This is a genomic window from Pseudochrobactrum sp. sp1633, from assembly GCF_030376605.1.
Taxonomy (GTDB): domain Bacteria; phylum Pseudomonadota; class Alphaproteobacteria; order Rhizobiales; family Rhizobiaceae; genus Pseudochrobactrum.
Window position 1 is genome coordinate 1 of sequence record NZ_JARRAE010000008.1, and the last position, 115343, is coordinate 115343.

The window sequence follows — 115343 nt, forward strand, 5'->3', positions numbered from 1 at the left end:
CGATCAAATCATAATGATCGTCCAGTAGGCTGCGCATCAATCTGGCGCCGCCCAGCGGATCCTGCTCGTGATTATCAACCATCAATGCACCGGCAATGGCAGTCTTGAGGGGCTTTCCCTCATGAATATAGTTATAATAATTGACGCCGATGAAACCTGTGACGTCCCCGTTGTCATTAATCAGCACTTTTGATGCCGGTTCGGGCTCATTTGCAAAGCCGATATAAAGCCGCTGCAAATAGGCTGAAAGTGCATCAGAGGGTTGCTGAGCGCTGTTGCGGAAAATTTTCTGGAAAAGTCTTGTGACCTCCGGCATATCTGCCTGTTTTAAAAATCTGATTTCACTCATGGCAAATATTGTCCCCGTTGTTAATTGAGGCCGGATTCTTCTTTTCACTCCTGACAGCTGTAGCTTTCTTCTCTGTTTATGACCAGAGCAGGCGTGAAAAACCCTTTACGTCTTTTTATCTTTGTTCCTGACGAAAAAGAAATTGGGGTTAAGTTAAACTTGACTCTTTTTATCAAGTTTAATATTGCCCATTAGGAAGAGCGAATTTCGCTCTTTAAAATCCTGTCTCTTCAAAACTTGTCATGAATGTCATGGCAGGCCGGTTTATGTCCGCCTGCCAAAGGGGGTACTATGTCTGTTGTCAGGCACTATCTGCATGCATCACTTGCCGGTACAATCTTGAGTGTTTCCGGTTTGGGTTTCGCTGGTCTCGGGTTTTCTGCCGGTATAGCGGTGGCGCAGGAGCGAGAGACGCTCATACAGGATAGAGCACCGGATAAAGCGGCTGATAGTGCGACACAACTGAAAACCATTACGGTCAGCGGCGGCCAGAACGGACCATTTGTGCAAGGGGACGGGGTATACCGCACACCGGCGCCGGTCAGCTCAGTAAGCGGCGCAGCATTGCAGGAGCGTTTTGGCGGCAACCCGCAGACCGCTCTGCGCTCAACACCGGGTGTCTTTACCCGCCAGCAATCAAACCAGCCCGGCATTGAGGTGAATATTCGCGGCATGAGCGGCTTTGGTCGTGTCAATGCGATGATCGATGGTGTGCCGCAGACATTCCGCAATGTGGCCGGTCATGCTTCATCGGGCGGTTCAATGCTTTATGTGCAGCCGGAATTGCTGGGCGGTATTGATGTGAGCAAAGGCGCTGTCAGCGGTGCGGCCGGAATGGGCACATTGAGCGGCGCTGCCAATTTCCGCACGCTTGATTTCGACGATATTGTTTTGCCGGGTCGTGATGTCGGCGTGCTGACACGCTGGAAAGCCGGAACCAACGGTTTTCGAGGATCAGGCATGCTGGCGGGTGCTGCACGCGCTAATCTGAATGATGATAAATCCAGCAATGTCAGTATTCTCGGTGCTTTCGCACGCACATCCTTCGGAACCTTTAAAAATGGTGACGGCGTTTATGTTGATAAGGGGCGTGATGCGACCAACCGACCGGGTGGCGGGCTGCTCAAATTTGAAATCGCTCCATCTTCAGAGCACAATCTTAAACTCGGGGCGCGCTGGTATGAGAACCGGTTTACCTATGCCAATTATGAGCAGGGTCTGAAGAATGCGTCCTACACGGCCAATTATGCCTATACGCCGGATGATAATGACTGGGTCGATTTGAAGGTGAATGCCTATTACAACCGCACCAATATGGATTATGCCGCAACGGGAGGCAGCTATCGCGGCCGCAAAACAGATAATCGCGGTTATGGATTTGATGTTTCTAACACCAGCAGAACAATGCTGAGTGATGATGTGCAGCTCAAACTGTTTTACGGCGGTTCTTTTGGCAATGATGAATATCAGATCAACGCCTATCGCGGCGGTAATCCTCCCGGCACATTGCAAAAATCCAGCGGTTTCACCGATGCGACCCTGTCATGGAATATGTTTACGCTGACCGGCGGGTTGCGTTATGACCACTGGAATGTTGAAGGCTATCAGCCGCCTTATGCTGCCGGTACAGGTGATTGTCCGGCAGGCGGGGCGGCCTGCGGTAACAAAGACATTGAGCGCAACAGCGGCAAGTGGCTGCCGAAAGTTTCTCTGACCGCGCAACCTTATGACGGGCTGGAGCTTTATGCGACCTATTCGCATACTTTCCGCCCGCCAACGGTGCAGGAAATGTTTTTCTCAGGGGTTCCATTCGGAACGGGACTTGGCAGCGGTGTAGCCAATAATCTCAATCTCGAACCGGAATACAGCAAAGGCTGGGATATCGGTGTGAATTTCACAGAAAATGGCTTGCTGCGAAGTGATGATAAATTCCGCCTCAAAACCGGCTTCTTCCACAATTCCATTGAGAATTTCGTCGTCAATGATTTTGTGAATGTACCTAATCGCGGGCCTACAGCCATGTGGATCAATCGTCCGGGCATTACCAAAATGTATGGCTGGGAAGTTGAGGGCAGTTATGATCTGGGCTTCTTCTATACCAATGTTTCTTACACCAATGCCAAGACCGATCAGCCGATTGGCGAAGGCATGGGAGATGCCTTTATGCTGCCGGATCAGTATGGCACGCTTGATGCCGGTATCCGTCTGTTTGATGAGAAACTGACGCTGGGCGCGCAGGCACGCTATTTCGGAAAAAGCAGCTATGCCGGTACGGGTATAGACTACGGCCAGAGACTCGCACTGCCGAGCTATATGCTCTACGATCTCTACGGTTCTTATAAACTCAAAGAAAATGCAGAACTGTTTTTCTCGGTTGAGAATGTGGCGAATAAAAATTACCGCGTGGCTGTGTCAGGGCCACTGGGTGAAGATGAGTATTCAGGCAAGGGCCGCAGCTTTATTTTCGGCGCAAGCGCTAAATTCTGAAGTCCTGCTTTTTTAGTGTTGCCTGCTCAAACCTGCCGGACATATCCGGCAGGTTTTTTATTATGCCAGAGGAGAAATTTTACAGTTGCGTCAAAATACCCAGTACGTCTTTTTTCAATGTTGCCTATGTTAGGGCATCAAGGTTTGTTTGTAGCTTGCACATTGATTTTACTGGCTGTTTGATTTTTTCAGTGTGATTATTATGCCGAACCATGCATGATGGAGCATCTGCTTCGGATAGGAAATTCTGCGGTGTCGCAAAGTGTCTCCCCTTTAGCCCCGTTTAAACATAAAGCATTTCGCTCTTTATGGACTGCAACGCTTGCGTCCAACCTCGGGGGGCTGATCCAGACCGTTGGTGCAGGCTGGATGATGACCACCATCGCGCAATCCTCCAATATGGTGGCGCTGGTACAGGCCTCCACCACTTTGCCGGTGATGTTTTTCTCGCTGTTTGCCGGTGCTCTGGCCGATAATTTTGACCGCCGCCGTATCATGCTGATTGCCCAATTCATGATGCTGCTGGTGTCGCTGATGCTGGCAATCTTCGGCTATATGGGCTGGCTGACACCGTGGCTTTTGCTGAGCTTCACCTTTCTGATTGGTTGTGGCGGTGCTTTGCACAACCCGTCATGGCAAGCGTCGATGGGCGATATCGTGCCTCGCTCGGATTTGCCGGGCGCTGTTGCACTCAACAGCATGAGCTTTAATGCCATGCGCAGTATCGGCCCTGCTATTGGTGGTTTTATCGTTGCTGTTGCCGGTGCTGCTTTTGCCTTTATCATCAATGCTTTCAGCTATATTCCGCTGATTATTGCGCTCTTGCGCTGGAAGCCGCAGGTCACACAATCTGCGCTGCCGCGTGAGACATTCGGCCGTGCCGTTTCTGCCGGTCTGCGCTATGTGTCCATGTCGCCTAATCTTATCAAGGTGATGTTTCGGGGCTTCCTGTTCGGTCTGTCTGCGATTGTTGTACTGGCGCTGCTGCCGCTGGTCGCCCGTGATCTGGTGCAGGGTACGGCGCTGACTTACGGTATTATGCTCGGCGCATTCGGCCTTGGTGCGATTGCCGGTGCATTTACATCCGGTGAATTGCGTGAGAAATTCGCCAATGAAACCATTGTGCGCGGTGCATTCATTGCCTTTGGTATCAGCGTCTATCTGCTATCCTACAGTCATTCAGTTATTTTGAGCTGCCTGTTATTGCTGCCTGCCGGTGCATCATGGGTGCTGGCTTTGTCGCTGTTCAATGTGACCGTGCAATTGTCCACACCGCGCTGGGTGGTGGGGCGTGCATTGGCGCTTTATCAGACTGCCACATTTGGCGGCATGGCAGCGGGCAGCTGGCTCTGGGGCTCGGTGGCCGATGGCTATGGCCCTGAAACCGCGCTGAGCGTTGCAGCCCTCACACTGGTCGGCGGTGCGCTGGTCGGGCTGGTGTTTAAACTCCCTGAATTCGACAAGCTCAATCTTGATCCGCTCAATTCGTTCTCCGAGCCGCAATTGCGTCTGGATATCCGCTCCCGCAGCGGCCCGATTATGGTGATGGTGGATTATCATATTGAGCATCATAATGTTCATGCGTTTCTGGAGGCGATGGCTGCACGCCGCCGCATCCGTATCCGTGATGGTGCAAAGCAATGGGCGCTGCTGCGCGATCTGGAAAATCCGGATATCTGGACAGAAACCTATCATGTACCAACATGGGTGGAATATGTGCGTCATAATCAGCGCCGCACTTATGCGGATGCGGAAGTTTCAGAGAGATTGCTGTCGCTGCATAAAGGGCCTGAGAAACCGCGGGTGCATCGTATGATTGAGCGTCAGACTGTGCCTTTGCATGACGATATGCCTTTGAAACCGCACATTGAAATCACCTGATTGGTGCTTCTGTCGGAAATTTAAAACGCCGGTCTGATTGTCAGACCGGCGTTTTTTATTGGCAACCATATTCTGGCCGGAATGAAATATTTTATGGCACCATGACAGAATGACGCCAGCATGATAAAACTATACTAATTATCTCATATTTTAACGTCGATAACAGGCGTATAGTTTATGAGGCTGATATGCAGATTGATATTCAGGATTTTCCGCTGGTGCGGATGGATTATTCCGGTGCGGGCAATCAGACGATTGAGGAGACCTTGCAGGTTCTTGAGCAATGTTTGCAACGCAAACAGGCATTCGTGTTTTTGGGTGGCGGCGCGGATTTTGACAAGGATCCGAACGAGAATGTTGCTGACCGTCGCGCTGTTGCAGTGTGGATGAAACAGCACAAAGCCGAGTTACGCGATTATGCAAAGGCGATGTATTATGTCGAAGCGAGTACGGTAAAACGTTTGGCGGCGAAAGCTTTTTCGGTCATTTACGGTAAGTTCTGGGGGCATCCGATGATTGTCACTGCAAGTCTTGATGAGGCTGTGCAGGAGGCGCGTCAATTGCTGGAAATGTCGTCAGAGTAACGGTGGTTTTATGTTTTTCACGACGGATTTTCCAGACTATAGCCTGCCGGATCAGATCGACCGTCCGGTGGTTGTCATGGGATTATCGATGGTTGTTGATGGTTGGGAGTTTCCGCGCCATTCCCATCGCAAAGCGCAGCTCTTATTCAGTGCCAGCGGTGTGGTGACGGTTGAGACCGATCATGGTGTGTGGGTGGTGCCGCCGCAATGCGCAGTGTGGATACCGGGCGGGTTGCCGCACAAGGCCAGAAGCTCCGGTGAGGCGCGTGGTTTCGGCCTGTTTGTCGAGCCGGATGTGGTTGCTGGTCTGCCGGAGAATTGTTGCAGCGTTTCCGTGTCGCCTTTGCTGCAGAGCCTGCTGGAAAAAGCTGCAGGCTTTGAGCCTGATTATGACGAAGAGGGCGCAGAGGGCAGGCTCATCGGTGTGCTGCTGGATGAGCTGGTCGCCGCGCCATTGGAGCAACTGCATCTGCCGATACCGGCGGATATGCGCCTGCGAAAACTGACCGATATTTTGCTGGATGATCCGGCAAGCCATGCGACACTGGAAGAATGGGCACATCGTATTGGCATGAGCGAGCGCAGCCTGAGCCGGTTGTTCAGCCATGAAACAGGCATGAGCGTCGGGCGCTGGCGACGGCAATTGCATGTGATAACCGGCGTGCAATTGCTGACACAGGGGCGGTCAATCCAGTCGGTGGCTTTTGATTTGGGCTATGAGAGTGCCGGTGCTTTTGTCACCATGTTTCGCAAAGCGGTCGGCACACCACCGGGGCGTTTTTTGGCCGAGCGACGCTCGTCATGGAACCTGTTTCGCGGCGCTGCTATACATTAATTACGTCCAGAAATAGCGGATCAGGTGGAAGAACACAGGAGCTGCAAAAACCAGACTGTCGGCACGATCCATCATGCCGCCATGACCTTCAATCATATGTCCCCAGTCTTTAACACCGCGGTCGCGTTTGATCGCTGAAGCGACAAGGCCGCCGAAGAAACCCATAATACAGGCAATGGCTGCAAGGCCGCCTGCCTGTAGCGGGGAAAAGGGGGCGAGCCATGAGAGTGCAGCGCCGAGCAGAGACGCGCTGGCCACGCCGCCGATCAGCCCTTCCCATGTTTTGGACGGGGAGACTTTCGGCGAGATGCGGTGTTTGCCGAATAATTTGCCGAAGATATATTGCAGCACATCGCAGCCTTGAACCACAGCAATCAGAAAGGCGATCAGCAGCATTTGCCGGCCTTCGAAACCCTCAATATGCAATGTGGCGAGAGCAGGCACATGGCTGATGCAATAGACCGAGAGCATAATGCCCCATTGCTGCTCGGAAATACGTTCCAGAAACCGGCTGGTATTACCCCAAAGCGCTGTGAGCACTGACATAGCCAGAAACACATAGACCGGAATGAAGATGGAATAGAGCCCGTACCATTCCACCCAGACCAGATAATACTGCACCGGAATGACAATGAGGAAGGCACCGAGCAGCAGCCAGTGGTCACTGCGATGGGTATGGGTCAGAGTCACATATTCCCGAAGCGCTGCGAAAGAGACCAGCCCGAACAGAATAACCACGCCGGTCTTGCCAAACAGAAAAGCGATGCTGATCGCGGCAATCATGATCCACCACGCACGAATGCGTGCATTGATGTTGCTGAGTGTGGAGGGCAGTGGTTTGGCACTGCGCCAGCTGATCAATGCGGCAGCAAGGCTTGCCACAGATAACAACACGATCAACCCGCTCAGCAGAAGATTGGTTTCTTCAGTCACGATGATCTCCGTCAGAATGGGGATTGAGTGTCAGCAAGGCTGATTGCGCACGGTGCAGGAAGGTTTTGCGCTCTTCATCCGGTTGCACTTGCAGTGGTGCACCGAAAATCACACGGCATAACAGCGGCACCGGCAGAAACGTGCCTTTTGGTAAAACACGGGACATATTTTCAATCCAGCAGGGCACCAGTTCCACATCGGGACGGGCTTTGGCGAGATGATAGAGACCGGCGCGAAAACGCAACAGCGGATCGTCTGTCATATTGCGGGTGCCTTCAGGGAAAAAGATCAGCGATTGGCCGCTGTCAATCGCACGTAGCATCACCAGCAACGGGTCTTCATTGCGCTCAATCCAGTTGCGTTCCACCAGCACTGTGCCGAGCAGCCGCGTGGCAATGAAACGGCGCAGGCGGTTGCTGTTCCAGTAATCTGCTCCGGCAACAGCACGAGTTCTTGCCCGCTCACCCATTGGCAGTGAGGAGGATAACAGGATGAAGTCGCCATGGCTGGTGTGGTTGGCGAAGTAAATGCGTTGTTTGCGGGACGGGACTGTGCCGCTCCAGATCGGACGCACGCCGGTAATGGCGCGGGAGAAAAAGGCCAGAACCATGCCGGAGAAAATCTGTAATACTGAATGCGAGTCCGGATCGGCCATGAAGAACAGTCGTTTTTATTTTGCTTCACATTAAATTCAGCAAGTAACAGAATAAAAGCACTTTCCGCAATCATTTCTTATTTGCGTGAATTACGCTGTTTTATTGATGATCCGGATAAAGACGCACCGGTCTGCCGGTTTTGCGGATCAGCTCCTCAGCCTGCTGACTGTCCGCCACATGGCCGCTTTCGACCAGCCAGCGGGCAATGAGATTGGCACTGCGCTGATAGCCCAAGGCACAACAGATCAGTGTCGGACGCGGCGCATTATGCATTGCCATGACTGCGGCCTGCATGGTTGCAGGCTCCGGCTTTGCAAGATCCATCAGCGGAAAAGCCTGCCAGCGGGGTGTGATATGGCGTGGTGCGATACACTCCGCAGTCATATCAATGATGCAGGAATAATTTTGTGTTTCTGAGCGTTTCGGAAAACGTCCGAGATAGAGTTCCTCAGTAATTTTAACCGCTGACGGTTCGCGCCATGTCCATGCGATACGGTTAAGCCTGAAAAAAATGCGCAGCGGTAAAAAGAGCCAAAAGGAAGCGAGGCTGACAGAGCCGTCAGGGCGCTTTTGAAAGATTTTTGCACCGCCGCCGCTATAGCCAAAACTCAGCATCAGCAAGGCCAGTGCAGGCCAGAGCAGGAGCAGAATTGCCGGATGCTCGCCCGTGAATGTGAGTGCAAGTAGCGTAAGACCGGCAGCACCGTAGATACGCATGAACTTGCGGGACTTGGGATCACGGGTGAAGCGGTAATTCTGCCAGGGTGAAACACCTTCACGTGGAAACAGCCACAGAGCAAACAGGCCGAGAAAAGCACCGGCCGGAACATCAATGAAATGATGCTGCCAAGTGGTCAGAACAGACAGGCCGATCAGCAGGCACCAGCCATGCCAGATCATGCGCCAAGGTGCGGGTAGTCTGTCACGTAGATGATCCCAGATGATGATTGCCAGTGCAATATGCAGCGAAGGTGCCTGATTATACGGCTGGTCGAAATTTCCGAGCATGGTGAACAGCCAGCCGGAAAGACCTGCTGTTACAGGTTTTCCCCATGTGATGGTCAGCGGAAAAGCGATGAAACAGACAAAGGCAATGCATTGCGCCGTGAGGTAACGGCCGATCAGCCGGTTTTGCTCTTGTTTGCTGGTGCTGACCAAAACCGCGACAACGTAAAACAGATTGAGCGACCAATAGGGGATGATCGTCCAGCCCCAGAACGGGATTTGCTTTTCCCAGTCAAAGACAATCTCCGGCACTGCAACACGCTGCGATGCCAGCCAATTCGCCAAACCGTAAGTTGCATAAAATAGCGGGGCAAGCAGGAGCAAACACAGCACGCCCCGCTTTAACAATGCCGGATCTGTTTTCTCGGTTTGGCGCTGCATTATTGCTCGATACGCTGCGCCAGCGATACGGTGAAAATGCCCCATTGGTCGATACGTTGTTCAATCTTGCGGAAGCCTGCGGCCTCCACTAACTGATCCATTTCATTCTGCGTGCGGCGGCGCATCACCCATGCCTGTCCGCCACGATGCGAAGTGAGGGCGCGGGCGATCATCTCCAGCTGCGGATGCCAAGGCTGGTTTGTATAGATCAGATAGCCACCGCTCTTCACTGCCTGTGCCAGCCCTTCAAGCGATTGCGCGATCTGGTCATTGTCGGCAAACAACTCATAAAGGCCGGAAACAATAGTGAGATTGGGTGCTGTATCTGCGTCTGTGCCAAGAGCAGCGAGAGCTTTGGTGTCAAATGCATCGCCTTCATGGAACTCGGCTTTGCCTGAGAGATTGCGTTCCGCGATCAACTGGCGACCGGCCAGCACATTGATCGGTGAGTAATCCTGCAAGCGTACCGAGGCAATTTCATCATCCTTGGTGGTGAGTGCATCCAGTACATAGCGTCCATGACCGGCGGCAATATCGAGAATGCGTGCCGGTTTACCGTCGTCCTGCAAACGGGTTACAGCCTGCCGGATCAGTTCTTCCAGATGAGCTTTACGCTGGCGGATGCCGCGCCAACCAATAGCATTGAGGAAGGTTTTATCGGTGTAGCGGCCACCCCAGCCTAAGCCCTTCACCTCGTTGCGATAGACATAATCGAGCGTGGAACCGGAATCGAAACCGGTGCGGATGCCGGTTTTCAACCCTTCCGAAAACAGCCCGCCGATACGGATAGAAGCACGGGTCATACCCCAATAAGCCCCGCGCGGGCTGGTGATTGACAAAGGTGTGGCCAGACGGTCTGCCTCATCGCGGGTAAAACCCTGAATATGCGCATCGAGCAGTGAGCTTTGTGGCGGAGCCTTGGCAAATTGCTGCTCAATGAAAGGCCGGATTTTGGCAAAAGCCAGTGCACGATCACGCTCGCCCAATGTGTCGTGATAGAAACCTTTGAGCACATGACGTTCTTTAACGAGACCCGCGAGATTTTCGTAGAAACGATGTTGCGGCGTATCACGCACTACCCAGTCACGACCGGAAATCAGTACCTGTGTCGGCGTGGTGATGGCGCGGGCATCACGCACAATACGGTCAGCATTCTCATAGAGTTCCAGCAGCACATTGGATGCAATCGGGCGGGTAATCAGCGGATCGTTTTCAAAAGATGCAATGCGCTCTTTGTCATGGGTGAGAAAACGGGCTTTGACATAGGAATTGACGAAGAATGTGCCTTTGAGCTTTTGCCAGAGCCAGATGCCTTCTTTGGCCAGCGGCACATAGAGCTTAACATCAAAAGCCGGTGCTGCCAGTACCATCGCACGGATCGGCGGCGCATAATCATGCACCCATGTGGCACCAATAACTGCGCCGACACTTTGCGCAATCAGTGCCATATCCTGTAAAGCGAAACCGTCTGTCGCGGTGATATGACGGGCAAAGCAATCGAGGTCGCGCACCGTGGTTGCAAAAGACGGCGAATAGCCGCGTTGCCCTTGGGTTAGGCCGTGACCGCGGGCATCCCACGCGTAGAAGCTGTAATTATCCAGCCCGAGTTCTTCGACAATATGGGCAACACGGCCGCTATGTTCATGCCCGCGATGCAACAGAATGATGGCGCCTTCCGGCTTTTCACTCAAAGCTGGCCAGTAGCGGAAAAAGATTTCCTGCCGGTCATGGCTGATAAAATGCCGCTCAGTGCAATCGCGTTTTACCGAAGTCATAGGCCTGTCTTTCATATGGCGATACAAGAATATAGAGCATTTCCAGCAAAAGTGCGTAGCGGTTTTGCGTAGGATAATGCGACAACACAAAGATTTAGAGTGGTTCCAATGATTCCGTTTAAGCCGGAACCACTCTAGATGTTGTTATGCTGTTTATTGTAAGTCTTTTAGACTAAACGATGTTTAAGAAAAATGATTTTGCAAAGAGTTATACCGTGTCTGTTTATCAGCTTAAGAGCCGTTTTCAGGATTTATTGCGCCCGATGGTCAGCCGATTGGCACAATGGGGTGTGACCGCCAATCAGGTGACTATTGCGGCGATGCTGATCTCTGTCGTCGTCGGTTCATGGCTGGTAATTGCTGAAAATAAAGTATGGTTTTGGCTCATCCCCGTATGGCTGTTCATTCGCATGGCGATGAATGCGATAGACGGGATGCTGGCGCGCGAATTTAACCAGCAAAGCGCTTTGGGAGCTTATCTCAACGAGCTTGGCGATCTGGTTTCGGATATTGCACTGTTCATGCCGTTTCTGTGGGTTGCGCCATTTCAGCCGCATTGGATAGGGCTGATTATTGTGCTGGCATTACTCACCGAATTTGCCGGATTGCTGGGTCTGAGTGTCGGGGCATCGCGGCGCTATGACGGGCCGATGGGCAAGAGTGATCGTGCTTTATTGTTCGGTATTCTCGGCGGCTGGCTGGCCGTTGACGGCTTTTTGCCAGAGTGGATGGTCTGGTTGCAGCCAGTGTTGATCGCCCTGTTATTGTGGACGATTTTCAATCGTATTCGCAGAGGTTTAGCAGAGGCTGCAAAGGGCTGAGATTGGTCAGCCCTGTTTCTCACGCCAGTCACGCAGTCGGCTAATGGCAGTCTCCAGCGTGTCGAGTTTTTTGGCAAAGCAAAAACGCACATGGCTGGTGATATTGCGCTCTGAATAGAAGGACGATACTGGCACCGGTGTGACACCGGCCTCGCGGGTGAGGCGCTGGCTGAAGGCCAGATCATCGCCATCTTTGTCGAGAGCACTGATATCAGCAACTGCGAAATAAGTGGCAGGTGCAGTGGCGATGTTAAAACCGGCTTCACGCAAACCGGCATCGAGATAATCACGACGTCTGGCCAGTTCTTCCCGCAAGCCCGTGAAATAACTGTCCGGCAGATTGAGGCCGACCGCTACAGCTGCTTGCAGAGCAGGTGGCGTGGTGAAGGTCATATATTGATGGACGCGGGAGATCACTTTCAGCAATTGCGCATCAGCAGTGATATAGCCAACCTTCCAGCCGGTGAGCGAAAAGCTTTTACCCGCCGAGCCGATCCGCACCACGCGGTCGCGGATTTCCGGCAGTGAAAACAGCGAAATATGTTTGTTGTCATCAAAGGTCAGATGTTCATAAACTTCATCGGCAATGATGAAGAGGTTATGTTTCACAGCCAGTTCCGCGATGAAATTCAGTTCTTCGCGGGTAAAAACTTTGCCGATCGGGTTCATCGGATTATTCACAACGATCATACGCGTGCGCGGGGTAATCGCATCGCTTAGCGCTTGTAACGGCAGTTCCCAATGGGGCGGTGCAAGCCGCACCGGCACAACCACGCCACCGGCACGGCGGATCACCGGACTGTAGGAATCATAGGCCGGTTCCAGCACAATCACTTCATCGCCGGAATTAATCAGCGCAAAGAAACTGTCAGCCAGTGCTTCTGTGGCACCGGAAGTGACGAGAATTTCGGTTTCCCAATCTGCATCAATATTGAAGAACCGGCGGGCATTGTCGGCCACAGCTTTACGTAAAGCTAGCAGGCCAAGCATTGGCGGATATTGATGGGAACCGTTTTGCAGTGCATCCGTTGCAGCGGCAATCAGTTCCTGCGGCTCCAGCCCTTCCGGAAAACCCTGCCCGAGATTAATGGCACCGGTTTCTGCGGCCAGTCTCGACATGATTTCAAAAACAGATATGCCGGATGCTGCGAAAACCGGATTGACCATGATATCCCCCCTGCAAGTAAACTTGCTGTACTATAGAGTTGTGTTTTTAAAGAGAAAAGCAGACTGATACAGGAAAACCCACGCTGATGGGTATGTGTTTGCCGTGCTTGCATATCTTTGAAAATATTATTCTCTGATGGTGATATCTCAGGCGCACAGATTACGCTGTCTCAGTGCCTCAACACGCTCGTCAACCGCACTGACAATGGATTGTACAAATTCTGCACCAAGTGCCCCGCGACGGATATCTTCCGGCTGCCAGACATTCACATAATAAGGGATGGAATGGCGGATCGGGCGGATCAGCAGATTTTGCCCCTCAAACGCCAATGCGCTGAGCGGGTTGATAACCGATATACCGATACCAGCCGCAACAAGCGAGCCGATGGAGGATGCGGTGGTGGCTTCAATCATGAGCTTGCGATTGATACCCGCATTGCTGAACCATTGATCGACCTGGCGGCGATAATAATCCTCATCTGAATAATAAATGAAGTTGTGGCCGGAGAATTGCTCAATATCGAGACTGTCATAATCCGCAAGCGGATGACCGGCAGGCATGATGCACAGGAGATCACCGGTATAGAGCTCACGCGTTGCCGAGGCGCTGAGCGTAATATTGCCTTCCACCATGCCGACATCAAAGAATTTACTGAGCAGATCACGGGTGAGGGCGCTTTCTTCCAGTGAGTGAATTTTGACAGAAGCTTGCGGATGCTCATTGAGGAACAGTTTGGTAGCCTGCGGAATAAGCGCATGGGCATAGGCAGGCAGACAGGCGACAGCAACGCGCTGAAGATTGTCTCCACGGATAGCACGGGCAGTACGGGCAATTTCTTCAATGCTCACAAACGAGCGCTGCACAATCACATTGAGCGCTGCAGCCTGCTGGGTGGGTTTCAGACGACGGTTATCACGGTGAAACAGTGCGAAGCCGAGTGTCGCTTCCAGATCTTTCAGCTCGCGGCTGATGGTTGGCTGCGAGGAGCCGAGATGGTCTGCCGTTTCAGTTACATTGTGGGTGTGCATCAGCGATTGAAAAATTTCCAGCTGGCGGTGTGTCAGACGCATAAAATCTCCCCTTTGGCAGCAAGACCGTTCCAGTATTAAGCATATCGAAAATGAATAATAAAGAGATTATTATGAATTTGACCGCGGATGGATGTCTGATAGCTTGATGTAAGTAATGATGAAGCGGTGTGTCTTGTGTGATCCTCCGCCTCGAGTGTTTGAGGGTAGAATGGCCACTGAGTTCTCACGTCCGCATGTTGCGCATTTCGATTATAAAAACGGGGCTTTAAGCGTTGAAAATGTTGCTGTTTCTGCAATTGCAGAAAAATACGGCACGCCGTTTTATGTCTATTCGGCTGCTGCTGTGCGTGAACGTGTTGCTAAATTGCGCGCTGCGCTGAGCGGACTCAATGTGCAGATCTGCTATGCGGTGAAAGCCAATAATAACCTGTCGCTGTTGTCTTTGCTGGTCGGTGAAGGCTGCGGCATGGATATTGTTTCCGGCGGTGAGATGCATCGCGCATTGGCGGCCGGTTCCCCTGCGGATAAAATCGTCTTCTCCGGCGTTGGTAAAACCGATGAGGAAATCGCTGCAGCACTCAATGCCGGTGTGCATCAGCTGAATATTGAATCCATCGAAGAACTGGATGCGATTTCCCGCGTTGCCCGCCAGCTTGGCAAAGTGGCAACCGTGGTGCTGCGTATCAACCCTGATGTGGATGCGCTGACCCATCCGAAAATTACCACCGGCACCAGCAAGAATAAATTCGGCATTGCCTATGCCGATGCGGTGAATACCTATGCGGCCGCCTCTGCTCGCGAAGAAATCAATGTGGTTGGTATTGCTGTTCATATCGGTTCGCAGATTACCGATGTGACGCCATATCGCCAGACTTTTGAACGTCTGGCACAGCTGACAGCCGCAATCCGTGCCAAAGGCCTGAGCATTTCCCGCCTTGATCTCGGCGGTGGCCTCGGTGTGTCCTATGACGGTTCGGCCGGTATTGACGTCGATGCCTATGCGCAGACAATCCGCGATACACTCGGTGACATTGATTGCGAACTGACCATGGAGCCGGGTCGCTTCATTATTGCCGAAGCCGGTGCGCTGGTGACCAAAGTTCTCTATGGCAAAAATCAGGGCAATTCCAAATTCTCCATTGTTGATGCAGCGATGAATGATCTGATGCGTCCGGCACTTTATGATGCCGTGCATCCGGTCTGGCCGGTGCGTGAACCGGCAGCAGATGCGGAAACCCTGCCGGTTAATCTGGTTGGCCCTGTTTGCGAAAGCTCGGATACATTCGGCGAATTCGACCGTTTGCCTGCGCTGGAGCGCGGCGACCTGGTGATGCTCGGCGTTGCCGGTGCCTATGGTGCAACAATGTCTTCGACCTATAATGCGCGTCCGCTTATTCAGGAAGTGCTGGTTGAGGGCGATACATTCAGACTGGTTCGCCGTCAGTGGACGGTAGAAGATGCACTTTTGCTGGAACGAGATCTTTAAGATCCGGCTAGCATAAAGGGAACGGTTGGGAGGCCGTTTCCTGAGGCTGCTGCTAAAGTAGCCCGAAGAGGAGGGGAAATATGCGGCCATATTCCGAAGCGGCGCAAACAGGCGCAGCAGGAATTTTCTTCGTCAAAACCCACGGATTGGGGAATGACTTTGTGCTGGTTGACGGTCGGGAAAAGTCTTTCCGGCCGCAGGCGGCAATGATTACGCAGATTTGTGATCGCCATCGCGGTGTGGGTGGTGATCAGTTGCTGGTTCTGGAAATGCCGCAAAATACCCGCGCTGATGTGCGGATGCGCATCTATAATGTGGATGGTGTGGAGGCTCCGGCCTGTTTTAATGCCAGCCGTTGTGCTGCTTTTCTCTGGATGCAGGAAGCAGGCAAAAATTCCGTAATTTTAGAAACACTCGGTGGGCTGATTGAAGCTCGTATGGCGGCAGCTGAAAATGGCAGGCCGCGTATCAGCCTGTATCTGGCGCCTGCTGTCACAGACTGGCAGGCTATTCCGCTGGCGGGACCACTTGCGAGCCATGAGGGGCGCTTGAACCACGGCCCGTTGTCTGAGCCTTTTGCTGTCAGTATGGGCAATCCGCATCTGGTTTATTTTGTGCCGGATTTTGATGCCGTCGATGTGCCGGTTGAGGCCGCTGTGGTGCAAAATAGCACTTATCTGCCGGAGCAGGCCAATATTGGTGTGGCTGAATTGCTACCGTCTGAAGGTGACGAGGCGCGGCTGAAACTGGTGGTTTATGAGCGTCCGGGTATTCTCACGGAGGCCTGTGGCAGCGGCGCCTGCGCAGCGGCGGTTGCGGCGGTACGCAGCGGACGCACAAATCAGAAAAAATTCCGTGTTTTAATGCCGGGCGGGGCTTTACAGGTCGAGTTATGTGCTGATGATACAATTATCCTGACAGGGGATGTTGCTGTCGCATTTTACGGATTTCTGCCTGACGAAGCATAAACAGAATTCAATAAGGATAACGCAAAACTGTCCGTAAGAGACAGCGTTATAGAGGGGAAGTAATGACTTTTATATCAGTTGAGCATGTCAGTAAGACCTATCCTGCGACCAGCAACGGCAAGGCTCACCGTGCATTAGGCGATGTTTCTTTCTCCGTAGAGAAGGGGGAGGTTCTGGTGATTATCGGCCCTTCCGGCTCCGGTAAAAGCACTTTGCTGCGCACGCTCAATGCACTGGAAGCCATTGATAGCGGTGCGATCACCGTCAATAATCTGGCGATTTCCGATCCCAAAACCAATCTTAATCATGCGCGGTCTGAAATCGGCATGGTGTTCCAGCATTTCAATTTGTTTCAGCATAAAACAGCGCTGGAAAATGTGGTTCTGCCGCAGACTGTGGTGCTGAAACGCTCCAAGGTGGAAGCGCTGAAAATTGCGCAGGATATGCTGGCGCGTGTGGGCATTGCGGAACGTGCAGGCCATTATCCGAGCCAGCTTTCCGGCGGTCAGCAGCAGCGTGTGGCCATTGCCCGTGCATTAGCGATGAACCCGAAAGTGATGTTGTTTGATGAGGCAACCTCGGCGCTCGATCCTGAAATGGTTGGCGGCATTCTCGATCTGATGAAAGAACTGGCAAAATCCGGCATGACGATGGTGGTTGTAACCCACGAAATGGGCTTTGCCCGTGAGGTGGCTGACCGTGTGATCTTCATGGATGAAGGGCAGATTGTCGAAACCGGAACGCCGGATGTGCTGTTTTCCAAGCCGGCTCATAAGCGTACACAGCATTTTCTCGAACAGGTGCTTTAGAGCATTTCCAGCAAAAGTGTGAAGCGCCTTCGCGAGGAAATCAATTCGCTGGACTGATTTCTTTACCCGCTTCGATGCGTTGGATAATGCGTAAAAACAAAGAGATAGAGTGGTTCCAACAATTCAGTCTTAACTGGAACCACTCTTAAGGGGAGTGTGCAGGCGTGGGAGACGCCTGTTGAACTACAACGGAAATGAATGCCCGTAAACAAGGGTAAATCCATATAATAACGAGGAGAACATTATGAAACTTCTGAAAAAGATCGCTCTTTCCATCGGTATGCTGGCAGGCGTTGCTGCGCTTTCAGCGGGGACTGTAAATACCGCCAAGGCGGATATTATGGAAGAAATTCTGAAGCGCGGTGAACTGCGCGTTGCCGTGCAGACGCAGGGTGCGCCGGTTAGCTTCATCAATAAAGACGGCAAGCAAACCGGTCTGGCCGTAGAACTTGCCCGCATGATGGGTGAAGATCTCGGCGTTAAAGTCGTGTTTCAGGATTATGACTGGAAGGGTCTTATTCCGGCATTGCTGGCAGGCAAAGTGGACATGATTGCCGCTGACATGACGCCAACCCCGCAGCGTGCGGCGCAGCTGCTGTTCTCCCGCCCGATGTTCTACGAAGAAACCGTTGCGGTGGTGAAGAATGATTCACCTCTGGCCAAATGGGAAGACCTTAATCAGGAAGGTCTGAATATCGGCTCCACACAGGCCAGTTCCTACAGTGAAGCCATCAAGAAGTTCATGCCGAAAGCAACGCTGAAAGAGTTCACCGGCGGTACTGCTGCCGTGGCACAGGCATTGTCTGCCGGTCGTATTGATGCGACGGTTTCCGATCTCGGTAACGTCACCAATTTCGTTAATGAGTTCGGTAACCTGAAAATTCTTGATGGCATTATTGTCAAAAACCCGCTGGCCTTTGCCGTGCGCCCTGATGAAGCGCATCTGAAGTTCTGGCTCGACAATTATGTTGAACTGATCACCTCTGACAAGCGTCTCGATCAGATGGTCAACTACTGGTGGAATACCACCGAGTGGGAAAAAGACCACAAGTAACAGAAGCCATCTCCTGCCTGCCATTCGGGCGGGCAGGAGCCTTACTGTTTAAGTATTTTACGCTGAGGCAGAATATACGCCCGCGTGAAATATTCGGGACCAGATAATGTCATCATTCATTCTCGACTATTTTAATTACCGCATTGTTGCGCAATATCTTGACCGGTTCGCTGAGGGCTTGGGCAATACGCTGATTGCAACAGGTGTGAGCTTTGTGCTGTCTTTTGTGCTTGGCACGATCATGGCCATTATCATGTTCACGCAATGGAAGGTGCTGCGCCATTTCATTCAGGCCTATGTGACCTTCATCCGCTCAACGCCGTTGCTGGTGCAGATTTATCTGGTCTATTTCGGTCTGCCGGTTCTGCTGCCGTTCACTGCCAAATGGCCGGAAATGTGGCTGGGTATTGCGGCGCTGGTAATTAATTGTACACCCTATATGTCCGAGATTATCCGTACCGGTATCGGCTCTGTACCGCGCGGACAGGTTGAGGCTGCCAAGGCTGTGGGCATGAGTTACGGGCAGCGGCTGATCCATATTGTGCTGCCGCAGGCTTTTGCCAATGTGATCCCGCCGGTGCTCGGCCAGACTGCCGTGCTGATTAAAGATACATCGCTGCTGTCGCTGATCACTGTATTTGAATTTACCAGTGCGGGGTTGTTGCTCAACAGCGAGCGCGTGCGTCCGAATGAGAGCTTCCTGACGATCGCTGCCGGATATCTCGCTATTTATTGTGTGATGCTGTTCCTTTCGCATCAGGTGAAGAAGAAGCTGGCAGGTCCTGCCTGGGCTGCGAAAGGCTGATATGATGTTTGAATATTATTGGAAGCTTACAGTCTCGGTGATGCCGTTTCTCTGGCAGGGGTTCAAAGAGACCTTTACGGTTTCGCTGGTGGCTATTCTGGCGGGATCGATCATCGGCACGGTGATCGGGATTATCCGCAGTTATCGCATCCCAGTTTTGACACAGCTCTTCGGCGGCTATGTGCATATTTTGCGCGGCACACCCTTTCTGGTGCAGCTCTATGTTTTCTATTTCGTGCTGCCGAATACAGGGATTGAATGGTTGAGCTGGGATTCCAGCACAGCAGCTTTTGTGGCGCTGTCGCTCTATACATCCTGCTATGTGGCTGAAATTGTGTGCAGTGCGATTGATGCCGTGCCGCGCGGTCAGTGGGAAGCTGCAACTGCAGTGGGCATGAGCCAACTGCAAAAATTGTGGCATGTGATTTTGCCTCAGGCGTTAAAATTGACCATTGCGCCGATGAGCTCTGTCTATGTGATTATCATCAAGAGCACGGCTATTCTCTCGGTGATCGGGATTGCCGAACTGACCCGTCAGGGTGAAGTGTCGATGCTGCGTTTCCCGCGCGATGTGTTGTTTATCTACGGGCTGATTGCGCTGGTTTATTTCGTCTATTGTTATCCAATCCTTAAATTTTCCAAATGGGCGGAAAACAAGATCAGCGGTTCACAGCGCTTGTCACTGGATTGATAAACTTGGATTAAAAATAAAAGAAGCGCAGCATCCACGATGCTGCGCTTCTTTGTTTATGCATTGCGGGCGATTTGCAGGCTCTGAATACCTTGTTTGGAAATGCGGTAAGCACTGCCGTTAAACGAGGCGATCAGCCGTTTGGCGCGCAGTTTCTTGAAGGTTTGTAAATCGGTGCCATCAAGAAACCAACCCTCGCGGGAGATGAAATCGACATCTATGATTTTGCCGCTGCCATCTTTTTCCGGTTCGATACGGCCGCCTTTGGCGAGCATGTCGAGAATACGGCGTTCAAAACGAGAGATATTCATGGCTGTCTCCGTCGTTTTAAACGGAAGAACAGCGCGCAGAAACCGCCAATGCGTGGCAGCAGAATCCGGGTAGTCATGGGAATTGTCCTGATAAGGAGAAAGATTTGGCGCAAGCCGTTGCAAGCCTGTTTCAGTCACAGGCGGTTCTGCTTAAGCAGAGGGTCAACGATGGGTTAGCTGCGCATAAATCTCCTTTGAACAACAGGAGGAGATATACTGCCGAAATGTGCGGAAAACAAGATTGCGAACAGCCTGTTCCGGCAAAAACATGCTTATCGCTAAAATGCATGAAGCCAGATGATAATAGCGCTTGTGTTCGCTTGGCAGGACGTATTCATTCGTGTGCAGGCACTCCAGAAATCATGGCAGAAGTACAGTACTATGACACAGAAAAATATATTCCGTCCGGTCATCGGGGTCACACTCGACAGCGAAGAGGGCGGCGGATTTTCGGACTCTCCCTGGTATGCCATCCGGCAGAATTATATGTCCTGTCTTGAAGAAGTGGGTGCTGCGCCGGTCGCTCTGCCGCATCTGGCAGAGCTGGCAGAAACCTATCTGGATATGATTGACGGGCTGGTTGTGACCGGCGGTGCTTTTGATGTGCCGCCAGCGATGTTTGGCGAAGAAGCCCGCACAGATACAATCCGGTTGAAGCCCGCGCGTACGACATTTGAAGCAGCCGTTTTGCGCGGAGCGCTGGAGCGCGATATGCCGGTGTTGGGTATTTGCGGTGGTCATCAGCTGCTGGCCGTTCTGGCTGGCGGCACATTAGTACAGCATATTCCTGACGAAGTGCAGGATGCATTGGAGCACTCAGTTTCTAAAAATACTGAGAATGCAGGTGGCCGGTCATGGGCCACGCATCCCGTAGCGATTGAGCCAGACAGCAGACTGGCTGGCGTGGTGGGAACCACAAGCCAGCATGTGAACAGCTCTCATCATCAGTCGGTGCGCACGGTTAAAGCGCCGATGCGTGTAACTGCATTGGCTGAAGATGGAATTATCGAGGCGATTGAACACACACAAAAGAGCTTTGCCATTGGTGTGCAATGGCATCCGGAATATAAGCAGACTGAAGGGGATATTCATTTGCTTTCAGCATTTTGCGCGGCGGCTGAAGCCTATCACAACCGTTCATAATTACCGGACGTTGTAATGAGCCTGCCCGTGTTTTGCGGCACGGGCAGTTTTAAATGTTGAATTTACCGGCCATTCATGCCGAGATCACGCGCGGCAAGATCCAGCATTTTATGTGAGCTTTTACGGGCGCGTTCCTTATCGCGCAGGCGTATGGCTTCGATGAGTTCCTGATGCTCGTTGATTGCTTCTTCGCGGCTAGCGACAGCATCATTGGAGGTGTAGAGCGTATAGCGCAGTGCCGCTTCTATAATACCGCAAAGCTGACGGAAAACCTGATTATGGCTTGCCCGCAGTAAGGCAATGTGAAAATCGACATCGCCTTGCGTAAAGGCTTCAATATCGCCACCTGCCTCATTCATCCGGTTCCACGCGAGTTCCAGAGCTGCAATATCCATAGCGGATGCGCGCTGGGTTGCCAGTTCTGCGGCTACCGGCTCAATCGCACGACGGGCTTCCAGAACGCAGAGCAGTAAATCCAGATCGACGATACGCGGCCCCAGCCAATCCAGCACCTGCTGGTCGAGCAGGTTCCAGTCGTCTTGTTCGCACACAACTGTGCCGATACGAGGCTTGCCGCGCACCAGCCCTTTGGACTCCAGCGTTTTGATCGTTTCGCGGATGACCGTGCGGCTGACACCATATTCTTCACACAAATCATTTTCGCGGGGCAGCATTGAGCCCGGCTTGAAGCGGCCGTTGAGAATGTCAGCGGCGAGCGTCGCAGTGATGCTTTTTTGTACCCTTGGCCGCGTTGGGCGGGAAGGGGCATGCAGGCTCTGCTCAGACATTTCGGTCACGGCTCTTCTTTCGTTCCTGATCGGTTAGACGATCTGCTAGGGTACAGGATTTTAAACAAACCTTATTCCGTCAATAGTCATAGGGTTTGCAGGGTATTTGCTGCAAGGCTCGGTGTTATTATTTTTGTATAATGAACAATTTTAAATCATCATACAAGATGGATTGACTGGTATGATGATTTGTTTTAGCCTCGCAATGATTGAGGAGATCGCATTATTCTGTGGGAGGAAAGATATGCGTATTTTGAAGGCGGCCGCTTTGGCCGGAATCATGACAGGAGCAGCTATTGCGGCTGTTGCAGGATCATCTGCGGCCTATGCGGCGGATGTGAAAATCGGCTTTGTTGTAAAGCAGCCGGAAGAACCATGGTTTCAGGATGAGTGGAAATTTGCCGATGTAGCGGCAAAGGAAAAAGGTTTCACTCTGGTCAAAATCGGTGCGGAAGACGGCGAGAAGGTGCAATCCGCGCTGGATAATCTCGCAGCGCAGGGCGCTACCGGTGTGATTATCTGTACGCCGGACGTAAAGCTCGGACCTGGAATTATTGCCAAGGCCGAGGCCAATGGTCTGAAACTGATGACTGTTGATGACCGTCTTGTCGGCGCTGATGGCAAGCCGCTGGAAGATGTTGTGCATATGGGCATCTCTGCCACCAAGATTGGTGAAGAAGTTGGCCGTGCGATCAGCGAAGAAGTCAAAAAACGTGGCTGGGACTGGAAAAACGTCGGTGCAATCCGTGTTTCCTATGACCAGTTGCCGACTGCCGTTGACCGTGTTGAAGGCGCGCTTTCGGTCCTGAAAGAAAACGGATTGCCGGAAGCCAATATTTTTGCGGCACCGCAGGCAAAAACCGATACTGAAGCCGCGCTGAATGCATCTACTGTTGTTCTCAACAAGAATGCGGATATCAAATATTGGGTTGCCGTTGGCCTCAATGATGAGTCCGTGCTCGGTGCAGTACGTGCAACGGAAAGTGTTGGTATTCCGTCTGAGAATGTTGTGGCGGTTGGTATTGGTGGTGCGGAATCCGCCATCAATGAGTTTAAAAAACCAAGCCCGACCGGCTTCTACGGCACAGTCATCATTTCTCCGAAGCGTCACGGTTATGAAACAGCGATGAATATGTATTCATGGCTGGCTGATGGCAAAGAACCGGAAAAGCTAACCCTGACATCAGGCCAGCTTGCCTTGCGTGATACTTACGCAGAGGTTCGTAAAGAACTCGGCATCGAATAATCAGATTGTTCTAAGCAATTCAGGCCGGAATCTTTCATAAATTCCGGCCTTTTTTCAAAGCGCCGCTGCAATACATGCGGCTGCTCAGAAAACGGATGCGGCATGACAGATTATCTGACGTTTAAAAATATTTCAAAGTTCTATCCCGGTGTTAAGGCGCTGACTGATGTTTCATTCGGCGTTGCCAAGGGCGCTGTTCATGGGGTGATGGGAGAAAACGGTGCGGGTAAATCCACGCTTATCCGTGTTCTTTCCGGCGATCAGCAGGCGAATAGCGGCGAGATTATCATTGATGGTGTGGTGCAGAAATATGCATCCGTGCGCGATGCTTTTCATGCCGGTGTGATCGTTATCCATCAGGAACTGCAACTGGTACCGGAACTGAGTGTTGCGGAAAATCTGTGGCTCGGGCGCTTTCCTGCCAAAGCGGGTATTATCAGTTTTAAAGCGCTGGTAAGTGCTGTCGGCGAAAAATTGCAGATGATCGGCATTGATATCGACCCTGCCACCAAGGTTGCACAGCTTTCAATCGGTGAGCGGCAGATGGTGGAAATCGCCAAAGCCGTGATGCTGGATGCACGTATCATCGCGCTCGACGAGCCGACGTCTTCTTTGTCATCGCGCGAAAGTGAAATCCTGTTCCGCCTGATCGGCCGTTTGAAGGCTGAGGGCAAAATCATTCTTTATATCTCGCATCGTCTGGATGAGATTTTTCAGCTGTGTGACAGTCTGACTGTGCTGCGTGACGGTAAACTGGCTGCCCATCATCCCAGTCTGGAGAAGGTCACCCGCGACCAGATTATCTCTGAAATGGTGGGACGGGAGATCAATAATATCTGGGGCTGGCGCGGGCGCGACATCAGTAAAAACACATTGCTGAAGGTCGAAAATCTCAGCGGCAGCAAATTGCCGGTGCCTGTGAATTTTGAGGTGCGTGCCGGTGAAATTCTGGGCTTTTTTGGCCTGATCGGCGCCGGACGTTCGGAGATGAGCCGCCTGATTTACGGAGCTGATCAACGACGCACTGGTACGGTGTATGTTGATGGTAAGGTTGTGAAGGCTGATGATCCGCGCAGTTCTATCCGTGCGGGTATCGTCCTTTGTCCTGAAGACCGTAAATTTGACGGTATTGTTCAGGGGCGTTCGATTGAAGAAAATATCGCTATTTCTGCCCGCAGACATTTTTCCCCGTTTGGCTTGATCCGCCCGAAAAAAGAGGCGGAACTGGCTGAAACCTATATCGGAAAATTGCGGGTGCGTACGCCGTCGCGCAAACAGAATATCGTCAATCTCTCCGGCGGCAACCAGCAGAAGGTTATTCTCGGCCGCTGGCTTGCCGAGCAAAATATCAAGGTGCTGATTATTGACGAGCCGACGCGCGGTATTGATGTGGGTGCCAAGGCAGAGATTTATGAAATTCTTTATCAGCTTGCTGAAAACGGCATGGCGATTGTGGTGATCTCCAGCGAACTGCCCGAAGTCATGGGAATTTCAGACCGGATTATGGTGATGTGCGAAGGGCGGATTGCCGCCGGATTTGATCGTGCTGATTTTAATGACCGCGCCATTCTCACGGCGGCACTACCGGATAAGACCGTCGCTGAAGCGGCAGCCGGATCATTACAAAAGGTATCCTGAACGATGGTTTCAATTAAAAAAATCCTGCTTGGCGAGCAAGGGCTTGTGGTGATCTTCCTGCTGGCTTTTGCAGTGGTGGCGCTGACAGTCCCGAATTTTCTGACTGAACGGAACATGCTGGGGCTTCTGCAATCGGTGGTAACCATCGGCATTGTTGCCTGCACGATGATGTTTTGTCTTGCATCGCGCGATTTCGATCTTTCCGTAGGCTCTACGGTCGCCTTTACCGGCATGATTGCGGTGATGGCGTCCAATGCCACCGGCTCCATTTTTCTCGGATTGCTGGCCGCTTTAGCAGGCGGTTTTATCGTTGGGCTGTTCAATGGCGTTGTGATTGCGAAATTTCGTATCAATGCGCTGATTACCACGCTGGCAACAATGCAAATTGTGCGTGGGCTGGCGCTGATTTCCAGTGATGGTCGCGCGGTTGGTATTAATGATCCGTCTTTCTATCAACTGGCACTGTCAAAATTTTTAGGTATTCCGACACCAATCTGGGTGATGGGACTGCTGTTTGTCATTTTCGGATTTGTGCTCAACCGCACAGTCTTTGGTAAGAACACGCTGGCAATCGGCGGTAATCCTGAAGCATCGCGTCTTGCCGGTGTGAATGTGGATTCTATGCGGATCTGGATTTTTGCTTTGCAGGGGCTGGTCTGCGGCATTGCCGGTATTTTGCTGGCATCGCGCATTACGTCCGGTCAGCCGAATGCGGCAACAGGGCTCGAATTATCTGTCATCTCGGCTTGTGTTCTTGGTGGTGTTTCTCTGGCTGGCGGTCGTGCTGCAATGCTGGGCGTGATTGTTGGCGTGCTGATTATGGGCATTGCCGAGAATGTCATGAACCTGCTGAATATTCAGGCCTTTTACCAATATGTTGTGCGCGGCTGCATTCTTCTCATTGCTGTACTGCTGGATAATCTGCGTTCAAACATGATCGGGTTCAGAGGATAAACACTGATGAATGACGCTGATTACGCATTGGTCGATTGGGGAACGAGCAGTTTCCGCCTGTGGCTAACGGATGCACAGGGTCATGTGCTGGGCGAAAGTCGCAGTGATGAAGGTATGATGCATTGTGCTTCGGCGGGTTTTGCACCGGTGCTGGAAAAGCATTTACACAAGCTGGAAGCAGGATCGGATCTGCCGGTTATGATCTGTGGTATGGCCGGTGCACGGCAAGGCTGGGCAGAGGCACCCTATATCAGCCTGCCTGCTGCGCTTGATGGTTTGGCAGATTATGCGCTTAAATTAGAAAATCAGACACGCGATATCCGTATTCTGTCCGGGCTTGCGCAGCGTGATGCATCCGCAGCCAATGTGATGCGTGGCGAGGAAACCCAGCTTGCGGGTATTGCCACGTCGATGCCTGATGGTCTGCTCTGTATGCCCGGCACACACAGTAAATGGACGAGGCTGGAAAACGGTACTGTCACGCAGTTCGCGACCTTCATGACCGGTGAGCTCTTTGCGGTACTGTCTCAACATTCCATTCTCAGACATGAGGTGGATACGGGTGTGGCTTTTGATGAAAATACACCTGCTTTTCTCCGTGCTGTTGAAAAGACATGCGCGGAACCGGCACGGATTGCCGAGGATGTTTTTGGTATCCGCGCTGCACAATTGCTTGGTTTTGAAGAACAGTCTGAGGGTGCCGCTCATCTTTCCGGTCTGCTGATTGGTGCAGAGGCGGGCAGAGCAAAACAGCTTTATGGCGCGGGTACAATCGGGCTGGTGGCTTCGGGAAAACTCGGCCGGTTGTATCAGGCCGCGCTGGAAAGAGCCGGTTTCAGCATCACTCTGCTGGATGGCGAGGTTGCAGTCCGGCAGGGATTATTTTCGGCGGCGGCCAGAGTGTGGCCGGCAACACATAATGCGCGGTAAAGAGGAGAGCACAATGTCATCTGTCATCTGGCCGAATTTGAAGCGCTCACTGGTGGCGATCATTCGCGGTATCCGCAATGATGAGGTTGAGCCGGTGCTTGAAGCTCTTATTACAGAAGGGTTCGAGATTATTGAGATTCCGCTGAACTCACCGGAGCCGTGGGTTTCGATTGAGCGCGCGGTGAAACTATTCGGTGACAAAGTGCTGATCGGTGCCGGAACCGTGCTGACAACAGAAGATGCGCAGCGGCTGGCAGATATTGGCGGGCGGATTATGGTGAGCCCGAATACGGATGCCGATGTTATCCGCCATGCAACTTCCTGTGGGCTGATTACCATGCCTGGTTGTTATACGGCGAGTGAGGCTCTGCTGGCGATCCGCAGTGGCGCTTCCGCATTGAAATTCTTTCCTGCCGGTTCCCTTGGCCCTTCAGGTGTCGCGGCGATTAAAACCATTCTGCCGAAGGATGCTGTTGTCGGGGCTGTAGGTGGTGTTTCCGATCAGAATTTCGGGGATTATGCCCGCGTGGGTGTACGCACATTCGGCATAGGTTCCAGCCTTTATAGATCAGGGGACAGTGCGGAAACTGTGCAGGCAAAAGCCCGTCTGACAATCACGGCCTATGACAAGGTTTTTGGTGGTGAGCATGGCTGAGATATTTGTGCCCGCTGCGTTGAATGCACCTTTGTGTAAGCTGGGTGAGGGGCCGGTCTATGACCCTCATACAGATACAGTATGGTGGTTTGATATTCTGCAATCCAAACTCTGCGAATATCAGTTTCAAAGCGGTGTGAGCAGGCAACATGATTTGCCTTTTCCCGCCAGTGCCCTTGCACGAGTGGATGCCCATCGCCAGCTCCTTTTCACAGAGCGCGGCCTGTATCTGCGCGATGTGGCAACAGGTGATCTGTCTCTGCATTGTGAAATCGAAGCGGATAACAACCTGACCCGTTCCAATGATGCGCGGGTGCATCCATCAGGGGCATTCTGGCTTGGCACAATGGGCTGGCAGGCTGAGCAGGGTGCAGGTGCAATCTATTGGTATTTCAAAGGTGAGTTGCGCAAGCTTTACGACAATATCACGATCAGTAATGCGATTTGTTTTTCACCGGATGGCACGGTCGGATATTTTGCCGATACAGCTTTGCGCCAAGTGATGCGTGTGTTGCTTGACCCTGCGAATGGTGTGCCGGTCGGGGAGCCGGAGTTGTTTCTCAATGATTTTCCCGCAGGCAATCCCGATGGTGCGGTTGTTGATGCGGACGGTAATTTCTGGGTTGCCCTCTGGGGTGGTTCGCAGATTGCCGGATATGCACCGGATGGACGTTTTTTGCGCTCAATTTCATTGCCGGTTTCTCAGCCGAGTTGTCCTGCTTTTATCTGCAAAACTGCCAACCAGATGCTGGTGACATCCGCATGGGTCGGGCTGGATGACGTGGCGCGGCAACAAGAGCGGGCGGGAGCGACATTCATCATGGATCTGCCGTTTCAGGGCAGGTTTGAACCCGATGTCAAAATCATCTGACCGGAGGCTGCCATGAGCATCATCACGTTGAAAAATCAACAATTTGAAGCGCATATTGCCACCCAAGGCGGCACAGTGCACGGCCTGTGGTGGCACAATCAGGGGCAGATTATTCCTCTGCTGCGTGAAGCAAAACATGCCGATGCAATACCGGTGGAAACAGGTGGTTTTCCGCTCATCCCGTTCGGCAACCGTATTCCGCAAAATCACTTCAGTTTTGAGGGGCGGGACTATCATTTTCAGGCCAATACAGATGATGACCCGCTCTATATTCATGGTGAAAGCTGGCACGGTCTCTGGCAGATTGCAGAGCAGTCAGAGAGCCGGCTTGTATTGTGCTTTACCCATGACAAAGCCGATGCTGCTTTTATCTACGAAGCGGAACAGAGTTTTACGCTGGATGAAACCGGTTTCAGCCTCTCCATGCGTGTGACGAATAAAGGGGATAAAGCCATGCCGTTCGGCCTTGGCTGGCATCCTTATTTTCATCTGACTGAGCAAACGCAGCTACAGCTCAATGCGCAGAAAATGTGGACGCAAGGTGCGGGTTATTTACCGGAAAACCGCGTCAATATTCCCGATGATCTGAATTTCAGCAGCACAAGAAAACTTCCCGATCATTGGGTGAATAACGGGTTTGAGGGCTGGGACGGCACTGCGCGACTTGTCTGGCCGGAACAGAATACCGCGCTAACCATGAGTGCCGACCCGTTGTTTAACCGGTTCTTTCTCTATGCGCCGCATGGTGTGCCGGAGCCGCAATCCCGCTCAGATTATTTTTGTCTGGAGCCGATGTCTCATATGGCGGGCGATCATTGCCACGACGGTTACGGTGGTCTGAAAATATTGCAACCGTCTGAAAGCCTGTCAGGAACCATTTGCTTGCAGCCTGAGCAAACTAAAACATCAGGTCGATAAAAGGGTAACAAAATGAAAATCACCAAGCTCACGACCTATATTGTGCCGCCACGCTGGCTGTTTGTGAAAGTGGAAACCGATGAAGGTATTTCCGGCTGGGGAGAGCCGATTGTTGAAGGTCGTGCGCTGACAGTTGAAGCGGCTGTACATGAGCTGTCTGATTATCTGATCGGTAAAGACCCGTTTTTGATCGAAGACCATTGGAATGTCATGTATCGCGGCGGGTTCTATCGCGGCGGCGCTGTGCATATGAGTGCCATTGCCGGTATTGATCAGGCACTGTGGGATATTAAAGGCAAGGCGCTGAATGTGCCGGTGCATCAGCTGCTGGGCGGACAATGTCGCGACCGTATCAAAGTCTATTCATGGATCGGCGGTGACCGTCCGTCTGACGTGGCACGCAATGCGAAAGAAATGGTGGATCGCGGTTTTACAGCATTGAAGCTCAATGGAGCGGAAGAGCTGCAGATCGTTGATAGCTATGCCAAGATCGACGCGATTGTTGAAACCATTGGCACCGTGCGTGATGCGGTTGGCCCGCATGTCGGGATTGGGGCGGATTTTCATGGCCGCGTGCATCGCCCGATGGCGAAAGTGCTGGCCAAGGCACTCGATCCGTTCCGGCTGATGTTTATTGAAGAGCCGGTTTTATCCGAAAATTATGAAGCGCTGAAAGAAATCGCCAATCATACGTCCACGCCGATTGCTCTGGGGGAGCGTCTTTATTCCCGCTGGGATTTCAAGAATATTCTCTCCGGCGGTTATGTGGATATTATTCAGCCTGATCTTTCCCATGCGGGTGGGATTACCGAATGCCGCAAGATTGCTTCGATGGCTGAAGCTTATGACATTGCACTGGCGCCGCATTGCCCGCTGGGGCCGATTGCTCTGGCTGCTTGCCTCCAAATTGACGCGGTGAGTTATAATGCCTTCATTCAGGAGCAGAGCCTGAATATCCATTATAATCAGGATAATGATATTCTGGATTATATCACCAATCGTGAGGTCTTCGATTACAAGGACGGTTTTGTGGCTATTCCGCAAGGGCCGGGGCTGGGTGTCGAAGTGGATGAAGCCTATGTGATTGAGCGGGCGAAAACCGGCCATCGCTGGCGCAATCCGGTGTGGCGTCACGAAGATGGCAGTTTCGCTGAATGGTAATGCGGACGTTCAAAAAGGATAAATATCATGGCTGATCGTCTGATCGGAAAACGCATTGTTATCACCGGCGCAGCACAGGGTATCGGCCTTGCTATTGCGCAATGTTTTGGCCGCGAGGGCGCAGCGCTGTTCCTGATTGATACGGATGGGGTATTGCTGGAAAAAGAGGTGCTGGCTTTGCGGGAAAGCGGCGTTACGGTCGGTTTTGCTCGGGCGGATATCTCGGATGCCAAAGCGATCGAAAATGCTTTCATTCAGGCGGATGCGGAAATCGGGCAGATTAATGCACTGGTCAATAATGCGGGGATCAATGTCTTCAGCAAACCGCTGGAGATGAATGATGAAGCATGGAACCGTTGCTTCGATGTTAATCTGAAAGGCGCATGGAATTGTTGCAAGGCTGTGCTGCCACGTCTGATTGAGCAGGGCGGTGGTGTTATTCTCAATATTGCTTCCACCCATTCTTTCACGATTATCCCGCACACCTTTCCTTATCCGTTGGCGAAGCATGCCTTGCTCGGCATGACCAAATCGCTGGGGCTGGAATATGCGCCGCAGCAGATACGTGTGAATGCTATTGCACCGGGCTATGTGCTGACGCAGAAGAATGTGGATTATTGGAACAGTTTTCCTGACCCAGAGGCAGCAAAAGCAGAGACCATGCGATTGCATCCGGGCGGACGCATTGCCAGCACGCAGGAAATCGCGATGGCTGCCGTGTTTATGATTTCAGATGAGTGCCCGTTTATGACCGCAGCCTGCCTGACAATCGACGGCGGTTTAAGTGTTTTGCAACACGCTGTCTAAATAGTGCGCAAGAGTAAGAGATCAGTCCGCCGGACTGATCTCCTGATTTTGTAAGAAGGCTGTACCGCCTGCGGCTTGCACAGCCAGACTGCCGGACTGAATACCGGCATTGAGTGCCGTTTGTGCATCTGCGCCGGAAAGCCATGCATTGATGAAACCGGCATTGAAGGCATCGCCTGCACCGGTGGTATCAATCACCGGTACGTTCTCGGCCTTTGCATGAAGATTATGCTCGTTGGAGCGCAGCCATGCACCTTCCGCACCGCCTTTTAGCACCACAACGGGAAATGTTCCCGCGAGTTTATCGAGAGCATCTTGCGGGTCTTCAAAACCGGTAATGGCCAGTGCCTCTTCTTTGTTCGGCAGAAAAATATCAATGCCTTCGCAAGCTTTGAGAAGCGCCGGATCATAGATCAGGGTCTCGTCCCAGCTTGGATCAAGCGATACGGTCAGACCGTGCGCCTTGGCGCGTTGCACGAGATCAGGGATCTCATGCAGCGTTGCATATTCCGCGATGTGCAGATGACCAGCCTGTGACCAGTTGAGCGCGGCATTCAATGTTGCAGGCAGTGCTGTGCCTGCACGGCGTGACAGGAAAGCGCGGTCATTGCCGATGACGCTGGCAACAGTCACCTGAGGGCCAGCATCAACGGAACGCTCCAGAAATTGCAGATCAATGCCTGCTGCTTCCAGCTCCGGTGCCAGACCCGTCGACAGTGCATCCAGACCGAGCCGTGCCACAAGTGCACTGACGCGGCCGGTATGCGCCAGATGCGCGGCGGTGATATAGGCACCGCCACCGGCAGCCATTTTCAGATTATCGGCAAAGACTTCACGTCCCGGTTCCGGCAAAGCTGCCAGACCGGTAAAAATCAGATCACAGTAAATCCGCCCGATGCTGAGAACGGCCGGATGCTGATTGTCTTTCAAACTCATAAACGACCCAGACTTTTCTCTGTCTTCTTATCAAACAGATAGAGACTGCCACTGGCTGCGCGTGCCGTCAGCGTGCTACCGGTGGCCGGAATGAACTTGCCTGATGCAGTGGCAATAATCGCCGTACCCTGCACATCAATATGCACGAGTGTTTCAGGCCCCAGCGGTTCAGCAGCAGTGACAGTGCCGGTCAGTTCAATGTCTGCCGGTGCGGAGGCATCATCGCCGGTGACAACCATCAGATCATGCGGGCGGATACCGATCAGAATGTCGCCGTCCGGAGCAAATTCCACGCTGTTGCCGTTTTTGCGGCCGGCTACTAAATTCATGGACGGGCTGCCGATAAAGCGGGCAGTGAACACATCCACCGGACTTTCATAAAGCTCAGTCGGTGTGCCGGTCTGCAGAATATGACCATCACGCATCACCACAATACGGTCAGCCATAGTCATGGCCTCCACCTGATCGTGGGTCACATAGACGGTTGTGGTCTTGAGGCGCTGGTGCAGACGCTTGATTTCAATACGCATCTGGGCCCGCAATTGTGCATCAAGATTGGACAGAGGCTCATCAAACAGGAAGGCAGACGGATTGCGCACCATCGCGCGCCCAATGGCAACACGCTGACGCTGGCCGCCGGAGAGCGCAGCAGGGCGGCGATCCAGATAAGGCTCAAGTCCGAGAATTTTTGCGGTTTCTTCAATACGGGCATTCTTATCCGCATTGGAGATTTTGGAGGTATAAAGGCCAAAACCGATATTCTGACGCACCGTCATATGCGGATAGATTGCATAATTCTGGAACACCATTGCAATATTGCGCTGTTTCGGGTCACGCTCATTGACGACTTCATCGCCGATTTTCAGCGCGCCGCCGGAAATGTCTTCCAGACCGGCAATCATGCGTAGCGTCGTGGATTTGCCGCAGCCGGAAGGGCCGACAAAGACTACAAATTCGCCGTCTGCAATTTGCAGGTCAATGCCGCGCACAGCCTCAACCTTGCCATAGCGTTTAACCAGCTTGTTCAGTTCGATCGTGGCCATCAGCGTTTCTCCACCAAGGCTTGAAATTTATCATTGAGCTCGCGCGCGGCTTTGGCCTCGTCTGCGGCTTGTGTGTCTGCAAGGCTTGCAAAAGCTTTGGCCTGATCGCGATAGGCTGTCAGTGCCTCAGCCATTGGCTCAGGGGCGGGGCCACCGAAACGGTCACGCACAGCGATAAAATGTTCCGGCGATACCAGCTCTTCAAACTTTGTGCGGTCGAAAGACGGGTCTCTGCCCGCCGCATGTTTGAAGGCTTCCAAAAACGGCTCATAGCCGTCCTGTGCCAGACCGCCACCTTTGGCGACGACGGCTTTGGCCACGGTTGCTGCAATTTCATGCGCCTGACGGAAGGACAGACCTTCAATACGCACCAGTGAATCCGCCAGTTCGGTAATGGTGATGCAGGAGCGGCGGATATTGTCGGCAACGCGTGCCGGATCAATGCGGATTGCCTGCACAAAAGCGGCCAGCAGATCGAGTACGCGACCGGCAGAAGCAAATGCCTCATAGCCCATCTGTTGCGTTTCACCTTCACTGTCATTCATATCGGTGAAAGGCGTATTATGAATTACATCCATTACCGTGCGGGCACGACCCATCGTCTGGCTGGCCAGATGACGCATATGCTCGATTGGCACCGGATTGCGCTTCTGCGGCATGATCGAGGAGATCTGCACAAAGGCATTCGGCACATAGATCTGGCCAACCTCGAAGCTCGTCCAGAACTGGAAATCCTGCACCAGACGGCCGAGATGGATAAACATCAACTCAATCGCGGAATAGGTTGAGGTGATGTAATCCGATGCCGCAATACAGCTGTAAGAATTGCATAAAGGCGCGGCAAAGCCCAACAGGTCGGCCACGCGTGCGCGGTCGATGGGAAAACCTGAGGTGGTGATGGCTGCCGCGCCCATAGGTGACAGGTTGACGATTTCACGAGCGGCCGCAAAACGCTGCATATCGCGGATCAGCACTTCAATCGCTGCGGACAGATAATGACCGAAGGTTGAAGGCTGCGCAGGCTGACCATGCGTATAGGCAACGATCAGTGTTGCCTGCTCGCGGGTTGCCGTTTCGATCATCGCATTGAGCAGATGACGCGATTTGGCCAGCAGCACGTCAATGTGCTCTTTCAGGCCGAGTTTGAACAGCGTGTGGTCGATATCATTGCGTGAACGTGCGGTGTGCAGGCGACCGGCAATATCCGCACCGAGGCGGGATTTCAGTTCCTTCTCAATCAGGAAAAAGAAGTCCTCAACTTCACCCGTATAGGTGAGGGATGCCGGATCAACATCACGGTCGATCTGTTCCAGCGCACCGGCAATTGCCGATGCCTGTTTCTCGTCGAGAATACCGGTTTCCGTCAGCATGACCAGATGGGCACGGTCAATACGGCGGAAGCTTTCAACATGATGGGTTTTAGCGCCGTCAAAAAGCGGTTTCAGCACGGTCTCCTTGTAGACCGGATCAGGGAAAACGCTTTTATCGACAAGGCGCGGATCGTTTACAGACATTATAGTATCCTTATCCCTTGAGGTTTACCCTTTAAGTCCGGCCAGCATGACGCCGCGCACGATATAGCGCTGCAACACGAGGAACACGAGCAGGGTTGGCAAGGTGGCGATAGCAGCACCGGTCATAATCATTTCCCACTGGATTGACTGTTCAACCGCGAAACTCGAAAGCCCGACAGGCAATGTGTAGAGTTCCTTGCTGGTGGTGACGATCAGCGGCCAGAAGAAGGCAGTCCAGTTGCCGAGGAAGGTGAAGATTGCCAGAGCCGACAATGCCGGTGTGACCAGAGGCATTGCCACTTTCCACCAAATCTGGAATTCGTTCAGGCCATCCACACGGGCAGCTTCGAGGAAGTCATTCGGCACACCTTCAAAGAACTGTTTCATCAGGAAGGTACCGAAAGCCGTCATCATGCCCGGGAACATGATGCCCCAATAGCTGTCGAGCCAGCCGAGTTTGCTCGACATCAGATACCAAGGGATCACCAGCATTTCGGTCGGGATCATCAGTGTCGAGAGAATGGCGAGGAAGATGAAGTGGCGGCCACGGAACTGGAATTTTGCCAAGGTGTAACCGACAAGACTGTCGAAGAACACATTGGAGAGCGTAACGATCACAGCCACCAGCATTGAGTTGAAGAACCAGCGCAGGAACCGGCCGTCTGCCAGAATGGTCACATAGTTCTGTACCGTCGGGTCAGCCGGTATCAGCCGCAAGTCATAAACCTGACTGGCGGTTTTGAACGAGGTCGAAAACATATAGGCCAGCGGCGTGACCATGATGAGGCCGCCGATGAACAGCAATGTCCATGTGAGAACGCGGCCGGGTCTGATATTGGCAAACGGAAGTGCCGGTGTTTTGGTTTCAGCGGTCATTTCTTTTCCCTCAAGACCCACAGCTGCAACAGTGAGACAACCAGCAGAATGGAGAACAGCACGACTGTCTGTGCGGCGGCATAGCCCATGGCATAAGACGAGAAGGCGGTTTGATAGATCATCATCACCAATGGCTTGGTGGAGCCAAGCGGACCGCCCGGATCATAGGTGGTCATGTTATAGACCTGATCGAAAATGCGCAGGAAGCCGATAGATGAGAAGACGACCAGAAACACGGTTGTCGGCTTCAGCAGCGGAATGGTGATTTTGCGCAGGATTGCCCAGTCACCCAAGCCGTCAATGCGTGCGGCCTCGTAATAGGTGTTCGGAATAGCGCGCAAACCGGCCATGAAAATGATGATCTGGAAGCCGAGTCCCGCCCAGATGGATGTCGCCATAATAGAATAGAGCGCCTGATCCACAGACCGCAGGAATGTCTGTTGCGGCAGTCCGACGGCGTTGAGCATATTATTGATCACACCGATTGGTGCAGGCTGATAGAACCAGCGCCAGACCCAGCCCATTGCCGCGGCAGTGGTGAGAAACGGCAGGAAATACAGACCACGGATCAGTCCGTGCATGAAGCGCACACGATCCAGATAATAGGCGATCACAAAAGCCAGAAACAGGCTGACCGGTGTGCCTATAATCAGATAGGTAAACGTGTTTTGGAACACTTTCCAGAATTGCGGATCAGCAAAGAGTTTCTGGTAATTGGCAAGGCCGATAAATTTCGGTGGCTTCATCAGATCCCAGTTGGTCAGCGACAGCCAGAAGGCTTCAACCGTGGGATAAAAACGGATGACCGTATAAAACAGAATAGGCAGGGCGAGAAAGCTCCACACCCAGATGAGCCGCCTTGTGCGCATGGGCAGGCGGTTCCAGAAAGGTTCACCGGAGCGGGCAGCCGTCACAGTCATGGTTCAAAATACCTTATGGTATGGGAGCATATCCGGCAAAAATGCGGTGCGGTTCTGCGGGATCATGCGAAAAACAAATTTTGAGACCGCTGCCGGTGTTACGGTTTAAACCGGTGGTCATCTTCAGTTTCATGCGGCACAGCGATGAAACATTGCTCCGGAGTGCCGCTGATATTGGTCAGCGGCACTCCGGATTGTTTTGTTTTATTTGGCGTCGTCGATGATGGTCTGTTCTGCTTTCGCAGCTTCAGCAAGCGACTCTTTCACAGGCTGTTTTTCCAGAACCACGCGGTTCACCATATCCATTGCAGTCTGGCGCTGGGCTGCTTCATCCACAAACATAGTGGTGTGAGCATAGTCCAGACCTTTGAGGAACGGGCCATAGATCGGGTCTGCCAGATTGGTTTCTGTCTGGGCAACCGCACGACGTGCAGGCAGCTCGCCAACTTCCTTGAGCCAGATTTCCATCGCTTCCGGCGAGGAAATATAGTTCAGGAATTTCTTGGCAGCTTCAAGTTTTTCACCTTTTGCATTGGCACCGATGCCGTTTGCAAAATAGCTGGCATAGTTGGAACGCATGCCTTCAGCATTGGCTGGCAGCTCGGTTACGCCCCATTCAAAATCTTTGATGGTGCGGAATGCGCCGAGACGGAAAGTACCGTCAACAGTCATGGCAGCCATGCCTGCGCGGAATGCAGCCTGACCTTCATCCATGAATTTCAGCTCGCCGACTTTCTTTTCGGTCTGCAGGTCGGTGTAGAATTTCAGAGCCTTTTCACCGGCTTCGGAATCATAAGCGACTTTGCGATCATTGTCGGTATAAGGTGTGCCGCCGAACTGGCGAACCAGCACTTCACGCCACCAATGATGATCCTGACCGGCCATATCCAGTGTGATACCGGCAGTGGTCAGATTGCCGTTTGCATCGCGCTTTGCTGTCTTTTCAGCAGCGGCAACCAGCTCATCCAATGTTTTTGGCGGGTTCTTTGGATCAAGACCGGCTTCTTCAAACAGCTTCTTGTTGTAGAACAGTGCCAGTGAACGCACAGCGGTTGGCAGGCCGTAATAATCTTCGCCACGCTTCATGGAGCTTACGATCGGGAAGAACTCGCTCTCAATCTTGTCATGCGGGAAAGTGTCTGTCGGCAATGGCTGCAAAATGCCGCCTGCTGCAAATTTGTCGAGCCAGCCATAGAAAAGCTGCATCACATCAGGGCTGTTACCGGCCATTTTGGCAGCGATAACGCGGGTCTGATAATCATCGTAAGGGAAGGTGGTGTGCTTGACCTTGATATCCGGATTGGCTTTTTCGAAATTCGCGATCAGCTTGTCCATCGCTTTAACGCGCGACTCGAAAACATATTGCCAATACTCAATTTCAACAGCCTGCGCCGCGTTGAGCGCCATTGTGCTGAAACCTGCGATCAGTCCCGCAAATAGTAGTTTACGCATGTGAACCTCCCCTTATGCGCCTCCGGCTTGAGCCGGTGTCAGGCAAAAACAGTTTTAACTCATGCCTCTCACATTCGTTTTTGGAGACATGCTTTAGCAATCAGTGTTCGGAAATTGCAGCTTGGCCAAAGGCTTGCTTGCAGCTTTAGCTTTACAGGCGCGTTTTCCTCCGCAGCGCTATTCTCTACGGTCACTATTTTACGGGCTTTTGTCAATAAGATAATTTACTTGAGTTAATCTATTGCGGTTATGAAGGCTCTCGCTTATCATTTTTTGAGACGGGCAGGACGGGACAGCATGGGCGCACAGCCAATGAGTACACAATCGGGCATAGAATCGGGCACACAGCTGATTACTTTGGGCAAAAACCCCGAGCGAATCCGCGATCACAATCGTCGTGTGGTGCTGGATATTGTGCGTCAGCACGGCTCGCTGGGACGCATGCAACTTGCGCGTTTGACCCATCTGACGGCACAGGCGATTGCCAATATTGTCGACGAGCTGGTCTGTGAAAATCTGTTGATGGAGACCGGAAGGCTCAAATCCGGACGTGGTCAACCACCCAAACAATTTGCGGTCAATCCTGACGGGGCTGTGACGATGGGTGTTGAAATGGCATCCGATCATATGGTGACGACGGTGCTTGATCTGACAGGGCAACCCCGTTCGCGCCATATTACACCAGTGCATGATACCAGCCCCGCTGCGCTTTCCAGCCTGTTGCGTATACAGGTGGATCAGGTGAAGGCGGAATTCTCTGCCCCGCTGCTGGGTGTTGGCGTGGTGATGCCGGGGCCGTTTGATATTGAGGGCATGACTTCTGTGGGGCCGACCACTTTGCCCGGCTGGTCAGGTGTGGATGCGGCGGCGCTTTTAAGTGAAGCTTGCGGTGAGCCGGTTACTGTTGAAAACGATGCGAATGCGGCGGCAGTTGGCGAGCGCCTGTTTGGCGCGGGACATGCCATTTCTTCTTTCGCGATGATTTATTTCGGGGCTGGTGTCGGTCTGGGGTTGATACAGGACGGCGTGCCGTTTCGCGGGGCTTTCGGCAATGCCGGAGAAATTGGTCATATCGTAGTTGCACCAAAAGGCAAGGATTGCCCTTGCGGCCAAAGCGGCTGTCTGGAGCGCTATGCATCGCTGCATGTTCTGCGAGAAAAGCTGGCTTTGGCCGGTGTCACGGATACGGATTTTGACGATCTGCAAAAACTGTATGACAGCGTCCAACCGGTACTGATTGAGTGGATGGATGAGGCCGCGCTTTATCTCGCACCGATGATTGCCATGATTGAAAATATTCTTGATCCGGAAACGGTAGTGTTGGGCGGCATGCTGCCTGATGTCATTATTGACGGGCTGATAGCACGGATGGGGCAATTGCCGATTTCCGTTGCCAGTCGCCGCAGCCGTGCTTTGCCGCGGGTAATACGTGGTCATACTGGACAATTCACGGCGGCACTGGGTGCTGCTGCGCTGCCTTTATTTGAAGCGATGACACCAAAACTGGATACGCTCGCTGACTTGTAATTCATTCTTGGGAGGCATCCGGTGCTGACTGACCGCCAACGTATCGAACGACAAAAATCGGCTCCGGCACTTATGCGCCTGCATCGTACGCTGAGCCGGTTGCGTTCGGTGGTTACGGTCATGAATACTGGCGCGCATCCCGATGATGAACAGAGCGGGTTACTGGCTTTTTTCCGCTTTGGTGCGGGTATGCGGGTGATAATCGGCTGTTCCACCCGCGGTGAGGGCGGGCAGAATGCGCTGGGGCCGGAACGCGGCGGTGCCTTGGGGCTGATGCGCTCCCGTGAAATGGAAGAGGCCGCGCGGATACTGGATTGCGATATTGCATGGCTTGGTCACGGGCCAGATGATGCAGTGCATGATTTCGGCTTCTCTAAAGATGGTGACCGGACTTTCGATCGATGGGGCGAGGAGCGTATTGTCGAGCGCCTTGTACGTGCTTATCGCAGTGAGCGTCCGGATATTGTAATTCCGACATTTCTTGATGTGCCGGGGCAGCATGGTCACCACCGTGCGATGACGCGCGCGGCGGAACGAGCGATTGCGCTGGCTGCTGACGATCAGGCTTTTCTTGAGCATTTTGCGCAAGGTCTGCAGCCTTGGCAGGTCACCAAATATTATCTGCCTGCATGGTCTGGCGGGGGCGATACTTATGATGATGAGGTGCCGCCACCTGAGGCCACACTTATTGTCCATGCAGATAAGCGCGAACCGGTGACGGGTGCGGAGTATGACCGTATCGGGGAATGGTCGCGTTATTATCACGCTTCGCAGGGTATGGGACATTGGCCGGAGGAACCAAAAATACAGTGGCCTTTGCATCTGCTGCTGGCAAAAATGAATTGCGCAGAGGTTTCCGTTCTGGATAATCTGCCAGCCAATCTGGCGGCCTTAGTGGGTCATGCGGAGATGTCTGAAGTTGTCGCCCAAGCATTGCAGGATGCGCAAAAAGCGGTTGAGAGTGCTATTGCCGTTTTCCCTGACCGTGATGCAATCATCGCTTCTCTGGTATCGGCTGCGCGTAATATTGATATTATCCGCGCCGATGCACCGGCAGATTTTTTGCTTGCTCATGACCATCGCTTGTTGCGGAAAAAGACAGAGATTGATGCTGCATTGATTGAAGCTGCGGCGATTTTTGACGAAGCCGAGTTGACCCCGCCGGTAATGTCACCTGCCGATGAAGCTTTGTTGCAAGTCCGGCTTGGCACTGGTCATGCGCTGTATCAAACGCAGGTTGAGCCGGTTTTGCCGGAGCATTGTGAGGCCTATGCGCATGAAACAACCACGATCACTCAGTCCTTTGATGTGAAAGCCGGAGCAGAGGCGGCTTTCAACCCGCTTTACCGGCCGGTCTGGTCTTCACTTGGCGGCAATGGTGAATTCTATGTGCGGATATCGGCGCAGTTCTCGGACTATCAGGCCAAAGCGGACTTTGATCTTACAGAGCAATTTGCGCTGGTGCCTGCCCAGTCTGTGCGGATTGAGCCGGAAGCGGTGATTGTTCCTCTTGATCCGGCAGGCAAAACACAATGGCTGGTGAGTGTAACTGTCAGCGGTGATCCGCAACCTGTGCGTTTTGTCAGCGATAGTGGCTGGTCGGTTGTGCAAGATATCGATGGGATAAATCTTCATGCGCCGGAAAAACCGGAAGCCGGATTGTTCCGCTTAAAAGCGCAGATTGCCGGTCGTGATGCCGTGCGGCAGACGCCAATTGCCTATCCGCATATCGGGCGGGTGATGTATCGCGAGCCGGAATTGTTGAATGTGCTGGCGCTGGATCTGAAACTGCCGCAAGGCGCGCACATCGGTTATATCGGCGGCGGGGCTGATCGTGTTGGTCTGTGGCTAAGCCGTATGGGGCTGGATGTGACGGAGCTGGAGCCGAAACATCTGGCCGGTGACCTGCAACAATTCACGAGCATTGTTGTCGGTATTTTTGCTTTTGGCCTAAGGAGTGATCTGGCTGAGGCAACAGCACGCTTACATGCCTATGTTGAAAATGGCGGTCATTTGCTGACGCTTTATCATCGCCCGACCGATGGCTGGAACCCGCAGTCAACACCGGTGCGCCCGTTGAAAATCGGCTCGCCGTCCTTACGCTGGCGGGTGACTGATCCCGCAGCGACGGTCACCGTTCTGGCACCGGAGCATAGATTGCTCAATTGGCCGAATTGCATAACAGATGAAGATTGGCAGGGCTGGAATAAAGAGCGCGGGCTTTATTTTGCTTCTCTCTGGGACGAGACCTATCAGCCGTTATTGTCGATGCATGATGCCAATGAGCAGCCGTTAACCGGTGCGCTTTTGTCTGCACGGATTGGCAAAGGGCGGCACACGCACACCAGTCTTGTGTTGCATCACCAGATGGACAGGCTGGTTGCGGGGGCATTCCGTCTGATGGCCAATCTGGTAAGTGGTGCGGATGATGAGAGTTTGTCTGATATTTAGGACAGTCTAGTGCAATTCTACTGACTACTGCAAAAATCTGAACTGATTATGTTTCTGTTAACAACGCACTTTAGAGCATTTCACAGTCAAGTTGGATCAACTGACGGCCGTGATAATGCGACCACTAAAGAATCCAGAGCGAGCGCTATGATCCAAATGGAACGTAAACCGCTCTGGTGCTTATTCCTGACACAGGAACAAACGGACAGGTGTACTCATGCAGTTTGGAATTTTTACCGTTGGTGACGTAACAACTGATCCGACAACCGGCAAAACCCCGAGCGAACATCAGCGGCTGATGTCGATGATGAAATATGCGCTGAAGGCGGAAGAAGTCGGTCTCGACGTTTTCGCTACCGGCGAGCATCATAATCCGCCATTTGTGCCGTCTTCACCGACGACTATGCTCGGCTGGATTGCGGCTAAAACCAGTAAGATTCAGCTGACGACTTCGACTACTCTGATTACCACCAATGATCCGGTGAAGATTGCCGAGGATTTTTCAATCCTGCAGCATCTGGCCGATGGTCGTGTTGATCTGATGATGGGGCGCGGCAATACAGGGCCGGTTTATCCGTGGTTCGGTAAGGATATCCGTGAGGGTATTCCGCTGGCGATTGAGAATTATCATCTGCTGCGCCGTTTGTGGCGTGAGAAAACAGTGGATTGGCAGGGTCAGTTCCGCACGCCTTTGCGTGGTTTTACACTGGCACCGGCACCGCTTGATGATACGCCGCCATTTGTCTGGCACGGCTCAATCCGCAGTACGGAAATTGCTGAACAGGCTGCGTTCTACGGGGATGGTTTCTTCGCGAACCACATCTTCTGGAACAAGGAACACACCCAGCAGATGATCGATCTGTATCGTTCGCGCTTTGAACATTACGGTCATGGCAGTGCGGATCAGGCAATTGTCGGTCTTGGCGGGCATATTTTCATGCGTAAAAACAGTCAGGATGCCATTCGTGATTTCCGGCCTTATTTCAATAATGCGCCGGTTTATGGTCACGGACCGTCCATGGAAGATTTTATGGAAATGACCCCGCTGACTGTCGGTTCGCCGGAGCAGGTGATTGAGAAAACGCTGAGTTTTGCTGATTATGCCGGTCATTATCAGCGTCAGTTGTTCCTTGTCGATCATGCCGGTCTGCCGGAAGAGATGGTGCTTGAACAGATTGAGCTTCTCGGCACGGAAGTGGTGCCGGTATTGCGTAAAGAGTTTGAAGCACGGCGTCCGGCGCATATTCCGAGTGATCCGCCAAGTCATGCAAGCCTGCGAGCACAGGGCGAGGGCGGCAAGCACCGTAAGGTCATTCCGGGCGAGAGCGCAGAACAGCCAGCATGAGGCAGGTTTGATTAAGGGGCAGGGATATCTCTGCTCCTTCCCTGCCAATGAACGGAGATAATTATGACACGTCGTATTCTTGTATTGAGTGCAGGTCTGTCACAGCCATCATCAACCCGTATGCTGGCAGATCAGATTGCACAGGCAACAGCTACACAAATCGGTGCGCGCGGTGAAGAAGCGCAGATTGAGGTCATCGAGCTGCGTGAACTGGCTATGGACTTGGCCACGACTATGGCAACCGGCGGTATTCCGACGCCGCATCTCTCTGAGGTTAAAGAGAAAATCTCTGCGGCTGACGGGCTGATCGCGGTTACACCAGTTTTCACGGCCAGCTATAGCGGGCTGTTCAAAATGCTGTTTGACAGTCTGGATACCAATACACTGAACAATATGCCGGTGATTATTGCGGCAACAGCGGGAACAGCACGCCATTCGCTGGTGCTGGATCATGCTTTGCGGCCGTTATTTTCTTACCTGCGGGCGACAGTTGTGCCGACCGGTGTTTTCGCTGCGACTGAAGATTTTGGCAGCGGTGAAGCCGGACATGATCTGTCTTCCCGCGTGCAGCGTGCGGCCAGTGAATTTGCAGTGCTGGTTGTAGCGGAAAAGAGCGGTGTCGGTGGTTTTGTCCCGAATATTGGTGATCAGCGCAAGCGGGATTCCGGTGTGCAGCTCAGCCAGACGGTCACACCATTTGCGCAATTGCTTAAAGGGCGCACCGGCACAGCCGGTTGATAAACAGACAGCGACACATATTTAGAAAATTCAAAGTGCGGGCATTGAGATGCCGCACTGAAAGGAGCCAGTATTATGGAACTTGGTGTTTATAGTTTCGGCGATGTACAGAAAAATGCACAGACCGGTGAGCTGGGCTCAACGGCAGATGCAACACGCAACCTGCTGGAAGCTATTCAGCTGGCCGATGACGTGGGCTTGGATTATTTCGGTATTGGTGAACACCATACACGGGAAATGCCGGCCTCTGCGGCAACAGTTATTCTTGGTGCTGCGGCAGCCACAACCAAAAACATCAAGCTGGGCAGTGCGGTAACTGTGCTGAGCACCGATGATCCGGTGCGTGTGTATCAGCAGTTTGCAACGCTGGATGCCGTGTCGAACGGCCGTGCTGAGATTACTGCCGGTCGCGGTTCTTCGACAGAGTCTTTCCCGCTGTTTGGTCAGAGTTTGAATGACTATGACGAGCTTTATGCTGAGAAACTTGATCTGCTTTTGAAGATCAATGAGAGCGAAAGCGTGACATGGCAGGGCAAATTCCGCCCGGCTTTGAACGAGGCGCTGGTTGTGCCGCGTCCTGAAAGCGGCTCGCTGCCGATCTGGCTGGCAACCGGTGGTAATCCGCATTCATCGGTACGCGCCGGTATTCTCGGACTGCCGATTTCCTATGCGATTATCGGCGGACAGGCTGCACGTTTTGCACCTTTGGCCGAATTGTACCGTCGTGCGGGTGCTCAGGCTGAGATTGCTCCGGAACAGCTGAAAGTCTCGGTAGCAGTACCGGGTTTTGTTGGTGAGAATGCCAAGCAAGCCAAGGATTTCTTCTGGAAGCACTGGCATGCGGTGATGGAGCAGCTGGGCAAAATCCGTGGTTTTGCACCGCCGCCACGCTCGCATTATGACAGTGAAGCCAGCGGCGGTGGTGCGATTTTTGCCGGTGAGCCGGAGGAAATTGCAGAACGTATTATCACCTTGCAGAAACAGCTCGGGCATATGCGCCAGTTTTTCCAGATGGATGTGGGGCAGATGCCGCATAAGGATTTTCTGCGTTCGATTGAATTGCTGGGAACCAAAGTGAAGCCTCTGGTTGATGCGGAACTTGGCGTGGATTGAGTATTTTCGGTTTAAACCGAATTGTTGAAAATACTCCATCCATTTGTTTCTGCGCGTATCTTATCCGAAAAGCGGTTCCTACTTTTCGGGATACGCTTTCAAGTAACAGGAGATTGCTGATATGCAGATCACAGAAGTGAAAACAATTGGTATTCTGGGTGCCGGGCGTGTCGGCACCGCTATAGCCCGTCGCGCGATTGCGGCGGGTTATGCGGTGAAGATTGCGACATCCAAATCACCGGCAGAGATTGCGCTGTTGCTCGAAATCATGGTGCCGGGTGCCGTTGCCGCAACCGCGCAGGACGTGATTGCAGAAAGCGATATCGTCATCCTTGCGTTGCCTTTGTCCAAATATCGTCAGCTGCAGCCGGAACTGCTGGCGGGCAAAATCGTTATTGATGCAATGAATTACTGGGCGCCGACGGACGGAACTCTTGCTGAGTTTGAAACAGGAACTTCCAGTAGCGAAGTGATCCAGAAATTCCTGTTGCAGTCGCGGTTGGTGCGCAGTTTCAACCATATGGGCTATCATGAGATTGATGAGGAAGCCCGACCAAACGGTGAGCCGCAACGCCGCGCGCTGGCTATTGCCGGTAATGATGCGGAGGCCCGCAGGCAGGTTGCCGGATTTATCGACCGGATTGGGTTTGATCCGGTAGATGCGGGGCTTCTGATTGAAAGCCGGATGTTTGATACTGGTACACCGGTTTTCGGTGCGCCGTTTACCCGTGCGGATATGCTGGAAGCACTTACTCTGAAACAGGCAAGCTGACAGGCCACAAGTTCAAAAGGAGAGGGTTGAATGACTGATATTAGAATGAGCAAGGAAGACACAGACACACGCCACGGGCGCTATGTGGCACGTGTTGACGGTGTTGAAGGCGAAACCGAGATTACTTTTACCCGCCGCGCTAACGGCGTTATCAGTGCGGATCATACCGGAGGGCCGGATTCCATGCGTGGTACCGGTGCCGCCGCAGCACTTGTGACCTATATGGTTGAGGATGCACGTAAAAATACTTTTCGCATTCTGCCGCTTTGTCCATATGTGCGGGCGCAATATCGACGTCATCCCGACTGGGCGGATGTTATGACGATTGCTCCGGGTGAAGAACCTGTTGTCTGAGTGCTGTCAGATATCACGACATGGTGCCGTATCGCTTGGCGATACGTACCAATGTTGCGTTGAGATCCTGAATAATCGGGCGGATGTCATTTTTTCGCCAGACCAGAGCTGACGGTGTCGGCGGCAGGTCAATCTCGACGAAGCTGATGCCCGGCGTTGCGTAATAGTTTCCGGCGCGTTTTGTCAGCATAACCAGCCCCTGCTTAGAGGCAACGGCTGCAATGGCCTCACGGATGGTTCTGACAACAGTGCCCTGAGCGATCGGTTTGCCTTGCGGTGTATGGCGGGGAAAATGGAAATGATCCCACTCCTCACTCACTGATCCGGGGGTAACACGCACCAGCGTTTCTTCGCTGAGGCGCTCGGGATCGAGCAGCGCATATTGTGTGAAAGCATGCCCCTCAGGTACACATAACATGCGCTGATCCCGCATAACGACGGGCCCGTTAATCAGGCAGTCGTTACCAAGTGGCAGACGGCAGAAACCGGCATCGACGCTGCCGTCCGCTATAGCAGAAAAATGATTGAAATAGGACAGCTCGACAAATTCCAGCTCAACGTCGCGATGGCGCTCGGCAAATTCTGCGACGAGCGGAGAATGCAGTTCATAAAACCCGCCGCCCAGAAAGCCGATACGTAGCTGCCGCATCTTGCCCGCCGCTTGTCTCCTGCAATCATTATAAACTGCGCGCAATGCAATAACAGCCGGTTCACTGCCGCGGCGCAGATTCTCGCCAAGTCTGGTCAGGCTGACCCGACGGCTGGTGCGATCAAAAACAGGGGCGCCGAGCGTTCTCTCCAGCGCTTTAATCGTTTCCGAGACCGTTGACTGGCTCATGGACAGTTTTTCAGCTGCTCTGCCGAAATGCAGCTCCTGTGCAACGGCGAGAAAACATTCAAGTTGGCGTAAATCCATGATTTTCTCTGCTTTTTTGTAATCCTGATCAGCGTGCGCTGAGGCAGAGCGCGCTGACGGGGTAGGTTTTTAGATGTTTAGATCGATCGGAAAATACGATAGATTATGCGTGAAATCAACCTTGATCGGACTCATCCTTCGTGGAAACAAATAGGCCATATTCTGTTTTGCTACTGGAAGGGAGAGCATTATGCAATCACACGGATCTGATGTTGCTGTTGAGCTCAATGGATCGGCTGAGCCGATTGAATTTATTGTTGAGGGGAGCCGTATCCGCGGCACATTCTACATGCCAGCCAATGCGCAGGGTCCGGTTCCGGCAGTTGTTTTCGCACATGGCTGGAGCATGGTTGCAGGTGGTGATCTTGAAGATTATGCGGCATCTGCGGTCAATGCGGGCTTTGCTGCTCTCACATTCGACTTTCGTAATCTTGGCAAAAGTGAAGGACTGCCACGTCAGGAAATTGATCCGCATCGACAGGTTGAAGATTTTCGCTCTGCAATCTCCTACATCCGCAGCCGGCCTGAAGTTAACCGTGAAAAAATTGGTATCTGGGGTTCCAGCTATAGCGGCGGTCATGCGCTTTATGTTGCTGCAATCGACAAGCGGGTTAAATGCGTTGTGGCACAGGTGCCGACAATCAGCGGTTTTCTCGCTGCACAGCGTCGTGTGAGCGGCGATAAGGCTGCTGCACTGCGTCTTGCGTTTGAAGCCGATCGTGAAGCCCGCCTGACGGGCGCTGCTCCCGCTACAATTCTGACCGTGGACGCTGATCCGAATGCGCGCGTCGCATATCCGGGTATAGATTCATACAGCTATATGACCGGTGAGGCAGCACGTTGTCCGGAGTGGGTGAATGAGATCACCCTGCGCTCGCTGGAACTGGCACGCACTTACGAACCGGGTGTTTATATCAAGCGGATTGCGCCGACACCGCTGCTGATGATTGCTGCGACGGAAGATGCGCTGACACCGAGCGATATGCAGCAGGAAGCTTTTCAGCAAGCGCTGGAGCCTAAAAAGCTGATGCTGGTTCCAGGCGGCCACTACGTTGTTTACCGCGAATATTTTGACAAAACGAGCTCTGCTGCCACAGCGTGGTTTGCAGAGCATCTGCTCGGATAAATACAGCAACACCAAAGCTTTACCGATTTAATCTGTTTCATCGGAAATGCTCTGACGCGTTGTTTTGAGGAATTATAAACGCAAAGCCGGAAACCGGTTTTGCTGGAAATGTTTTGATCCCGGGAGGATATACATTGACGACAATGACTGACAGGCAGCAGCGGCTGAAATCGTTGCGCGCCGTTTCCGCAGGCAATGCACTGGAATGGTTTGACTGGACGCTTTACGGCATTTTCTCAGTCTATCTGGCGCGTAACCTGTTTGATAATACGGATAAGGCATCGGCCTTGCTGGCCACGCTGGCGGTATTCGCCGGTGGTTTTATTGCCCGTCCCGTCGGCGGCTGGGTCTTTGGTCTGCTTGGCGACCGCTATGGCCGCAAGCTGACGCTGGTGCTCACCATGAGCCTGCTGGCGCTGACCAGTCTGGGTATTGCACTGATACCGAGGTATGACAGCATCGGTGTTGCGGCTTCTGTTTTGCTGTTTCTGTGCCGCTTTATGCAGGGACTCGCGCATGGTGGTGAATCCGGTGTGGCTTTTACCTATGTTGCCGAGATTGCACCGCAAGAACGCCGTGGCCTGTGGTCGAGCAGCGTATTTGTCAGCGTAACTGTTGGTGTGATGGCGGCAACGGCTCTGGCTGCGTTGCTGAATATTTTGCTCACAGTAGAAGCAATGAATGAATAGGGCTGGCGTGTCGGTTTTGCTACCGGTGCACTGCTTGGGCTTTATGCTTTGATTCTGCGTCGCAGCGCATCGGAATCTGCTGTTTTTGAAGAAAGCACCTCAGAAGGCGGGCCTGCTAAAATTGAGATCACCGGTCGTCAGGCAGCACGTATTGCGCTGAATATTGTTATGTTGGGCGCTGCCAGTAATGCGGCCTATTATACATGGGTCACATTTGCTCCTTCGACTGCAATTGCTGTGCGTGGCATGGATCCTTCCGGCGCATATTTTGCCAGTTTGCTCGCGCAGTTTGCATGTATTCTGTGGCTTCCGGTCTGCGGTATGCTGTCTGATAAATACGGCCGCAAGCCGATGGTCATGGCATGGGGGCTGGCCGTTATTCTGTTCACCATTCCGATTGACCGTATTGTTACCGATCAGCCGTGGACATTGTTTGTTGCGCAGCTGATGGGGCTTGGCGGCTGGGCTCTGCTCGCGGCAATCTTTCCGGCCTTGCTGGCTGAGCAGGTGCCGACACAGGCACGCGCCCGTGGTGTCGGATTTGTTTCATCCCTTTCGGTTGCGATTTTCGGCGGTACTGCGCCTTATCTGAACACATGGCTCAATACGATCGGCATGGGACATATCTACCTTGGCTATGTGATGTTCCTTGGTCTCGTCGCCTGCATTGCATCCATGATGATCCGTGAAACTTCCGGTGTCGATCTTAATGACATTACGGTTCCGTCATCAGGTAAATCCGGCACTTAAATCCGGATTTTTACAGCATTTCTACATGGCACTCTGTCAGCAGAGTGCCGCTATCAATCAGGAATTTACCGATGCAAAATGTTACTCTTTCTGATCTCGCCGGCAAGGTTGCTGTGGTGACCGGCGCCAATGGCGGTATCGGTCTGGCGACTGTAGAGGCACTGACCGCGCAGGGCGTTCATGTGGTGATGACCGATCTTCATGCGCCTGACGCCCTTCCGGAAAACACTGAGTTTCGCAAGCTTGATGTGACCGATGTGGATGCATTGCGTGCTTTGGCAGCGGATGTTGCGGCGACCAGAGGCAGTCTTGATATCTGGGTCAATAATGCAGGTTTTCTAAAGCGTCAGGATGCACTGGATCTGGAACTGTCGGACTGGCAGAAAACGCTCACCATCAATCTGCAGGGCACATTTTTCGGGGCGCAGGCCGCAGCCCGCCAAATGGCAAAACAGGGCAGCGGCGCTATCATTAACCTGTCCAGTTATGCCGGTATTAAGACCCGCCCGAACTGCCCTGATTATGCTTCGGCGAAAGCGGGCGTAGCGCATCTCACGCAATGTCTGGCGCTGGAATGGGGCCCGCTCGGTATTCGAGTGAATGCCATTGCACCCGGTTTTATTGAGACGCCAATGAGCAGCTGGATGCACGGTAATCCGGAAGTGTATCAGGCTTATCTGGCAAAAATTCCTGCTGGTCGTCTGGGGCAGCCTGAAGAGATCGGCAAAACGGTTGCCTATCTTGCCTCCGATCTTGCCTCCTATGTGACAGGCCATGTCATCGCCGTTGACGGCGGCGCATCCAAAGCCTGATCCGGTGGGGAGGAGATAGTCATGACGCAAGATTACTGGAATGGTAAAGCCGCGGTTATTACCGGCGGTGCCCGCGGGCAGGGCGCCGCCGAGGTTCTGCGCTTGTTGCGCGCAGGGGCATCTGTCTATGCTGTGGATATTTTACCGGCGGAAGATGACAGCTGGAATGAGCTTCGCCAGTCAGCAGTGCAATGGGCGGATCGGCTGCATATTCAGCGTGCTGATGTTGCAAACCCTGCTTCATGGGAAGAACTGGCACAGCGTTTGCAAGCTGATGGTGCCAAGCTTTATGCGCTTGTGAATAATGCGGGTATCACACTGCGTAAGACTGTTACACAGACCAGCCCTGAAGAATGGGAGCGGCTGATCGGCATTAACCTGACCAGTGCGTTTCTTGGCATCCGCATTCTTGCGCCGGTTATGCAGAATGGCGGGGCGATTGTGAATATATCGTCCACAGCGGGGCTGACCGGTTATTTCAGTGCTGCTTATTGCGCGAGTAAGTGGGGCTTGCTTGGCCTGACCCGTGCTGCGGCTCTGGAACTGGCTGACCGGAATATCCGGGTAAATTCGGTTTGTCCGGGCTTGGTGGAAACGCCAATGGCATTACGGCCGAATGCCGAGCATGATACTGCAAAAGCCAAAGTGTTTTTTGAAGGTAACCGCGATGCGACTTTGCTATCACGCGGGGCTGATCCTGATGAGATTGCGGCTGCCGTTGTATTCCTGCTGGGGCCGGATGCATCTTTCATCACCGGAGCAGACCTGCCGGTTGATGGTGGTATGACGGGTGGTGGTATTTACTGGCGTATCGGCAAAGCTACGGGCAATCTGTAAGTTTATGGTTTTGTGTGGCGTGGCGCGTTGCGGTTTATTGACTGCCGCGCCCGCTTTTTATTGTCAGTTTGTACAGTTGCAATGGCCTCTATGAGAGCAAACTATTCTTATATATGATAAATTAACTCAAGTATAAATTTATCATGCCGAGTACCGGTTAAAAATTACGAATCTTTGTGCCGCGCCATGTATAATGGTTCCTGCCGAGGGCGCGGCATATGTGAATTTTTAAAAACCTTTATTAAATAACAGGTTAGTTGTGCACATTTTCTTGAACTTGAAACTGTTCTAAAATATGATAGCTATATAAAGTTAGCTGAATATTGGTCGGGTTTGCGCAGATTTCACTCGTTCTCGTCGATGGTATTTTCGTATGATGAATGATGATTGAGTAAGGCATAAGTACACCAAATCTATATCTGAATGAAAAACGTGCAGGCATTGATATATTCTGCCTTCATTAAGATTTCAGATATTCTATACTACATAATGTTGAGTAGTTTCAGTAAATTTCAGACCTGATTTCACCGTGGCTTTATTTAGGTCGGGCTTGTTGATGGTTGTTTTGCAGTAATATCAGGGCGTTGTCCTGACAATTTGAATTAACGCGCATCTTATCCGAAGGCTGTTTCATGTTTTTCGGGATACGCATAGTAACTCTGGGAGTAGCTTATATGACACCGACACGCAGGGACTTTCTTAAGTTTACAGCGTCCGGCATTGCGGTCACTATTCTTCCGATCCGTGCAGCCCGCGCTGCATTGTTTGAAAAGCAGATTCTGGACTTACCGCTCCCGCAAGGTACAACCCAGCTCAAGCGCCGTGTTGACGGCGTGGCAAAGGTGACAGGTTCCAAGGTTTTTGCCCGCGATATCCGCGCCAAGGATATGACAGGCTGGCCGAAAGAACAGGCGCATGCTTTCGTGGTCTGGTCGACTCGAGCCGATGCACCGTTCCTTGATCTTGATCTGTCTTTGCTGGGTGAAGATCTGCAGCCGGATTATCTGGTCACCGCCGAAGACACGGTTAAAGCCGGTCTGGATTTCTACGATCCTTATACTTACGGCCAGAAAATGCTGTCGCCGAAAGGCGAAGTACCGCTGTTTCTCGGTCACCCGCTGGCAATCCTGATCTATCGTGATTTTGCTCGTTTCTCCGTTGCCAAGCGCATTTATAAAACCAAGCGTGATGAGATCATCCGCTATGGTGAAACAACCGCGCCTGTTGAGCAGGGCCCGCTGGCCAATTTCCGCTTTGTCCGTGTTGAGGGCGAAGGCGGTGCGAAGGCCGAGAAAGACCTGTTTAACCCGGTTGATGACGGCTATGTTTTTGCAACCTATGACAAGAATGATGTCAACTGGCCGAAGGCTGATGCATCCGGTGATGCAATGGGACGCGGCATGGCCTATGCCGAGGGTATTCGCGCAGAGCTGAACACGCCGCCTGAAGACTGGCATGTGATCGAGCGTGAATATTATTCGCCTTTCATTGATGCGGCAGCGCTTGAACCGGACAATTGCAATTGTTGGTATGATGCAAAATCCGGCAAGCTTGAAATTGTTATGGCCAGCCAGAGTCCGCATGAGGTGATGACCGGTACCGCTGCCATGCTCAAGAAAAGCACCTTTGATGTGCGCGAGCTGAAAGGCCATCCGGCCTATACGGTTGGTTACGGTACCAAGGAGCATAGCCCGTTCCCTTATTACGGTATTGTTGCTGCGCTCTTTGCTGAAGGCCGTCCGGTGCGTTTGGCGCTGGATCGTGAAGAACATTTCCAGACAGCGATCAAGCGTCACCCGCTGCGCATGAAATATCGTCTGGGCATCAACCGCAAGACGCTGAAAATGCAGGCTCTTGCGGCTGATCTGGAGCTGGATGGCGGCGGCCGTCAGAACTATACCACACCGGTCACACAGGTTGCTGCCGGTGCGGCGCAGGGGATTTATTATTTCCCTAAAAACGATATTGCCGCCATTGCCCATTCATCCCGTGCGCCGATGTCCGGTTCTGTGCGTGGTTTCGGCTCACTGGAAGCGCAGTTCGGCACAGAAATGCTGGTGGAAGAACTGGCTGAAGAACTGGGCGTTGACGTGATGGAACTGCGTCTGATCAATGCGTTGCAGGACGGGGAACGCAGCTCTGCCGGTGCATTTCCGCTGAGCCTGTGCCGTATGCGTGAAATGATCGAAGCTGATCGTGCGCATCCGGTCTGGGCAAACCGCGCCAAACGCAAAGCCGAGTTTGAAGCAGAAAACCCTGCGCTGAAATATGGTGTTGGCTATGCGATAGCCAAAAAGGGCTTCGGCAACTCCAACGAAGCTGTGGCAGCCTCGATTGTTCTGACACCGGAAGGCAAAATCCGACTGCATCATATTGCCGTGGAAATCGGCACTGGTGCAGTCAGCACGCAGGCACTGATGTGCTCGCGCTGGTTGGGTAAACCGGCCGATGAGATTGAAAGCGCTGCTCTTGACTGGGCGCCGCTGGAAATGTTTGCCACGCTCAATCCGTTTGTGATGGACAAAGCCCATCAGGATGAGATGTCGCCGGATCCGCGCTGGACACCGGCAATGGCTTCGGCATCGAGTGCCACAAATAGTGCGTTCTACTTCACCCATGGTACCCATGAAGCTGGACGTCTCATTTATGAGCGCGGTATTCTGCCTGCGGCAGCGGCATTATGGAATGTCTCGCTGGAAGAGGCAGCCGCTGCCTCGTGGAAAGATGAGAAATTCACGCTTGCCGATGGCCGTGCGCTGACGCTGGCAGAACTTGCCGCCAAAGCCTATGAGCTGAAGGGCATTACCGGCGCGATGGTACACGCCTTTGACCGCTGGGGCTGGGGCGAGGCTGATTACGATATTCTCGGTGAAACCAGCCGCCGTCCGATTGACGGTCTGGCGATCCAGACCGGTTCCGATCAGTGGCAGCGTATTGAGCGCCGCAATGTGCATTATATGGACCCGCAGGTGGATAATGCGAGCTGGTCACGCTTTGCACCGGCTTCGGCGCTGATCGAGGTTACTGTTAACCGCGGTACCGGCGAAGTGAAAATTCTGTCGCATCATTCTTCATTGGATTGCGGACGTGTGCTGGTACCGGAATTTGTGTCCGGTCAGTTACAGGGCGGTATCGGCATGTCGGTCGGCCATGCGCTATATGAAGGCATGCCGCTCTATGAAGAGGGTCCCGGCAGCGGTGACTGGAACTTCAACCGCTATCGTCTGCCACGCGGTAAAGACGTGGCGGTCTGGAACCAGACAGCAAATATTCTGCCGGTTACAGAACAGGAAGATCATCCGAAAGGCATTGCAGAAGTGGTGCAAATCCCGACCATTCCTGCGGTTGCCAATGCGGTTGCCCATGCAATCGGTAAACATCTGCGTGAACTCCCGCTGACGGAAGAAAAGATTAAAGAGGCATTATCATGAGTATCCCGACACGCGAAATCAGCATGCGCATCAACGGCCAGCAAGTAGGGCCGATGACAGTTCCCGACGAACTGCCGATGGTGGATTTTCTGCATGAATATGCCGATCTGACCGGCAGCCGTTTTGGCTGCGGACAGGGATTGTGCCGTGCCTGCACCGTGATTGTGGATGAGCCGGATGGTACCAGCCGCGAAATGCGCACATGCATTACCGGTGCCCATTATTTCAACGGCCGCTCTATCCGCACGGTTGAAGGCCATGCGACCAAGGGTGAAGACGGTCAGCTGAAACTGTCTGCCATTCAGGAAGCCTTCCTCGACCATTTCTCCTTCCAGTGCTCCTATTGCGCACCGGGCTTTGTGAATGCTGCTACCGTTCTGGTGGAGCGTTTGCAGAAAGAGCCTGTGGCGAAGGAAGACGTGAAGCAGGTGATTGAAGATTCCCTCAATGACCATATCTGTCGCTGCACGGGTTATGTGCGCTATTACAGTGCGGTGCATGATGTTGTCATGAACACACCGGGGCTTGTTAAATGAAACCAGTAATCAAATGGATTCTCGGGCTTGGTGTTGTCGGCGCTGTGGTCGCGGCCTCCGTGCCGTTCTGGCCGGCAAAATCAGCCTATGATGATAAGGCGGCCGAGCAGCGTCTGACTGTTTCCGGCGACGATAAAGCGAAGCTGATCAAGCGCGGTAAATATCTTGCCGCTGTTGCTGACTGTGCGGCCTGTCACCAGTCGCCGGATGGTGCGCCTTATGCCGGCGGTCATCCGATAGAAACGCCTTTCGGCGTGATCTACGGCACCAATATTACACCGGATAAAGAAACCGGTATCGGCAACTATACATCGGCTGATTTCTATCATGCGGTTGTGGATGGTGTACGCGCAGACGGCAAGTGGATTTATCCGGCGATGCCTTATGTGTCCTATCACACAATCCGTCCGGAAGATTCCGATGCGATCTATGCCTATCTGATGGATCAGCAGCCGGTGAAACGTGCCAATCCGGAATTGGGCCTGTCTTTCCCGTTTAATCAGCGCTGGGCACTGTCTTACTGGAATCTGGTCAATCCGAAGCTGCAAATGCCTGCCAATGCCACACCGGAACAGGCCAATGGTGCTTATCTGACCGATGTTCTCGGCCATTGTCAGGAATGTCATACCCCGCGTAATGCGATTGGCGGCTTGAAACTGGCGTCAGCCTATGAAGGCAGTGTGCTGGGCAAAATTACAGGTCCGAGCCTGAAGCCTGAAGCGCTTGCTGCCCGTGGCTGGACGACTGAGGATCTGCGTAAATTCCTCAAGACCGGTATGTCGCCACAGGGCACCATGACACTGGAAATGTATCCGGTATTGCTGCACTCATCCCAATATATGACGGATGAGGATATTGCCGCTATTCAGACCTATCTGACCGGCGACAAGCTTCCGGCAGCACCTGAGCAGGCACCGGTGGCGATTGATGCTGCACTGCGTCAGAGCGGTCGTGATGCCTATATGGCTGTCTGCGCCGGTTGCCATGGCGTGGATGGTGAAGGCAAGCCGCATATTGCGCCCGCAATGACCACCAATACCAGTGCGATGCTGGCTGATCCGAGCAATCTGATCCATGTGATTGTGGATGGTATTGCCGAGCAGCGTCTTGGCAATGGTGAAGTAATGCAGGCCATGCCGGGTTTCAAAGATGCGCTGACAAAGCAGCAAATTGCTGATCTCGTCAATTATATGCGCGCTGAATGGGGCGGCCAGCCTGCCAATATCACCGTGCAGGACATTGAGAAAGCAAGCCACTAAATCAGCTTGTTTAAACCGGCGGGTGCAAATCCGCCGGTCTGTTTTTGAGATATAATTTTTATAAGGCATCATTGCTATGGACGATGGTATCGTACCCGATAAAGTCGATGTGCATCGCTTATTTCATACAGATCAGACGATTGATGTGCTGCGTTTTGCGCATGAAACTGTGCAGCAGGGCAAGTCTTGTGCACTGGTTATGCTGACGGAAATTATCGGCGGGTCTTCCCGCGCTGCCGGTGCGATGATGGCCGTGAATGTCACGGGCGGTTATTGCGGCATGGTATCCGGTGGCTGTGTTGAAGGTGTCGTGGCACACGAGGCCGTGCAGGCGCTGGCAGAGCAGCAGGACAGAATATTGCGGCTCGGCAAAGGGTCTTCGTATTTTGATGTGGTTTTGCCCTGCGGCGGCGGCATTGTGTTGGCGATCCATGTGCTGCGAGATGCGCAGGCGCTGGAAGTGGTGCTGGAGCTTCATGCGCGCCGACAGGCAGCTGCATTGCTCTATCATCCTCAGAACCAGACTTTGACTTGTTCAGAAATATCGCGCAGCACCGGCTGGCATGAAGACCAGTTTGCCGTTGCTCTGCCGCCTGCATTGCGCCTTGTGCTTCTGGGGAAGGGGCTGGAAAGCGAAGTGCTTTACCAGGCTGCAACAGCGTTGAATATCGAGGCTGTGCGTGATGTACTGCCTGCGGATACAGATGATGCGACGGCAGTCGTTTTTCTCCAGCATGATCTTGATAAGGAACTGCCGCTGCTGAAATGGGCGCTGACGAGCCGCGCTTTTTATATTGGTTGTCTCGGCAGCAGGCGCACCCATGCGGCACGGCGTGAGCAATTGTTGAAAGGCGGTTTTTCGGAAGAACAGGTTGCGCGGTTGTCCGCGCCAATTGGCCTGTTCGGCCCTGTGCGCGATGCACGCTCTTTAGCTGTATCGGTTCTGGCTGAGATTATGGCGCGCAAGACAGAACAAGCCAAGGATGTACGTCATGGTTGATGCGTCTTCGGTTGCTGTTCTGGTCTTGGGTGCAGGAGCGGGCTCGCGTTATGCGGGAGCTGATAAGCTCGGTACGATGCTAGGCGACAGACCGGTAGCGCACCATATATTGCAGGTGCTTAACGGCTTTTCATGGGGCGAGCGGATTGTAACCTGCCGCAGCTTTGCGCCGTGGACACAAGCCTATGCGGATGCAGGCTTTACACTGGCGCTGACCGAAGATGTTGATACGGGCATGCTCGGTTCCCTGCATCGCGGTCTGGCTGAAATCCAGCAGGAGCGGGTGCTGATATGTCTGGCAGATATGCCGCTTGTTCCCCGATCCCATATTGAAGAGCTTTTAAGAGCAAGCGGTATGAGCCATGCGCCGGTTGTTGCATCTTCATCCGGAATCTATCAGGGGCCGCCTGCATTGTGCTCGGCGGAGCATTTGCGGGCTTTGCCGCTTGCAGGAGAAGGCGGAGCGCGATCTCTGCTGTCACAAGCGGATTTTGTTCCTATGAATGCATCTGCTATTGCTGATATTGATACGGTGCATGATTATGAAAATGTCAGGCAGATTTTGCAGCGTACTTCCCCTGAATAAGTCTTTTTAGACAGGTTTGCTCGCCAGAAAAGCTGCATTGGCAACCTCCTCAATATGCTCGTCCTGTAAAATGCTGGTCGCAATGCGCACTGCATTCATCGGACGCACAGAGAATTTTGAGCCCGGTGCAACGGCTATGTTTCTTGCTGCAAGCGTGATCATTGCAAACTGCTCGGAGGTCACAGGCAGGAAGCAGCATAAGCCGCTATTGCGTGGTGTCTGGACGCCGTAACCGGACAAAGCATCGGCGAACATCTGGGCGCGCTGATGATAAATCTGCTTTGCCCGCTCAAGACCAGTTTGTGTGGCTTCATCATTGAGCAACCATGCGACTGCCGATTGCAGGATGCGGCTTGTCCAGCCGGAGCTGAAGCTGCGATAGGACTGGATTTGCTCAACAACAGATGCGGAGCCTGAAAGTACTGCCAGTCGCAGATCGGGCCCCAGACTTTTGGAATAAGACAGAATGTGAACGACACGATCTGGAAAGCGCTTTCCGAGGGTCTGGCGGGGTGCGAATGTAATGTCGGCAACACCGTCATCCTCAATGATGAGCGTGTCAGTTCCTTCAAGAACATCTCCCAGCGCCATCAGCCGTTCATGGCTCATGCAATGGCTCGTGACGGAGTGTACGCGGGGCTGGAACAGAAAGGCTGCAGGCTTTTTTTGCAACGCCTCTGCAAGTGAAGACGGTAAAGGCCCGTCATTATCACAGGTCACCGGAATGATTTTGGCACCGAAGTCTTCAAGAATATCCAGCAAACGCATGGCTGTGGGGTCTTCAATGGCAATAGATGCGCCGGGTGTTACCAAGGCATGCAGCAATGTGTAGGTTGCATTATATCCGCCATTGGTTGCCAGAAAGGCTTCTGGCTCATAAGGCCAGTCGCGGCGCACCACATCTTCGAGTTCCGGCAGGATGCGTTCACGATGATAGCTGTTGAGGTTGGATGCGCTTGCACCGTGCTGCAATGCTTTTTCCAATGAGGGCAGCAGACTGACATCGGGTATCGCCATCGAAAGGTCGAGTACATCTGTGCCGTAATTGCCGAAACTCATCAGGCGCTGCGGCTTCGCAGCAAAATGGTCGCCGCAGACCCATGTGCCGTTGCGCCCTCTGCCATGAATGATTTTCAGCTTGCGCAGTTCACTCAGCGCTTCAGAAATCGTGGCAGGGCTGATGCCCAGCATATAAGCGAGATCACGTATCGGCGGTAATTTGGTGCCAACCGGCAGAGTGCCGCGTCTGATCAAGGCTGCCATATCGCGCGCAATGCCGCGCGTGGTTCTGTCTTCAAGGTGATCCGCAAACCATTGCGATGAAAAATCAGTAGCCATAATAGTTGTCCGAATTAATGTTCAGTAACGTAATACCATTTGATCAGTTGAAAATGAACATTTAGCTTCCTTTGTGCATAAGAATTTATAAGGGACTGGAAATGTCAGTTAAACTGCGGATTGCTGTGAGGGATTGGGACTATCTGACACCTTTGGCATTGGGAGATGTACGGTCGTCAAAACTGGAGCTGGTTGTCGATCGTGTCGGCACACTGGTGTCTCATCCGGGGCAGGATGTAGATCATGAAGCTTCGGAAATGTCATTCAGCCGCTATACGTCTATGTGCGCTGAAGGCGACAAAAGCGTTGTTGCCGTACCGAATTTCATTATGCGCGGTTTCCGCCATCGTTGCGTTATCACCAGCAGCGACAACAAAATAACGAGCTTTGAACAGCTGGCTGGCAAAAGAATAGGTGTGACCGGCTGGCGCGATTCCGGCAATACGTGGACGCGTGCTGCACTGCGCCGCGATGGTATCGGCGTTGAAGACGCTTTCTGGTATGCTGGTCGTCTCACAGAAACACATCCGATCACAGACCGGCTTGACGGTTTTGGCCGTGAAGGAAGAATTGAAGCCGTGCCGGATGAGCGCCCGATGATGGAGCTGCTGCGCGAAGGCTGGCTGGATGCGGTTTTCACGCCGTTTATGCCGGATGGTTATTTCGACAGCAATTCCGGTTTCCGTCAGGTGTTGTCTGATTTCCGCAGTGCGGAGCGTGCGTATTTTGACGATGTCGGCTATGTGCCGGGCATGCATCTGATCGGTATTAAGTCTGCAATTATCGAGGAAAATCCGTGGGTGGCTCAGGAGCTGAGTGATCTGTTGGATGAGAGCCAGCGTGTCTGGACAGCGAAGCGTCGCAAATATGCTGAAACAACACCGTGGATGCTCGATGAATTGCTGAAAACCGCACAGGACTTGCCTGCAAACTGGAATACAAGCGGTTTGGAAGCCAATAGCGCTATGATCAATGATTTCGCGCAGGAATTGTTCATTCAGGGCATCTTACCGCGCAAACTGACAGTTGAGGAGCTGTTTCCTTTCTACGCTTGAGCCATTTCGAGAGCTGAGGAAACTGCACACGCCAATTTAGTTTTTTAATCGTTCCCTGGGAGGAAACTATGAATAAAACATCACTCATCGCCGCCGTTTTCGGTACATTGCTGACACAGGTTGCATTCGCTCAGGATGCGGCAATTCCTGCACAGACGCTTAATGAAGCGCTCCATACCCGTCTGCCGGAAGAGTTTGTAAAAGCCGGAAAAATGGTTGCTGTGAACAGCGGCTCATTCCCTCCGTATGAAATCGTGACCGGGCGGGACATGAGCGGCGCCAGCGCGGATATGTCCAAGGCTCTGGGAGAAGTGCTCGGTGTTAAAATTGAGCACACAACAGTGAGCGGTCTTCCGGCTATTCTGAGCGGTATCAGCGCCGGACGTTACCAGTTTGGTTTTGGTCCGATCGGCGACTTTCCTTCCCGTCAGGAAGCGAATGACTTTGTGGATTGGGTGAAGGAATTTGTGGTTTTCGCGGTTCACAAGGGCAATCCTGAGGGCATTGTTTCTCTCGATACAGCCTGTGGCAAGCGCATTGCTGTTATGGCCGGTGGTTCTGCGGAAAAGGTTATCAAAGCGCAGGCTGAGAAATGTGTGGCAGACGGAAAAGAAGCCATTCAGGTGCAGTCTTTCACAGACCAGCCGACTTCTATTCTGGCTGTCCGGTCAAAGCGCTCTGATGCATTTTTCTCATCTCAGGCACCGCTAACCTATTTTGTGCAGCAGTCAAACGGTGAGCTGGAGCTGGCAGGCGTGGGTGAGAAGAACGGCTTTGATGACCTGTATCAGGGCGCGGTTGTTCCGAAAAACTCGCCATTGAGCGAAGTTCTGCGTGATGGATTGCAGGTTCTGATTGATAACGGCACCTACGCAACCATCATGAAGAAATGGGGTCTTGAAAATAATATGATTCAGGCTGCCGGTATTAATCTGGCCGGAAAGACTGCGAAATGACCATCTCTGCCTTGAGTGAAAACAAAAAGGCAGCATCAGGCGGCGTCGATCTTTACGACGTCGCCAAAGCGCATGAGCCTTTTCGCACCGATCGTCTGCTGCTCTGGCTGTTTACTTTGGCAGTGGCAGGGAACTTTCTGTATATTGTGGCCGTCAATCCGAATTTCGGCTGGCCGGTTGTCGGCGCATATCTCTTTGATCCGACCGTTATGCAGGGGCTGACAATCACGCTTGGCCTGACAGTTGTCGCCATGATCCTCGGGGTCATTCTCGGCCTGTTTCTCGCTATTGCCCGCATGTCTGATGATCGTCTGTTCAGTTCGCTGTCCAGCCTGTTTATCTGGTTTTTCCGTGGTACGCCGCTGCTGGTTCAGCTTATTTTCTGGTATAATCTGTCCACCTTGTTTCCGCAGCTGTCGATCAGTATTCCGTTCGGGCCTACGCTGGTCAGCTGGAATACCAATGATGTGATTACACCATTGACGGCAGCAATTGTTGGTCTGGCTTTGAACGAAGCAGCCTATATGGCTGAAATTATCCGTGGCGGTTTGCTCTCGGTTGATAAAGGGCAGGCGGAAACAGCTGAAGCCTTTGGGATGACCAAAGCGCGTGCATTGCGCCGCATCATTATCCCGCAGGCTATGCGTTCCATTGTGCCGCCAACCGGCAATCAGCTGATCAGCATGATTAAAGCGACCTCACTCGTGAGTGTGATTGCAATGGCGGATCTGCTCTATTCAGTACAGTCGATCTACAACCGTACTTTCGAAGTCATGCCGATGCTGATGGTTGCAGTGCTGTGGTATTTGCTGATCACCTCTATTCTGAATGTCGGTCAGAGTGCCATTGAGCGCTACTATAATCGCGGTGAACGCGGTGGCCCTGCGGCTAAAGATGAGGGGGCAGTACCTGCTCAGACAACTATAGCAGGCAGCACCGAACAGGAGGGTGCCCGATGACATCCGTTGTAAGCCAAAAGGCGCCGCTTGTACGCGCGCATAATGTGCATAAGTCTTTTCATCATATTGAAGTGCTGAAAGGCATTGATCTTGAGGTGAATGCCGGAGAGGTGATTGTTATTCTCGGACCTTCCGGTTCAGGAAAATCGACATTTCTGCGCTGTATCAATCATCTGGAAACCATCAATCAGGGCTCCATCTTTGTTGATGATGAGCAGATCGGCTACAGACTGAAAAACGGCCGTCTCACTGCACTTTCCAATCGTGCGATTGCCAAACAGCGCAGCCAGATCGGCATGGTTTTCCAGTCGTTCAACCTCTATCCTCATATGACTGTATTGCAGAATGTGATTGAAGCACCGATGGGCGTGCATGGCAAAAAGCGCGCTGAGGCAGAGGCAATTGCACGCGAATTGCTGGCTAAAGTGGATATGTCGCATAAAATTAACGCCTATCCGCGTCAGCTTTCCGGCGGGCAGCAACAGCGTGTAGCGATTGCGCGTGCTTTGGCTATTCAGCCAAAATTGATGCTGTTTGATGAGCCGACCTCGGCGCTTGATCCGGAACTCGTAGGGGAGGTTCTGACAACCATGCGCGATCTTGCCAGTCAGGGACTGACTATGATTGTCGTAACGCATGAGATCGGTTTTGCCCGCGAGGCAGCTGACCGGGTTGTTTTCATCGATGGCGGACGTATTGTTGAACAGGGAACGCCGGAGCAGGTGCTGGAAAATCCGCAGCATCCACGAACCCGCAGTTTCCTTGGCCGGTTCATCTGACACATTTAAAGGCTTTTCTGGTAATCACATGACACAATCTGATAAATTTGCCCGCCTTTCTGACCTCGCTGAACAAGGTGATAATCTGAAGGCGATCCGTCATCATCTGCATGCGCATCCTGAGCTTTCCTTTGAAGAGGAAAAGACAGCCGCTTTCGTAGCGGAAAAGCTTGAGGCATGGGGCTATGAGGTGACACGCAATGTCGGCGGACATGGTGTTGTCGGGCGGCTTCAGCATGGCAATGGCAAGCGCAGTCTTGCAATCCGTGCGGATATGGATGCTTTGCCGATCCATGAAGATACCGGCCTGCCTTATGCCAGCCAGTTTGCCGGCAAGATGCATGCCTGCGGCCATGACGGCCATACGACCATGCTGCTCGGCGCTGCTGAATATCTGGGTCGTACAAAAAACTTCAATGGCACAGTTAATCTGGTTTTCCAGCCGGCCGAAGAAGCAGGACAGGTCAGCGGCGCGCAGGCCATGATTGCTGATGGTTTGTTTGAGCGTTTTCCCTGCGATGCAATTTTTGGCTTGCATAACCATCCGGGAGCACCGGAAGGTAGCTTTCTGATGCGCTCAGGCCCGCTGATGGCCTCGTCTGATACGGTGATTATCAAAGTTGTCGGTAAGGGTGGCCATGCTTCGCGGCCACACCTGACGGTTGATCCGGTGATGGCTGCCTCAAGTCTTGTCATGGCACTGCAAACGGTCGTTGCACGTAATATTGACCCGACAGAAACTGCTGTGATCACAGTTGGCTCCATCCATGGCGGTGAGGCTTCCAATGTTATTCCGCAGGATGTAACGCTGGCTTTGAGTGTGCGCTCATTCTCACCGGCGGTACGGGATCGTCTTGAGCACCGTATTCGCGAACTGGCAACAGGCCATGTGACTGCCTATGGCGCGACTGCAGAGATCGACTATCAGCGTGGCTACCCGGTTGTGGTGAATGCAGAAAAAGAAACGGTTTTTGCAACAGAAGTTGTCAATGAACTTGTGGGTGAAGCCAATGTTTCCGTGTGCCCGCTGATCCCCGGCAGTGAAGATTTTGCCTATTTTCTGGAGCATAAACCGGGCTGTTTCCTGCGTCTGGGCAATGGTGTGAATTCAGCAATTCTGCACAATCCGAAATATGATTTTGCTGATGAAAATCTGACAGTCGGTGCCGCATTATGGGCACGCATTGCAGAGCGTTATCTGGCAGCTGATTGATTTTTTAAGCTGCCCGAGCCTTTTAACGCATCAGCTGATCGCCATTATTGATTGATGGCGATCAGTTAAAGGTCCCGCCTACTTTAATTCGATACGATAATTCTTTATCGCAAAGCGGCAAGGCTGATCGGATTTCTGATCGACTCTATAATGCCTGTTGTTATATAATTTTCCCATAGATATCCCGTCATGAACGGGGATTTTATTGCGTATTGCGAAGCGATTATGCGTGGCGCTTCACCATAATAGAGGCAATTGTCCTATTTTTAGAACATTGCTAATTAAATTCCGAACTACCCAGCTGCATTTCAGTGAATTATTCTTAGCAGGACAAGAGCAGCACAGACCGTTTGGCGGGTTGTGTTGCCCATAAAACTAAAAACCAAACATGTAGAAACGTAAAATTGCTGATCAGGTATTGAAGCGCCGGTGAGACAAATCACTGTTCGCTTTCCTGTGCGCTGAACCGCAAAGCCATTTCTCATGTTTCATTGTTTTAAATATGCCTAAAGTAGGAATAATGAAAATGAAGAAAATCATACTGCCACTGATTGCGACACTCCTATCGGTTTCTGCGGCGCAGGCTGCAGATTACAAGCTAGATCCGGATCATACAAAGGCTGTTTTTTATATTGATCACTTCAATACATCGACAAACAGCGGCGGGTTTTACGGAATTACAGGTGGTATCAGCTACTCACCTGAAACACAGACCGGTTCTGTTAAAGTATCTATTCCGGTGAATACGCTGAATACAGGTCTTCCGGGCTTTGATAAGCATGTAAAAAGCGCCGACATGCTCGATGCAGAAAAACATCCGACCATCGAATTTAACTCAACGAAATGGAACTTTTCCGACAATAAGCTGGCTTCTGTTGACGGTGATCTGACCATCAAGGGGCAGACACATCCGGTTCAGCTCAAAGCGACAAAGTTCGGTTGTTACCAGAGCCCGATTTTCAAGGCCGAAGTCTGTGGCGGTGATTTCGAAGCCACGATTGACCGTACTCAGTGGGGCGTCGACTTCCTTGTAAAAGAAGGCATGGAAAAGATGGTAACCCTCAAAATTCAAGCTGAAGCTGTTAAGCAGTAATCCGGGAGACTGTATTATGATTAATCTGAGCGGTAAAAAATATTCTGCGTCCCTGAGCGTTTTGGCTCTGGCTCTTTCTGTCGGTTTTGCTCAAGCCGCCGACTATAAAGCCAGTACTGCGGAAGGCCCGGTTAAAATTATTAATCTGGGTGATCTGGAAGGTCAGGTTAAAGCGAATATGGAAAAAGGTGCCTTCGGATATATCCGTGGCGGCGCTGAAAATGAGCAGAACCTCAATTCAAATACCGGAAGTTTTGACAAGAAATACATCATGCCTCGTGTCATGCAGGGTATTGAGCTGTCCGATATCAATCTGTCGACCAGTTTTCTCGGCCTCGACCTGAAGACACCTATCATTCAGGCGCCAATGGCAGCACAGGGGCTTGCACATCAGGATGGTGAGATTGCTACGGCAAAGGGGATGGCAAAGGCTGGCTCTGTTTTCTCGCTGAGTACATATGGCAATAAAACCATTGAGGATGTGGCGGCTGTTTCCAAGGGTAACCCCTTCTTTTTCCAGCTGTATATGAGCAAAAACGATGCTTTTAATGTATTCACATTGAAGCGCGCTAAGGATAACGGAGCAAAAGCTATTATCCTCACGGTGGACTCTCCGGTCGGTGGCTATCGTGAAGATGATATCAAAAACAACTTCCAGTTCCCGCTGGGATTTGCGAATTTGGAGTTGTTTGCCAGCCAGACAGATGATGGCTCAAAGACCGGGAAAGGTGCGGGAATCAGTGAAATTTATGCTCAGGCCAAACAGGCATTCACACCGGCAGATATCAAGTATGTGAAAGATATGACCGGTTTGCCTGTTATCGTTAAGGGGATTCAGTCACCTGAAGATGCCGATGTGGTTATCAAAGCAGGTGCAGATAGTATCTGGGTTTCCAACCACGGTGGCCGTCAGCTCGATAGTGGTCCTGCTTCTTTCGATGTTTTGCCTTCGATTGCAAAGGTCGTCAATAAACGCGTACCGATTGTGTTCGATAGTGGTGTGCGCAGGGGCTCGCATGTCTTTAAGGCTCTCGCGAGCGGCGCCGATATCGTGGCGGTCGGTCGCCCGATCCTGTATGGCCTGAACCTTGGCGGCTCAGAGGGCGTTAACTCCGTTATTCAGCAGCTAAATAAAGAGCTGACGATTAATATGATGCTCGGCGGTGCGAAAAACGTTGAGGATGTTAAGAAAACCAAGCTTTATACAGATAAGGATTTTGAATAAATTTCCTGAAAACATGAAGTTATTGAGGCGGCTGGTTCACCAGCCGCTTTTCTTTTTGCGGCAATATTTCAAAGCTTAATGCAGCTCGCGCAGAAGAAGAAATAACTGATTATGATGAGATTGTTTTGTAAAACTGGCGGAGAGAGCGGGATTCGAACCCGCGATACGGTTCCCCGTATACACACTTTCCAGGCGTGCGCCTTCAACCACTCGGCCACCTCTCCACTCAAGACTGATATTTATAAATGATATCAATCAAAACGCTGTATTTCTAAACAGTGGTCAGCTGTTAAACATCCGTTTCGGCGCGGAATATAGCTATAATGGTCATATGATCAACCATTATTTCTCATTTAATTGAATTCAGTTGATTTTCTTGATGGAAAACACGAAATTTATGCTGGAAAACAGGCGCATTTTTAGTTTAACTAATTGAATTATATATGTAAAAATAATTTGTGGATGGTGGACTGAAATAGCGTGTCTTGAGCGTATATGAAGTGCGTTTCAGTCAGGTGAAGGCACTTCCGGCGTGGAATCTGATGGTGAGTTGTCGAATCTCATGAGAATTATTATCATTTGAGATTCTGTTTGATCCTTCAAAATCTGTGTGTTCATGGTTATTTATTGTTTTCGAATAGAGAAATTTAAGAAACTCTCTGACATGGAAATGACTGTATTCTATTGTATTTTTTACAAGGCGGCATATTTCGATGTGGTGGTTTAAACAAACGGAACATGAGTGATCATGCGTGTGTTTTTAAATTTTCTGGCAGTTTGGTCCTTAGGGATCAGTCTGCTTTTTGGTATTTTCGATATTGCGCGCTCTGTTGCCCAATCCCGTTTTGTCATCGTGCCGTTTTTGCAAATCTGGCAGGACTATTTACCTGAATATCTGGCTGCTTTTGCCGGTTTTATAAAACGGAATTTCTGGGCAGGTTTCTGGGAGCAGTGGCTTGTTCCGGTGTTAAATATGCCCGCATGGTCGTTGTTCTTCGTACTGAGTATATTGTTTTTCGCTGCCGGTAATATCGGACGTAAATCCTATTCAAAGTAGGGCTGTCTGTAGTGCCGGTTAAAATAGAATTGCCAGATTGGACGAGTAAAATGTTGAGACAATATCCAGAACATAAGCTGCGCGTGCCGACGAGCGGAGAGGCACTTGCCGGTCGGGATCAGGCGATTGCGACTGCTGAGACACATTTTGTTTCCGGACTTCCGCTGCACGGGCCGTGGCCACAGAACATGAAAAAAGTCCTGGTTGGTATGGGCTGTTTCTGGGGCGTTGAGCGCCTGTTCTGGAATGTGCCGGGTGTTTATGTGACCGCTGCCGGATATAGCGGCGGGTTAACGCCAAACCCGACCTATGAAGAAACCTGTACCGGCCTCACAGGTCATAATGAGGTTGTGCTGGTGGTTTACGATCCGGCGGTCGTCTCTCTGCCCGATCTTTTGCAGGTTTTCTGGGAAGAGCATGATCCGACGCAGGGAATGCGGCAGGGAAATGATGTAGGCACAACATATCGTTCGGGTATTTATGTTTATTCGGATGAGGATCTGAAGGCTGCTGAAGTCAGCAAAGAGGCGTATCAGCAGGCGCTGACGGCACGTGGTTTTGGTGCGATTACGACTGAAATCCTTCCTGCATCGGATTTTTATTATGCGGAAGGCTATCATCAGCAATATCTGGCTAAAAACCCTCAAGGATATTGCGGGCTGCGCGGGACCGGTGTTTCTTGCGTTTTTTAGCAGGATCTAAATCGCAAATTACAGCGATGAAATATGTGTAAGCGCATAAATTTATGATGAAAAAAAATCCGGCGCGTGCCAGATTGACGATTATTAAATTCTGAGCGGGCGGTAAAAAACAAAATAGTTTGCCGCACAACCGGTGGGTATTGTTTCGCGCAGAATTACTGTGCTATCGGAGGGTGAGTGGTAATGAAGCGTATCGTTATGGGCCTGTTGGCTGCGACTTTGAGTGTTTCAGCAGCCTATGCTGCAGAGCTGAAACCAGCCGTTGTTTATGACTTTGGCGGCAAATTTGACAAGTCTTTCAATGAAGCTGCCTATAATGGCGCGGCTAAATATAAAGCTGATCACGGTACAGCCTATCGTGAGTTCGAAATTCAGAATGATGCACAGCGTGAGCAGGCTCTGCGTAAATTTGCGCAGGATGGTAATTCACCGGTTGTGATTGCCGGTTTCTCGGCTGTTTCTGCCATTGAAAAAGTTGCCAAAGAATTTCCGGATACGAAATTCGTAATCATTGATGCTGTTGTTGAAGCGCCGAATGTGCGTTCCGTTGTCTTTAAAGAAGAAGAAGGCGGCTATCTCGTTGGTATGCTGGCAGCTATGGCTTCCAAAACTGGCACAGTCAGCTTTGTTGGTGGCATGGATGTACCGCTGATCCGTCGCTTCTATTGTGGTTATGCCGGTGGCGCAAAAGCCGGTAAAGAAGGCACAAAAGTTCTGAATAACTGGACCGGCGATACACCAGCTGCATGGAATGATCCTGCTAAAGGCAGCGAAATCACCAAAGCCCAGATCGATCAGGGTTCTGACGTGATCTATCATGCTGCCGGTGGTACAGGTATTGGTGTTCTGCAGGCTGCTGCTGATGCCGGCAAGCTGGGCATTGGCGTTGACTCAAACCAGAACGGCTTGCACCCGGGCAGCGTGCTGACCTCGATGGTTAAGGGCGTTGATACCGCTGTTTACAAAGCCTTTGAGGATGTTGCTGCAGACAAATTTACTGCCGGCATTGTGCAGATGGGTCTGAAAGACGACGGTGTCAGCTATGCGATGGATGAAAACAACGCCAAGCTCATTACACCTGAAATGAAAACTGCGGTTGAAGCTGCCAAGGCAGACATCATCTCCGGCAAAATCAAGGTGCATGACTACACCACAGATAATAAGTGCCCTTATTAATTAAATAGGGTTATTCATGAAGAAGGGCAGTGGTGACACTGCCCTTTCTGCTTTTCTGGGATTGTGCTGCTTACCAGTGCGGTGGCTTGGTCACAGAGACTTCCGGCGCTGTTTGCTCTTCCAGCTCAAGAAACCTGTCGGTCAGTGCATTGAGCTTCTTCGTCAGCGCTGTAATCAGTTTCCATTGCTCTGCAATCTCACCGGAGAGGTCTTCAATTGTCTTTTCCTGTTCCGCATTGCGAATTTCCAGCTCTGTGAGCCGGTCAGACAGATTTTCAGACATAAGGGGTTTCCTGACTAATCAGAGGGGTGCTTCTTGCTCATATAGTGCACAGAAGTGATATTTCACGCTATTATGAGGGGCGAAATGCGGCTTTGTGGTGGTTTACACACAGTTTTGTGCAATAGCATATATTGTTAACTGTGTGCCGGAATCAGTTAAAGCAGAATGCGTCGGATGTTTTCATTTGATGTTAGCGATATAGTATTTGATAAAAACGCTCCGGCAATGCGATGACGATGATTAACGGATGGGATGATGGCGCAGCCTGCACTTGAACTGACAGGAATTGATAAGCGTTTCGGCGCTGTGCACGCAAACCGTGCGATTGATCTGCGGATCGACAAAGGAACCATCCACGGCATTATCGGTGAAAACGGCGCCGGTAAGTCGACATTGATGTCGATTATCTACGGCTTTTACCAGCCGGATAAAGGCACAATCAAAGTCAATGACCGGCCGGTACAGATTACCAATCCTGATGCGGCCATATCTGCCGGTATCGGTATGGTGCACCAGCATTTTATGTTGGTTGATAATTTTACAGTACTTGAAAATGTGATGCTGGGTGCGGAAGGTGCACCATTGCTCTCAGCCGGTATTACAAAAGCGCGTGAACAGCTGAAAGCGCTGGAAAAAGAATATGCGCTGGATGTTGACCCTGATGCCGTTGTTGGTGATCTGGCGGTTGGTATTCAGCAGCGCGTGGAAATTCTGAAAGCACTGTATCGCGGTGCGGAAATTTTGATCCTTGATGAGCCGACTGGTGTACTGACGCCATCAGAAGCTGACCATCTGTTCCGCATTTTGCGACAGTTGAAAGATCAGGGCAAAACCATTGTTCTGATTACCCATAAGCTGCGCGAGATCATGGCGGTGACGGATAATGTCTCGGTTATGCGCCAAGGCACGATGGTTGCTACACGTAAAACCTCAGAGGCAAGTGTTGAAGAACTGGCCGAGCTGATGGTTGGCCGCCGTGTTTTGTTGCGCGTGAACAAGCAAGCCGCGACACCCGGTGAACCGGTCTTGCAGGTCAAGAACCTTAAGGTGCGCAACGCGCAGAAAACCACTGTGGTGGACACGGTTTCTTTTGATGTACGCGCCGGTGAGATTGTGGGCATTGCCGGTGTAGCCGGTAACGGCCAGTCAGAGCTGATCGAAGTGATTGCCGGTATTCGCCGTGCCGAGAGCGGTGTGGTGATGCTGAGCGGCCTGCCGGTCAATGTGACTGGCAATGCGCATCCGGCAGAATTGCGCCGCCGTGGCCTTGCCCATGTGCCGGAAGACCGTCACCATATGGGGCTGGTGCTGGCCTATGAAGAATATGAAAACTCCATTCTCGGCTATCATGATGATCCGCGCTATCTCAAAGGCCCGTTCCTGAATATTGAAGCGATCATGCAGGATGCTAAGGGCAAGATTGCCCAATATGATATCCGCCCTGCTGATCCGCGTCTGAAAACTGCGAATTTCTCCGGCGGCAACCAGCAGAAGATCGTGCTGGCACGCGAGATGGAACGCAATCCGGATGTATTGATTGTGGCACAGCCGACGCGTGGCGTGGATGTCGGCGCGATCGAATTTATTCATAAACGTATTATCGAAATGCGCGATGCCGGTAAGGCAGTGCTGCTGATTTCTGTTGAGCTGGATGAGATCCGCTCGCTGTCTGACCGTATTCTGGTGATGTTTGCCGGACGTGTTGTCGGCGAATGCGGGCCGGAAGCCGGTGAGGGGGAAATCGGCTTGCTGATGGCTGGTATTCAGGACGAGACAAAGACAATTAAGAAGACAAGCGAGAAGGGCCTGCATTCATGATCAGCTCAACACCGGCATTGCTCATCATTGATATGCAAAAGGCTATAGATGATCCGAAATGGGGTCGTCGGGGACAATTGCAGGCAGAAGCGAATTTGCAGCGCCTGCTGGAAGCATGGCGTGAACGCCGTTTACCTGTGGTGCATGTGCGCCATGATTCAACCGATCCGCAGTCGCCTTATCGCTCTGGTACGGAAGGCAATGAATTCAAAGCAGAGGTTGAGCCGCAGGTTGGTGAGCCGGTAGTTGATAAACGCACCAATAATGCCTTTATCGGCACAGACCTGATGGATGTGCTGGATGAGTTGCAAATCCGCTCTCTCGTAATCGGTGGTGTGCTGCTGGAAAATTCTGTTGATGCAACGGTGCGCATGGCCGCCAATCTCGGTTTTGAAGTGATTGTACCGGAAGATGCGGTTGCCAGTACAGACCGCACTGATCTGCAAGGTCGTCTCTGGAGCGCGGAAGATGTGCACGCGCTGACACTGGCCGTTTTGCAGGGCGAATATGCGCAAGTTAAAAGCACTGAAGCTGTGATCGGAATGCTGCCATGAGCCAGCCTTTTGCAAAATTACCGCGCTGGGTGGACTACGGCCTGATCCCGACACTCAATTTGGCGGTGGCGTTTCTGGTGGCAGGTCTTGTGGTGTTGCTGGTCGGGGAAAACCCGCTGGATGCCGCATTCCTGATGATTAAAGGAGCGTTCGGTTCCGGCGAAGGCATTGGCTATACGCTGTTTTATGCCACGAATTTTATTTTCGCCGGTCTGGCTGTAGCTGTCGCTTTTCATTGCGGATTGTTCAATATCGGCGGTGAGGGGCAGGCCTATATCGGTGGTCTAGGCGTGGCGCTGATCTGCCTCTGGCTGGATGCATCCATGCCGTGGTGGATTACCATGATTGCGGCGCTGCTTGGCGGTGCGATTTTTGGCGCTCTCTGGGCGCTGATACCGGCATGGCTTCTGGCAAAGCGCGGTTCGCATATCGTAATTACCACGATTATGTTCAACTTCATTGCCGCCAGTCTGATGGTCTATCTGATTATCAATTTCATCAAGCCGATTGGCGTGATGGCACCGGAAAGCCGTGGCTTTGCAGAAGGCGGGCAATTGCCAAAGCTCGATTGGCTGATGAGCCTGTTTGGTATGGAGCTCCGCTCAGCACCGCTGAATATCAGTTTCTTATTGGCGCTGTTGGCTTGTTATCTGGTGTGGCTGCTGATCTGGCGCACAAAAATCGGCTATGAAATCCGCACGATGGGGCATAGCCCGCGCGCCGCTGAATATGCCGGTATCAATCCGTCGAGAACGATTATTATCACTATGCTGATTTCCGGCGCGCTGGCCGGTATGATGGCGCTTAATCCGGTGATGGGTGCGCAATATCGTTTGCAGCTGGACTTCGTTGCCGGTGCCGGTTTTGTGGGTATTGCGGTGGCGCTGATGGGGCGTTCGCATCCGGTTGGTATTATTCCGGCGGCAATCCTATTTGGTATGCTCTATCAGGGCGGTGCGGAAATCGCTTTTGATATGCCGAATATCTCCCGCGATATGATTGTGATTATTCAGGGTCTGGTGATCCTGTTTGCCGGTGCGATGGAGCATATGTTCCGCCCTGCTTTCCAGCGGTTTTTCATGCGTCTCGCATCCCGGAATACTGACAAAACAACTGTTGCGGCAGGGGAGTAAGCATCATGGAAATTTATGTGACGCTTATTCAGCTGCTTGATTCAACTCTGCGCCTGTCTGCGCCGCTGCTGTTTGCCTGTCTTGCGGGGCTTTATTCAGAGCGCGCAGGGATTGTCGATATCGGTCTTGAGGGCAAGATGCTGGCCGGTGCTTTTGCTGCCGGTACAGTTGCGGCCATCAGCGGTTCTGCCCTTGCTGGTCTTGGTGCGGCATTGCTGGTTTCGATGATGCTGTCGCTGGTGCATGGCTTTGCTTCGATCACCCATCGCGGCAACCAGATTGTTTCCGGTCTGGCGATCAACTTTATTGCCGCTGGTACAACAATCATTCTCGGTCAGGCATGGTTTGGACAGGGCGGGCGTACACCGTCTTTGCCAAATGGTGCGCGTTTTACGGCGATCAATCTGCCGGGCGCTGAGGCGCTGAAAGATGTGCCGTTCATCGGTTATCTCTATTCTGAGCTGATTTCCGGCCATTCTATTCTGGTCTATCTGGCATTTCTGATGGTGCCGTTGACATGGTGGGTGCTGTATCGCACCCGCTTCGGTCTGCGCATGCGTGCGGTGGGTGAAAATCCAGCGGCGGTTGATACGGCCGGTATTTCAGTGACATGGTTGCGTTACCGTGCGGTGATTATTTGCGGTTTGCTCTGCGGTATGGCCGGTGCCTATCTGGCGACAGCGCAGGGCGCAGGCTTCGTAAAGGATATGACGGCCGGTAAGGGCTATATTGCGCTGGCTGCACTGATTTTCGCGAAATGGCGTCCGGTACAGGCGATGTATGCTTGCTTGCTGTTCGGCTTTCTCGATGCTGCGGGTATTCGTCTGCAGGGCCAGTCGCTGCCGCTGATCGGTGATGTGCCGGTGCAGTTCATGCAGGCACTGCCATATATTCTGACGGTTATTCTGCTTGCGGGCTTTATCGGTAAGGCCATTCCGCCGAAAGCGGGTGGGATACCATATGTGAAAGAACGCTAAGGCTGGCTGTCAAAGAACGATGGGATTAAAAATGAGGAGGGGCTGATATGGCTCAGGATCTATTTGATGCAGCCTATGCTGCAATGCAGAAATGCCATGCCCCTTACTCGAAATTTCCGGTCGGTGCTGCATTACGCACCAAAGACGGGCGGATTTATTCCGGCTGCAATATTGAGGTGATTTCTTTTCCTGAAGGCTGGTGTGCTGAAACCACCATGTTATCGCATTATGTGATGGATGGCGGTGGCGAGATTGCCGAAATTCTGGTGATGGCTGAAAAACTTGAGAAATGCTCACCTTGCGGCGGTTGCCGTCAGCGTCTGGCAGAATTTGCCGGTGCCGATGTGCCGCTGCATTTGTGTGATAGCTCTGGTGTTGTGCAGACCGTGACGATGCGCGAATTGCTGCCATTCAGCTTTCAGACTGATGTGATTGGTTAAAGCCATGACCGAAGCAGCTTTGATTTTACGCGCCCGTCTCAATGAAGCTTTCGCCGGTGAAACGCTGAAAGTTGCTATTGTGCTGGGTTCCGGCCTCGGCGGTTTGGTCAGTGAACTCGATGATCCGGTGCATATCCGTTATTCTGACCTGCCACGCTTTCCGAAAAGCGGTGTCAGCGGTCATGCGGGTGAGGTTGTAGTCGGTCGCTTAATGGGCAGGCTGGTGATGGTGCTGGCGGGACGTGCGCATTATTACGAGCAGGGCGATGCGGCTGCGATGCGTCCTGTGCTGGAGACACTGAAAGCGCTTGGCATTGAAACACTGATCCTGACCAATGCAGCTGGTTCTGTGGTGCAGGATATGGCACCCGGCAGTGTGATGCTGATCGACGATCATATCAATTATTCCGGTATGAACCCGCTGATCGGCGAACATACGGATGCACGTTTTACCGGCATGACAGCGGCCTATGATGCAGACCTCAAACAGGCTTTCCGCGATGCGGCGCGCGCTGCTGATGAGGCGCTGTATGAAGGTGTCTATATGTGGTTCTCCGGTCCGTCTTTTGAGACACCGGCAGAAATCCGCATGGCGCGGGTGCTGGGTGCTGATGCTGTGGGTATGTCCACTGTGCCGGAAGTCATTCTGGCGCGTTTTCTGGGACTGCGTGCTGCCGCCTGTTCGGTCATCACCAATTATGGTGCAGGCATGAGCGGCGATGAACTCTCCCATCATGAGACCAAGACGATGGCACCTTTGGGCGGGCAGAAGCTGCAAAAAATTATCAAAATACTGGTCGGTGAAATCGGCTAATCACTGAAGAGGAGCCGCTATGCTGCCACAGGAAATTATTCGGGCAAAGCGCGATAAGCAGATTTTGAGTGCGGAGCAAATCAAGGCATTTGTGCGCGGTATTACCGATGGTAGTGTGAGCGAAGGGCAGATTGCTGCCTTTGGTATGGCGGTCTATTTCAACGGTATGACCCGTGATGAGGCTGTGGCGCTGACGACTGCCATGCAATATTCCGGCGATGTGCTGGAATGGCGTAATCTTGACGGGCCTGTGGTCGATAAACATTCCACCGGCGGTGTCGGCGATAATGTGTCTTTGATGCTGGCACCCATTGTTGCAGCCTGCGGTGCTTATGTGCCAATGATCTCCGGTCGCGGGCTTGGCCATACCGGCGGTACATTAGACAAGATGGATGCTATCCCCGGCTATCAGAGCTATCCCGATAAAGCCTTGTTCGACAAAGTTGTGCGTGATTGTGGTTGCGCCATTATCGGCCCGACCGGTGATCTTGCTCCGGCGGATAAGCGTTTCTATGCCGTGCGAGATGTGACGGCGACAGTGGAATCCATTCCGCTGATTACCGCCTCTATTCTCTCGAAAAAGCTGGCTTCCGGTATTGGCGGGCTGGTGCTGGATGTGAAAACCGGCAGCGGTGCTTTCATGCCGACATTTGAAGCATCGCAGGCATTGGCGCAAAGTCTGGTGCAGGTGGCCAATGGTGCAGGTCTGCCGACCAGTGCGCTGATTACCGATATGAATGAGCCGCTGGCAGACTGTGCCGGTAATGCAGTGGAAGTGCGCAATGCGGTTGATTTCCTGACCGGTGCCAAGCGTCAGGCACGTCTCGCGGAAGTTGTGCTGAATTTTGCCGCCCATATGCTGGTAACGGCAGGGCTGGCTCACACTGTTGCTGACGGTTTGGTAAAGGCGCAAACGGCTCTGGACAATGGCAGTGCCGCAGAAAAATTCGGCCGTATGGTTGCAGGCCTTGGCGGGGCTGCGGATTTTGTTGAAAGAGCCGCACATTATCTGCCGGTTGCGCCTCTTCAGGTGCAGGTTTGTGCTGAGCGTGATGGCTATATCAGCGCTATTGATACACGCTCAGTCGGCATGAGTGTTGTCGCGCTTGGCGGCGGACGTATGCGCCCGCAGGATCAGATTGATCCTTCTGTCGGTGTGACCAATATTCTGCCGCTGGGCAGTGCAGTCAAAGCCGGTGATGTGCTGGCATTGGTTCACGCGCAGACGCAAGGCAAAGCCGAGCAGGCTGTGCAGATGGTGCAGCAGGCCATGATGCTGAGTGAACATAAACCGGCACTCAATCCGGTGATTTATGAAACCGTAACCGCATAAAAAAACGGCGCTCTGAGCGCCGTTTTTTTATTTCGTCTTTGGTGCCGTACATACGATCACAATCTTTACTATTTGGTACCGTACATACGGTCGCTTTTTAGTTATTTGGTGCCGTACATACGGTCACCGGCATCACCAAGACCCGGAACAATATAGCCGTCTTCATTCAGCTTCTCATCAATGGCCGCTGTATAGATCGGCACATCCGGATGCACTTCCGCAAAATGTTTGATGCCTTCTGGCGCTGCCAGCAGGCAGAGGAAGCGGATATTACTTGCGCCGCGTTCTTTCAGCTTGGTGATCGCTTCAACAGCGGAATTGCCGGTTGCCAGCATCGGATCAACCACAATGATCAGACGGTTGACGATATCTTCCGGCGCCTTGAAGTAATATTCTACCGGCTGTAAAGTCTTGTGATCGCGATAGAGGCCGATATGGGCAACGCGTGCCGCAGGCACCAGATCAAGCATGCCTTCCAGCAGGCCGTTGCCAGCGCGCAGGATCGAAGCGAAAACCAGCTTCTTACCGTCGAGGATCGGCGATTCCATTGGCTGCATCGGTGTTTCGATCATGGTTGTTGTCAGATCGAGATCGCGGGTTACTTCATAGCAGAGCAGAAGGGAAATCTCTTTCAGTAACCGCCGGAAGCTGGCGGTCGAGGTTTCTTTCATGCGCATAATGGTGAGCTTGTGCTGGACAAGCGGATGATCAACTACCGTGACGCTCATAATATCCCGCTGCTTTCAAAATTACTTTTTTGCATTATTAGCCGAAGCCGATGAATTTTCCAGACCGCAATAAGCGAAAATACCGGTATGGAAAAGCAGCAGGGCTTAAATATACCCCGTTTTATACAATTCTCTCGAAGAGAGGGCAGGCTTTGTGGATGAAAACCTGCAACTACACGAAACTGTGACGGGTTTCACGGGTAAAAAGAATCACGTTTTCTGCGGCTTTGCAGTGCAAATTTTGTTAAGTCATATCAAACTTTGCCGTATTTGCTTGTAACATCGCGCCCAGCCTTTATATGCTACGGGCAGAGTGCTTCATCAGGCATGCGGGTTGAGAATGCAGCTTCACCCTCCATGCAATGCCCTTGCACTGACAAGAATGTCAGGCGGGGCGGGACAGGATAAATAAATGAGCCAGCAACGCGAAAACTCTCCGGCGGATCAGGGTGCGGATCAAAACCGTGTCGGCGCCCACGGTGGTATGGAAAACTCTTTCGGCTTTCAGAGTGTCGATGAAGAGTCCAAGCAGGGGCTGGTGAATGAAGTTTTTCATAGCGTTGCCAAACGCTATGATGTGATGAATGATCTGATGTCCGCTGGTCTGCACCGTGCGTGGAAAGACGCAATGGTTGCCTGGCTGGCGCCGCCGAAAATCCCGTCACATATTCAGAACTGGCGTTCGCTTGATGTGGCCGGTGGTACCGGCGATATTGCATTTCGTATTGTTGAGGCATCAGACCGTCAGGCGCATACGACCGTTCTTGATATTAATGGTTCGATGCTGGCTGTCGGGCAGGAACGTGCGGCCAAAAAAGGTCTTTTGGCTAATGTGGATTTTGTTGAGGCGAATGCCGAAAAACTGCCTTTCGAAGACAATTCTTTTGATGCTTATACGATTGCTTTTGGTATCCGCAATGTGCCGCATATTGACTGGGCGCTGAGCGAGGCTTTCCGCGTGCTGAAACCGGGTGGCCGTTTCCTCTGCCTTGAGTTCTCGGAAGTGGAAATGCCGCTACTGGATAAGATTTATGACCAGTGGTCGTTCCATGCTATTCCGGCCATTGGCAAAATGGTGACCGGTGATGCGGAATCCTACAAATATCTGGTTGAATCCATCCGCAAATTTCCGAAACAGCAGGATTTTGCCAATATGATCACCGCGGCTGGTTTCTCCCGCGTGACATGGCGCAATTTCACCGGAGGTATCGCCAGCCTGCATTCTGGCTGGAAGATTTAACTAGTTGACCGGAAGATCTGATAATTAGTTTTCGCGCATTTAAACCCTGAAAATCTTCTCTCTGCTTTCGGGATGCGTTTTATAAAGTGAGTAAGTTATGAGCCGCATTGCCGCAAGTTTCCGACTGATCCATGCCGGCTGGGTGATGACCCGTGAAGGTGTGATCAGCGCATTGCCGGCAGAGGGCCTGAGTGGCTTGCCTGCTTTTGCGCATCGCATGGCGGGCGTACTCGCGCGCAAGCGCTCGCGCGAAACGGCGCGCTCAGAGCGCATGTCACGGGCGATGAACCGGCTGGGGCCGTCTTATGTCAAGCTCGGTCAGTTTCTGGCCACGCGTCCTGACTTTGTCGGCAAAGAAGTTGCAGATGATCTGCAGCTTTTGCAGGATCGCATGGATTTCTTCCCCGAAGAGGCTGCAAAGCGCACGGTTGAAGGCTCGCTCGGTCGCACAATTGACGATCTGTACACAGAGTTTGATGCGCCGATTGCTGCTGCCTCTATGGCGCAGGTGCATCCGGCCTTTGTCGGTGGTACACGCAAGGTTGCCGTCAAAGTCATCCGCCCGGGTGTGCGTCAGCGTTTCGCGCAGGATCTCGAAGGTTTCTTCATGGTTGCGCGTTTACAGGAGCGTTTTGTGCCGGTGACGCGCCGTTTGCGCCCTGTAATGGTCGCAGAAACTCTGGCGCAGACCACGCGGATCGAGATGGATCTGCGGCTGGAAGCGGCGGCGCTGTCTGAAATTGCCGAGAATATCAAGAAAGACGAAGGTTTTCGTGTGCCTGCCGTGGATTGGGAGCGCACCGGTCGTGATGTGCTGACAATGGAATGGATCGACGGCATCAAAATGTCTGATGTCGAAGGCCTGCGCGCTGCCGGTTTTGATCTGCAAAAACTGGCGCGCACACTCATCCAGTCCTTCCTGCGACATACACTGCGCGATGGTTTTTTCCATGCGGATATGCATCCGGGAAATCTGTTCGTGGATGCCAAAGGTACGGTCGTTGCAGTGGATTTTGGCATTACCGGTCGTCTCAACAAGCAACAGCGTCGTTTTCTGGCAGAAATTCTCTATGGTTTCATCACGCGTGATTATCGTCGTGTGGCTGAGGTGCATTTTGAAGCTGGCTATGTGCCGCATCATCATGATGTGGCGAGTTTTGCGCAGGCTATCCGCGCGATTGGTGAGCCTATTCATGGTCAGCCTGCGGAAACAATCTCAATGGCCAAGCTATTGACCTTGCTGTTTGAGGTGACAGAGCTTTTCGACATGGAAACCCGTGCCGAACTGATTATGCTGCAAAAAACGATGGTTGTGGTTGAGGGTGTGTCGCGCACGCTTGATCCGAATTTCAATATGTGGAAGTCGGCAGAGCCGGTTGTCGGTGACTGGATTCGCAAAAATCTGGGGCCAGTCGGTATGATTGGTGATGTGAAAGAAAGCGGCATGGCGCTGCTGCATTTCATGCGTCAGACACCGGAACTGACCAAACGGCTGGAGCGGCTTTCCGGTGAACTGGACAATATGGCTGCCAATGGTCTGCGTTTTGATGATGCAACCGCTGCAGCTATCGGCAAGGCAGAAGCGCGGCATACGCGCTCAGGGCGTATTGCCCAGATTGTGATTGCGATCTGTGTGGTGATCCTGACAGTAAAATTGCTCTTTTGATTGCATTGATTGCATAAGTGATTGCAAAGCTGAGTTGAAAAGCGGTATTCTGAAAGGAGTATCGCTTTTTTGTTGGAGCTCTAATCATGGCCAGCATCACAATCCGTAATCTTGATGAAGATGTAAAAGAGGCGCTTCGTCGTCAGGCGGCGGCCAATGGTCGCTCGATGGAAGAGGAGGTGCGGGTCTTGTTGTCGGGCGAAACGCAAGTGCTTGCTCCTTTGGCTCCGGCATCTGATCCTGTTGCGCAGAGTTTGATCGGCAAACGTATTTTACTGATTATTGGCGGCGGAATTGCTGCCTATAAGGTGCTGGATCTGATCCGCCGTTTGAAAGAGCGTGGTGCGCAGGTGCGTCCGGTAATGACGCAGGCTGCGCAGGCTTTTATCACACCGCTATCTGTCGGTGCTTTGACTGCCGACCATGTCTATACGGATTTGTTTTCCCGCGAGGATGAGCAGGATGTCGGTCATATCAGGCTGGCGCGTGATGCTGATTTGATTGTGGTTGCACCCGCAACCGCTGATCGTATGGCGCAGATGGTGGCAGGGCTGGGTGGTGATCTGGCGGCAGCTATTCTGCTGGCACGCAAAGTGCCGGTACTGATAGCGCCTGCAATGAATCCGGCGATGTGGAATAATCCGGCAACGCAGCGCAATGTGAAAATACTGCATCAGGATGGTGTGCATTTTATCGGCCCTGAACGCGGGGAGATGGCCGAGAAGGGTGAGGCCGGTACAGGGCGCATGAGTGAGCCTTTGCAGGTCGTGGCGAAGATCGAACAATTGCTGTTACCTGTGCAGTCTCTGCCGCTGGCAGGTAAGAAAATCATCATTACATCGGGTCCGACCCATGAGCCGATTGATCCGGTGCGCTATATTGCCAATCGCTCGTCGGGTAAGCAGGGGCATGCGATTGCTGCTGCTCTGGCGCGGCTTGGCGCGGATGTGCGTCTGGTTGCAGGGCCGGTGACACTTCCTGATCCGCAGGGCGTTACAACTGTTCATGTGGAGACGGCGCGGCAGATGCGCGATGCGGTCGAGGCGCAATTGCCTGCTGATGCGGCGGTGATGGTGGCTGCTGTTGCTGACTGGCGCACGGCCAACGCGGCAGATCAGAAGATCAAAAAGCAGGCAGGCGAGGCGGCGCCGTCTTTGCAAATGGTGGAAAATCCTGACATTTTAGCGACGATCGGTCATCATGAGCTGCGCCCGCGTCTCGTGGTTGGCTTCGCAGCTGAGACGCAGAATGTGGTCGAGAATGCCTGCAAGAAGCTTGATAAAAAAGGTGCCAACTGGATTGTCGCGAATAATGTGAGTTTTTCTGAAGATGGTGGCAGTGTGATGGGTGGTGACCATAATCAGGTATTGCTGGTCAGCCATGATGGCGTGGATGAGTGGCCGTTGCTTGATAAAGATGAAGTGGCGCAGCGGCTCGCAGAGAAAATTGCGGCTGCTTTAAGCTGAAAAACTTGTTTTGATAATGGTTGCCTAAAAATAAGGCTTGCATGAATGTGCTGCTTTATTTTTAGGCAATTTTGTTTTTTGTGTCTGCCTGCTATTTATGTTCATCGCGCATCAATATTGCTGGACTTTAAAAATCCATTTTTGGCTGTGAATATTTTTCCTGAAAAATCAGCGGCTTATTATTTTAGCGCTTCTCCTGATCAATGATTTTTTACTATTTGGCATGAAAATTGCTTTGTTTCTGTTGAGCCACAGAAGCCTGCCTGTTGCGGGACTTCCGGCAGATACGGGAGATTTTGATGCTTATTTTCAGAGAGCCCAGATTATCAGCACGCAGTTCATTCAAGACTGCATTCGGTGTTTTGGCTGTATTGATGACTTTTTCAAATGCACCGGCTTTTGCGCAGGATGCGGCAGCTGTGGCTGATACCGGTGACACTGCATGGATGCTGACCTCTACAGTGCTGGTGCTTTTGATGACGATTCCGGGGTTAGCACTGTTTTACGGCGGTATGGTGCGTGGGAAAAACGTGCTGGCGACAACTATGCAGAGTTTTGCGATTGCCTGCTTAGCATCCGTACTTTGGATGGTGGCTGGTTATTCCCTTGCGTTCAGTGATGGCGGCAGCATGAACGCCTATATCGGCGGGTTGTCAAAAGCTTTCTTTACCGGTGTGACGCCAGCCTCACTCACAGGTACGATACCTGAATATGTGTTTATTACTTTTCAGATGACGTTTGCGATTATCACACCCGCCCTGATTGCCGGTGCTTTTGCTGAGCGTATGAAATTCTCGGCATTACTGGTTTTCACAGCCCTGTGGCTGTTCCTCGTTTATGTGCCGGTGGCGCATTGGGTGTGGGGCGGCGGCTTTCTTGGCGGCGACGGGGTGCTGGATTTTGCCGGAGGCACGGTTGTGCATATCAACTCGGGTGTTGCCGGTCTGGTTCTGGCGATTATGCTGGGCAAGCGCGATGGCTACGGACAGGTGAATATGGCGCCGCATAATCTGGTTTACTCGCTGATCGGTGCCTCTCTGTTGTGGGTTGGCTGGTTCGGGTTCAATGCCGGTTCTGCGCTTTCCGCCAATGGCATTGCTGCGGTCGCCATGATTAATACGCAAATTGCAGCTGCCGGTGCGGCCTTAAGCTGGATGGCTGTCGAATGGATCATCGGCAAGCGGCCAAGCGTCTTGGGTATTATCTCGGGCGCTGTGGCGGGACTTGTGGGTGTTACACCCGCTGCAGGCTTTGTTAATCCGGCCGGTGCTCTGATGATTGGTCTGATTACCGGTGCTGGTTGTTATTTTGCAGCCGTGAAGCTCAAGCACTGGCTTGGCTATGACGACAGTCTCGATGCCTTTGGTGTGCATGGAGTGGGCGGTATTATTGGTGCGCTGCTGACAGGCTTATTTGCTGATGTTGCGATTAATCCTGCCGGTGAGGGCGCAACCATGCTCAAGCAGCTCTATGGCGTGGTGGTGACTATGCTCTACACGGCGCTGATGACGGCGCTGATCGTCATTGTCATTAAAATGTTCATGGGATTGCGTGTGTCCAAGGCCACAGAGATTGAAGGCCTTGATATCAATCTGCACGGCGAGACTGTGCATTCCTGAGTTAAAGTTCAGCCGCAGAGGGGCTGCCGCGTAACCGGCTCTGTCAGATCATCCACAGAAGATGACAGCAGAAACCGGTTGCGCGGAACTCAATAGCGATGCTTATTTACCGGTGTCGCGAACCTGATAGTCTTTGATCGAAGCGAATTTAATCGCCTTCCAGCGTTCTGCTTCATAATTCAGCGAGAAGGCGTTCGGGGTCAGATAGACCGGATCATTATCCAGATCATGGGCAATATCAGCGCGGTGGGTCGCGATGAAACGGTTAAGCTCTGCCGGATCATCGGAGGAAATCCAACGGCACAGACTGAAACGCGACATTTCAAAGCCGACCGGCAATGAATATTCGATCTTGAGGCGTTCCGTCAGTACGTCGATCTGCAGGGCGCCAACCACGCCGACAATCGCCGGAGAGCCATCATCCGGCAGGAACAGCTGCACTACGCCTTCTTCAGCCATCTGCTGCAAGGCTTCACGCAGTTTCTTGGCCTTCATCGCATCATCAAGGCGAACGCGGCGCAGAATTTCCGGTGCAAAGTTTGGTACGCCGCGGAACAGCAGGTCTTCACCTTCGGTCAGCGTGTCACCGATGCGCAAGGTTCCGTGGTTTGGAATGCCCACCACGTCACCAGCATATGCCTCATCGGCAATCTGACGGGAACGGGCAAAGAAGAACTGCGGCGCGGAAAGGCTCATTGGCTTGCCGGTGCGCACCAGCTTGGCTTTCATGCCGCGGGACAGTTTGCCGGAGCAGACACGCAGGAACGCAATACGGTCGCGGTGGTTCGGGTCCATGTTTGCCTGAATTTTGAACACGAAACCGGTCATTTTTTCTTCGTCAGCTTCAACGCGGCGCGTATCGGCGTCCTGAGCACGCGGGCTCGGGCCAAAATCGCAGAAAGCATCAATCAGATCACGCACACCGAATTTTTTCAGAGCCGAGCCGAAATAAACCGGTGTCAGATGACCTTCACGGAAAGCTTGCAAATCAAACTCACGGCAAACGCCGCGCGCCATTTCCACGCTTTCAATGAAGTTTTCACGTTCATTTTCCGGCAGCAGACCGGCGGCTAATGCGTCATCAGCGCCACTGACAGGGGTCGGATTCTCTTCATTATCCTGACGGCGAACCGTATTATTGTGCAGATCGTAGGTGCCGGCAAAGCTTTTGCCTGAGCCGATCGGCCAGGTAATAGGAGCGGTGTCGAGCGCCAGTTTTTCTTCGATCTCATCGAGAATTTCAAACGGATCACGGGCTTCACGATCCATCTTGTTGATGAAGGTGACAATCGGAATGTCGCGCATGCGGCAGACTTCAAACAGCTTCAGTGTGCGTGGTTCGATACCCTTTGCGGCATCGATAACCATGACAGCACTGTCAACGGCTGTAAGCGTGCGATAGGTGTCATCCGCAAAGTCTTCGTGACCCGGTGTATCGAGCAGGTTGAAGATGCAGTCTTTATATTCAAAGGTCATCACCGAGGTAACAACGGAAATACCGCGGTCGCGCTCAATATTCATCCAGTCGGAACGGGTCTGAATGCGATCCTTCTTTGCCTTGACCTCACCGGCGAGCTGAATTGCACCGCCGAACAACAGCAGTTTTTCAGTCAGCGTGGTTTTACCGGCATCCGGATGCGCGATAATCGCAAATGTGCGACGATGCGAGGCGGGAGTAGTTTGTTCAGGCATAAAGGGCTCGGATAATACAAAATTGGACAGGTGGTGCCTTCTAGCAGCATCGCGGCAGTTCGTCGACCTGAAATACAAAAGGGCGCTTTCTGCGGTTCAAAGCAGAAAGCGCCCTTTTAAAAGTATCGGATTCTTATCCGCGCATGGTTTTCAGACCAAAGCCCAGAGCAATCATTGCCCAGCCCTGAAACACCAGATCAATGGCAAGGAACATGCCGAGAATCCACAGGCTGTTGACCGGCCAGCCGATAGCAATAACGATACCGGCCAGAGCGGTGATGAGACCGCCAGCGAGAACCCAGCCCCAGCCTTTCACGGCGCGGCTCTGGAAGGCAACCCACATACGGAACACGCCGGAACCAAGCAATGCGGCGGCGATGAACAGCGTGATAATGCTGGAGGCCAGCAGCGGATTGAGGAATGTCAACACACCGGCTGCTGCATAGAGCAGGCCGCTGATCATCCAGAAGAAGAAGCTCTTCCATGTCTGAACGCTGAATGCATGGATGATTTCAACAATCCCTGCGATCAGAATGGTAATCCCAACATAATAGACCGATGCAACGGTTGCGAAAAGCAGATTACCGAAAGCAATGCCGCCGAGCATCAGCATGAGAATACCCAGAACAATGAACCAGCCCCATTTGTTGGTCAGAGAGCTGATAGCTTGTGCAGGGGTTTTAATACCTGATGATAAAGACATGTTTGTTATCCTGTTGGTGAAGTAACGCAACTCTTATTAAAATATAATCATATTGAAAATATTGCAAAATTCAAATGATTATAATGTGATCCTGCTTAGCTATATTAAAATCAGGGTCTTTGATGCGGCTGAAAAACGGGCGGGAAACTGTAGGTTTTGCTCTGTGTTTTTAAAGCACACCCGAATTTTTATCCGGCAATTTGTGTATTATAAATCAGGCGCGAAATTCTTTTGCCAAAGCTCGGTGATTGCTGATAATTTGCCAGAATGTTTGACACGTTGATTTCATATTGGCCGGTATACTGGCCGCATATTGTGCTCGGTTTTTCGCTGATTATCGGCGCCGTTGCAGCTATTCACGCGACTATGACCAAAGAGGAAGTGCGTTCCGCTTTGGGCTGGGTCGGCGTTATTATGCTGTCCCCGATTATCGGGGCTGTGGTTTATGCTATCGCCGGTGTGAACCGGATAAGGCGCACATCGCTCAGCATGCAGCGTGCCGGTATGACGGATATCGAGCTTTATCATCTGTCCCATTATGATGCGTCACCCGATGAAGTGCGGGCGGTCAGTGGCAATAATTTTATTGCCATGAAACGGCTTGGCGATGTTGTCAGCCGCTGTAACCTGACTTCCGGTAATAATATCGAGGTTTTGCAGAGTGGTGATATTGCCTATGCGGCCATGCTGAAAGCGATTGGTCAGGCCAAACGCAGTATCTTGCTGGAAACCTATATTTTCGATAATGATGAGATAGGCAAGCAGTTTGCTGAGGCGCTGGCTGCAGCTGTGGTGCGCGGTGTGCAGGTGCGTGTTCTGGTTGATGCTGTTGGCGCGCGTTATTCAACGCCAAGCATTATTGGTATATTGCGGGCTAAAACCGTGCAGGCAGAGGTTTTTAACGGCAAACTGATCATGGGCTTGCGTCTGCCTTATGCGAATTTGCGCACCCACCGTAAGATTCTGATTATTGATGGTGAAATCGCTTTCACCGGTGGTATGAATATCCGTGCCGGATTTACGGTTGAATTTGCACAAAATCATGCCGCGCAGGATACGCATTTCCGTCTCACCGGACCGGTTGTAACAGATTTATTTAATACGGCTTCTGAGGACTGGCGTTTTACCACGGATGAACATCTGACCGGTGCTGCGTGGTCGGTGACACCACCGGCGTTCCATCCGGGAGAAGGGTTGTTGGTGCGCGCTGTACCTTCAGGACCCGATAAAAGCCTTGAAACCAATCATAAAATTATGATGGGTGCTTTCTCAGTTGCTGAGCGTCATATTCGCATTATGACGCCTTATCTGCTGCCGGATCGTGAGCTAGTCAGTGCACTGGTAACGGCTGCGCGACGCGGTGTGGTTGTGGATATTGTGGTGCCTGCGCAGAATAATCTGGTGCTGGTGGATATGGCGATGACCGCGCAGTTTGATCAGCTTCTGAAAGACGGTTGCCGTATTTGGCGTGCCAAAGGTGCGTTTAATCATTCCAAGCTGATGAGCGTCGATGATGTCTGGGCCTATGTCGGCTCCAGCAATCTTGATCCGCGCTCATTGCGCCTGAACTTCGAAATTGATCTTGAAGTTTATGATGCCAAAACTGCGAAATCCATTTCGAAGCGGATTGATCAGCATGTGGCAACGGGCACAGGCGTGAAGCTGGCAGAATTGAAGGCACGTCCGTTCTCCCGCCGTCTGCTTGAGCGGATTGTCTGGCTTGGCTCGCCTTATCTGTAGCTGGTTTAAGCTGAGAACCGTTGAAGGGCCGCTACGGGTAGTTCCAGCGCTTTAAGATCAAGATGGGCTTTGATCGGCAGGTGATCTGACGCAAGGCGTGCCAGCGGCGTATTATGCACCTCGACAGAGGTGACAAGCTTCTGCGGGCGGCTGAGAATACGGTCGAGAGCAAGCACCGGAAAGCGGGACGGAAAACTCGGCACTGCACCGGCTGTCAGGTTGAATACCGGTTGCAATGTTGCCAGAGATGAACCCTTGCCGACGCGCCATTCATTGAGATCGCCGATCAGAATAGTCGGACGATCATTATCTTCACGGATCATAGAGAGCAGCGTTTCTGCCTGACGGGAGCGCGAGTGTTTCAACAGGCCGAAATGCGCGGCGATAATGCGCAAGGGGCCTTCATCCAGATCAATATCGGCGACAACTGCGCCGCGCGGCTCTACACCCGGCAATTTGATCTGATGAATATCTCTGATCAGGCCTTGACGGAACAGCAGCAGATTGCTGTGCCAGCCATGACCGTTCGGCGACATGGTTTGAATCGGAATAGGCACAAGCCCGCTGACTCTTTCCAGATTTTGCAGGTTGAGCAGCCCGCTGCGTTCGCCAAATCGTTTATCAGCTTCCTGAATAGCAATAATATCGGCGTTCAGCTCGGATATGACCTCAGCTGTGCGCTCGGGATCGAACTTTTTATCAATGCCAATGCATTTGTGAACATTATAGGAGGCAACGACAGTATCGCCGCTGGGATTATTATCTGCCAATGGCCGGTGACCGCGCCGGTTGCGAATTGCTCTCAGAACCGTCTGAGGTAATTTTCTGTCATGCAATTTCTTACGCAAGCGCAGCTTCCTCGTTGCACAGTTTTTATATCTGCTTTCGCTATAAACTTATCCCTGAAATGTTTTCATTTCAGGGCATGCGCATTCATTGACTTTTTATATAGGGTTTTGAGTGCCGCTGAGCAATATCGGACGTGATTACTGAGCCGCTTACAACATGGACCGGTCAAAGCGAACGGCACAATTGCGTCCGCGTGCCTTGGCCATATAGAGAGCTTTATCAGCGTGATAGGATAATTCTTCGCCGGACTGACCGTCCTCAGGAGCAAGAAGAGTGCCGATGCTGACGGCAGAGACAAGTTCGGTGCCGGAGATAAGAAACGGCACACGAAATGCCTCAACCAGCCGGTTTGCAACCTCTTCCAGTTGCTCAGCATTTTGCACCGTTGGCATAATAATGCAGAATTCATCGCCGCCGATACGGACGGGCATATCCGCAGGCTCTATGATTGAGCGAATTCTGTCAGCAGCTTGCTTCAAAAGCTTGTCGCCGGCGGGATGTCCGTAAGTGTCATTGATGGTTTTAAAATTATCCATATCCAGCAGCAGGACGCCTGCGGATTGTTTTTGTGTAAAAAGCTGTCGCAGCACGGGTGCTACATGCTCTTTCAGCGCGCGCCGGTTATAGAGGCGCGTCAGCGGATCTGTGAGCGCATTCTTGCGCAGATGTTCTGTGTCATGCTGAAGATAAATATTTTTTCTTTGCAAGCGCAGCAGGGCGCTTGCCAGTTGGGCAAAGCGGCGCATTTCTTCACATTGATCAGCGCTGAATGTGCGTGGCTGTGTATCGATGATGCAGAGGGCGCCGAGTGTCAGCCCTGCATCAATCTCAAGCGGAAAGCCCGCATAGAAACGAAATGCCGGATCGCCGGTAACATAGGCCTTATCGAAAAAGGCGGCATGGCTCGACATATCCTGAACGATAAAAGACTGCCCGGACTGTACCACATAGGTGCAGGCAGATTGCTCGCGCGCGCAGCTTGTTGCTTTGATGCCTGCGGTGGAGGCAATGCGCTGCCAGTCTTCATCTATAATTGTTACAGCGCAGGATGCGGCATGAAACACATCTTTGACAAGTTCAGTCAGAATATCCAGCTCTGGTGTGGTCGAGATGTGTGACGGCAAAAGGCTGCGCACTGAAACAAGACGGTCGGCTTCATTAGCCGGTACTTCAAACGGATAGAGTGCTTTCTGAATATTCAATATATGTTCCAGATTTCTGCTTTACGCGAAAGGTGGTATTGCGTTTAAGTGATAATATTAGACGAAGCTTTTAAAAGACAAACCTCATTTTAATCAGCTAATTCTCAGATATTCCAGTAATATTAGACTGGTCTTACTGAAAAGAAAATGCCGGATTGCAGATAGATTGATACATATTCCTGCCGGAGGAGGAGATAAGTTTTATGCGACGCGTTATTCTCCGGTCGTCAATCCGTCAAAAACATCCAGCAATGCATCGGATATTGCTGCGCCAAGATCGGCAGCAGTCTTTGCAAGCTCTGCCTCATTCATATCCCGCGCTGCGAGCGCCAATGCAGCACCTTGCTGTGTTACAATTTCCTGCGCTCGCTGGATTGCCCAAAGTGCGAATTCACTGCGATTATCAATGGAGACGGTTTCCATAAAGCATCCTGACTGTGTCTGGCGGAGAGGGGAGAAAAGTACTGACATAACGGAAGATACAAAAAAACCCGCTTGCGCGGGTTTTTTTGATTAAAGACCTTGGTAGTGGTCTTTATATGGTGCCAGAAGAGGACTTTAATATAAAAGCTAATTGACTGAAAAATATAATAAATATTAAGTTTGATTTTTATGATGCCATCAATAATGCCATCAAATTTAAATGTCGGAATTATATAAGCGCGTTACGCAGATTTTTATTGTGTGAAACATGTAGCTTGACTGTCTCTCTATCACCATAGCTTTCTTCTATCGTCCAAAATAGCTTGGTTCTGTTCAGATCAACGCGAGGATGATTCTGATGAATTCTGACAATGAAATACTACAATCAGCGGATCATGATGTTTTGCAGCCTTATATCACATTGGCGGATCTTGAAAGTTCTTGGATTGGGGTTGGTGCTGCAATTGACTGGATCGCCATGCGTGGCAAGTCAATGACTTTGAACGAATACTACGAGCGTGAGGATAAAGCAGCCGAAGCGTTCGTTGAAATCTTATCCTCTATACTTCCGTTGCAGGCGGAAAAAAATGTAAGGGGCTTAGACGAGAGTAATCCAGGTCCGTTGATTTCTATCCCGAGTGGTATCTGGCCTCAAACAGCGACATCTGATTCAAATGACAGAGGTAAGCTGTATCGCTTGATCGGAACGGATGATCATAATGAATGGGATGGTGCTATTTTGAGCTCCCGGGTTAGTGGCTATCGCATGGTGCAAGTAAGGTCGGACTTTATTAGAGATAATTGGCCTGAAAACAGAGGCGAGTTAATCGTTCCACCTATACGGCGTGCTGTTTCACAGGCAAATCTTCGGCGCATTGTTGAAATGATTGTGCATGAGACGCCTAAAGAGTTAGTGCCGCTTACGCAGAGGGAGGTCAATGAGCTTGTCAGTCTTTTTATCCCAAGTGCGCAGCGAGATAATATTCGTAGAATTTGTAAAGAGCTTATTCCTCTTCCAAAACCAGGGCCACGAGGGCAGCGAAATCCCAATCGTAAAACACTCATTCAGGAATTGGGCGAAAAACTGATCTCCGCCCAATTGCCCAATTAGGTTTCCATACAAGTCTAAGGCAGGTTCTATGCATATCTCGGTGATTAGCTGAGTTCACATGGAGCCAAAATGATGCAAGATATTTCGACACTTTCAATCGCCCAGACCGCTCGTATACTCGGGATTGGGCGTTCCACACTTTATAATCTCATCAAGGATGGCCAGCTGCCAATCCGCAAGCTTGGTAAGCGCACTCTTATTCTCCGTGAAGATCTTGATCAGTTCATTGCCTCGCTGCCGACAAAAGGTGGGCGCGGTTGAACCGTGCCGTTTTGATCTCTGTTTTTGCTGTTGCAAATTCTGAAGTTTTAAAACTCGCCAGGTTGGGCTGCGTTGCGGAGATGTATAATGGGCAAATTCTATTCAAATGACTATTTAGCAAGTCAGGATATGTTTGCAGATCCGGCACTCGATGATGGCGATCAATACTCGACTGAAGATTTTTGCAATCCTTATGCAGCGGCAAGTCAAGCACGCGGGGCGAGTAGAATTCAGGCGCCAATTATTGTAAATGTTTCTGATCAATGCGCTGAACCTCAAAATATTACTGAATTTAACCAGACAGGGTCTGTAGAGACCTCAATAAACAGGCATGTGCCTCAAAAGCCTAAGTCTGAGATGAAATCCGACGGGGACGCAATTCACCATGCGAATACATCTGGTGAAGCTCCTCGTTTGATGACTGTCAAAGAGGTTGCTGCCTATTTGGCAATCAGTATTTCTAAAGTCTGGCGCTTAGAAAAACGCAAAGTCGCTTTCCCCAAAGCTATACGTATTTGTGGCTCAACTCGGTGGGATCGATATGCAATTGATCGCTATCTGGATAGTCAGCAGATGCCTGAAAATTCTGAGTATTAATTATGTCCCGGCGTCATGATCCTACAAAAGCTCGTCGACACTGGGTGTATACACGAGAGCAGGTATGTCTGAGGTTTAGTGTCGGTGACAGCACAATTACAAATTGGATAGGTCGCGGATTGAAGCCGGTAGATGATAAACGGCCACAGCTTTTTGCTGGATATGAGTTACGCCGCTTTATCACGAGTATGCGTTGGCCGCATGGTCGCTTGCCAGAAAGTGGGCGGCTATTTTGCTCTGTTTGTCCTGGGTTTAAGACGCTTGAACCTGGATCAGTAAATGCTACGCCAATTGGCATTGCATGCTATAAAGTGACAGGAACGTGCCTTGATTGCCACAACATGCTACAAGCGCGTATTCAAGCCCATAGTTTACCTGAGATTTATGAAGCATCTACCAATACCCCTAGAGAATCGTCCGACGTAATATGTGATGGGGTTTCTCGAGCTATTGGGAGAAGTGGAGCGCCTGTACCTACAGAAACTACCAATTTCAATTTGCGTGTGCTTCAACGGTATACTGTTTATCTGGAAAACCATCAAAACTTGGATGTTCGAACTGTTGATGAGCATCTTCGGTCTCTTGCTAGAATGAGTGGATTCTTTGAGCATAAGGACTTTGAGAAGATTACGATTGACGATGCATGTAATTTTAAAAATGCACTACGCAGTCTTTGTATCGGTGATGTGCAAGGTGCCTTAAGTATCTCAACGGTGTCACATACATTGGATCGATGTCGTGCATTTATACAGTGGTTACAACGCCAATCTGACACGAAAACTCATGCGGACTTGGCTGGCTATTTTAGTCTTTCTCGACGGGAGCGCGTAATCGAGGCCAATACGGTGAAGGGAACTAATTTAACCTTTGATCAGGCACTTTGTATCTTTTCTGCTATGCCTATGTCGAACCCGATTGAGCTGCGTAATCGCGCAATTGTAGCTATGTTCATTCTAACGGGTATACGCATTGCAGCGCTGGTTACACTGCGCGGCAAACATGTAAATATTCGTACCCGATGGATCAATCAGGATCCGCGAGAGGTCGATACGAAATTCGGCAAACACATTAGAACCTACTGCCTTGATCTTGGTTCAGGTCTTTGGGGGGCTTTAGACGAATGGGACACATGGCGTAACGCTAATGGTTTTGGTCAGGATGCCGCATTTTTTCTCCCAGACCGATATATTCAGTCAAATGCGCTTGGCTTTGGCTACAAGGGAAATTGTGTTGAAATAGCGCAGTGCTGGAAATCTGAAGAACCGGTTCACCGGATTATTAAAGAGGCCGCAAGCGTAGTTGGGATATTGAACGGTAGCATATCGTCTCACGATTTTCGCAAGGTCCTTCACCCATTCTTGGCTAAGCGCGGTGAAATGACAATTAAAGACGAAGTCGCTTTACAGCTTAACTTCGGTCATACTCCCCAAGAAGTGATACGGAAACATTATTCATCTATGCAGGACAATGAACGTGAGGAAATTTTGGATGAACTGTGCCGTCGCGCCCTGACAAGCCGTAGTGAACTGGACTTATATCTTGCATATGAGCGAAAGGAAATTTCTGAAACAGACGCAGATTTCCGGCGAGCAAAAGAAATTTTTGAACGGAATATGTATGGTCGACGTGAAAATGTTCAGCAGACTTGCCTACTTAAGTAGAAGGCGAATAATTTTTTCCCTTAGGATAGTGATGTCCGAAAAGTATTGATGATTGGCATTTTAATGTTCTTGTTTGGTGATATTTTCAATTATTGACATTCGTTGAGATTTTTTGTGCTCATAAAGAACATGAGAAAGAATGGTTTTATTTTAATGAGTGATGAAATGTTCAATCTTAAACAAGTCTCGACAGGCAACATTCTGATTGAGGTTCGTGACCAGAGCCTTGTCTTTGAAACCATTATAGATGATTTCAATGATGATCTACAAAACTTTGCCGATTTTGTCGCCTCCTTAATTACAGGTGATTATCCGGCTGTTTACGTATCAGATCATAAAAACTGCCTTTGGGCATATGATGGAGATAATAACTTTAAACTGCATTGTGAATTTGATCCAAATGGACGGGATTTACTTTCCGAAATTTCATTAAAGACAAATCGCTCTGATTTAATCAATGCATTACACGGACTTGCTAAAGATATTGCCTTTCATGAAAATTTTGCACGAGGTTATTTATTCTTTGCAGGCGGTACACCAGAGCAGGACAAATTTTTTGATGTTGTTGAACGTGAATGGAAAGACGGTGTGAAAGCCGGCCTTTTCCCTGATGATATCGACTTGAAAGATGCCTATGAAGATCGACGATTTATCGAAGAGTTTCCTTTAATTGAATACGAAAATGGCATCTTGGAAAAATATCAGAACATACTCTTAAACATTTTTCCGAAGGGTTAAAATTTAAAACTCTACAACTATTCGTATACCTGTTTGCCTAAAATGCCTTCAACGGGCTAACAACGTTTTGAGTGTGGTTGCGCTGAGGGAAATTGATGAGCATTGAGAAGACACTATTTGCTGCCGCGGACAATATGCGCGGAGCGATGGATCCGGGTGAGTAAAAGCATATTGCACTTGGCCTTCTGTTTCAGAAGCTTTCGAGCGTACGCACAAACTGATCATTGAAGATGGCGGCGATCCAGAAGATCGTGACGTATATCTGGCCGAAAATATCTTCTTTGTGCCTGAAAAGGCGCGCTGGTCAACGATTTCTAAAAATGCAAAAGATGCGCGCATTGGCGTAATGATTAATGATGCCATGCGCGAAGTCGAGGCAGAAAATACCAGTATCAAAGGTGCACTACCAAAAGTATTTGGTAAAGAAAGCATCGATCGCGGAATGCTTTCCGGATTGATTGATCTATTTTCCAATCTTAAACTTGACGGCCCCGCGTCTGATCTCGATCTGATTGGGCGGATCTATGAATACTATATTGGCGAATTGACTTCAACTCGGGGTTATTTATGCTTCAATTGTTGTCCTATCGAGGTATATACGGGCTTCTTTTCTTGAGGTGGCTTTACACTATCATCTAAAATGATAACCATACGGCTCTTCAAGGACACTGTTTATAAGTGGTGCTGCTGAAATTATATAGGAATGGGGATGAACGCAATCGCATCAACAATCGCAGAGCTTCGGGTTCTTGTTGGGTTCCTGGGCGAAAAGGGGCAAGCTAACTGGTGGACCAGTGAGTTTTTCAGCGGTACAGCTGCTGCGTTTCTTGCCCCTATATTTAACAGGTCGCTATTTTTGGCACAATATCAGGGCACAACTGTTGCTGCGGCAAATATACATGACGAAGCGATTGGTGTGGGGCGCATCTATCACCTTTTCCGCCTGCCTATTGGTCTGGAGCATGCGTCGGCAGATACCCTCAGCGACCCTGCGTTTGTGCAGTCGTTACAAGGTAGGTTAGCAGGCCGTGAGCAGGCCATGGCACGCCTGGCTGAGCTCAGTAAAGATCAAGAGACTGCAATGCCAGGCCCGATATCCCTCGGTCAAATGAGTGATGATCTGGAGGTGGCGTTACAGCGTGCTGCAGGTGTCTACCATTCCGCAATGGGTTTAGGAATTCAATCGCTTCCATATGTTAGGGGGGAGGAGTGACCAGGCAACGCTATTACACCACCCAATTGCAAGCGGGTTTAGGTCTTTTGGATGAAACGCGGCAGCTGCTTCAGTTGTATCAACCTGGTATGGCCGCTTCTCAGCTTTACGATGCTGCGTTGGCATCTGGGCGTTTCCCGCTGGTGACAGCAAGGCGTTTGCGCAACATCGTGGCCGAGTGTTTTGCTCCTCGCTTCCTACGCGATCCTGAGGTGATAAAGCAGCTCAAATTGCTGGTTGAACGCTTTACCACTGCCGAACTCAACCAACTGCTGTTTATCTATACCGCTCGTGCCAACCTAGTCTTGGCGGATTTTGTTCGAGAGGTTTACTGGGCGCGTTACTCAGCAGGTCGCAATGATCTTGATCTGGAAGACGCGCGTACCTTCGTTGCCAACAGTGTGCGCGAGGGAAAAACACAAAAGCCCTGGTCTGAGATAACGATCAAACGTATCTCCTCATATTTAATGGGCTGCTGTGCTGATTATGGATTGTTGGCAACCACTGGCCGCAGTCAGCGATCCATTACTGCTTATCGAATTCTGCCCAGAGTCGCTGCCTACTTGGCTTATGAGCTGAAGTTCAGTGGTCTTGGTGACAATCAAATCGTTGCGAGCCCTGACTGGGAGCTATTTGGCTTGCAGCATGCCGACGTGCGGGATCAACTCAAGCGTTTGTCGTTGCAGGGCCTACTCATATTTCAGGCCGCATCCGGTGTTGTGCATATCGGGTGGACCTATAAAAGCATGGAGGAGCTGATCGATGTCATCGCTCAAAGCTGATTTCAATGAGTTGATGGAGCGAATCAAGCAGGGACGTGAGTTTGGCCATGCTAGTTTCGAACCCATTTTTTACTTGGTTTTTCCACCGAATCAGATTCTCAACGTCAAGCGCGAAACACCCGCGTGGCTGCACCGTCTGCGCAACGAAGGCTGGGAAGTCGAAACTTTTTCCATTGCCGAGCATATTGCAGACATTATCGAGAAGGCGCCATTGCGCAAGATCTGGCTCGCTGCCGATCAGAAAGCGCCCTTGGCATGGGGCAAGGCCAATGCATCGCTGGCTAATGCCATCAGCAATGGTGCCTTGCAGGCACGCATCGAAGCCAAGCTGGCTGGGCTTGAAGGCAAGTCCAAGGCTATTTTACTGGTCACCGATCTCGAGGCGCTGCATCCCTACACGCGCATTGGCGTTATTGAGGGCAAGTTGCAGGGCAAATTTCATGTGCCCACCGTGTTCTTCTACCCTGGCGTGCGTACCGGCAAGACTCGACTCAAATTCCTGGGGTTCTACCCCGACGATGGCAACTACCGTTCTGTCCACGTCGGCGGCTAATCATTGAGACATAACATGACAATTAAAGAACTCTTCGACCCCAGCAAGAACATCAATCGCAGTATTGAAAAAGTTATCACCTATGGCGTGTCACAAGAAGCGCGCCTGAAATCGGAAATCTCCGAATACGTGGTCACCGACAGCATCGACCAGCAGTTCGAGAGCCTCCTGCTCAAGATGGAAGCCGCCATGGATATTGGTGGTGAAAATGAAGTAGGCGTCTGGGTGTCGGGTTTCTACGGCTCGGGTAAAAGCTCGTTCACAAAGTATCTTGGCCTGGCATTTGATGACCGCGTCACCATTGATGGCGTACCATTTATACAACATCTTCAAGATCGCCTCAAGCGTCAGCAAACGAAATCATTGCTTTCAAACGTGGCTAAGCGTTTTCCGGCGGCTGTGTTGATGTTGGACTTGGCCAGTGAACAAGTTGCCGGCGCAACTATGGAAGAAGTATCCACAGTCTTGTTCTACAAGGTTCTGCAATGGGCGGGATATTCGCGTAATCTCAAAGTGGCCGCACTGGAGCGCAAGCTCAAAAAGGAAGGCCGTTACAACGAATTCTTGGATGCCTTTAAGGACACGGCTGGAGGAGAAGATTGGAGCAATTACCGTAATGATGAGCTGGTGGTCGATAGCCTCATTCCCGAGATTGCCCACCAGCTTTATCCCACGCTGTTCAAAACGACTACTTCGTTCACCACTGAATTAAGCGAGATTGTCGTCTTCGAAAATGACCGCGTCCGGGAAATGTTGGAGATTGCCCGCGAGGCATCGGGCAAGGAATACATCATCTTCATCATCGATGAAGTGGGGCAGTACGTTGGCCCTCGGCCCAACTTGATATTGAATCTCGATGGACTGGCCAAAAATCTGAAAAACATCGGCGACGGCAAGGTTTGGATCGTCGGTACGGCGCAGCAAACCCTCACGGCGGATGACGCGAAGGCGGCGCTCAATTCACCTGAGATGTTCAAGCTCAACGACCGCTTCCCGATTCAGATTGCGCTCGAATCAAACGACATTAAAGAGATTTGCTACACGCGTTTATTGGGCAAGTCTTCGGCGGCCGAGATTGAGTTGGGTGGGTTGTTTGATCAATACGGCCAACAATTGCGCCAAAACACCAAGCTGGTAGACGCTCGCGTATACGGCGTGGATTTCGACCGCAAGACTTTCGTTGACCTGTACCCGTTCCTACCTGCGCATTTCGATATTTTGCTGCATCTGCTGGGAGCCCTGGCTAAGTCTACCGGGGGCATTGGTCTGCGCTCAGCCATTAAAGTGCTACAAGACATCTTGATTGACGGCTCTGATGACAAGCCTGCCATTGCTGAGCAGTCTGTCGGCTGGTTGGCCACCACGGTCACACTGTTTGATGCGCTGGACAAAGACATCAAACGTGCCTTTGCCTCACTGCACGCATCGGTTGAAAAAGCCACCAAGATTCGCTTCTCTCATTCCGAACTACACCAAAACATCGCCAAAACGGTCGCTGTTCTGCAGATTCTGGGCAACCTGCCCATCACCCGCCAAAACGTCACCAGCCTGATGCACGACAGCATTGCAGGTAGCTCCCAGGCGGACGCTGTAGCTAAAGCGGTCGAAGACTTGATTAACGACCCTATCGTTCCGTTTGGCGAGCAAGATGGGAACCTGTGCTTCTTCAGTGAAAAGCTCAACGATATCGAGCAAGAGCGCAGCCAAGTGGCGTTGCGTAGCGTCGAATTGCGTCGTATCGTCAATGAAGCACTGACAGGCGTTTATTCGCCATTGCCAACCGTTCAGTTGCCCGGCCCGTTTGTGGTGACGACTGGCCTGAAAGCCCTGTCGGCGGGGAATGTTCCGGCCTCTTTGGCGGGTGAACGCAATCAAATTCAAACCATTGTCGAGTTGGTGGATCCGAAAGAAGTTGATAGCGCTCGTATCCGCCTCACGGATGAGTCACGCCACAACTCATCCAAGTTCAATATCTATCTGGTGGGCCGAACCACGCCAGAGATGGATGAACTAACAGCGGACATTCACCGCTGCCGCGAAATTGCCAACCGTTATCGCAGCGATCTAGACCAAGAAATCCGCGAATACTGCAACGGCCAAGCCGACCGCGCCGGACACCTCAGCACCAAGCTGCGTGCGCAGATTCAGCGCAGCCTGTTACAAGGTTCATTCATCTTCCGTGGCCAGGCTGTTGCCGTCGATACGCTGGCGACAGATCTGCTAGATGCTGCGCGCAAGCATTTAAAAGAAGTGGCCGAGCAGGTTTTCGATCGCTATACCGAAGCACCGGTGCGTGCAGCAACCGAGCTTGCCGAGAAGTTTCTGCGGGTCGGCAATCTGTCCGGCATCACCAGCGCACTTGATCCGCTGAATCTAGTGCAAACCCAAAGCGGGCGGCACAGCATTCGCACCGATCACTTAGCCATGGTCAGCATCCACGATTACATAGATCGCAATGGCACAGTCGATGGCAAACGCCTGACGGATGCCTTTGCCGATGCACCCTTTGGTTGGTCGGCAGACACCCTGCGTTATCTGGTAGCAGCCCTGCTACTGGCCGGTGAGATCAAGCTCAAGGTGGCGGGACGCGAGGTCACTGTTAATGGCCAGCAAGCCATCGACGCCATCAAAACTAACAATACCTTTAAGAGCATCGGCATCTCGCTGCGTGGCGGTGATCGGCCATCCAACGACGTACTGGCACGCGCCGCAACCCGGCTTACCGAGATTAGCGGCGACACTGTCGTGCCGCTGGAAGATGAAATTAGCAAAGTTACCACGAAGCTCTTTCCTCAGCTACAGCACCAATACGGCCCGCTCACTGAGAAATTGCGCGGCCTGAATTTGCCGGGTGTTGATCGCCTGCAAAACCTCACGCATGAGATTAACGACGTACTGCTTACCGATGCCTCGGATGCGCCGCGTCGCTTGGGTGGCGAGCAGTCTGGGTTGTTCGACAGCCTCAAGTGGGCTGCCGAGGTCAAGCTCAAATTGGAGAAAGGCTTGGAGCAAACCCTACGCGATCTGCGCCAGCATTGCACTGCCATTGCTAATCTGCCGAACGTCGCCTTGCTTGTCACGCTGAAAGAAGAGTTGGCGGAGGCACTCAGCCTCATTGATGAGCGCTTGCAGCAGGCGGACTTTTATCGCTTTGCGGCCGACTTCAGCACCAGCCTCACCACCATTCGGGCCCGTATTCGCGATACGGTGATTGCGATGCAAGACCTACTCAAAACGCGCATTAAAGAGGCCGAGGTCGACCTCAAGCGCGTGCCAGAATGGAGCAAGCTCACCCAGCAGGAGCAAACCGAACTGTTGGGTAGCCTGGAGCGTTTGATTGTGGAAATGACACCTGATTTGTTGGGGCTCAATTCCATTACCAACAAGCTCTCTGAGATGCAGGATGAAGTGCAGGGCTTGAAACACAGTATTGAGCGTCTGGGAACGAAGCGGATTAAGGAGGAGCTTGAAGCTGAGATTCCTGTAGCAAGTGCTTTCAATGAACCGAAACCAGCCATCGCGCGCAGCATCAAAGCACGGACCAAGATCACCACGATGGGTGACCTGGATGCGCTGATCACGCAACTACAACAGCTGCGTGGAGAACTGAAGTATGCCCACGCCTTTGCCCTCAATCTCGAACTGCAGGACGACCTATGACTTTTGAAAAAAAGGAGGCTTTCGATCAAACCACCCGAGGGCGTCTGCAAAAGCTGGTTAACAGTTGTCGTCGTTTGCTGTCCGATGAATTCAGCATCCAGCTTCAACAAACCTATGGCCTAGATCCAAAGACAGGTGAAGTTACGCCCATGGCGCGGCTCACCCATCTGGATGATCGGCAACGCCACACGGCTGAGGTGCTGCGCCAAACCCTGGCGCACTATCTGGGCGCGGATGCCGACGATACCGATCACCGCATCGCCGTGCTCAATCGCATGGTTCGGGAGCAGGCCTTTACCGTGCTCAACCGCCTGGCAGCACTGCTGATGATGGAAGCGCGTGGGCAGTTGATAGAGTCGGTCAGCAAGGGCTACCAATCGCGTGGCTGTCAGCTCTACAGCAAGATTGCTGGTACCGCCTTGGGAGACACCGGCCAGGCGTATCATGTCTATCTGTTCAGCGTGTTTGATGAACTGGCACAAGAGCTGCCCGCTCTGTTTGATCGCTATGCGGCTAATGGCTTGCTGTTCCCGCGCGAAACTGCCCTGCGTCCGCTGCTGGATGAACTCAACCACTTTGAGATTGAGCCTCTCTGGGGCGAAGACGAAACCATCGGCTGGATCTATCAATACTTCAACTCGCCGGAAGAGCGAAAGGACATGCGCAAAGCAAGAGCTCCACGGACAAGCCGTGAGCTCGCTGTACGCAACCAGTTTTTCACGCCGCGCTACGTGGTGGAGTTTTTGGTCGATAACACGCTGGGGCGCCTCTGGTTTAATGCCACTGGCGGGCAAACGGATCTGCGCGACCGTTGCCAATACTTGCTGGTCAAGTCCGACGAGCAACCACAGGCAACCGTCAAACTGCGCGACCCCCGTACCCTGAAGCTGCTGGACCCGGCCTGCGGATCGATGCACTTCGGCTTGTATGCCTTCGATCTGTTTGCGGAGATCTATCGGGAAGCCTGGACCTGGGAACAGCAGCATGGCCCCGGCTCCTTAGATGTTTCCACTCAGCCCCAGGCTGCGTTCAAACCACTCAGCCAAACCTATGGCGATGAAGCGAGCTTTCTGCGCGATGTGCCACGTTTAATCATCGAGCACAACCTCTACGGAGTGGACATTGATCCGCGTGCCGCGCAGATCGCCACCTTGGCGCTGTGGCTGCGGGCACAGCGTGCCTGGCATGAGACAAACGTAAAAGCCAAAGATCGTCCGCGTATTGGGCAGAGCCATGTGGTTGCAGCAGTCGCCCCACCAGCAGAGCGTGAGTTGCGCCAGCTGTTTGCCGAGCAACTTGATCCACTCGACGCAGATCTGTTCGAGAAGACTCTTCAGATGTTGAAGCACCTCCCAGAAACGGGTGTATTACTCAAAGTAGAGCGAGATCTACCTCGATTAATCAAGCATGTATATGGAGGCAAAGGTACGGGCTTGTTTGCTCAGCAAGAAGTAGAAATTTGGCAGAAAGCTGAGGCGCGTCTACGTAGCGCGCTTATTGCATTTTCGCAGACTGCAAAAAGCACTTATCAAAGCCACTTATTCGCACAGGATGCCCTGCAAGGATTGCGATTAGTAGATATGTGCAGCGAAATATTTGACGTCATAGTGATGAATCCTCCGTTTGGGGCTCTTAGTCTTGGCAGTAAAGAGAATCTAACGAAATCATATCCATTTTCAAAAAATGATCTGCTCGCAATTTTCGTCGAGCGAGCTCTAGAGCTCCTAAGTCCAGGAGGGAGAGTTGGGGCCATTACTTCACGTGCATGCTTCTTTCTCTCCAGCTTTGAAAAATGGCGAGCAAATGTTGCACTAAAGAAAGGTGAGCCGGAGTGCTTTGCTGATTTCGGCCATGGGGTAATGGATGATGCAATGGTGGAAGCTGCAGCATACGTTTTTCGGAAGCCTAATAGTGACCAAAAATATGAAGCCGAAAACTTCCCATGCATTCGAGTGCTCAAAGACGAAGATAAGAACTCTGCGCTCCTGAAGGCCATCAAAAATACCGGCGATAGTAATTACTTCCTTGCAAATATTGATTCGTTTGAATTTTCGCCCGGCAAAGCGTTTACCTATTGGGTGCCAAAAGAAATTTTAGAAAAACTCAACAAATTTAAACCAATTGAAGGAAGTCAAGCAACGGTTAAAGTGGGGCTGCAAACCGGTGATGACTGGAGATTTCTACGTCAATGGTGGGAGGTTGACAATGCAGACATTGCTGATGCTTCCAGAATCGAAAACGACGGTCAAGGCTCGTGTTCGGAGAAAATTAGAAGCAGCATTCGTAAGCAAACAACGATTGGTAGTTGCAAGTGGGCAATGTATTCAAAAACGGATTATTCGGCACCTTGGTACTCTCCGCTTTTGCAAGTGGTCAATTGGAAAAATGACGGCGATCATTTCCAACATTTTTTCGATGTGAATGGAAAACTAAGAAGCCGACCTCAAAATTTGGAGTACTACTTCCTGCCGGGTTTTAGCTACATGCTCCGGTCTTTCAGACTCGTTCCGTATATTGTTCCTGCCGGAGCCGTGCCAACAGCGGGCCGTTCGCAAGTTTTTCCTCTGGGGGAAAATATACTGGATGTGTTTGCTATTTGCTCATCTAATCTGGGAAGCGCGGTCGCTCGCTTTAATGGCGAAAACTTTGCTAGGCCGAAATTTCAGGCTGGCATGGTTCAAGGGATTCCATCAATCAAATTTGATTTGGAATTAAAAGGGCTCATCCAGGATAAAGTCAAAAGCGAAGTTGAAACGCGTAGAAAAATTTTTCAGTTACACGAACCATTTGTTGAATTTGTTTTGCCGGCATATTTAGTGGATGTAAACGAATCATTGTCATGGCAAAAGGACTCTTTGCTGGGGCACGAACTTGAACTGAAGGTCGCTTCGGCTTACGGCCTGAGCTCTCAAGAACTTGAAGCACTTGAGAAGGATGTTTTTGAGGCCATTGAAAGTCAGTCAAAAATATCATTGCCAGATGATGGGCCAGATTGTGATGAGAGTGACGAAAGTTCCGATACACCGGAATCGGCTGAAGTTATTGACGAAAGCCCCAAGTCTGTTGCAGATGGGTTTATATCCTATCTCGTAGGATGTTCGTTTGGCAGATGGGATATTCGAATAGCAACGTCTGGTTGGAAGCAAAGTGGAGATATTGATCCATTTTCACCAGTTTCTTGTTGCCCACCAGGCGTTCTCCGTAATGGTTCTGAAACCATTTTGGATGATGGCTCACAAGCGCTGTATCCAATTAGCGTATTCCCATTTGGTGTTGCCGCTGAAAATGCATCAGAGAGTGACGACCTGGTAAAACATATCGAGAAATCACTCCGATATATTTTCAATTCAAACTCAGACTCTAAAGAGCAAGATTTGCTTTTAAAGTTGGGGTTCTCTTCTATACGAGACTACATAGGAAAGCCTGCAGGATTTTTTGCAGACCATCTGCAGCGATACTCAAAAAGCCGACGTAAAGCGCCCATTTACTGGCCTCTTGCCACCGCTTCGGGTAGCTACACGCTCTGGGTCTATTACCCATCACTGAATAATCAGACGCTGTTTACAGCGGTCAATGATTTTCTCGATGGCCCCAACGGGAAACTGACGCAAGTCTGTCGTGAGTGTGCAGGTTTACGTACTAAAGGCAGCGGCCGCTCTCGTGATGAGGAAAAGCAGTACGAAACGCTGCAAATCTTTGAGCAAGAGCTCACTGAGCTGCGCGATACCTTGCTCAAGATTGCACCGACCTACCAGCCTAATCATGACGACGGCGTGCAAATCACCGCCGCACCGCTCTGGCCACTATTCCGCCACAAGCCCTGGCAAAAGGTGTTGAAAGACACCTGGGCCAAACTGGAAAAAGGCGACTACGACTGGGCGCATCTGGCCATGGCCTACTGGCCAGAACGCGTGCGCGAAAAATGCAAGACCGACAAATCGCTGGCCATCGCCCATGGGCTGGAGGATCTATACGTGGAGCCCGAGGCTGCCCCCAAGAAAACTCGCGGAATAAAGAAGGCCGGGGGTGAGGCATGATTCAGGACGTCAAAGCCTCCCCTGTTAGTTTTTACTTCAATCCGGATGGGGCCAGTTCTTTTTTCATCCCCAAGTACCAGCGTGAGTACGTTTGGGGCTGGTCGAACTGGGATGCGCTATTCAACGATCTGGATGAGTCGCCTTCTGGTCACTTCTTGGGGTCGATCATTTGCGTCAACGGCCAGAAGGACTCGATGGCAGGTGGCAAGCTGGAACTGATCGATGGCCAGCAGCGCTTTACCACCATCAGCCTGCTGTTCTGCGCGCTGTACGACAAGCTGAAGACGAACCCTGAGCCGGATGACGACTTCAACGTTGAGATAGTGAACCTGAAGAACCGCATCTTCATCAAGGCGAACAATCAATGGCGCTTTGAGCCCAGCGAGCAGATGCAGAACAAGGCGGACTTCCAGCGGATTCTGAGTGAGCTTTTTCCCAAGCTGGTCACTGCACCCAAAGGGCTGGCCAACTTCGGGAATCGCCGTATCGCGAAGGCTTACAAGTATTTCCGTGAGCGGCTTGCGCCATTTGACATTAGCCAAGCCATGGCGCTGCTTGAAAAACTCAAGTGCGCGATCCTGGTCAAAATTGAGGTTCAAAGCCATTCGGACGCATTCATGTTGTTCGAGTCGATCAACAACCGAGGCATTCCATTGTCGGCCATCGACATCATCAAGAACAATTTGCTGGCAGAACTCGATAAGCGCCCTGACTACGGCATTGACCGGGCGTTTGATGAGTGGAAAGACTTGATTGATTTGCTCCCTGATCCGGCCGTGCAAGAGCGCTTCTTGCGGCAGCTGTACAATGTGTTCAAGTACCTCAAGCGGGTGGAGGTCAAAGGCTGTTCAAGAGCAACGCGCTCCAATCTCATCACCATTTACGACACCTTGTTACGCAAGCGCCCGGTGTGGCTTTTCCACGCTCTGCAATCCCAGGGAAAGATCTATTCGGCGCTGCTCAATCCGGCGGCGGCTAAAGATGAATGGAGCGAAGGCACTGCGGCCAACTTGCAAGACCTGCAGCGCCTAGGTGCAGCACCGGCTTATGCGTTTTTGCTATGGGTGAGCCAGGTTGCCCTGAGTAAGGCGTGGGATGAAAGCGAGGCGTTGAGTCAAATGGCCGCTCTGCTCACCAAGTGGTTCTTCTGGCGAAACCTTACCGATATGCCACCAACCCGTGAGCTCGATCCGATGTTCGTGGAGTTGATTGGCGAGCTGTTGCAAAAGATGCGTGCGAGTTCAATTGCCAAGCTGGACGAATTTGTGAAGCACGCGAGTGGCTGGTTGCTGGCGCGTGCCGCCCCCGAGAATGTGTGTGATGCCCGCCTGAAGGGCGATGTGTACCTTGACAACTACGAGGCCACTCGCTTCATGCTGTGCAAGCTCGAAGAAGTGCACCAGACCCGCGAGAACAAGCGCGACCTATGGACGCACGACGCAAACGATCGTCCCGTTTTCACGGTTGAGCACATCTTGCCCAAAACAGAAAACCTTGGCCCAGGCTGGGTGGCCATGCTGGAACTCAACAGCAAGGACACTGCTGACCTCATACGCCAGCGCTGCGCCCACCAACTCGGCAACCTAACCCTGAGTGGGTACAACTCCAAACTAGGCACGATGGAGTTCATGAAGAAGCGTGATCGCCAGAACGACAAGGGCGACTTCATCGGGTATCGCAATGGGCTGTATCTGAACGCTGATTTGGCCTCGTGCACCGAATGGAATGAGGCCGAGATGACGGCACGAACAGACAAGATGCTCAAGGAGGTGAAGTCCATCTTGAGCCTAAGGAGCAGCTTATGAGCATTGCAGAGTTCATCCAAAACAAGGTTCTTCGCTCCCGTTTGCAAAAGACCGGCAGCCTTGTGGTGTATGACCCTACAGGCCACTACCAGGATGTCTGCAACGGCTTGGCTGATGAAACACTGTTGGTTGTCGATGCATCGAAGAGCAGTATTGAGAGCCGGGTTGGGGCGATGCAGGGTCTGCGTGATGTGATTGAACGTCAGCTCGCTGGGTTGTTGGTTTACGTGCCTGCCAAGGCTCCAGAAAGTGATGAGGAACGGCAATCTGACCCGTTCGCCCCCATTGCGGCTGCGGGAGCGATTTTCCCGGACGGCGACGGCGATAGCTTTGAGAGTCTTTGCCTTAAAGCGAAGCCAGATCACACCACCGCAATCAGGACGATCTTTGCTCAGGATGCATCGCCAAGCTTTGCCGTGGTGGATGCGATCAGTGGTGGTTTGGGTTGGCCCAACTTGCGAGCATTACTGGTAGTCGAGTCCGCTCGGGACATTCTGTTTGCGTTGCTTGTGCCAAATGCTGCACAGCAGACGGCATTGAAAGGCAGCGACAGCTGGGTGACAGAGGCACGTGATTTGCTCCGCAACAGCATGGGCCTGTCATTAAAGACCCAGGGTAAAACATGGGACTCGGTTGCTAATGAGCTATGGCGCTTTGTTTTGTTCAGCGAGTTTGTGTTTGATCTGCCTGGTGCATTGCCCTCCAGCTTGAGCGATGTGCCGCGCGCAGAAACGCAGGCCAAGCCTTTGATTGAAGATCTCTGCGATCGCATGCGGAATGACCGCCGCACGCAGAGTGCCTACATTGACCGTGCGGAAGATATAGAGAAGGAGCTCAATCTGGTCAGCCAATTTACTGGCTGGTCTGATCTAGGTGCTCGCGACACCTTCCCGTTTGAGGAACGTACGTTTTTGAGTCGGGCGGTCGAAGGCATCTTGTGTGATGACATCGACCGGGTTCGGAGCATTTCAGAGCGTCATCAGCAATCTGTGTGGACGGGCAAAGGCGAGAGCCGTGCCCAGTGGGATTTGATTCGATCAGCCACTGAGCTACTGCAAACCTGCGATGATATGGAGCGGCAACTTGCAGACAACGCACGCAATCTTGATTTGCTGCTGGCCTTTTATGTAGGCAGCCTGCGTGAAGCTGATCGCTTACATCGTGAGTTCGAACAGGCGGTTAGCGATTACGACTGGCAAGACGCACAAGGGGTCATGACGCCGGTCAAGCAGCAGGTGCGTAAGCAGTACGGCAAGCTGGTTGAGAAGGTGCAGTTGATCTTTACTCGCCATGTGGAGCAAAGCGGATGGCCGTTGGCGGGCCAGCTATCGAACGCTGACGTATTTGACCGCATCGTCGCACCTAAGCTGCAGAAGAACGGCCACAAGGTTGCGTACTTTATGATCGATGCGCTGCGCTATGAATTGGGTGTAGCGCTTGTGCATCAACTGACCGAAGACGGCCAAGTTGAGCTGCAAGCTGCTATGGTGCAATTGCCTAGCATTACGCTGGTGGGTATGGCCAGCTTGCTGCCTGGCGCAGGACAGCTGCTGCGCATCAAAAATGACGACCAGAGCCTGGTGGCGATGTTGGGCGACCAGGTGGTGGGCACGGTTGCTCAGCGTATGGATGTATTTCGGAAGAAATACGGCCAGCGCTTTGAAGAGGGGCGCCTGGAAGACTTTGTGCGTGGGCGATTTGATTTTTCACCCGAAACCGATTTGCTGGTGCTGCGCTCGGTGGAGATCGATAGTCACTTTGAAAATCATCCCCACACAGCGCCAAGAGAAATTATCAATGCACTTAAACGAATCCGTGTGGCGATCCGCAAACTGAAGGAGCGCGGTTTTCATGAGGTGGTGATCGCGACCGACCATGGCTTCTTTATGAATACTCATGCCGGTGCCGGTGATGTGTGTAATAAGCCGTCCGGAAATTGGATTGGCATCCATGATCGATGCGCACTTGGCGATGGTACTGGCGACGGCAATCACCTGGTGGTTTCAGCTGAAAAGATGGGTATTCGCGGTGACTTCGCCAAATGTGCTGCACCACACTCGCTGGCCTCCTATCGCAACGGTCTCCTGTACTACCACGGCGGCATTTCACTGCAAGAGTGCGTAGTGCCGGTCATTACGATGCAACTAAAAGCATCGAGCCAGCCGACTTTGCATAAAGCATCTGTGGCGATGAGTTACAAAAACAGCGCAAAGGTCATCACTACTCGTATGCCGGTGATTGACCTTTCGCTTGAGACGGCAGATATGTTCTCGATTGAGAACGACTTCGAGATTCTGCTGGAGGCACACGATAGCAAGGGCGAAGTTGTAGGCGAAGCCAAGGCTGGAGGCGCGGTAAATCCGGCGACTGGAACCTTGTCGTTGAAGCCTGGCGATAAGGTTCAAGTCACGATCAAGATGCAAATGGATTTCGAGGGAAAATTCAAGATAAAGGCTTTGAACCCCACGACTTATACGGTGTACTGTCAGCTCGACCTGGCAACTGATTATGCGGTGTAACAGTTATGAATGAACTCGACCAAAAATTGATTGCTACCTTCGATGGTAAGGTACTGCGCAAGGATTTACTCCATCGGATTAAGAAGGGCACCAACGTGCCCACCTTTGTTCTGGAGTTTTTACTTGCGCGCTTTTGTGCGAGTGGTGATCAGGCGGAAATGGATGCGGGCATGGAGGCTGTGCTAGTCAGCCTCCAAGATAACTATGTAAAACCTGACGAGGCGAATGCCGCGCAGTCAAAGGTCGCAACCAAGGGCAAGCATCGCTTTATCGATAAAGTGCATGTTCGATATGTCGAGAAAGAAAAGCGCCACTGGGCATCGTTAGAAAACTTCAATTCACAGCGCATCGCGATTGGCGAGAAATTCTATCGCGATAATGATCGCCTGCTGGAAGGTGGCATTTGGGCCGAGGTGACACTGGCTCACAATGCCATCGAAGAGGACAACTACGCATTTTATATCGAAGACCTCCGGCCGATTCAGATCAGCCGCTTCAACTTCGATCAGTACTGTGAAGGTCGCACTCAGTTCACCCGTGATGAATGGATTGGGGCGATCCTGCGCACCGTTGGGCTGGAACCAACAAAGCTGTCGAGACGCGTGCAGATGCACTTTATTGCACGTCTAGCCGCGCTCGTTGAACCCAATTACAACTACATCGAGCTGGGGCCACGCGGCACCGGAAAATCATATTTTTTTAGTGAGTTTTCTCCTTATGCCACCTTGATCTCAGGTGGCCAGGCAACGAAATCGGCGCTGTTCTACAACAACGCACGCCGCAAGGTGGGCTTGGTGGGTTTTTGGGATACGGTGGCTTTCGATGAGGTTGGCGGGATTAAAGTCAAAGACCCTGACACCATTCAGATCATGAAGGACTTCATGGCGAATGGGCGCTTCTCTCGTGGGGCAGAGGTGATCGCTGATGCCAGCCTGAGTTTCGTCGGCAACTTCGATCTATCTATCCGTCAGGTTGTTAACTCGGAACGACATGATCTGTTTCAGCCGTTGCCAGCGGAATTTGACTTGGCAATTATGGATCGATTTGCTGCCTACATTCCTGGCTGGGAAATGCCTAAAAACAGCAGTGAATTTCTCACCAATAAATACGGGTTTATCACCGATTATTTGGCGGAAGCATTTCACTATCAGTTCAAACACACCAACAGGTATGAGGAAGTCAGCAAGCGCATTCAGCTGGGAAAGTCTGTTGAAGGCCGTGATGAGAAAGGCATCAAAAAAACCGTTTGTGCATTCCTGAAAATTCTTCACCCAATCGGCCCACCGACCGATGAAGAATTTGATGAATACGTTGCTTATGCCGTTGAGTGCCGTCGCCGGGTGAAGGAGCAGATGAATAAACGCAAACCAGATGATGAGTTTGCGCGTATCGATCTCTCTTACCTAAATGCTCAAGGGGTAGATGTGGTGGTCTATTGCCCGGAATCGAAAGATGCTCCAGCTACCCAACAACCCTCGCGTAAGCAGCTTAACGAGAAAGTGGCTCCCGAGCGTGAGGTTGAGTCGAAGCTTAATCAACCTTTACCGGTAGCGGTACCTACTGCAGCTGTCGAATCAATCGCTTCGGCTGCCACTCCTGTCCTTGTGCCTGACGAGCTGACTGAGCGTCATTTCACGATTATGTATGGCGACGTTGGGCACAGCTACGAATCGATTATTGGCCCTTACCTGCGAGGAGCAAAGACGGTCATTATCGAAGACCCGTACATTCGGCTTTCGCACCAAATTCAGAATTTTGTCCGCTTTTGTGAGTGCGTCTTAAAGGTCGGAACGGTGAAGAAGATCAACCTCATCACCGGATATGATGACAACACGCAATTGACCGAGATTGCAGAGAAATTAGATGAACTGAAACAAAGCCTCCTGGAGGTGGATGTCGAGTTGGAGGTGAAGCTCAACCCTAATCTGCATGATCGAGAAATCCGTCTCGACAATGGCTGGATTATCAAAATTGGTCGTGGCCTGGACTTCTACCAGAAGCCGAGTGGCTGGTTTGAAATCGGCGCGAATGATCTAAGTATGCGCAAATGCCTGGAAACCAAAGTGGATATTTTCCGAGCATGACTTCACACTCATAGACGCTCAGTACTTGCTTGTCAGGATAGCTCTGCCCCTTTAGTTTCGTTGTTTGGCCACAAAAACACAGAAGTCTCTATGTAGATTTACACGTTTTTTGACTCAGGAAACTTTAATTTGTAATCAAAATATGCTGGCAGAAATGATGTATCTATTTGAAAAGAAGGTTCGGGCGCAGCGATCATATCGGGTGTGAAATTTGGGTAAGTCTTGTGAGCTATCGAATATATTTTCAACATTGTTACGTTTCCTGTAGAGAACAAAATTATACAGGATTGTTGTCATGCGGTGGGTCCTTGAAAGAATACAGGTGAATAGCCCATTAGGTGTAGTGGTTCAAACTTGATCTGACAGTTAGCGGTTTTGTAGTGATGTCTGTCAGGTTAAGTTCAGCCTATGAATTTTTCCTGCCAGATTGTTTTACCGTCAATCATTGTCTCATACGGTGTTCTTCCGCAGCACATCTTTCCCGGGTGTGTGCGCTTATTGTTATAGTGATCAAGCCATTCGTCAAGATCAGCCTGCAATTCCTCGATTGCGTGGTAGATTCTCTTACGGATGTAACCTGATAAAGTTCCTGCAATATCGTCTTGTGGAACGTAACCGTAAGCGTTGCCCCGTTCCCACATTCCGTTATTTCTGTAGATGTGAGACCTGGTTGCCTTGTATGGAATGACAGGAATTTTTTCCATGGAACACTCAACGGAGTTTCTCAATGAGTTGGGATTTGTTGTTGGCCGCAAGGGCCAACGGCGTTGCCCAGCGCTACAATCTGCGTCCAATCATTTGTCAGAATGGCGGCGGATGGCGCGTGAGGGCAAACTGATTTTACCCGCCCCGAGTTCAGATGTCAGCTTTGCACGTGTTGTGGTTGATAGTGATATCACTCCATCTGGTCCTCCGCCGCTCAGTACGCTGGATATTCTTCATGGTGGCGTGACGGTCCGTCTTGACACGTCGTCGTCAGCGCTGCGGATTGCACAAATTGTTCGTGCCCTGGCAGAAACGGCATGATCTTCCCCTCAAACCGTGTGCGGATCATGGTGGCGACTATGCGCGTTGCAAGCTTATTGAGATCACGCGCACGGGTTCCGCGCCCATTGCTGAAGACGGCGTAAAACAGATCGGTGAACTCTATAAAATTGAAGCGGAACTGCGCGGTCTCGACCCGCAAACGCGTCTGGTAGCACGCGAGGCACGATCATCGTCGCTGATCATGGATATGGAGAAGTGGCTTGCCCATCACCGTGCGCGCGTGTCTGCAAAAGCTCCATTGGGCGAAGCCTTGAAATACATCGCCAAATACTGGGACGGTTTATGCCTGTTCTTATCCGACGGTCGTATTGAACTGGATAACAACAGCGTCGAGCGAACCATCCGGCCAATCGGATTGAGCCGCAAGAACGCACTCTTCGCAGGGCATGAAGCAGGGGCTCATAACTGAGGTATCATCGCCTCACTAATCGGGACCTGCAAGCTCAATGCTGTTGATCCGCAAAAATGGCTAACCATCACACTCACAGCAATCGTAAATGGTCATAAACAAAGCCACATCAACCAGCTGTTGCCATGGAATTATTACGACAAGGTGTGACTAAGACACCACTGACGCACTTCGGTAAGCACCGACCCATCATTTGCAACTTTGGCTTCGAGCGCTTTCAGGCGGTTTTTAAAGTTTGCAAGATTATGACGTAACCAGATTGAACGCACGCCAGACGGCGAGACAAAGACACCCAGCTTGGGCAGTTCATTAGAGGTTCGCGCCTGACCATAAGCGGGGAACTCAATGGCGAAGTCCTGAACTGCCTACTCAATTGCCTGATCAACTCGGTTGGCAAGGTTGGGCTTACTTCTCGTGCGTTCAAGCAACGCTGCAACGCCACCTTCTTCGACGGCTGCTTTGTAGCGATAAAATGTATCGCGCTACAGGCCCATCACCTGGCAGGCCTTAGATACATTTCCGAGTTTTTGCGCGAGATTTAATAGTCCCGTTTTGTGTTTGATGATCTTATCTGTAGAATGCAACATTGTGGTTTCTTTCATTTTGAGGTTGGGTTTGCACCACCATCAAAACCGATAACCACACGGCTCTGCAAGAGCCTGCACCGTTCCCAATTCAGCAAGCTGGAAAGGGAGCGGTGTCAGATCAAGTCGAAACTAATACACTTTTAGGTGAAACCACCTATTTTAGGCTGGTGGGGATTGTTCTAAGTTTTTTACGATTTCTGCAATTCGTTCCGACCACCAGGCTGTCATTTTGACACGCTCGTCCCAATAAGATGCACGGTGGTAGGCACGCCGAACTGCATTACCACCAATGTGGGCTAACTCGGCTTCAATGGCATCTTCGTTCCAAGCGCCGCTTTCATTTAAAAGGGTTGAAGCTGTGGCGCGAAATCCGTGCGAGGTGGCGTCGTCCTTGCTAAACCCCATCCGCCTGAGCGCTTGGTTCATTGTGTTCTCGCTAATAGGTCGCTCAGTTAATGTACTAGATGGAAAGACCAAGCGCAGATTGCCTGTGTGATTGCGTTGAGCTCGCAAGATCTCAATCACCAGGGGCGGCAATGGCTTTTTATGTGGACGCCGCATTTTCGCGCGTTCAGCTGGGATTACCCAGACTGCATTTTCGAGATCGAATTCATTCCATTCCGCTTGCCGGAGTTCACCGGGGCGAGGATAAAGCAGAGCCATTAATTTCAGAGCCGCGCAGGTTTCTAGCGTCCCCGAGTAAGCCCAAATTGATTTTAACAATTTGGCAAAGACGGTCCAGTCTGTGACGGCGGCCTGATGTGTGACTTTCGGCGCAATAATGGCGCCCCTTAAACCAAAGGTTGGGTCATTCTCGGCTCGTGCGGTGGCAATGGCATATCGAAAGACTTGACTTATAACGGCACGCAGGCGCCTGGCGGTTTCATAATTGCCTTGTGCTTCCACTCGGCGCAACGGTACGAGGATATCCGTTGCTGATATCTCCGTTATTTGTTTGTCTCCCAAGTCGCTTATCGCAAGGCTTATTAGCCAGCGCTTTTTTCCAAGTGTTGCTGCGGACTTGCCTTCGCGCGCGTTTTTGTCCAGCAGTTCATCGGCCAATGCTGTGAAGCTATCCGTTACCAGTCGTTCACGAGCAACTTTCTCTTCCTTCTTTTTCGAAGAAGGATCAATTCCGGATGCGAGGAGCTTACGCGCCGCGTCGCGGGCTGCACGAGATTCAGCAAGGGAAACGTCTGGCCATGTGCCGAATGAAAGCTGCTTTTGTTTTCCTTCAAATCGATAGACCATTCTCCAGAGTTTGCTACCTGTTGGATTGACAACAAGTAAAAGCCCACCTGCGTCTCCATGTTTGGTAGGTTTGGCTGATGGCTTCAAGGCTCGTATCCGTGCATCATTCAAAGGCATTGCGATGGCACCCCATTGTACAACTGATGGCATCTCAGCAGAATGCCATCAATAATGCCATCAAAATGTTTGGATGCCACTGGTCGACTATGGATGTGAAAAGAAAGTCGACAACAAAAAAGCCCGCTTTCGCGGGCTTTTTGAGGTGCTTCTGGACCTTGGTAGTGGTCTGAAGACTTAGAAATGGTGCCCAGAAGAGGACTCGAACCTCCACGCCCTTGCGAGCGCCAGCACCTGAAGCTGGTGCGTCTACCAATTCCGCCATCTGGGCGTTGAGTGTCCGTTTAAGGTGTGGAGTGATTCATGTCAACGGGGAATTGCGTAATTTTGCAGAAATTCTGCAATTTTTTGAAGAAATATCTGTTTTTCGTCTCAGGATAGAAAAGAAAATCATTTCAACACTTTAGGCGTGTGTAAAATCCACAGACATAATGGAAAAAGCCGGACACATTTCTGTATCCGGCTTTGAATCAGAGTAAATGAGCGCTTGTGATTATGCGCTCAGAACTTTCTTGGATGCGATTGTGCTGTCCGCATTCAGTTCATAAATGATAG

At 51.7% G+C, this 115343-nt stretch carries 97 protein-coding genes, 2 tRNA genes and 6 pseudogenes (1 of these 105 running past the window's edge); 75 read left to right on the top strand and 30 right to left on the bottom strand.

All coding sequences use genetic code 11. The features are described from left to right. Positions 1-349: pseudogene (locus tag P8H26_RS10565) on the bottom strand (GNAT family N-acetyltransferase); the annotation flags it as partial. Between the two features lie 291 nt (positions 350-640). Here P8H26_RS10565 and P8H26_RS10570 point away from each other — a divergent pair. The 4 genes from P8H26_RS10570 (at position 641) to P8H26_RS10585 (ending at position 6136) form a co-directional block, all read left to right on the top strand. Further along, on the top strand, positions 641-2836 hold the full coding sequence (locus P8H26_RS10570; protein WP_289632950.1) for a TonB-dependent receptor domain-containing protein: 2196 nt from the start codon (positions 641-643) through the stop codon (positions 2834-2836). Between the two features lie 252 nt (positions 2837-3088). Then, positions 3089-4717, top strand: coding sequence for an MFS transporter (locus P8H26_RS10575; protein WP_289632951.1), 1629 nt, complete (start codon positions 3089-3091; stop codon positions 4715-4717). Positions 4718-4905: 188 nt separating this feature from the next. Beyond that, on the top strand, positions 4906-5301 hold the full coding sequence (locus P8H26_RS10580) for a hypothetical protein (protein ID WP_289632952.1): 396 nt from the start codon (positions 4906-4908) through the stop codon (positions 5299-5301). Between the two features lie 10 nt (positions 5302-5311). Beyond that, positions 5312-6136 carry a helix-turn-helix domain-containing protein gene (locus P8H26_RS10585; RefSeq protein WP_289632953.1) on the top strand — a complete coding sequence of 275 codons (825 nt, stop codon included), beginning with the start codon at positions 5312-5314 and terminating at the stop codon, positions 6134-6136. Here the strand turns inward: P8H26_RS10585 and P8H26_RS10590 are convergent, their stop codons facing one another. The 4 genes from P8H26_RS10590 to P8H26_RS10605 all read right to left on the bottom strand — a co-directional run bounded on the left by P8H26_RS10590 (position 6137) and on the right by P8H26_RS10605 (position 10886). Continuing rightward, on the bottom strand, positions 6137-7069 hold the full coding sequence (locus P8H26_RS10590) for a phosphatidate cytidylyltransferase (protein ID WP_289632954.1): 933 nt from the start codon (positions 7067-7069) through the stop codon (positions 6137-6139). Further along, entirely contained in the window at positions 7062-7724 is a 663-nt protein-coding gene (locus tag P8H26_RS10595; RefSeq protein WP_289632955.1) for a 1-acyl-sn-glycerol-3-phosphate acyltransferase, read from the bottom strand. The genes P8H26_RS10590 and P8H26_RS10595 overlap by 8 nt, the downstream gene beginning before the upstream one ends. A gap of 100 nt (positions 7725-7824) precedes the next feature. Then, positions 7825-9111, bottom strand: a complete 1287-nt coding sequence (locus P8H26_RS10600) for a phosphatase PAP2/dual specificity phosphatase family protein (RefSeq protein ID WP_289632956.1) — start codon at positions 9109-9111, stop codon at positions 7825-7827. Further along, entirely contained in the window at positions 9111-10886 is a 1776-nt protein-coding gene (locus P8H26_RS10605) for a bifunctional alpha/beta hydrolase/class I SAM-dependent methyltransferase (RefSeq protein WP_289632957.1), read from the bottom strand. The genes P8H26_RS10600 and P8H26_RS10605 overlap by 1 nt, the downstream gene beginning before the upstream one ends. A 215-nt stretch (positions 10887-11101) precedes the next feature. On the opposite strand from P8H26_RS10605, the gene P8H26_RS10610 reads away from it, so the two are divergent. Then, the gene (locus tag P8H26_RS10610; RefSeq protein ID WP_289632959.1) at positions 11102-11707 is read left to right on the top strand and encodes a CDP-alcohol phosphatidyltransferase family protein; all 606 of its coding nucleotides are present in this window, start codon (positions 11102-11104) and stop codon (positions 11705-11707) included. A 6-nt stretch (positions 11708-11713) separates the two neighbouring features. Here P8H26_RS10610 and P8H26_RS10615 read toward each other — a convergent pair whose 3' ends face one another. Both P8H26_RS10615 and P8H26_RS10620 read right to left on the bottom strand, forming a co-directional pair. Further along, positions 11714-12874: an aminotransferase gene (locus P8H26_RS10615; protein WP_289632960.1), complete on the bottom strand. Its 1161-nt coding sequence runs from the start codon at positions 12872-12874 to the stop codon at positions 11714-11716. A 147-nt stretch (positions 12875-13021) separates the two neighbouring features. After that, positions 13022-13945, bottom strand: a complete 924-nt coding sequence (locus P8H26_RS10620) for a LysR substrate-binding domain-containing protein (RefSeq protein ID WP_289632962.1) — start codon at positions 13943-13945, stop codon at positions 13022-13024. Positions 13946-14114: 169 nt separating this feature from the next. Here P8H26_RS10620 and lysA point away from each other — a divergent pair, with 169 nt between their 5' ends. The 6 genes from lysA to P8H26_RS10650 all read left to right on the top strand — a co-directional run bounded on the left by lysA (position 14115) and on the right by P8H26_RS10650 (position 19719). After that, positions 14115-15392: a diaminopimelate decarboxylase gene (lysA, locus tag P8H26_RS10625; protein ID WP_289632963.1), complete on the top strand. Its 1278-nt coding sequence runs from the start codon at positions 14115-14117 to the stop codon at positions 15390-15392. Between the two features lie 80 nt (positions 15393-15472). Next, complete coding sequence (dapF, locus tag P8H26_RS10630; RefSeq protein ID WP_289632964.1) at positions 15473-16360, top strand: diaminopimelate epimerase; 888 nt, start codon at positions 15473-15475, stop codon at positions 16358-16360. A gap of 62 nt (positions 16361-16422) precedes the next feature. Next, a complete protein-coding gene (locus P8H26_RS10635; RefSeq protein WP_289632965.1) occupies positions 16423-17169 on the top strand; it encodes an amino acid ABC transporter ATP-binding protein in 747 nt (248 codons plus the stop codon). A gap of 244 nt (positions 17170-17413) precedes the next feature. Beyond that, positions 17414-18223, top strand: coding sequence for an ABC transporter substrate-binding protein (locus P8H26_RS10640; RefSeq protein WP_289632967.1), 810 nt, complete (start codon positions 17414-17416; stop codon positions 18221-18223). A gap of 106 nt (positions 18224-18329) precedes the next feature. Beyond that, positions 18330-19028: an amino acid ABC transporter permease gene (locus P8H26_RS10645; RefSeq protein WP_289632968.1), complete on the top strand. Its 699-nt coding sequence runs from the start codon at positions 18330-18332 to the stop codon at positions 19026-19028. Position 19029: 1 nt separating this feature from the next. Continuing rightward, positions 19030-19719: an amino acid ABC transporter permease gene (locus tag P8H26_RS10650; RefSeq protein WP_289632971.1), complete on the top strand. Its 690-nt coding sequence runs from the start codon at positions 19030-19032 to the stop codon at positions 19717-19719. A gap of 56 nt (positions 19720-19775) precedes the next feature. Here P8H26_RS10650 and P8H26_RS10655 read toward each other — a convergent pair whose 3' ends face one another. Then, positions 19776-20030: a YjhX family toxin gene (locus tag P8H26_RS10655; RefSeq protein ID WP_116088990.1), complete on the bottom strand. Its 255-nt coding sequence runs from the start codon at positions 20028-20030 to the stop codon at positions 19776-19778. Positions 20031-20411: 381 nt separating this feature from the next. On the opposite strand from P8H26_RS10655, the gene P8H26_RS10660 reads away from it, so the two are divergent. Then, entirely contained in the window at positions 20412-21173 is a 762-nt protein-coding gene (locus tag P8H26_RS10660; RefSeq protein ID WP_289632972.1) for a gamma-glutamyl-gamma-aminobutyrate hydrolase family protein, read from the top strand. 62 nt (positions 21174-21235) lie between these two features. On the opposite strand, the gene P8H26_RS10665 is transcribed toward P8H26_RS10660, so the two are convergent. Beyond that, entirely contained in the window at positions 21236-21961 is a 726-nt protein-coding gene (locus P8H26_RS10665; RefSeq protein WP_289633116.1) for a FadR/GntR family transcriptional regulator, read from the bottom strand. Between the two features lie 244 nt (positions 21962-22205). Here P8H26_RS10665 and P8H26_RS10670 point away from each other — a divergent pair, with 244 nt between their 5' ends. The 9 genes from P8H26_RS10670 (at position 22206) to P8H26_RS10710 (ending at position 31141) form a co-directional block, all read left to right on the top strand. Continuing rightward, positions 22206-23207 carry an arabinose ABC transporter substrate-binding protein gene (locus tag P8H26_RS10670; RefSeq protein ID WP_289632973.1) on the top strand — a complete coding sequence of 334 codons (1002 nt, stop codon included), beginning with the start codon at positions 22206-22208 and terminating at the stop codon, positions 23205-23207. A gap of 102 nt (positions 23208-23309) precedes the next feature. Next, positions 23310-24845 carry an L-arabinose ABC transporter ATP-binding protein AraG gene (gene araG / locus P8H26_RS10675; protein ID WP_289632974.1) on the top strand — a complete coding sequence of 512 codons (1536 nt, stop codon included), beginning with the start codon at positions 23310-23312 and terminating at the stop codon, positions 24843-24845. Between the two features lie 3 nt (positions 24846-24848). Continuing rightward, a complete protein-coding gene (araH, locus tag P8H26_RS10680; RefSeq protein WP_075657115.1) occupies positions 24849-25799 on the top strand; it encodes an L-arabinose ABC transporter permease AraH in 951 nt (316 codons plus the stop codon). 6 nt (positions 25800-25805) lie between these two features. Continuing rightward, entirely contained in the window at positions 25806-26729 is a 924-nt protein-coding gene (locus P8H26_RS10685) for a 2-dehydro-3-deoxygalactonokinase (protein WP_289632975.1), read from the top strand. 13 nt (positions 26730-26742) lie between these two features. Continuing rightward, positions 26743-27384, top strand: a complete 642-nt coding sequence (locus tag P8H26_RS10690; RefSeq protein ID WP_289632976.1) for a 2-dehydro-3-deoxy-6-phosphogalactonate aldolase — start codon at positions 26743-26745, stop codon at positions 27382-27384. Further along, complete coding sequence (locus P8H26_RS10695; protein WP_289632977.1) at positions 27377-28255, top strand: SMP-30/gluconolactonase/LRE family protein; 879 nt, start codon at positions 27377-27379, stop codon at positions 28253-28255. Before P8H26_RS10690 ends, P8H26_RS10695 begins: the two co-directional genes overlap by 8 nt. A gap of 12 nt (positions 28256-28267) precedes the next feature. Further along, positions 28268-29173 carry an aldose 1-epimerase gene (locus tag P8H26_RS10700; RefSeq protein WP_289632978.1) on the top strand — a complete coding sequence of 302 codons (906 nt, stop codon included), beginning with the start codon at positions 28268-28270 and terminating at the stop codon, positions 29171-29173. Positions 29174-29185: 12 nt separating this feature from the next. Then, on the top strand, positions 29186-30334 hold the full coding sequence (dgoD, locus tag P8H26_RS10705; RefSeq protein WP_289632979.1) for a galactonate dehydratase: 1149 nt from the start codon (positions 29186-29188) through the stop codon (positions 30332-30334). A gap of 27 nt (positions 30335-30361) precedes the next feature. Then, the gene (locus tag P8H26_RS10710) at positions 30362-31141 is read left to right on the top strand and encodes an SDR family oxidoreductase (RefSeq protein ID WP_289632981.1); all 780 of its coding nucleotides are present in this window, start codon (positions 30362-30364) and stop codon (positions 31139-31141) included. A 21-nt stretch (positions 31142-31162) separates the two neighbouring features. Here P8H26_RS10710 and P8H26_RS10715 read toward each other — a convergent pair whose 3' ends face one another. The 6 genes from P8H26_RS10715 to P8H26_RS10740 form a co-directional block, all read right to left on the bottom strand. After that, on the bottom strand, positions 31163-32077 hold the full coding sequence (locus P8H26_RS10715; RefSeq protein ID WP_289632982.1) for a carbohydrate kinase family protein: 915 nt from the start codon (positions 32075-32077) through the stop codon (positions 31163-31165). After that, a complete protein-coding gene (locus tag P8H26_RS10720) occupies positions 32074-33120 on the bottom strand; it encodes an ABC transporter ATP-binding protein (protein ID WP_289632983.1) in 1047 nt (348 codons plus the stop codon). Before P8H26_RS10720 ends, P8H26_RS10715 begins: the two co-directional genes overlap by 4 nt. Continuing rightward, a complete protein-coding gene (argH, locus tag P8H26_RS10725) occupies positions 33120-34634 on the bottom strand; it encodes an argininosuccinate lyase (protein ID WP_289632985.1) in 1515 nt (504 codons plus the stop codon). The genes P8H26_RS10720 and argH overlap by 1 nt, the downstream gene beginning before the upstream one ends. A gap of 24 nt (positions 34635-34658) precedes the next feature. Further along, positions 34659-35510, bottom strand: a complete 852-nt coding sequence (locus P8H26_RS10730; protein WP_289632987.1) for a carbohydrate ABC transporter permease — start codon at positions 35508-35510, stop codon at positions 34659-34661. Further along, positions 35507-36430 (bottom strand): carbohydrate ABC transporter permease, encoded by a 924-nt coding sequence (locus P8H26_RS10735; protein ID WP_289632989.1) that lies wholly within the window; start codon positions 36428-36430, stop codon positions 35507-35509. The genes P8H26_RS10730 and P8H26_RS10735 overlap by 4 nt, the downstream gene beginning before the upstream one ends. Before the next feature lie 204 nt (positions 36431-36634). Further along, complete coding sequence (locus tag P8H26_RS10740) at positions 36635-37882, bottom strand: extracellular solute-binding protein (protein WP_289632991.1); 1248 nt, start codon at positions 37880-37882, stop codon at positions 36635-36637. A 297-nt stretch (positions 37883-38179) separates the two neighbouring features. Between P8H26_RS10740 and P8H26_RS10745 the strand changes: the two genes are divergently transcribed. The 7 genes from P8H26_RS10745 to P8H26_RS10775 all read left to right on the top strand — a co-directional run bounded on the left by P8H26_RS10745 (position 38180) and on the right by P8H26_RS10775 (position 46182). Beyond that, positions 38180-39409, top strand: coding sequence for an ROK family transcriptional regulator (locus tag P8H26_RS10745; RefSeq protein ID WP_289632993.1), 1230 nt, complete (start codon positions 38180-38182; stop codon positions 39407-39409). A gap of 21 nt (positions 39410-39430) precedes the next feature. After that, positions 39431-41860, top strand: coding sequence for a PIG-L family deacetylase (locus tag P8H26_RS10750; protein ID WP_289632995.1), 2430 nt, complete (start codon positions 39431-39433; stop codon positions 41858-41860). Positions 41861-42077: 217 nt separating this feature from the next. Continuing rightward, entirely contained in the window at positions 42078-43205 is a 1128-nt protein-coding gene (locus P8H26_RS10755) for an LLM class flavin-dependent oxidoreductase (RefSeq protein ID WP_289632996.1), read from the top strand. A 63-nt stretch (positions 43206-43268) separates the two neighbouring features. Then, positions 43269-43943, top strand: a complete 675-nt coding sequence (locus tag P8H26_RS10760; RefSeq protein WP_289632998.1) for an FMN reductase — start codon at positions 43269-43271, stop codon at positions 43941-43943. 75 nt (positions 43944-44018) lie between these two features. Further along, complete coding sequence (locus P8H26_RS10765; RefSeq protein ID WP_289632999.1) at positions 44019-45056, top strand: LLM class flavin-dependent oxidoreductase; 1038 nt, start codon at positions 44019-44021, stop codon at positions 45054-45056. A 121-nt stretch (positions 45057-45177) separates the two neighbouring features. Next, positions 45178-45828: an NADPH-dependent F420 reductase gene (locus P8H26_RS10770; RefSeq protein ID WP_289633000.1), complete on the top strand. Its 651-nt coding sequence runs from the start codon at positions 45178-45180 to the stop codon at positions 45826-45828. Between the two features lie 30 nt (positions 45829-45858). Further along, positions 45859-46182 carry a GNAT family N-acetyltransferase gene (locus P8H26_RS10775; RefSeq protein WP_289633001.1) on the top strand — a complete coding sequence of 108 codons (324 nt, stop codon included), beginning with the start codon at positions 45859-45861 and terminating at the stop codon, positions 46180-46182. 13 nt (positions 46183-46195) lie between these two features. Here P8H26_RS10775 and P8H26_RS10780 read toward each other — a convergent pair whose 3' ends face one another. Beyond that, on the bottom strand, positions 46196-47098 hold the full coding sequence (locus P8H26_RS10780; protein WP_289633002.1) for a LysR family transcriptional regulator: 903 nt from the start codon (positions 47096-47098) through the stop codon (positions 46196-46198). A gap of 190 nt (positions 47099-47288) precedes the next feature. Here P8H26_RS10780 and P8H26_RS10785 point away from each other — a divergent pair, with 190 nt between their 5' ends. The 9 genes and pseudogenes from P8H26_RS10785 to P8H26_RS10830 all read left to right on the top strand — a co-directional run bounded on the left by P8H26_RS10785 (position 47289) and on the right by P8H26_RS10830 (position 58124). After that, the gene (locus tag P8H26_RS10785) at positions 47289-48224 is read left to right on the top strand and encodes an alpha/beta hydrolase (RefSeq protein ID WP_289633003.1); all 936 of its coding nucleotides are present in this window, start codon (positions 47289-47291) and stop codon (positions 48222-48224) included. Positions 48225-48367: 143 nt separating this feature from the next. Next, a pseudogene (locus P8H26_RS18155) lies at positions 48368-49663 on the top strand (MFS transporter). A 71-nt stretch (positions 49664-49734) separates the two neighbouring features. After that, positions 49735-50475, top strand: a complete 741-nt coding sequence (locus P8H26_RS10800; protein WP_289633005.1) for an SDR family NAD(P)-dependent oxidoreductase — start codon at positions 49735-49737, stop codon at positions 50473-50475. A gap of 21 nt (positions 50476-50496) precedes the next feature. Beyond that, the gene (locus P8H26_RS10805; protein ID WP_289633007.1) at positions 50497-51312 is read left to right on the top strand and encodes an SDR family NAD(P)-dependent oxidoreductase; all 816 of its coding nucleotides are present in this window, start codon (positions 50497-50499) and stop codon (positions 51310-51312) included. Positions 51313-51986: 674 nt separating this feature from the next. After that, positions 51987-54743, top strand: coding sequence for a xanthine dehydrogenase family protein molybdopterin-binding subunit (locus P8H26_RS10810; RefSeq protein WP_289633008.1), 2757 nt, complete (start codon positions 51987-51989; stop codon positions 54741-54743). Beyond that, a complete protein-coding gene (locus tag P8H26_RS10815) occupies positions 54740-55279 on the top strand; it encodes a (2Fe-2S)-binding protein (protein WP_289633009.1) in 540 nt (179 codons plus the stop codon). Before P8H26_RS10810 ends, P8H26_RS10815 begins: the two co-directional genes overlap by 4 nt. Then, complete coding sequence (locus P8H26_RS10820; RefSeq protein WP_289633010.1) at positions 55276-56538, top strand: cytochrome c; 1263 nt, start codon at positions 55276-55278, stop codon at positions 56536-56538. The genes P8H26_RS10815 and P8H26_RS10820 overlap by 4 nt, the downstream gene beginning before the upstream one ends. A gap of 76 nt (positions 56539-56614) precedes the next feature. After that, a complete protein-coding gene (locus P8H26_RS10825; protein ID WP_289633011.1) occupies positions 56615-57538 on the top strand; it encodes an XdhC family protein in 924 nt (307 codons plus the stop codon). Continuing rightward, positions 57531-58124 carry an NTP transferase domain-containing protein gene (locus tag P8H26_RS10830; protein ID WP_289633012.1) on the top strand — a complete coding sequence of 198 codons (594 nt, stop codon included), beginning with the start codon at positions 57531-57533 and terminating at the stop codon, positions 58122-58124. The genes P8H26_RS10825 and P8H26_RS10830 overlap by 8 nt, the downstream gene beginning before the upstream one ends. Before the next feature lie 6 nt (positions 58125-58130). On the opposite strand, the gene P8H26_RS10835 is transcribed toward P8H26_RS10830, so the two are convergent. Next, on the bottom strand, positions 58131-59462 hold the full coding sequence (locus P8H26_RS10835; RefSeq protein ID WP_289633013.1) for a PLP-dependent aminotransferase family protein: 1332 nt from the start codon (positions 59460-59462) through the stop codon (positions 58131-58133). Between the two features lie 101 nt (positions 59463-59563). Here P8H26_RS10835 and P8H26_RS10840 point away from each other — a divergent pair, with 101 nt between their 5' ends. The 7 genes from P8H26_RS10840 (at position 59564) to P8H26_RS10870 (ending at position 66742) form a co-directional block, all read left to right on the top strand. Continuing rightward, positions 59564-60517 (top strand): nitrate ABC transporter substrate-binding protein, encoded by a 954-nt coding sequence (locus tag P8H26_RS10840; RefSeq protein WP_289633014.1) that lies wholly within the window; start codon positions 59564-59566, stop codon positions 60515-60517. Positions 60518-60585: 68 nt separating this feature from the next. Beyond that, positions 60586-61473, top strand: coding sequence for an ABC transporter substrate-binding protein (locus tag P8H26_RS10845; RefSeq protein ID WP_289633015.1), 888 nt, complete (start codon positions 60586-60588; stop codon positions 61471-61473). Further along, entirely contained in the window at positions 61470-62432 is a 963-nt protein-coding gene (locus P8H26_RS10850) for an amino acid ABC transporter permease (protein WP_289633016.1), read from the top strand. The genes P8H26_RS10845 and P8H26_RS10850 overlap by 4 nt, the downstream gene beginning before the upstream one ends. Beyond that, a complete protein-coding gene (locus tag P8H26_RS10855; protein WP_289633017.1) occupies positions 62429-63211 on the top strand; it encodes an amino acid ABC transporter ATP-binding protein in 783 nt (260 codons plus the stop codon). Before P8H26_RS10850 ends, P8H26_RS10855 begins: the two co-directional genes overlap by 4 nt. Positions 63212-63239: 28 nt before the next feature. Beyond that, positions 63240-64424: a M20 aminoacylase family protein gene (locus tag P8H26_RS10860; RefSeq protein WP_289633018.1), complete on the top strand. Its 1185-nt coding sequence runs from the start codon at positions 63240-63242 to the stop codon at positions 64422-64424. A 526-nt stretch (positions 64425-64950) separates the two neighbouring features. Further along, positions 64951-65517 carry a YceI family protein gene (locus P8H26_RS10865; RefSeq protein ID WP_289633019.1) on the top strand — a complete coding sequence of 189 codons (567 nt, stop codon included), beginning with the start codon at positions 64951-64953 and terminating at the stop codon, positions 65515-65517. Between the two features lie 16 nt (positions 65518-65533). Then, entirely contained in the window at positions 65534-66742 is a 1209-nt protein-coding gene (locus P8H26_RS10870; protein ID WP_289633020.1) for a lactate oxidase, read from the top strand. Positions 66743-66876: 134 nt separating this feature from the next. On the opposite strand, the gene P8H26_RS10875 is transcribed toward P8H26_RS10870, so the two are convergent. Beyond that, positions 66877-66966: transfer RNA gene (locus P8H26_RS10875), tRNA-Ser, on the bottom strand. A gap of 524 nt (positions 66967-67490) precedes the next feature. On the opposite strand from P8H26_RS10875, the gene P8H26_RS10880 reads away from it, so the two are divergent. The 3 genes from P8H26_RS10880 (at position 67491) to P8H26_RS10890 (ending at position 69676) form a co-directional block, all read left to right on the top strand. After that, complete coding sequence (locus tag P8H26_RS10880; protein ID WP_289633021.1) at positions 67491-67799, top strand: hypothetical protein; 309 nt, start codon at positions 67491-67493, stop codon at positions 67797-67799. Between the two features lie 50 nt (positions 67800-67849). Beyond that, entirely contained in the window at positions 67850-68491 is a 642-nt protein-coding gene (gene msrA, locus P8H26_RS10885; protein ID WP_289633022.1) for a peptide-methionine (S)-S-oxide reductase MsrA, read from the top strand. A 192-nt stretch (positions 68492-68683) separates the two neighbouring features. Further along, the gene (locus tag P8H26_RS10890) at positions 68684-69676 is read left to right on the top strand and encodes a BMP family protein (RefSeq protein WP_289633023.1); all 993 of its coding nucleotides are present in this window, start codon (positions 68684-68686) and stop codon (positions 69674-69676) included. A 70-nt stretch (positions 69677-69746) separates the two neighbouring features. Here the strand turns inward: P8H26_RS10890 and P8H26_RS10895 are convergent, their stop codons facing one another. Further along, positions 69747-69959 (bottom strand): SlyX family protein, encoded by a 213-nt coding sequence (locus tag P8H26_RS10895; protein WP_289633024.1) that lies wholly within the window; start codon positions 69957-69959, stop codon positions 69747-69749. 255 nt (positions 69960-70214) lie between these two features. Here P8H26_RS10895 and P8H26_RS10900 point away from each other — a divergent pair, with 255 nt between their 5' ends. The 7 genes from P8H26_RS10900 to deoA are packed head-to-tail and all read left to right on the top strand — an operon-like array spanning position 70215 to position 77028. Further along, positions 70215-71777 (top strand): ABC transporter ATP-binding protein, encoded by a 1563-nt coding sequence (locus tag P8H26_RS10900; protein WP_289633025.1) that lies wholly within the window; start codon positions 70215-70217, stop codon positions 71775-71777. After that, positions 71774-72331: a cysteine hydrolase family protein gene (locus P8H26_RS10905; protein ID WP_289633026.1), complete on the top strand. Its 558-nt coding sequence runs from the start codon at positions 71774-71776 to the stop codon at positions 72329-72331. The genes P8H26_RS10900 and P8H26_RS10905 overlap by 4 nt, the downstream gene beginning before the upstream one ends. After that, on the top strand, positions 72328-73464 hold the full coding sequence (locus P8H26_RS10910; protein ID WP_289633027.1) for an ABC transporter permease: 1137 nt from the start codon (positions 72328-72330) through the stop codon (positions 73462-73464). Before P8H26_RS10905 ends, P8H26_RS10910 begins: the two co-directional genes overlap by 4 nt. A gap of 5 nt (positions 73465-73469) precedes the next feature. Beyond that, positions 73470-74441: an ABC transporter permease gene (locus P8H26_RS10915; protein WP_289633028.1), complete on the top strand. Its 972-nt coding sequence runs from the start codon at positions 73470-73472 to the stop codon at positions 74439-74441. A gap of 47 nt (positions 74442-74488) precedes the next feature. After that, entirely contained in the window at positions 74489-74881 is a 393-nt protein-coding gene (locus P8H26_RS10920) for a cytidine deaminase (RefSeq protein ID WP_022712438.1), read from the top strand. 4 nt (positions 74882-74885) lie between these two features. Further along, on the top strand, positions 74886-75695 hold the full coding sequence (locus tag P8H26_RS10925; RefSeq protein WP_289633029.1) for a purine-nucleoside phosphorylase: 810 nt from the start codon (positions 74886-74888) through the stop codon (positions 75693-75695). Positions 75696-75714: 19 nt separating this feature from the next. Beyond that, positions 75715-77028, top strand: coding sequence for a thymidine phosphorylase (deoA, locus tag P8H26_RS10930; protein WP_289633031.1), 1314 nt, complete (start codon positions 75715-75717; stop codon positions 77026-77028). 101 nt (positions 77029-77129) lie between these two features. Here the strand turns inward: deoA and upp are convergent, their stop codons facing one another. Further along, positions 77130-77756: a uracil phosphoribosyltransferase gene (gene upp / locus P8H26_RS10935; RefSeq protein WP_289633033.1), complete on the bottom strand. Its 627-nt coding sequence runs from the start codon at positions 77754-77756 to the stop codon at positions 77130-77132. Positions 77757-78168: 412 nt separating this feature from the next. Here upp and ubiE point away from each other — a divergent pair, with 412 nt between their 5' ends. From ubiE to P8H26_RS10955, 4 genes are all read left to right on the top strand, one after another. Beyond that, positions 78169-78996, top strand: coding sequence for a bifunctional demethylmenaquinone methyltransferase/2-methoxy-6-polyprenyl-1,4-benzoquinol methylase UbiE (gene ubiE, locus P8H26_RS10940; protein WP_289633035.1), 828 nt, complete (start codon positions 78169-78171; stop codon positions 78994-78996). Positions 78997-79093: 97 nt separating this feature from the next. After that, positions 79094-80662, top strand: coding sequence for a 2-polyprenylphenol 6-hydroxylase (gene ubiB, locus P8H26_RS10945; protein ID WP_289633036.1), 1569 nt, complete (start codon positions 79094-79096; stop codon positions 80660-80662). A gap of 86 nt (positions 80663-80748) precedes the next feature. After that, positions 80749-82128: a bifunctional phosphopantothenoylcysteine decarboxylase/phosphopantothenate--cysteine ligase CoaBC gene (gene coaBC, locus P8H26_RS10950; RefSeq protein WP_289633037.1), complete on the top strand. Its 1380-nt coding sequence runs from the start codon at positions 80749-80751 to the stop codon at positions 82126-82128. A 374-nt stretch (positions 82129-82502) separates the two neighbouring features. Further along, the gene (locus P8H26_RS10955; protein ID WP_289633118.1) at positions 82503-83747 is read left to right on the top strand and encodes an ammonium transporter; all 1245 of its coding nucleotides are present in this window, start codon (positions 82503-82505) and stop codon (positions 83745-83747) included. Between the two features lie 102 nt (positions 83748-83849). On the opposite strand, the gene P8H26_RS10960 is transcribed toward P8H26_RS10955, so the two are convergent. Both P8H26_RS10960 and P8H26_RS10965 read right to left on the bottom strand, forming a co-directional pair. Further along, positions 83850-85439 carry a peptide chain release factor 3 gene (locus P8H26_RS10960; RefSeq protein WP_289633038.1) on the bottom strand — a complete coding sequence of 530 codons (1590 nt, stop codon included), beginning with the start codon at positions 85437-85439 and terminating at the stop codon, positions 83850-83852. Positions 85440-85572: 133 nt separating this feature from the next. Further along, the gene (locus tag P8H26_RS10965; RefSeq protein ID WP_289633039.1) at positions 85573-86142 is read right to left on the bottom strand and encodes an HdeD family acid-resistance protein; all 570 of its coding nucleotides are present in this window, start codon (positions 86140-86142) and stop codon (positions 85573-85575) included. 267 nt (positions 86143-86409) lie between these two features. On the opposite strand from P8H26_RS10965, the gene P8H26_RS10970 reads away from it, so the two are divergent. Next, positions 86410-87882, top strand: a complete 1473-nt coding sequence (locus P8H26_RS10970; protein ID WP_289633040.1) for a phospholipase D-like domain-containing protein — start codon at positions 86410-86412, stop codon at positions 87880-87882. A 5-nt stretch (positions 87883-87887) separates the two neighbouring features. Here the strand turns inward: P8H26_RS10970 and P8H26_RS10975 are convergent, their stop codons facing one another. The 3 genes from P8H26_RS10975 to P8H26_RS10985 all read right to left on the bottom strand — a co-directional run bounded on the left by P8H26_RS10975 (position 87888) and on the right by P8H26_RS10985 (position 90356). Further along, entirely contained in the window at positions 87888-88730 is an 843-nt protein-coding gene (locus tag P8H26_RS10975) for an endonuclease/exonuclease/phosphatase family protein (RefSeq protein WP_289633041.1), read from the bottom strand. Between the two features lie 150 nt (positions 88731-88880). Further along, entirely contained in the window at positions 88881-89933 is a 1053-nt protein-coding gene (locus P8H26_RS10980; protein ID WP_289633042.1) for a sensor domain-containing diguanylate cyclase, read from the bottom strand. 213 nt (positions 89934-90146) lie between these two features. Then, positions 90147-90356 carry a hypothetical protein gene (locus tag P8H26_RS10985; protein WP_289633043.1) on the bottom strand — a complete coding sequence of 70 codons (210 nt, stop codon included), beginning with the start codon at positions 90354-90356 and terminating at the stop codon, positions 90147-90149. Between the two features lie 358 nt (positions 90357-90714). Between P8H26_RS10985 and P8H26_RS10990 the strand changes: the two genes are divergently transcribed. The 14 genes and pseudogenes from P8H26_RS10990 (at position 90715) to brxL (ending at position 111377) form a co-directional block, all read left to right on the top strand. Further along, positions 90715-91467: a hypothetical protein gene (locus P8H26_RS10990; protein WP_289633044.1), complete on the top strand. Its 753-nt coding sequence runs from the start codon at positions 90715-90717 to the stop codon at positions 91465-91467. Between the two features lie 69 nt (positions 91468-91536). Then, positions 91537-91728: a helix-turn-helix domain-containing protein gene (locus tag P8H26_RS10995; protein WP_289633045.1), complete on the top strand. Its 192-nt coding sequence runs from the start codon at positions 91537-91539 to the stop codon at positions 91726-91728. An 87-nt stretch (positions 91729-91815) separates the two neighbouring features. Continuing rightward, entirely contained in the window at positions 91816-92325 is a 510-nt protein-coding gene (locus P8H26_RS11000) for an AlpA family transcriptional regulator (RefSeq protein WP_289633047.1), read from the top strand. Between the two features lie 119 nt (positions 92326-92444). After that, positions 92445-93986, top strand: a complete 1542-nt coding sequence (locus tag P8H26_RS11005; RefSeq protein WP_289633049.1) for a hypothetical protein — start codon at positions 92445-92447, stop codon at positions 93984-93986. Positions 93987-94139: 153 nt separating this feature from the next. Continuing rightward, positions 94140-94724, top strand: coding sequence for a hypothetical protein (locus P8H26_RS11010; protein WP_289633050.1), 585 nt, complete (start codon positions 94140-94142; stop codon positions 94722-94724). 202 nt (positions 94725-94926) lie between these two features. Beyond that, positions 94927-95340, top strand: a pseudogene (locus tag P8H26_RS11015) (type I restriction-modification system subunit M N-terminal domain-containing protein); the annotation flags it as partial. 93 nt (positions 95341-95433) lie between these two features. Next, positions 95434-95937, top strand: a complete 504-nt coding sequence (locus P8H26_RS11020; RefSeq protein WP_289633051.1) for a BrxE family protein — start codon at positions 95434-95436, stop codon at positions 95935-95937. Next, the gene (locus P8H26_RS11025) at positions 95934-96719 is read left to right on the top strand and encodes a DUF1819 family protein (RefSeq protein ID WP_289633052.1); all 786 of its coding nucleotides are present in this window, start codon (positions 95934-95936) and stop codon (positions 96717-96719) included. The genes P8H26_RS11020 and P8H26_RS11025 overlap by 4 nt, the downstream gene beginning before the upstream one ends. Further along, positions 96700-97272: a BREX protein BrxB domain-containing protein gene (locus tag P8H26_RS11030; RefSeq protein WP_289633053.1), complete on the top strand. Its 573-nt coding sequence runs from the start codon at positions 96700-96702 to the stop codon at positions 97270-97272. The genes P8H26_RS11025 and P8H26_RS11030 overlap by 20 nt, the downstream gene beginning before the upstream one ends. A 15-nt stretch (positions 97273-97287) precedes the next feature. Next, the gene (gene brxC / locus P8H26_RS11035; protein ID WP_289633054.1) at positions 97288-100932 is read left to right on the top strand and encodes a BREX system P-loop protein BrxC; all 3645 of its coding nucleotides are present in this window, start codon (positions 97288-97290) and stop codon (positions 100930-100932) included. Further along, the gene (pglX, locus tag P8H26_RS11040; RefSeq protein ID WP_289633055.1) at positions 100929-104969 is read left to right on the top strand and encodes a BREX-1 system adenine-specific DNA-methyltransferase PglX; all 4041 of its coding nucleotides are present in this window, start codon (positions 100929-100931) and stop codon (positions 104967-104969) included. The genes brxC and pglX overlap by 4 nt, the downstream gene beginning before the upstream one ends. Next, entirely contained in the window at positions 104966-106774 is a 1809-nt protein-coding gene (locus P8H26_RS11045) for a DUF262 domain-containing protein (RefSeq protein ID WP_289633056.1), read from the top strand. The genes pglX and P8H26_RS11045 overlap by 4 nt, the downstream gene beginning before the upstream one ends. Next, positions 106771-109293 carry a PglZ domain-containing protein gene (locus P8H26_RS11050; protein ID WP_289633057.1) on the top strand — a complete coding sequence of 841 codons (2523 nt, stop codon included), beginning with the start codon at positions 106771-106773 and terminating at the stop codon, positions 109291-109293. Before P8H26_RS11045 ends, P8H26_RS11050 begins: the two co-directional genes overlap by 4 nt. A 5-nt stretch (positions 109294-109298) precedes the next feature. After that, positions 109299-111377, top strand: coding sequence for a BREX system Lon protease-like protein BrxL (gene brxL, locus P8H26_RS11055; RefSeq protein WP_289633058.1), 2079 nt, complete (start codon positions 109299-109301; stop codon positions 111375-111377). A 401-nt stretch (positions 111378-111778) separates the two neighbouring features. On the opposite strand, the pseudogene P8H26_RS11060 reads toward brxL, so the two are convergent. Continuing rightward, positions 111779-111987: pseudogene (locus tag P8H26_RS11060) on the bottom strand (IS481 family transposase); the annotation flags it as partial. Between the two features lie 92 nt (positions 111988-112079). On the opposite strand from P8H26_RS11060, the gene P8H26_RS11065 reads away from it, so the two are divergent. After that, positions 112080-112403 (top strand): hypothetical protein, encoded by a 324-nt coding sequence (locus P8H26_RS11065; protein WP_289633059.1) that lies wholly within the window; start codon positions 112080-112082, stop codon positions 112401-112403. A gap of 40 nt (positions 112404-112443) precedes the next feature. Continuing rightward, a pseudogene (locus P8H26_RS11070) lies at positions 112444-112983 on the top strand (transposase); the annotation flags it as partial. A gap of 20 nt (positions 112984-113003) precedes the next feature. Here the strand turns inward: P8H26_RS11070 and P8H26_RS11075 are convergent. The 4 genes and pseudogenes from P8H26_RS11075 to P8H26_RS11090 form a co-directional block, all read right to left on the bottom strand. Further along, a pseudogene (locus tag P8H26_RS11075) lies at positions 113004-113420 on the bottom strand (helix-turn-helix domain-containing protein); the annotation flags it as partial. Positions 113421-113579: 159 nt separating this feature from the next. Beyond that, the gene (locus P8H26_RS11080; RefSeq protein ID WP_308446665.1) at positions 113580-114821 is read right to left on the bottom strand and encodes an integrase arm-type DNA-binding domain-containing protein; all 1242 of its coding nucleotides are present in this window, start codon (positions 114819-114821) and stop codon (positions 113580-113582) included. A 151-nt stretch (positions 114822-114972) separates the two neighbouring features. Next, positions 114973-115059 (bottom strand) — tRNA-Leu (locus P8H26_RS11085). A gap of 222 nt (positions 115060-115281) precedes the next feature. Beyond that, positions 115282-115343 carry the 3' end of a 2,3-bisphosphoglycerate-dependent phosphoglycerate mutase gene (locus tag P8H26_RS11090; RefSeq protein ID WP_289633062.1) on the bottom strand. Its footprint extends 559 nt past the window's final position, so the window shows 62 of its 621 coding nt (coding positions 560-621); its start codon lies off the right edge, out of view — the gene reads right to left on this strand; the stop codon is at positions 115282-115284.

What these genes read in the sequence shown, in the direction of transcription:
- P8H26_RS10570 (WP_289632950.1), top strand. Translation starts at nt 641, where the DNA reads ATGTCTGTTGTCAGGCACTATCTGCATGCATCACTTGCCGGTACAATC.
- P8H26_RS10580 (WP_289632952.1), top strand. Translation starts at nt 4,906, where the DNA reads ATGCAGATTGATATTCAGGATTTTCCGCTGGTGCGGATGGATTATTCC.
- P8H26_RS10585 (WP_289632953.1), top strand. Translation starts at nt 5,312, where the DNA reads ATGTTTTTCACGACGGATTTTCCAGACTATAGCCTGCCGGATCAGATC.
- P8H26_RS10595 (WP_289632955.1), bottom strand. Translation starts at nt 7,724, where the DNA reads ATGGCCGATCCGGACTCGCATTCAGTATTACAGATTTTCTCCGGCATG.
- P8H26_RS10600 (WP_289632956.1), bottom strand. Translation starts at nt 9,111, where the DNA reads ATGCAGCGCCAAACCGAGAAAACAGATCCGGCATTGTTAAAGCGGGGC.
- P8H26_RS10605 (WP_289632957.1), bottom strand. Translation starts at nt 10,886, where the DNA reads ATGACTTCGGTAAAACGCGATTGCACTGAGCGGCATTTTATCAGCCAT.
- P8H26_RS10615 (WP_289632960.1), bottom strand. Translation starts at nt 12,874, where the DNA reads ATGGTCAATCCGGTTTTCGCAGCATCCGGCATATCTGTTTTTGAAATC.
- P8H26_RS10620 (WP_289632962.1), bottom strand. Translation starts at nt 13,945, where the DNA reads ATGCGTCTGACACACCGCCAGCTGGAAATTTTTCAATCGCTGATGCAC.
- lysA (WP_289632963.1), top strand. Translation starts at nt 14,115, where the DNA reads ATGGCCACTGAGTTCTCACGTCCGCATGTTGCGCATTTCGATTATAAA.
- dapF (WP_289632964.1), top strand. Translation starts at nt 15,473, where the DNA reads ATGCGGCCATATTCCGAAGCGGCGCAAACAGGCGCAGCAGGAATTTTC.
- P8H26_RS10635 (WP_289632965.1), top strand. Translation starts at nt 16,423, where the DNA reads ATGACTTTTATATCAGTTGAGCATGTCAGTAAGACCTATCCTGCGACC.
- P8H26_RS10640 (WP_289632967.1), top strand. Translation starts at nt 17,414, where the DNA reads ATGAAACTTCTGAAAAAGATCGCTCTTTCCATCGGTATGCTGGCAGGC.
- P8H26_RS10645 (WP_289632968.1), top strand. Translation starts at nt 18,330, where the DNA reads ATGTCATCATTCATTCTCGACTATTTTAATTACCGCATTGTTGCGCAA.
- P8H26_RS10650 (WP_289632971.1), top strand. Translation starts at nt 19,030, where the DNA reads ATGATGTTTGAATATTATTGGAAGCTTACAGTCTCGGTGATGCCGTTT.
- P8H26_RS10655 (WP_116088990.1), bottom strand. Translation starts at nt 20,030, where the DNA reads ATGAATATCTCTCGTTTTGAACGCCGTATTCTCGACATGCTCGCCAAA.
- P8H26_RS10660 (WP_289632972.1), top strand. Translation starts at nt 20,412, where the DNA reads ATGACACAGAAAAATATATTCCGTCCGGTCATCGGGGTCACACTCGAC.
- P8H26_RS10665 (WP_289633116.1), bottom strand. Translation starts at nt 21,961, where the DNA reads ATGTCTGAGCAGAGCCTGCATGCCCCTTCCCGCCCAACGCGGCCAAGG.
- P8H26_RS10670 (WP_289632973.1), top strand. Translation starts at nt 22,206, where the DNA reads ATGCGTATTTTGAAGGCGGCCGCTTTGGCCGGAATCATGACAGGAGCA.
- araG (WP_289632974.1), top strand. Translation starts at nt 23,310, where the DNA reads ATGACAGATTATCTGACGTTTAAAAATATTTCAAAGTTCTATCCCGGT.
- araH (WP_075657115.1), top strand. Translation starts at nt 24,849, where the DNA reads ATGGTTTCAATTAAAAAAATCCTGCTTGGCGAGCAAGGGCTTGTGGTG.
- P8H26_RS10685 (WP_289632975.1), top strand. Translation starts at nt 25,806, where the DNA reads ATGAATGACGCTGATTACGCATTGGTCGATTGGGGAACGAGCAGTTTC.
- P8H26_RS10690 (WP_289632976.1), top strand. Translation starts at nt 26,743, where the DNA reads ATGTCATCTGTCATCTGGCCGAATTTGAAGCGCTCACTGGTGGCGATC.
- P8H26_RS10695 (WP_289632977.1), top strand. Translation starts at nt 27,377, where the DNA reads ATGGCTGAGATATTTGTGCCCGCTGCGTTGAATGCACCTTTGTGTAAG.
- P8H26_RS10700 (WP_289632978.1), top strand. Translation starts at nt 28,268, where the DNA reads ATGAGCATCATCACGTTGAAAAATCAACAATTTGAAGCGCATATTGCC.
- dgoD (WP_289632979.1), top strand. Translation starts at nt 29,186, where the DNA reads ATGAAAATCACCAAGCTCACGACCTATATTGTGCCGCCACGCTGGCTG.
- P8H26_RS10710 (WP_289632981.1), top strand. Translation starts at nt 30,362, where the DNA reads ATGGCTGATCGTCTGATCGGAAAACGCATTGTTATCACCGGCGCAGCA.
- P8H26_RS10715 (WP_289632982.1), bottom strand. Translation starts at nt 32,077, where the DNA reads ATGAGTTTGAAAGACAATCAGCATCCGGCCGTTCTCAGCATCGGGCGG.
- P8H26_RS10720 (WP_289632983.1), bottom strand. Translation starts at nt 33,120, where the DNA reads ATGGCCACGATCGAACTGAACAAGCTGGTTAAACGCTATGGCAAGGTT.
- argH (WP_289632985.1), bottom strand. Translation starts at nt 34,634, where the DNA reads ATGTCTGTAAACGATCCGCGCCTTGTCGATAAAAGCGTTTTCCCTGAT.
- P8H26_RS10730 (WP_289632987.1), bottom strand. Translation starts at nt 35,510, where the DNA reads ATGACCGCTGAAACCAAAACACCGGCACTTCCGTTTGCCAATATCAGA.
- P8H26_RS10735 (WP_289632989.1), bottom strand. Translation starts at nt 36,430, where the DNA reads ATGACTGTGACGGCTGCCCGCTCCGGTGAACCTTTCTGGAACCGCCTG.
- P8H26_RS10740 (WP_289632991.1), bottom strand. Translation starts at nt 37,882, where the DNA reads ATGCGTAAACTACTATTTGCGGGACTGATCGCAGGTTTCAGCACAATG.
- P8H26_RS10745 (WP_289632993.1), top strand. Translation starts at nt 38,180, where the DNA reads ATGGGCGCACAGCCAATGAGTACACAATCGGGCATAGAATCGGGCACA.
- P8H26_RS10755 (WP_289632996.1), top strand. Translation starts at nt 42,078, where the DNA reads ATGCAGTTTGGAATTTTTACCGTTGGTGACGTAACAACTGATCCGACA.
- P8H26_RS10760 (WP_289632998.1), top strand. Translation starts at nt 43,269, where the DNA reads ATGACACGTCGTATTCTTGTATTGAGTGCAGGTCTGTCACAGCCATCA.
- P8H26_RS10765 (WP_289632999.1), top strand. Translation starts at nt 44,019, where the DNA reads ATGGAACTTGGTGTTTATAGTTTCGGCGATGTACAGAAAAATGCACAG.
- P8H26_RS10770 (WP_289633000.1), top strand. Translation starts at nt 45,178, where the DNA reads ATGCAGATCACAGAAGTGAAAACAATTGGTATTCTGGGTGCCGGGCGT.
- P8H26_RS10775 (WP_289633001.1), top strand. Translation starts at nt 45,859, where the DNA reads ATGACTGATATTAGAATGAGCAAGGAAGACACAGACACACGCCACGGG.
- P8H26_RS10780 (WP_289633002.1), bottom strand. Translation starts at nt 47,098, where the DNA reads ATGGATTTACGCCAACTTGAATGTTTTCTCGCCGTTGCACAGGAGCTG.
- P8H26_RS10785 (WP_289633003.1), top strand. Translation starts at nt 47,289, where the DNA reads ATGCAATCACACGGATCTGATGTTGCTGTTGAGCTCAATGGATCGGCT.
- P8H26_RS10800 (WP_289633005.1), top strand. Translation starts at nt 49,735, where the DNA reads ATGCAAAATGTTACTCTTTCTGATCTCGCCGGCAAGGTTGCTGTGGTG.
- P8H26_RS10805 (WP_289633007.1), top strand. Translation starts at nt 50,497, where the DNA reads ATGACGCAAGATTACTGGAATGGTAAAGCCGCGGTTATTACCGGCGGT.
- P8H26_RS10810 (WP_289633008.1), top strand. Translation starts at nt 51,987, where the DNA reads ATGACACCGACACGCAGGGACTTTCTTAAGTTTACAGCGTCCGGCATT.
- P8H26_RS10815 (WP_289633009.1), top strand. Translation starts at nt 54,740, where the DNA reads ATGAGTATCCCGACACGCGAAATCAGCATGCGCATCAACGGCCAGCAA.
- P8H26_RS10820 (WP_289633010.1), top strand. Translation starts at nt 55,276, where the DNA reads ATGAAACCAGTAATCAAATGGATTCTCGGGCTTGGTGTTGTCGGCGCT.
- P8H26_RS10825 (WP_289633011.1), top strand. Translation starts at nt 56,615, where the DNA reads ATGGACGATGGTATCGTACCCGATAAAGTCGATGTGCATCGCTTATTT.
- P8H26_RS10830 (WP_289633012.1), top strand. Translation starts at nt 57,531, where the DNA reads ATGGTTGATGCGTCTTCGGTTGCTGTTCTGGTCTTGGGTGCAGGAGCG.
- P8H26_RS10835 (WP_289633013.1), bottom strand. Translation starts at nt 59,462, where the DNA reads ATGGCTACTGATTTTTCATCGCAATGGTTTGCGGATCACCTTGAAGAC.
- P8H26_RS10840 (WP_289633014.1), top strand. Translation starts at nt 59,564, where the DNA reads ATGTCAGTTAAACTGCGGATTGCTGTGAGGGATTGGGACTATCTGACA.
- P8H26_RS10845 (WP_289633015.1), top strand. Translation starts at nt 60,586, where the DNA reads ATGAATAAAACATCACTCATCGCCGCCGTTTTCGGTACATTGCTGACA.
- P8H26_RS10850 (WP_289633016.1), top strand. Translation starts at nt 61,470, where the DNA reads ATGACCATCTCTGCCTTGAGTGAAAACAAAAAGGCAGCATCAGGCGGC.
- P8H26_RS10855 (WP_289633017.1), top strand. Translation starts at nt 62,429, where the DNA reads ATGACATCCGTTGTAAGCCAAAAGGCGCCGCTTGTACGCGCGCATAAT.
- P8H26_RS10860 (WP_289633018.1), top strand. Translation starts at nt 63,240, where the DNA reads ATGACACAATCTGATAAATTTGCCCGCCTTTCTGACCTCGCTGAACAA.
- P8H26_RS10865 (WP_289633019.1), top strand. Translation starts at nt 64,951, where the DNA reads ATGAAGAAAATCATACTGCCACTGATTGCGACACTCCTATCGGTTTCT.
- P8H26_RS10870 (WP_289633020.1), top strand. Translation starts at nt 65,534, where the DNA reads ATGATTAATCTGAGCGGTAAAAAATATTCTGCGTCCCTGAGCGTTTTG.
- P8H26_RS10880 (WP_289633021.1), top strand. Translation starts at nt 67,491, where the DNA reads ATGCGTGTGTTTTTAAATTTTCTGGCAGTTTGGTCCTTAGGGATCAGT.
- msrA (WP_289633022.1), top strand. Translation starts at nt 67,850, where the DNA reads ATGTTGAGACAATATCCAGAACATAAGCTGCGCGTGCCGACGAGCGGA.
- P8H26_RS10890 (WP_289633023.1), top strand. Translation starts at nt 68,684, where the DNA reads ATGAAGCGTATCGTTATGGGCCTGTTGGCTGCGACTTTGAGTGTTTCA.
- P8H26_RS10895 (WP_289633024.1), bottom strand. Translation starts at nt 69,959, where the DNA reads ATGTCTGAAAATCTGTCTGACCGGCTCACAGAGCTGGAAATTCGCAAT.
- P8H26_RS10900 (WP_289633025.1), top strand. Translation starts at nt 70,215, where the DNA reads ATGGCGCAGCCTGCACTTGAACTGACAGGAATTGATAAGCGTTTCGGC.
- P8H26_RS10905 (WP_289633026.1), top strand. Translation starts at nt 71,774, where the DNA reads ATGATCAGCTCAACACCGGCATTGCTCATCATTGATATGCAAAAGGCT.
- P8H26_RS10910 (WP_289633027.1), top strand. Translation starts at nt 72,328, where the DNA reads ATGAGCCAGCCTTTTGCAAAATTACCGCGCTGGGTGGACTACGGCCTG.
- P8H26_RS10915 (WP_289633028.1), top strand. Translation starts at nt 73,470, where the DNA reads ATGGAAATTTATGTGACGCTTATTCAGCTGCTTGATTCAACTCTGCGC.
- P8H26_RS10920 (WP_022712438.1), top strand. Translation starts at nt 74,489, where the DNA reads ATGGCTCAGGATCTATTTGATGCAGCCTATGCTGCAATGCAGAAATGC.
- P8H26_RS10925 (WP_289633029.1), top strand. Translation starts at nt 74,886, where the DNA reads ATGACCGAAGCAGCTTTGATTTTACGCGCCCGTCTCAATGAAGCTTTC.
- deoA (WP_289633031.1), top strand. Translation starts at nt 75,715, where the DNA reads ATGCTGCCACAGGAAATTATTCGGGCAAAGCGCGATAAGCAGATTTTG.
- upp (WP_289633033.1), bottom strand. Translation starts at nt 77,756, where the DNA reads ATGAGCGTCACGGTAGTTGATCATCCGCTTGTCCAGCACAAGCTCACC.
- ubiE (WP_289633035.1), top strand. Translation starts at nt 78,169, where the DNA reads ATGAGCCAGCAACGCGAAAACTCTCCGGCGGATCAGGGTGCGGATCAA.
- ubiB (WP_289633036.1), top strand. Translation starts at nt 79,094, where the DNA reads ATGAGCCGCATTGCCGCAAGTTTCCGACTGATCCATGCCGGCTGGGTG.
- coaBC (WP_289633037.1), top strand. Translation starts at nt 80,749, where the DNA reads ATGGCCAGCATCACAATCCGTAATCTTGATGAAGATGTAAAAGAGGCG.
- P8H26_RS10955 (WP_289633118.1), top strand. Translation starts at nt 82,503, where the DNA reads ATGACTTTTTCAAATGCACCGGCTTTTGCGCAGGATGCGGCAGCTGTG.
- P8H26_RS10960 (WP_289633038.1), bottom strand. Translation starts at nt 85,439, where the DNA reads ATGCCTGAACAAACTACTCCCGCCTCGCATCGTCGCACATTTGCGATT.
- P8H26_RS10965 (WP_289633039.1), bottom strand. Translation starts at nt 86,142, where the DNA reads ATGTCTTTATCATCAGGTATTAAAACCCCTGCACAAGCTATCAGCTCT.
- P8H26_RS10970 (WP_289633040.1), top strand. Translation starts at nt 86,410, where the DNA reads ATGTTTGACACGTTGATTTCATATTGGCCGGTATACTGGCCGCATATT.
- P8H26_RS10985 (WP_289633043.1), bottom strand. Translation starts at nt 90,356, where the DNA reads ATGGAAACCGTCTCCATTGATAATCGCAGTGAATTCGCACTTTGGGCA.
- P8H26_RS10990 (WP_289633044.1), top strand. Translation starts at nt 90,715, where the DNA reads ATGAATTCTGACAATGAAATACTACAATCAGCGGATCATGATGTTTTG.
- P8H26_RS10995 (WP_289633045.1), top strand. Translation starts at nt 91,537, where the DNA reads ATGATGCAAGATATTTCGACACTTTCAATCGCCCAGACCGCTCGTATA.
- P8H26_RS11000 (WP_289633047.1), top strand. Translation starts at nt 91,816, where the DNA reads ATGGGCAAATTCTATTCAAATGACTATTTAGCAAGTCAGGATATGTTT.
- P8H26_RS11010 (WP_289633050.1), top strand. Translation starts at nt 94,140, where the DNA reads ATGAGTGATGAAATGTTCAATCTTAAACAAGTCTCGACAGGCAACATT.
- P8H26_RS11020 (WP_289633051.1), top strand. Translation starts at nt 95,434, where the DNA reads ATGAACGCAATCGCATCAACAATCGCAGAGCTTCGGGTTCTTGTTGGG.
- P8H26_RS11030 (WP_289633053.1), top strand. Translation starts at nt 96,700, where the DNA reads ATGTCATCGCTCAAAGCTGATTTCAATGAGTTGATGGAGCGAATCAAG.
- brxC (WP_289633054.1), top strand. Translation starts at nt 97,288, where the DNA reads ATGACAATTAAAGAACTCTTCGACCCCAGCAAGAACATCAATCGCAGT.
- pglX (WP_289633055.1), top strand. Translation starts at nt 100,929, where the DNA reads ATGACTTTTGAAAAAAAGGAGGCTTTCGATCAAACCACCCGAGGGCGT.
- P8H26_RS11045 (WP_289633056.1), top strand. Translation starts at nt 104,966, where the DNA reads ATGATTCAGGACGTCAAAGCCTCCCCTGTTAGTTTTTACTTCAATCCG.
- P8H26_RS11050 (WP_289633057.1), top strand. Translation starts at nt 106,771, where the DNA reads ATGAGCATTGCAGAGTTCATCCAAAACAAGGTTCTTCGCTCCCGTTTG.
- brxL (WP_289633058.1), top strand. Translation starts at nt 109,299, where the DNA reads ATGAATGAACTCGACCAAAAATTGATTGCTACCTTCGATGGTAAGGTA.
- P8H26_RS11065 (WP_289633059.1), top strand. Translation starts at nt 112,080, where the DNA reads ATGGAACACTCAACGGAGTTTCTCAATGAGTTGGGATTTGTTGTTGGC.
- P8H26_RS11080 (WP_308446665.1), bottom strand. Translation starts at nt 114,821, where the DNA reads ATGCCATCAGTTGTACAATGGGGTGCCATCGCAATGCCTTTGAATGAT.